The organism is Acinetobacter sp. ANC 4636 (genome assembly GCF_054454555.1).
Map to the genome: position 1 here is coordinate 1 of NZ_JBTKVD010000001.1, position 115,343 is coordinate 115,343.

Annotated in this window: 100 protein-coding genes, 7 tRNA genes, 1 other RNA gene and 2 pseudogenes (1 of these 110 running past the window's edge); 50 read left to right on the forward strand and 60 right to left on the reverse strand. The window is 41.2% G+C overall.

From position 1 onward, the window contains the following. Positions 1-139: 139 nt before the first annotated feature. The 5 genes from chrA to ACX1N5_RS00025 form a co-directional block, all read right to left on the reverse strand. Positions 140-1,471, reverse strand: a complete 1,332-nt coding sequence (chrA, locus tag ACX1N5_RS00005) for a chromate efflux transporter (protein ID WP_458799871.1) — start codon at positions 1,469-1,471, stop codon at positions 140-142. Next, positions 1,458-2,393, reverse strand: a complete 936-nt coding sequence (locus ACX1N5_RS00010) for a chromate resistance protein ChrB domain-containing protein (RefSeq protein WP_458799873.1) — start codon at positions 2,391-2,393, stop codon at positions 1,458-1,460. Before ACX1N5_RS00010 ends, chrA begins: the two co-directional genes overlap by 14 nt. 359 nt (positions 2,394-2,752) lie before the next feature. Continuing rightward, positions 2,753-2,938, reverse strand: a non-coding RNA gene (gene ssrS, locus ACX1N5_RS00015) — 6S RNA. Positions 2,939-3,027: 89 nt separating this feature from the next. Beyond that, a complete protein-coding gene (locus tag ACX1N5_RS00020) occupies positions 3,028-3,315 on the reverse strand; it encodes a cell division protein ZapA (protein WP_004753481.1) in 288 nt (95 codons plus the stop codon). Beyond that, positions 3,315-3,869: a hypothetical protein gene (locus tag ACX1N5_RS00025; protein WP_458799875.1), complete on the reverse strand. Its 555-nt coding sequence runs from the start codon at positions 3,867-3,869 to the stop codon at positions 3,315-3,317. Before ACX1N5_RS00025 ends, ACX1N5_RS00020 begins: the two co-directional genes overlap by 1 nt. Positions 3,870-3,933: 64 nt before the next feature. On the opposite strand from ACX1N5_RS00025, the gene ACX1N5_RS00030 reads away from it, so the two are divergent. From ACX1N5_RS00030 to ACX1N5_RS00055, 6 genes are all read left to right on the forward strand, one after another. Further along, positions 3,934-4,539, forward strand: coding sequence for a UPF0149 family protein (locus tag ACX1N5_RS00030; protein WP_004753478.1), 606 nt, complete (start codon positions 3,934-3,936; stop codon positions 4,537-4,539). Between the two features lie 45 nt (positions 4,540-4,584). Then, the gene (gene pepP / locus ACX1N5_RS00035; RefSeq protein WP_458799877.1) at positions 4,585-5,907 is read left to right on the forward strand and encodes a Xaa-Pro aminopeptidase; all 1,323 of its coding nucleotides are present in this window, start codon (positions 4,585-4,587) and stop codon (positions 5,905-5,907) included. Positions 5,908-5,926: 19 nt separating this feature from the next. Beyond that, entirely contained in the window at positions 5,927-7,135 is a 1,209-nt protein-coding gene (gene ubiH, locus ACX1N5_RS00040; protein ID WP_458799879.1) for a 2-octaprenyl-6-methoxyphenyl hydroxylase, read from the forward strand. Next, positions 7,132-8,364 carry an FAD-dependent monooxygenase gene (locus ACX1N5_RS00045; RefSeq protein ID WP_458799881.1) on the forward strand — a complete coding sequence of 411 codons (1,233 nt, stop codon included), beginning with the start codon at positions 7,132-7,134 and terminating at the stop codon, positions 8,362-8,364. The genes ubiH and ACX1N5_RS00045 overlap by 4 nt, the downstream gene beginning before the upstream one ends. Positions 8,365-8,503: 139 nt before the next feature. Then, on the forward strand, positions 8,504-8,755 hold the full coding sequence (locus ACX1N5_RS00050; protein ID WP_004753474.1) for a hypothetical protein: 252 nt from the start codon (positions 8,504-8,506) through the stop codon (positions 8,753-8,755). 101 nt (positions 8,756-8,856) lie between these two features. Further along, positions 8,857-10,140 carry an MgtC/SapB family protein gene (locus ACX1N5_RS00055; protein ID WP_458799883.1) on the forward strand — a complete coding sequence of 428 codons (1,284 nt, stop codon included), beginning with the start codon at positions 8,857-8,859 and terminating at the stop codon, positions 10,138-10,140. A gap of 28 nt (positions 10,141-10,168) precedes the next feature. Here the strand turns inward: ACX1N5_RS00055 and rsmI are convergent, their stop codons facing one another. Then, entirely contained in the window at positions 10,169-11,011 is an 843-nt protein-coding gene (rsmI, locus tag ACX1N5_RS00060) for a 16S rRNA (cytidine(1402)-2'-O)-methyltransferase (RefSeq protein WP_458799886.1), read from the reverse strand. A gap of 90 nt (positions 11,012-11,101) precedes the next feature. Between rsmI and ACX1N5_RS00065 the strand changes: the two genes are divergently transcribed. From ACX1N5_RS00065 to ACX1N5_RS00075, 3 genes are all read left to right on the forward strand, one after another. Continuing rightward, positions 11,102-11,503 (forward strand): YraN family protein, encoded by a 402-nt coding sequence (locus tag ACX1N5_RS00065; protein WP_458799888.1) that lies wholly within the window; start codon positions 11,102-11,104, stop codon positions 11,501-11,503. 79 nt (positions 11,504-11,582) lie between these two features. After that, the gene (locus ACX1N5_RS00070; RefSeq protein ID WP_004753470.1) at positions 11,583-12,251 is read left to right on the forward strand and encodes a BON domain-containing protein; all 669 of its coding nucleotides are present in this window, start codon (positions 11,583-11,585) and stop codon (positions 12,249-12,251) included. A 9-nt stretch (positions 12,252-12,260) separates the two neighbouring features. Then, positions 12,261-13,151, forward strand: a complete 891-nt coding sequence (locus ACX1N5_RS00075; RefSeq protein WP_116728451.1) for an alpha/beta hydrolase — start codon at positions 12,261-12,263, stop codon at positions 13,149-13,151. Here the strand turns inward: ACX1N5_RS00075 and nudC are convergent. The 3 genes from nudC to dnaQ all read right to left on the reverse strand — a co-directional run bounded on the left by nudC (position 13,148) and on the right by dnaQ (position 17,009). Next, complete coding sequence (gene nudC / locus ACX1N5_RS00080) at positions 13,148-13,894, reverse strand: NAD(+) diphosphatase (RefSeq protein ID WP_458799891.1); 747 nt, start codon at positions 13,892-13,894, stop codon at positions 13,148-13,150. The genes ACX1N5_RS00075 and nudC overlap by 4 nt on opposite strands. Further along, positions 13,895-15,541, reverse strand: a complete 1,647-nt coding sequence (locus ACX1N5_RS00085; protein WP_131381157.1) for a chemotaxis protein — start codon at positions 15,539-15,541, stop codon at positions 13,895-13,897. A 127-nt stretch (positions 15,542-15,668) separates the two neighbouring features. Further along, positions 15,669-17,009, reverse strand: coding sequence for a DNA polymerase III subunit epsilon (dnaQ, locus tag ACX1N5_RS00090; protein WP_131381155.1), 1,341 nt, complete (start codon positions 17,007-17,009; stop codon positions 15,669-15,671). A 204-nt stretch (positions 17,010-17,213) separates the two neighbouring features. Here dnaQ and ACX1N5_RS00095 point away from each other — a divergent pair, with 204 nt between their 5' ends. The 6 genes from ACX1N5_RS00095 to ACX1N5_RS00120 all read left to right on the forward strand — a co-directional run bounded on the left by ACX1N5_RS00095 (position 17,214) and on the right by ACX1N5_RS00120 (position 26,912). Beyond that, on the forward strand, positions 17,214-20,696 hold the full coding sequence (locus ACX1N5_RS00095; RefSeq protein WP_458799894.1) for a lytic transglycosylase: 3,483 nt from the start codon (positions 17,214-17,216) through the stop codon (positions 20,694-20,696). 91 nt (positions 20,697-20,787) lie between these two features. Continuing rightward, positions 20,788-22,608, forward strand: a complete 1,821-nt coding sequence (locus ACX1N5_RS00100; protein ID WP_458799896.1) for an extracellular solute-binding protein — start codon at positions 20,788-20,790, stop codon at positions 22,606-22,608. 15 nt (positions 22,609-22,623) lie between these two features. Continuing rightward, on the forward strand, positions 22,624-23,694 hold the full coding sequence (locus ACX1N5_RS00105; protein ID WP_458799898.1) for a microcin C ABC transporter permease YejB: 1,071 nt from the start codon (positions 22,624-22,626) through the stop codon (positions 23,692-23,694). A gap of 2 nt (positions 23,695-23,696) precedes the next feature. Next, positions 23,697-24,710, forward strand: coding sequence for an ABC transporter permease (locus ACX1N5_RS00110; RefSeq protein WP_458799900.1), 1,014 nt, complete (start codon positions 23,697-23,699; stop codon positions 24,708-24,710). Continuing rightward, a complete protein-coding gene (locus tag ACX1N5_RS00115) occupies positions 24,685-26,271 on the forward strand; it encodes a dipeptide ABC transporter ATP-binding protein (protein ID WP_458800257.1) in 1,587 nt (528 codons plus the stop codon). Before ACX1N5_RS00110 ends, ACX1N5_RS00115 begins: the two co-directional genes overlap by 26 nt. A gap of 218 nt (positions 26,272-26,489) precedes the next feature. Further along, on the forward strand, positions 26,490-26,912 hold the full coding sequence (locus ACX1N5_RS00120) for a DUF2726 domain-containing protein (RefSeq protein ID WP_416201883.1): 423 nt from the start codon (positions 26,490-26,492) through the stop codon (positions 26,910-26,912). An 84-nt stretch (positions 26,913-26,996) separates the two neighbouring features. Here ACX1N5_RS00120 and ACX1N5_RS00125 read toward each other — a convergent pair. The 4 genes from ACX1N5_RS00125 to ACX1N5_RS00140 all read right to left on the reverse strand — a co-directional run bounded on the left by ACX1N5_RS00125 (position 26,997) and on the right by ACX1N5_RS00140 (position 29,785). After that, positions 26,997-27,072, reverse strand: a tRNA-Glu gene (locus tag ACX1N5_RS00125). Positions 27,073-27,095: 23 nt separating this feature from the next. Further along, positions 27,096-27,171, reverse strand: a tRNA-Glu gene (locus ACX1N5_RS00130). A 164-nt stretch (positions 27,172-27,335) separates the two neighbouring features. Next, a complete protein-coding gene (locus ACX1N5_RS00135) occupies positions 27,336-28,250 on the reverse strand; it encodes a lipase family protein (RefSeq protein ID WP_458799902.1) in 915 nt (304 codons plus the stop codon). A gap of 116 nt (positions 28,251-28,366) precedes the next feature. Then, positions 28,367-29,785, reverse strand: a complete 1,419-nt coding sequence (locus ACX1N5_RS00140; RefSeq protein ID WP_458799904.1) for an amino acid permease — start codon at positions 29,783-29,785, stop codon at positions 28,367-28,369. A gap of 264 nt (positions 29,786-30,049) precedes the next feature. Between ACX1N5_RS00140 and ACX1N5_RS00145 the strand changes: the two genes are divergently transcribed. After that, positions 30,050-30,874: a LysO family transporter gene (locus ACX1N5_RS00145; RefSeq protein ID WP_458799906.1), complete on the forward strand. Its 825-nt coding sequence runs from the start codon at positions 30,050-30,052 to the stop codon at positions 30,872-30,874. Positions 30,875-30,894: 20 nt separating this feature from the next. Here ACX1N5_RS00145 and ACX1N5_RS00150 read toward each other — a convergent pair. From ACX1N5_RS00150 to pyrC, 3 genes are all read right to left on the reverse strand, one after another. Next, positions 30,895-30,970, reverse strand: a tRNA-Glu gene (locus tag ACX1N5_RS00150). 20 nt (positions 30,971-30,990) lie between these two features. Beyond that, positions 30,991-31,650, reverse strand: coding sequence for a ribonuclease T (rnt, locus tag ACX1N5_RS00155; RefSeq protein WP_131381141.1), 660 nt, complete (start codon positions 31,648-31,650; stop codon positions 30,991-30,993). Beyond that, on the reverse strand, positions 31,635-32,669 hold the full coding sequence (gene pyrC / locus ACX1N5_RS00160; RefSeq protein WP_131381139.1) for a dihydroorotase: 1,035 nt from the start codon (positions 32,667-32,669) through the stop codon (positions 31,635-31,637). The genes rnt and pyrC overlap by 16 nt, the downstream gene beginning before the upstream one ends. A gap of 422 nt (positions 32,670-33,091) precedes the next feature. Here pyrC and ACX1N5_RS00165 point away from each other — a divergent pair, with 422 nt between their 5' ends. Further along, positions 33,092-34,099, forward strand: coding sequence for a GGDEF domain-containing protein (locus ACX1N5_RS00165; RefSeq protein WP_228259271.1), 1,008 nt, complete (start codon positions 33,092-33,094; stop codon positions 34,097-34,099). Positions 34,100-34,134: 35 nt separating this feature from the next. Here the strand turns inward: ACX1N5_RS00165 and argG are convergent, their stop codons facing one another. The 4 genes and pseudogenes from argG to ACX1N5_RS00185 all read right to left on the reverse strand — a co-directional run. Further along, entirely contained in the window at positions 34,135-35,478 is a 1,344-nt protein-coding gene (gene argG / locus ACX1N5_RS00170) for an argininosuccinate synthase (protein WP_004753451.1), read from the reverse strand. A gap of 250 nt (positions 35,479-35,728) precedes the next feature. Continuing rightward, positions 35,729-36,784 carry a Rieske 2Fe-2S domain-containing protein gene (locus ACX1N5_RS00175; RefSeq protein WP_458799909.1) on the reverse strand — a complete coding sequence of 352 codons (1,056 nt, stop codon included), beginning with the start codon at positions 36,782-36,784 and terminating at the stop codon, positions 35,729-35,731. A 27-nt stretch (positions 36,785-36,811) separates the two neighbouring features. Then, a complete protein-coding gene (locus ACX1N5_RS00180) occupies positions 36,812-37,786 on the reverse strand; it encodes a PDR/VanB family oxidoreductase (protein ID WP_458799910.1) in 975 nt (324 codons plus the stop codon). 43 nt (positions 37,787-37,829) lie between these two features. Continuing rightward, positions 37,830-38,159, reverse strand: a pseudogene (locus ACX1N5_RS00185) (aromatic ring-hydroxylating dioxygenase subunit alpha); the annotation flags it as partial. Between the two features lie 287 nt (positions 38,160-38,446). On the opposite strand from ACX1N5_RS00185, the gene ACX1N5_RS00190 reads away from it, so the two are divergent. Beyond that, a tRNA-Ser gene (locus ACX1N5_RS00190) sits at positions 38,447-38,536 on the forward strand. 189 nt (positions 38,537-38,725) lie between these two features. Here ACX1N5_RS00190 and ACX1N5_RS00195 read toward each other — a convergent pair. After that, positions 38,726-39,298, reverse strand: a pseudogene (locus tag ACX1N5_RS00195) (cupin domain-containing protein); the annotation flags it as partial. Positions 39,299-39,608: 310 nt separating this feature from the next. Between ACX1N5_RS00195 and ACX1N5_RS00200 the strand changes: the two are divergent. Together ACX1N5_RS00200 and epmA are read left to right on the forward strand one after the other, a co-directional pair. Next, the gene (locus tag ACX1N5_RS00200) at positions 39,609-40,676 is read left to right on the forward strand and encodes a 4-phosphoerythronate dehydrogenase (RefSeq protein ID WP_458799912.1); all 1,068 of its coding nucleotides are present in this window, start codon (positions 39,609-39,611) and stop codon (positions 40,674-40,676) included. Next, complete coding sequence (epmA, locus tag ACX1N5_RS00205) at positions 40,673-41,647, forward strand: EF-P lysine aminoacylase EpmA (protein WP_458799914.1); 975 nt, start codon at positions 40,673-40,675, stop codon at positions 41,645-41,647. The genes ACX1N5_RS00200 and epmA overlap by 4 nt, the downstream gene beginning before the upstream one ends. Positions 41,648-41,665: 18 nt before the next feature. Here the strand turns inward: epmA and ACX1N5_RS00210 are convergent, their stop codons facing one another. The 10 genes from ACX1N5_RS00210 to fabR all read right to left on the reverse strand — a co-directional run bounded on the left by ACX1N5_RS00210 (position 41,666) and on the right by fabR (position 55,369). Beyond that, positions 41,666-42,910, reverse strand: a complete 1,245-nt coding sequence (locus ACX1N5_RS00210) for a multifunctional CCA addition/repair protein (protein ID WP_004753438.1) — start codon at positions 42,908-42,910, stop codon at positions 41,666-41,668. Positions 42,911-42,990: 80 nt separating this feature from the next. After that, positions 42,991-45,264, reverse strand: a complete 2,274-nt coding sequence (locus tag ACX1N5_RS00215; RefSeq protein ID WP_131381124.1) for an NADP-dependent malic enzyme — start codon at positions 45,262-45,264, stop codon at positions 42,991-42,993. A 147-nt stretch (positions 45,265-45,411) separates the two neighbouring features. Continuing rightward, positions 45,412-47,664, reverse strand: a complete 2,253-nt coding sequence (locus ACX1N5_RS00220; protein ID WP_458799917.1) for a bifunctional diguanylate cyclase/phosphodiesterase — start codon at positions 47,662-47,664, stop codon at positions 45,412-45,414. A gap of 695 nt (positions 47,665-48,359) precedes the next feature. Beyond that, positions 48,360-49,073: a 16S rRNA (uracil(1498)-N(3))-methyltransferase gene (locus tag ACX1N5_RS00225; protein ID WP_131381120.1), complete on the reverse strand. Its 714-nt coding sequence runs from the start codon at positions 49,071-49,073 to the stop codon at positions 48,360-48,362. A 22-nt stretch (positions 49,074-49,095) separates the two neighbouring features. Beyond that, complete coding sequence (gene metF, locus ACX1N5_RS00230) at positions 49,096-49,932, reverse strand: methylenetetrahydrofolate reductase [NAD(P)H] (protein ID WP_131381118.1); 837 nt, start codon at positions 49,930-49,932, stop codon at positions 49,096-49,098. A 163-nt stretch (positions 49,933-50,095) separates the two neighbouring features. Next, entirely contained in the window at positions 50,096-51,478 is a 1,383-nt protein-coding gene (gene ahcY / locus ACX1N5_RS00235; protein ID WP_458799919.1) for an adenosylhomocysteinase, read from the reverse strand. 193 nt (positions 51,479-51,671) lie between these two features. Next, positions 51,672-52,520, reverse strand: a complete 849-nt coding sequence (locus tag ACX1N5_RS00240; protein WP_458799920.1) for a DUF4062 domain-containing protein — start codon at positions 52,518-52,520, stop codon at positions 51,672-51,674. A gap of 465 nt (positions 52,521-52,985) precedes the next feature. Further along, entirely contained in the window at positions 52,986-53,375 is a 390-nt protein-coding gene (locus tag ACX1N5_RS00245; protein WP_131387937.1) for a carboxymuconolactone decarboxylase family protein, read from the reverse strand. Positions 53,376-53,528: 153 nt separating this feature from the next. Continuing rightward, the gene (locus ACX1N5_RS00250; RefSeq protein WP_004753424.1) at positions 53,529-54,545 is read right to left on the reverse strand and encodes an AI-2E family transporter; all 1,017 of its coding nucleotides are present in this window, start codon (positions 54,543-54,545) and stop codon (positions 53,529-53,531) included. A 149-nt stretch (positions 54,546-54,694) separates the two neighbouring features. After that, positions 54,695-55,369, reverse strand: a complete 675-nt coding sequence (gene fabR / locus ACX1N5_RS00255) for an HTH-type transcriptional repressor FabR (protein WP_171458706.1) — start codon at positions 55,367-55,369, stop codon at positions 54,695-54,697. Positions 55,370-55,551: 182 nt separating this feature from the next. Between fabR and ACX1N5_RS00260 the strand changes: the two genes are divergently transcribed. Beyond that, positions 55,552-56,622: a flavin reductase family protein gene (locus tag ACX1N5_RS00260; RefSeq protein ID WP_458800260.1), complete on the forward strand. Its 1,071-nt coding sequence runs from the start codon at positions 55,552-55,554 to the stop codon at positions 56,620-56,622. Positions 56,623-56,636: 14 nt separating this feature from the next. Then, a complete protein-coding gene (locus ACX1N5_RS00265; protein WP_458799923.1) occupies positions 56,637-57,731 on the forward strand; it encodes a fatty acid desaturase family protein in 1,095 nt (364 codons plus the stop codon). Positions 57,732-57,774: 43 nt separating this feature from the next. On the opposite strand, the gene ACX1N5_RS00270 is transcribed toward ACX1N5_RS00265, so the two are convergent. Next, entirely contained in the window at positions 57,775-58,140 is a 366-nt protein-coding gene (locus tag ACX1N5_RS00270) for a hypothetical protein (protein ID WP_458799925.1), read from the reverse strand. Positions 58,141-58,171: 31 nt separating this feature from the next. Beyond that, entirely contained in the window at positions 58,172-58,873 is a 702-nt protein-coding gene (locus ACX1N5_RS00275; protein WP_458799927.1) for an SIMPL domain-containing protein, read from the reverse strand. 462 nt (positions 58,874-59,335) lie between these two features. Between ACX1N5_RS00275 and ACX1N5_RS00280 the strand changes: the two genes are divergently transcribed. The 7 genes from ACX1N5_RS00280 to sohB all read left to right on the forward strand — a co-directional run bounded on the left by ACX1N5_RS00280 (position 59,336) and on the right by sohB (position 68,477). Beyond that, positions 59,336-60,709, forward strand: coding sequence for a diaminobutyrate--2-oxoglutarate transaminase (locus tag ACX1N5_RS00280; protein ID WP_131380992.1), 1,374 nt, complete (start codon positions 59,336-59,338; stop codon positions 60,707-60,709). Continuing rightward, positions 60,709-62,241, forward strand: coding sequence for a pyridoxal phosphate-dependent decarboxylase family protein (locus ACX1N5_RS00285; protein WP_458799929.1), 1,533 nt, complete (start codon positions 60,709-60,711; stop codon positions 62,239-62,241). Before ACX1N5_RS00280 ends, ACX1N5_RS00285 begins: the two co-directional genes overlap by 1 nt. 322 nt (positions 62,242-62,563) lie before the next feature. Then, positions 62,564-63,595 carry a substrate-binding domain-containing protein gene (locus ACX1N5_RS00290; protein ID WP_458799931.1) on the forward strand — a complete coding sequence of 344 codons (1,032 nt, stop codon included), beginning with the start codon at positions 62,564-62,566 and terminating at the stop codon, positions 63,593-63,595. 84 nt (positions 63,596-63,679) lie between these two features. Further along, complete coding sequence (gene pstC / locus ACX1N5_RS00295) at positions 63,680-65,059, forward strand: phosphate ABC transporter permease subunit PstC (protein ID WP_458799932.1); 1,380 nt, start codon at positions 63,680-63,682, stop codon at positions 65,057-65,059. Then, positions 65,056-66,441, forward strand: a complete 1,386-nt coding sequence (pstA, locus tag ACX1N5_RS00300) for a phosphate ABC transporter permease PstA (RefSeq protein ID WP_458799934.1) — start codon at positions 65,056-65,058, stop codon at positions 66,439-66,441. The genes pstC and pstA overlap by 4 nt, the downstream gene beginning before the upstream one ends. A gap of 63 nt (positions 66,442-66,504) precedes the next feature. Then, positions 66,505-67,368: a phosphate ABC transporter ATP-binding protein PstB gene (gene pstB / locus ACX1N5_RS00305; RefSeq protein WP_458799935.1), complete on the forward strand. Its 864-nt coding sequence runs from the start codon at positions 66,505-66,507 to the stop codon at positions 67,366-67,368. A 146-nt stretch (positions 67,369-67,514) separates the two neighbouring features. Further along, positions 67,515-68,477: a protease SohB gene (gene sohB / locus ACX1N5_RS00310; protein WP_458799936.1), complete on the forward strand. Its 963-nt coding sequence runs from the start codon at positions 67,515-67,517 to the stop codon at positions 68,475-68,477. 21 nt (positions 68,478-68,498) lie between these two features. On the opposite strand, the gene ACX1N5_RS00315 is transcribed toward sohB, so the two are convergent. Then, positions 68,499-69,119, reverse strand: a complete 621-nt coding sequence (locus ACX1N5_RS00315; protein WP_458799938.1) for an alpha/beta fold hydrolase — start codon at positions 69,117-69,119, stop codon at positions 68,499-68,501. 77 nt (positions 69,120-69,196) lie between these two features. Then, positions 69,197-70,444: a L,D-transpeptidase family protein gene (locus ACX1N5_RS00320; protein WP_458799939.1), complete on the reverse strand. Its 1,248-nt coding sequence runs from the start codon at positions 70,442-70,444 to the stop codon at positions 69,197-69,199. A gap of 186 nt (positions 70,445-70,630) precedes the next feature. On the opposite strand from ACX1N5_RS00320, the gene hemE reads away from it, so the two are divergent. Next, positions 70,631-71,704, forward strand: a complete 1,074-nt coding sequence (hemE, locus tag ACX1N5_RS00325; RefSeq protein ID WP_458799941.1) for a uroporphyrinogen decarboxylase — start codon at positions 70,631-70,633, stop codon at positions 71,702-71,704. Between the two features lie 51 nt (positions 71,705-71,755). Next, positions 71,756-72,538 (forward strand): DUF817 family protein, encoded by a 783-nt coding sequence (locus tag ACX1N5_RS00330; protein ID WP_458800262.1) that lies wholly within the window; start codon positions 71,756-71,758, stop codon positions 72,536-72,538. Between the two features lie 23 nt (positions 72,539-72,561). Here the strand turns inward: ACX1N5_RS00330 and folE are convergent, their stop codons facing one another. The 5 genes from folE to ACX1N5_RS00355 all read right to left on the reverse strand — a co-directional run bounded on the left by folE (position 72,562) and on the right by ACX1N5_RS00355 (position 76,557). After that, on the reverse strand, positions 72,562-73,110 hold the full coding sequence (gene folE, locus ACX1N5_RS00335; RefSeq protein WP_171063183.1) for a GTP cyclohydrolase I FolE: 549 nt from the start codon (positions 73,108-73,110) through the stop codon (positions 72,562-72,564). Between the two features lie 91 nt (positions 73,111-73,201). Next, a complete protein-coding gene (locus ACX1N5_RS00340) occupies positions 73,202-73,888 on the reverse strand; it encodes a Smr/MutS family protein (protein ID WP_458799943.1) in 687 nt (228 codons plus the stop codon). Between the two features lie 210 nt (positions 73,889-74,098). Continuing rightward, on the reverse strand, positions 74,099-74,905 hold the full coding sequence (gene trpC / locus ACX1N5_RS00345; RefSeq protein ID WP_458799945.1) for an indole-3-glycerol phosphate synthase TrpC: 807 nt from the start codon (positions 74,903-74,905) through the stop codon (positions 74,099-74,101). 9 nt (positions 74,906-74,914) lie between these two features. Further along, positions 74,915-75,964: an anthranilate phosphoribosyltransferase gene (gene trpD / locus ACX1N5_RS00350; RefSeq protein WP_131380969.1), complete on the reverse strand. Its 1,050-nt coding sequence runs from the start codon at positions 75,962-75,964 to the stop codon at positions 74,915-74,917. 8 nt (positions 75,965-75,972) lie between these two features. Beyond that, positions 75,973-76,557 carry an anthranilate synthase component II gene (locus ACX1N5_RS00355; protein WP_004753373.1) on the reverse strand — a complete coding sequence of 195 codons (585 nt, stop codon included), beginning with the start codon at positions 76,555-76,557 and terminating at the stop codon, positions 75,973-75,975. 767 nt (positions 76,558-77,324) lie between these two features. Between ACX1N5_RS00355 and glnA the strand changes: the two genes are divergently transcribed. The 3 genes from glnA (at position 77,325) to ACX1N5_RS00370 (ending at position 79,791) form a co-directional block, all read left to right on the forward strand. Beyond that, positions 77,325-78,734 (forward strand): type I glutamate--ammonia ligase, encoded by a 1,410-nt coding sequence (gene glnA, locus ACX1N5_RS00360; RefSeq protein WP_004753371.1) that lies wholly within the window; start codon positions 77,325-77,327, stop codon positions 78,732-78,734. Between the two features lie 105 nt (positions 78,735-78,839). After that, entirely contained in the window at positions 78,840-79,274 is a 435-nt protein-coding gene (locus ACX1N5_RS00365; protein WP_131380967.1) for a MarR family winged helix-turn-helix transcriptional regulator, read from the forward strand. A gap of 88 nt (positions 79,275-79,362) precedes the next feature. Then, positions 79,363-79,791, forward strand: a complete 429-nt coding sequence (locus ACX1N5_RS00370; protein ID WP_131380966.1) for an organic hydroperoxide resistance protein — start codon at positions 79,363-79,365, stop codon at positions 79,789-79,791. 49 nt (positions 79,792-79,840) lie between these two features. Here the strand turns inward: ACX1N5_RS00370 and ACX1N5_RS00375 are convergent, their stop codons facing one another. Together ACX1N5_RS00375 and ACX1N5_RS00380 are read right to left on the reverse strand one after the other, a co-directional pair. Next, positions 79,841-80,107, reverse strand: a complete 267-nt coding sequence (locus ACX1N5_RS00375) for a hypothetical protein (RefSeq protein ID WP_004753364.1) — start codon at positions 80,105-80,107, stop codon at positions 79,841-79,843. Between the two features lie 153 nt (positions 80,108-80,260). Further along, positions 80,261-80,336: transfer RNA gene (locus ACX1N5_RS00380), tRNA-Asn, on the reverse strand. Between the two features lie 195 nt (positions 80,337-80,531). Between ACX1N5_RS00380 and phoA the strand changes: the two genes are divergently transcribed. Further along, the gene (phoA, locus tag ACX1N5_RS00385; RefSeq protein ID WP_458799948.1) at positions 80,532-81,950 is read left to right on the forward strand and encodes an alkaline phosphatase; all 1,419 of its coding nucleotides are present in this window, start codon (positions 80,532-80,534) and stop codon (positions 81,948-81,950) included. Between the two features lie 290 nt (positions 81,951-82,240). Here the strand turns inward: phoA and ACX1N5_RS00390 are convergent. The 4 genes from ACX1N5_RS00390 to ACX1N5_RS00405 all read right to left on the reverse strand — a co-directional run bounded on the left by ACX1N5_RS00390 (position 82,241) and on the right by ACX1N5_RS00405 (position 84,101). After that, positions 82,241-82,316 (reverse strand) — tRNA-Asn (locus ACX1N5_RS00390). A 4-nt stretch (positions 82,317-82,320) separates the two neighbouring features. Further along, positions 82,321-82,396, reverse strand: a tRNA-Asn gene (locus tag ACX1N5_RS00395). A 169-nt stretch (positions 82,397-82,565) separates the two neighbouring features. Next, positions 82,566-83,192 (reverse strand): superoxide dismutase, encoded by a 627-nt coding sequence (locus tag ACX1N5_RS00400; RefSeq protein WP_131380963.1) that lies wholly within the window; start codon positions 83,190-83,192, stop codon positions 82,566-82,568. A 150-nt stretch (positions 83,193-83,342) separates the two neighbouring features. Then, the gene (locus tag ACX1N5_RS00405; RefSeq protein ID WP_131380961.1) at positions 83,343-84,101 is read right to left on the reverse strand and encodes a Nif3-like dinuclear metal center hexameric protein; all 759 of its coding nucleotides are present in this window, start codon (positions 84,099-84,101) and stop codon (positions 83,343-83,345) included. Between the two features lie 191 nt (positions 84,102-84,292). Between ACX1N5_RS00405 and ACX1N5_RS00410 the strand changes: the two genes are divergently transcribed. Next, the gene (locus ACX1N5_RS00410; RefSeq protein WP_458799950.1) at positions 84,293-85,477 is read left to right on the forward strand and encodes a S1C family serine protease; all 1,185 of its coding nucleotides are present in this window, start codon (positions 84,293-84,295) and stop codon (positions 85,475-85,477) included. Positions 85,478-85,534: 57 nt separating this feature from the next. Here the strand turns inward: ACX1N5_RS00410 and ACX1N5_RS00415 are convergent, their stop codons facing one another. Further along, positions 85,535-86,491, reverse strand: coding sequence for a Tim44 domain-containing protein (locus ACX1N5_RS00415; RefSeq protein WP_458799952.1), 957 nt, complete (start codon positions 86,489-86,491; stop codon positions 85,535-85,537). 170 nt (positions 86,492-86,661) lie between these two features. After that, the gene (gene radA / locus ACX1N5_RS00420) at positions 86,662-88,047 is read right to left on the reverse strand and encodes a DNA repair protein RadA (protein ID WP_004753353.1); all 1,386 of its coding nucleotides are present in this window, start codon (positions 88,045-88,047) and stop codon (positions 86,662-86,664) included. A 225-nt stretch (positions 88,048-88,272) separates the two neighbouring features. Here radA and ACX1N5_RS00425 point away from each other — a divergent pair, with 225 nt between their 5' ends. The 7 genes from ACX1N5_RS00425 to xerC all read left to right on the forward strand — a co-directional run bounded on the left by ACX1N5_RS00425 (position 88,273) and on the right by xerC (position 95,834). Next, entirely contained in the window at positions 88,273-89,685 is a 1,413-nt protein-coding gene (locus ACX1N5_RS00425; RefSeq protein ID WP_131380957.1) for an amino acid permease, read from the forward strand. 321 nt (positions 89,686-90,006) lie between these two features. Then, positions 90,007-91,398, forward strand: coding sequence for an amino acid permease (locus tag ACX1N5_RS00430; protein ID WP_458799955.1), 1,392 nt, complete (start codon positions 90,007-90,009; stop codon positions 91,396-91,398). A gap of 110 nt (positions 91,399-91,508) precedes the next feature. After that, positions 91,509-91,715: an LPS translocon maturation chaperone LptM gene (lptM, locus tag ACX1N5_RS00435; RefSeq protein WP_004753348.1), complete on the forward strand. Its 207-nt coding sequence runs from the start codon at positions 91,509-91,511 to the stop codon at positions 91,713-91,715. Between the two features lie 15 nt (positions 91,716-91,730). After that, positions 91,731-92,981: a diaminopimelate decarboxylase gene (gene lysA, locus ACX1N5_RS00440; RefSeq protein WP_131380954.1), complete on the forward strand. Its 1,251-nt coding sequence runs from the start codon at positions 91,731-91,733 to the stop codon at positions 92,979-92,981. Between the two features lie 6 nt (positions 92,982-92,987). Further along, positions 92,988-93,833: a diaminopimelate epimerase gene (dapF, locus tag ACX1N5_RS00445; protein ID WP_131380952.1), complete on the forward strand. Its 846-nt coding sequence runs from the start codon at positions 92,988-92,990 to the stop codon at positions 93,831-93,833. Between the two features lie 251 nt (positions 93,834-94,084). Beyond that, positions 94,085-94,906, forward strand: coding sequence for an enhanced serine sensitivity protein SseB C-terminal domain-containing protein (locus tag ACX1N5_RS00450; protein WP_458799957.1), 822 nt, complete (start codon positions 94,085-94,087; stop codon positions 94,904-94,906). 16 nt (positions 94,907-94,922) lie between these two features. Further along, on the forward strand, positions 94,923-95,834 hold the full coding sequence (gene xerC, locus ACX1N5_RS00455) for a tyrosine recombinase XerC (protein ID WP_458799959.1): 912 nt from the start codon (positions 94,923-94,925) through the stop codon (positions 95,832-95,834). A gap of 3 nt (positions 95,835-95,837) precedes the next feature. Here xerC and ACX1N5_RS00460 read toward each other — a convergent pair whose 3' ends face one another. Continuing rightward, positions 95,838-96,332: an Lrp/AsnC family transcriptional regulator gene (locus ACX1N5_RS00460; RefSeq protein WP_004753338.1), complete on the reverse strand. Its 495-nt coding sequence runs from the start codon at positions 96,330-96,332 to the stop codon at positions 95,838-95,840. A gap of 114 nt (positions 96,333-96,446) precedes the next feature. Here ACX1N5_RS00460 and ACX1N5_RS00465 point away from each other — a divergent pair, with 114 nt between their 5' ends. The 4 genes from ACX1N5_RS00465 (at position 96,447) to gyrA (ending at position 102,260) form a co-directional block, all read left to right on the forward strand. Further along, complete coding sequence (locus ACX1N5_RS00465) at positions 96,447-97,052, forward strand: LysE family translocator (protein WP_458799961.1); 606 nt, start codon at positions 96,447-96,449, stop codon at positions 97,050-97,052. Positions 97,053-97,459: 407 nt separating this feature from the next. Then, positions 97,460-98,209: an electron transfer flavoprotein subunit beta/FixA family protein gene (locus ACX1N5_RS00470; RefSeq protein WP_131380945.1), complete on the forward strand. Its 750-nt coding sequence runs from the start codon at positions 97,460-97,462 to the stop codon at positions 98,207-98,209. A 17-nt stretch (positions 98,210-98,226) separates the two neighbouring features. Then, positions 98,227-99,159: an FAD-binding protein gene (locus ACX1N5_RS00475; RefSeq protein ID WP_131380943.1), complete on the forward strand. Its 933-nt coding sequence runs from the start codon at positions 98,227-98,229 to the stop codon at positions 99,157-99,159. Between the two features lie 401 nt (positions 99,160-99,560). Further along, entirely contained in the window at positions 99,561-102,260 is a 2,700-nt protein-coding gene (gene gyrA / locus ACX1N5_RS00480) for a DNA gyrase subunit A (protein WP_458799964.1), read from the forward strand. A gap of 97 nt (positions 102,261-102,357) precedes the next feature. Here gyrA and ACX1N5_RS00485 read toward each other — a convergent pair whose 3' ends face one another. The 8 genes from ACX1N5_RS00485 to rubA form a co-directional block, all read right to left on the reverse strand. Continuing rightward, positions 102,358-103,995, reverse strand: coding sequence for a glycosyltransferase family 39 protein (locus ACX1N5_RS00485; RefSeq protein WP_458799966.1), 1,638 nt, complete (start codon positions 103,993-103,995; stop codon positions 102,358-102,360). A gap of 9 nt (positions 103,996-104,004) precedes the next feature. Next, on the reverse strand, positions 104,005-104,388 hold the full coding sequence (locus tag ACX1N5_RS00490) for a GtrA family protein (protein WP_458799968.1): 384 nt from the start codon (positions 104,386-104,388) through the stop codon (positions 104,005-104,007). Next, positions 104,388-105,359: a glycosyltransferase family 2 protein gene (locus tag ACX1N5_RS00495; protein ID WP_458799969.1), complete on the reverse strand. Its 972-nt coding sequence runs from the start codon at positions 105,357-105,359 to the stop codon at positions 104,388-104,390. The genes ACX1N5_RS00490 and ACX1N5_RS00495 overlap by 1 nt, the downstream gene beginning before the upstream one ends. Then, the gene (locus ACX1N5_RS00500) at positions 105,356-106,150 is read right to left on the reverse strand and encodes a ChbG/HpnK family deacetylase (RefSeq protein ID WP_458800264.1); all 795 of its coding nucleotides are present in this window, start codon (positions 106,148-106,150) and stop codon (positions 105,356-105,358) included. The genes ACX1N5_RS00495 and ACX1N5_RS00500 overlap by 4 nt, the downstream gene beginning before the upstream one ends. A 232-nt stretch (positions 106,151-106,382) precedes the next feature. Further along, a complete protein-coding gene (gene oxyR / locus ACX1N5_RS00505) occupies positions 106,383-107,285 on the reverse strand; it encodes a LysR family transcriptional regulator OxyR (RefSeq protein WP_004753318.1) in 903 nt (300 codons plus the stop codon). A 15-nt stretch (positions 107,286-107,300) separates the two neighbouring features. Further along, positions 107,301-108,239: an alpha/beta fold hydrolase gene (locus tag ACX1N5_RS00510; protein WP_458799971.1), complete on the reverse strand. Its 939-nt coding sequence runs from the start codon at positions 108,237-108,239 to the stop codon at positions 107,301-107,303. Positions 108,240-108,261: 22 nt separating this feature from the next. Continuing rightward, the gene (locus ACX1N5_RS00515; protein WP_458799973.1) at positions 108,262-109,437 is read right to left on the reverse strand and encodes an NAD(P)/FAD-dependent oxidoreductase; all 1,176 of its coding nucleotides are present in this window, start codon (positions 109,435-109,437) and stop codon (positions 108,262-108,264) included. Positions 109,438-109,500: 63 nt separating this feature from the next. Then, positions 109,501-109,665, reverse strand: coding sequence for a rubredoxin RubA (gene rubA, locus ACX1N5_RS00520; protein WP_004753313.1), 165 nt, complete (start codon positions 109,663-109,665; stop codon positions 109,501-109,503). 400 nt (positions 109,666-110,065) lie between these two features. Here rubA and ACX1N5_RS00525 point away from each other — a divergent pair, with 400 nt between their 5' ends. Beyond that, entirely contained in the window at positions 110,066-110,614 is a 549-nt protein-coding gene (locus tag ACX1N5_RS00525) for an adenine phosphoribosyltransferase (protein ID WP_004753311.1), read from the forward strand. Between the two features lie 45 nt (positions 110,615-110,659). On the opposite strand, the gene ACX1N5_RS00530 is transcribed toward ACX1N5_RS00525, so the two are convergent. Further along, complete coding sequence (locus ACX1N5_RS00530; RefSeq protein WP_165493006.1) at positions 110,660-111,172, reverse strand: YqiA/YcfP family alpha/beta fold hydrolase; 513 nt, start codon at positions 111,170-111,172, stop codon at positions 110,660-110,662. Between the two features lie 262 nt (positions 111,173-111,434). On the opposite strand from ACX1N5_RS00530, the gene lysS reads away from it, so the two are divergent. Next, complete coding sequence (gene lysS / locus ACX1N5_RS00535) at positions 111,435-112,964, forward strand: lysine--tRNA ligase (RefSeq protein ID WP_131380929.1); 1,530 nt, start codon at positions 111,435-111,437, stop codon at positions 112,962-112,964. A 311-nt stretch (positions 112,965-113,275) separates the two neighbouring features. Continuing rightward, entirely contained in the window at positions 113,276-113,752 is a 477-nt protein-coding gene (locus ACX1N5_RS00540; protein WP_458799975.1) for a hypothetical protein, read from the forward strand. A gap of 32 nt (positions 113,753-113,784) precedes the next feature. Here ACX1N5_RS00540 and paeA read toward each other — a convergent pair whose 3' ends face one another. Both paeA and ACX1N5_RS00550 read right to left on the reverse strand, forming a co-directional pair. Next, positions 113,785-115,110 carry a polyamine export protein PaeA gene (gene paeA / locus ACX1N5_RS00545; protein ID WP_458799977.1) on the reverse strand — a complete coding sequence of 442 codons (1,326 nt, stop codon included), beginning with the start codon at positions 115,108-115,110 and terminating at the stop codon, positions 113,785-113,787. Between the two features lie 119 nt (positions 115,111-115,229). Beyond that, positions 115,230-115,343, reverse strand: the 3' end of a protein-coding gene (locus ACX1N5_RS00550) for a LysR family transcriptional regulator (RefSeq protein ID WP_004903780.1). Its footprint extends 876 nt past the window's final position; only the last 114 of its 990 coding nucleotides appear in the window; the start codon falls outside the window, past its right edge; it ends in the stop codon at positions 115,230-115,232.

Sequence of the window (115,343 nt, forward strand, 5' to 3'; positions counted from 1 at the left end):
GCGGACTTTCTATGCAGAAGTGAAATATACATATTAAAAATTAAACTCTCACAAGGCTACTATACAAATAGCAGAACTGGGGGCATCACTGTCATTGGTCTAAAATGAGTAGAAGCTTGGCTTCTACTCATTAAAATATTTAAAATAAGAGTTTGATAATTAAACCAATAAGTGCAGATACACCAATCACCCTTAAAACACTTTGGTTAAATTTAAATAAAGCGACTAATGCAGACACCACAATGATTGCGGAAACAGCATCAAATGGTCCATGAAAGCCTTTAGACCATAGAACATGATAGCCAAAGAATAATGCCAAATTAAAGATTACACCGACTATGGCTGCGGTAATTGCAGTCAAAGTTGCTGTAAATTTAATCTGATTATGTGTTGATTCTATAATTGGAGCACCTGCCAAAATAAACAGGAATGAAAAAATGAACGTGAACCATGTCACAATCACTGCACCGAAAGCACCTGCCAGAAACTGATGATCTGCACCCAATAGATTCTGACTATAACCGCCAATAAAGCCAACAAAAGCCACCACGATGATTAATGGGCCAGGCGTACTTTCGCCTAGTGCCAAGCCATCAATCATCTGAGTTGGGCTTAACCAGTGATAGTAATTGACAGCGCCTTGGTAAACATAAGGCAATACAGCATAAGCTCCACCAAAGGTCATTAATGCTGCTTTGGTAAAGAACCACGCCATTTGTGTGTATGCATTATTCCATCCAAAAATATAGAACAAACTTAATAATGGTGTAAACCACAATAAAGCTGCAATAAAGATGACCTTTGCTAGGCGTGACCATTTAAATAAAGCATGTTCAGGTGTTGGAGTATCATCATCAATGATGGCTTTTCCATAAGACTGACCACTAGATTGATGAGTATTGCTTGAAAATAATGCGGGATACTTTTTACTGGTAAAATAACCTGTTAAAGCCGCAAGTAACACAATAAGTGGAAATGGAGCATTAAAAGCAAAAATAGCAATGAATGCGACCACAGCAATCAACCAAAGAAATTTATTCTTAAGTGATCGGCTTCCAATTCGATATGTTGCATGAAACACAATGGCGGTGACAGCAGGTTTAATCCCGTAGAAGATCCCTGCAATGATGAGGATGTTACCAAATTTGATATAAATCCATGATAGGGCAATTAAAACAAAGAGGGAGGGTAAAACAAACAGAATACCAGCAATAAGTCCTCCCTTGGTTTTATGCATAAGCCAACCAATATAGGTCGCTAATTGCTGAGCTTCGGGGCCAGGTAACAGCATGCAGTAATTCAACGCATGCATGAATCGCTTTTCAGAAATCCATTTTCTTCGTTCTACAAGCTCCTGATGCATAATGGCAATTTGACCTGCTGGCCCTCCAAAGCTGATAAAACCAAGCTTGAGCCAAAACAAAAGAGCTTGCCAGAAACTGATACTTTGAACTTCATTATGATGATCCATGTTCTTCTCCAAGTAGGTCAGCATATAAACCATCAAAAATAAGATTTGAGAGCTTTAAAAGCTGATCATCATCAAGAATTGTTGTTTTTAGCCCATGTATGACTTTTTCTAATCCAATCGCTTCAGGTATTTCATGGCCTCCTACATCGAGATAATGAACAATTTGAGCAATTTTATTTAAGGCTCGATTACCGAGTTGAAAACTTTGAATCAGGACTTCAAAAGTCACAAGGGTATCGATATGCGTGAAAGTTGCACCATCAAAGTCGTAACCGATTGCATCTTTAGGGCAATCTGAGGGAGAGTCTAGCCATATAAACTGTGCAGATGAATCAATGAATTTTTGTATGAGCCATGCTGATGCCAGTCGATCAATCCATGGGCGCTTTCTCGTTGCCCAAACCATATTCTGGAAAGACTTAGTGTTGTACTGTTTTACACTTTGAGAGATGAATTGAGGTTCATCAATTTCACCCAAACGAGCAATTACATGTTCAAGTGCTGCAAGTTCTTTCGTGACTTTCTCTTTTATGGAGGTAGGAAAATAGTCTATTTGAACTAGATTATTGAGATTCTTACGTATCTTTCTGATCTGTTTCAAATATTCATTTTTTTTAGCAATATCTAATTCTTTTGCAAGCTCATTGAGCTGTTTTGATAGCTCAATATACTCTGCGCTTTTATCAAATATTGCATGTAAATTCAGATTTTCTGGACATTCTGTATGGAAAATATGAGCTATTCCATTTTCATTGGCGTACTCGCGGATGATTTGATCAAATTTATCAGCATACTCGGATGGCAATAAATAAACGCCATCCCGTAGTGTGGCTGCGCCATTATTTTTGATTGCCCGCCATACACGCATACGTATTGATGACTTTTCTGTGGAGATGCTAGAAATAAGAATGGATATTTTCATGTTATAATCCATACAATTTATGTTGTGATTATAACATATTTTTTAAGAGGTGTTTATTAATTACGCTAAATGGTTATTCTGAATTTATGATAAGGTTTGCTTATTTTTTAGATGAGCTTGAAGCGTAAACAAAAATATAATTTGAGATAACAATATGTTTTTTATAAATTGGGGCTAATACATGTTTTTGTGAGCTTTTATTTATTTGTGGTCATGACTGAACGGTACTTATGACATAAGTATCGATAATCAAAGACATGAATCAATATTTCTAGGGGTTACATTTTGGATTGTTTAGGGTTTCAATAGAATTTTATAAATTTTAATACGATATAAATTATTATTTTTATTTAAAAAAATAGTACTCCGAAGATGCCGCTGCATGTCGTCACCCTTGAACCCTAAAGTTCAAGGTGGACACGACGCACACTTGCTGGGTTTCCTGCTCTAGGACAGGCATACACTCTAAATATGCAGAACGTAATCCTAAAAAAAAGATATCGGCTCAGGGGAATTCGACGCGCTGGCAAACATCTCAGAGACTATAAATAGTATAACCAATAACAAGAAGGATGCAAATTCCTGATACCAGTTCATTGTTAAGTTGTTTTTCAAGTGTTGATGATTTGTGCGGTTATTCCACCATTTCTTCAACTTCAGTTAATAACGAGCTGAGAATTCGTTCGCAATGACTATATTCTTGTAGAGATTTATTCAATGCAAGAACTTCCTGCATGAGCTCTAAAGCAACCATAATCACCAGTTTATTGTGTTCAACACGAGGAGCATTACGGCGAAATTCCTGAAATTTCTCATTCAGTAATTCAGCTGCTTTTTGTAGGTCGGCTTTCGTTTCGGAAGTTGTAGCGAGACGGAAAACCTGTTCGATAATACGTAATTCGACAGTGACAGCTTCACTCATTACGAATTTTCCTCATTCTGTTCAGCAGGGTTGGCAAGTTGCTGAATTTCTTGTGTGTATTGATCTTGCTCTGTACCTAGGACAGACAAACGGTGAATGATGGCTTCAACTTTAGATTTTGCCTGTTCATTCTTTTGAACCAAACGTTCCTGTTCCTGTTTTAAGGATGTAATTTCCTGTTGAGTGTGTTTATAGTCATTTTGCAGTTTTTCTTTAACGACACGTAATTCATTTCGTTCGTTAAGAATTTCCTGAAAACGATTTTTGAGATCAGTACAGCTTTTTTCCAAACGGTTATAGCGATCGGCTAGCGTGGTTGCATCTTGATTGAGTTGTTTATACTGAGACTGCAAGGTGCCTAAATGATCCTGCAAACTGTCAATCTCATCCTGCTTTTGCGTGATAATGGTATTTTTTTGCGTCAAATGTGCATGATACTGTTCATCGCTTTGCTGCTTTGAGGCAAGCAAAGACGTATTTTCACGCTCAAAATGTGCTAAACGGTTTTTCACTACCGCAATGTGTGCCTGAAGGCGCTTTAATTCTTCTAACATAACGTGGTCGCACAGTGCTGCAAACAAAGGTAATATATACGAAGTATAGAGATTGGATAAACGAATGCAAGACGATATTTCTGGTTGGTCGGAGTGGGAACGCAATTTTTCTTCTATTGAAGAAGTTTCAAGCCCCAGTGAGTTACATGGGCTATTGACTGGTATAGTTTGTGTGACACAACCACCAAACCGTGATGAATGGTTACAAATTCTGGCAACACTCCATGTGCCAGCACCAAATGAAGATGCATTGGTGCTTCTGAGCGATGAAGCCGAAGATGTTGCTCATGCATTGTCTGAAGATGAACTCGACTATTTACCATTACTGCCAGATGATGAACATATCTTGCAAGAGCGCGTACAAGCACTCGCTGACTGGTGTGCAGGCGTGGTACTGGGTTTTGGATTGGCTTCTGGACATCTGCGTCAAGATGAAATGGAATTGATTGAACATTTACAAGAAGTTGCAGCAGTTGAGTTTGAAGATTCAGATAATGATGAAGAAGGTGAAATCAGTTATCAGGAATTGTACGAATTTGTACGACTGATCCCTGTGAGTCTTTCGATTGGGCGCAAGAAAGTTGAGATTGCAGAGACTCCTCTGCTTCAGCAGAAACAGCAAAAAGCAAGCCCTGTTGTTGAAATGTTTACCCCACATCGTCCAAGTTAATTGGATGATGTGTAGCATCTGATTATATTGATAAAGAAGAACATCATGAAATTGACTCAAATTGATTTTCAACAGCGTCGCGCCCAACTTGCCAAAAAAATGGGAGCGAACAGTATTGCGATTATTGCGACCAGCCCTGTGGCATACCGCAATCGTGATGCAGACTATAAGTTTCGTGCAGATAGCAGTTTCTTTTATCTGACGGGTTTCCCTGAACCTGAAGCTGTAGCCGTGATTGAAACATTTGAGTCGGGTGATGAATATAGCTATAGCCTATTTTGTCGTGAACGCAATCGCGAGCTTGAGATCTGGAATGGGTATCGGGCAGGGATTGATGGTGCGATTGAAGATTATGATGCTGATGAAGCTTATGCAATTGATCTGCTAGATGAAGAAATTATTGAAAAGCTGCTGGATAAAGATCGTTTGTATTATCGTATCGGGCATCAGGCAGAGTTCGATGCACGTGTTAGCCAGTGGTTAAAAAAGGCCGATGCACAGCAGCGTCAGGGGCATGAATCACCTGCACAGCTGATCCAGCTTGACCGTATTGTTGATGAAATGCGTTTGATCAAGTCAATGCAGGAAATCGAACTGATGCAGATTGCATCGAAAATCAGTGCAAAAGCGCATATGCGTGCCATGCAAAAAGTTCGCTCTGGCATGATGGAATATGCGCTTGAGGCAGAACTGAATTATATTTTTGGGCAATACGGCTGTGTACCATCGTATAACAGTATTGTCGGTGGTGGCGCCAATGGTTGTATTTTACATTATGTGGAAAATAATCAGCCGCTTAAAGATGGTGATTTGGTCCTGATTGATGCTGCTTGCGAATATGAATGTTATGCCTCAGACATTACCCGAACTTTCCCTGTCAACGGTAAATTTTCAGCAGAGCAAAAAGCGTTGTATGAAGTGGTGTTAGCCTCACAATATGCAGCAATTGATGCTGTAAAAATTGGTCACTCGTACCGTGAACCACATAGTGTGGCCACTAAAATTCTAACCGAAGGCTTGCTGGATTTGGGGTTGCTCAAAGGCGAACTGAACGAGCTGCTTGAAACCGAAGCGTATCGTCAGTTTTACATGCATGGCACAGGTCACTGGTTGGGTATGGATGTGCATGATGTGGGTACATACAAAACAGCAGGTGAATGGCGTGCTTATGAAGCGGGCATGGTAGTGACGGTTGAGCCAGGGCTTTATATTGCCCCCGATGATGAAACAGTCGATGAAAAATGGCGCGGGATTGGTATTCGGATTGAAGATGATGTCGTTGCGACTCAGCAAGGACCACGTGTACTGACTTCAGATGTGGTCAAAGATATTGATGATATTGAACATTTAATGGCCGAAGCACGTTAGGGCGAAGAGGAACTCAAAAATGCAACAACAAGTCATTATTGTTGGTGGTGGAATGGTGGGTTTGAGTCTGGCATTGATGTTGGCAAAAACCAATATTGCAGTCAAACTGCTCGAAGCGATTCAATATCCTCAGTTTATTGAAGGACAAGATCTTCCATATCACTCCAGTTTTGATGCGCGAAATAGTGCCTTGTCACGTCGTAGCGTACAGATTTATCAGCAGTTGGGTTTGTGGGATGCCTTGCAACAACATGCAACGCCGATTTTGCAGGTGCATATTACCGAGCAAGGCAGTTTTGGTAAGGCTCGTCTGGTGGCTGAACAGGAAAATGTCGAAAGTTTCGGACAAGTCATTGAAAATGCATGGCTTGGACGAGTGCTACTGACCCAAGTCCGCCAGCAACCATTGATTGAACTCATTGATGGCGTACAAGTGACCGCATTAACTCAAGATGCAGAGCAAGTGACGATTCAGGCACAGCGTGGCACCGAGCAACTAGAATTTACCACTAAATTGCTCATTGCTGCGGATGGTCGAGATTCTTTATGTCGTCAGGCGCTTGGGGTGGGTGTCGATGAACATGATTATGATCAGGTTGCGATTGTCACTACTGTACAAACTTCAAAACCGCATCAGCATGTTGGATTTGAGCGTTTTAGCCCTTTAGGCCCTTTAGCATTGTTACCTTTACCAGGTGAATATCGCCGCTCTGTAGTCTGGCCTGTGAAAAAAGGCACAGAGCACGAATGGCTTGGTGAGGAAAATGATCAGCATTTTCTGGATGCTTTGCAGCAAACATATGGTGATCGTGCGGGACGTTTTGAAAAAACAGGCAAACGCTTTTGTTATCCATTGTCACAAGTGTTAGCACATCAGCAAGCTGTTGGACGTGTAGTGATTATGGGCAATGCTGCACATACGTTGCATCCTGTGGCAGGGCAAGGTTTTAACCTGTGCCTGCGTGATGCCGATGTATTGCTCCGTTTTATTCGCCATCAATTGGCAGTATCTGACGATATTGGTGATGCAGCGATGCTCAAGGCCTATGAGCAATCACGTTTAAAGGATCAGCAACGGGTCATCAAATTCTGTGACAGCGTAGTACGTGGTTTTAGTAACAATAACCCTGTACTCAAAGTCTTGCGTAATGCAGGGTTGATTGCGTTTGATATGATTCCTGGTGTGAAGCCTTTGGTTGCCAGTTATGCGATGGGGTTAAAAGCATGAGCCAGCATGATGTGGTGATTATTGGTGGTGGTTTGGTTGGTGGTTTAACAGCACTATTGCTGGCACAAGGTGGAGTACAGGCGACCGTACTGGATGCAGCACCAATTCTGGATGCAGAAAAAGTGCTGGCTGAACCTAATCCGCGAGTGTTGGCGCTGAGCCATGCCACCATGCATTTGCTTGAACATGTTGGTATATGGGAGCTACTGGCACGACATATGCCTTATACAGGCATGCAGGTCTGGAATCAAAATGGCTATGGCGAAATTACTTTTGGGCAAACCAGCCCAAGTTTTCCAATTGCTGAGCAATGGCTTGGTTCAATGGTTGAGCCGAGTGTATTGAATCTGGCGATTCAGCAAAAAATGCAGCAAGAGATTCAGGATTATCGTACACAGGTTAAAGTGGCGCGTCTGGAACAGTTAGCGCAAGGCTGGCAGATTACTCTGCAAGATGGCAGCACACTACAAGCCAAACTGGTGATCGGGGCAGATGGTGCAAACTCATTTGTACGCGACCAAGCCATGATTGGTTTAGATGTGCTGGATTACCATCAAGCAGCGATTAGCTGTGCGATTAAAACCACGCAGCCGCATGATTATGTTGCACGTCAGATTTTCTTGCCGACAGGCCCTTTGGCTTATTTGCCAATGTGCAGTTTGAAGCCTGAAGAGCAGGGTTACTGGCAATCCATTGTCTGGACATTGCCTGACGACTATGCTGAAGAATATGCCAAACTCGATGATGCTGCATTTATGCAACTTCTGAATCGGGCAAGTTTGCACATGCTGGGTGAGGTCGTGGATGTGACGGCTCAAGCACATTTTCCCTTGAAAGCCCGTTCAGCTGAACATTATGTGAAGGCAGGTCTGGCTCTTGTGGGCGATGCAGCCCATGTGATTCATCCATTGGCTGGGCAAGGGGTGAATATTGGCTGTTTGGATGCTGCTGTACTGTGTGATGTGCTATTACATGATTTGTCACGTGGTGTTTTGGCACATGAGCAAACCTTGCGCCGCTATGCACATTTGCGCAAAGGGCAAAATGAAGCCATGATGCACAGCATGTCAGCAATTGGTTGGTTGGAAAGTTCCGAGTTGAGTTTATTGATTTGGGCGAGAAGTTTAGGCTTAAAACAAGTACAAAACTATCCATTTGCCAAAGATCTATTTATGCAGCAGGCTAGTGGTGTGAGCACGTTAAAATCAACCCGTTATGCAGTTGTGTGACTACTCGGTGGTTTTTTGTCTAAAAACTGAGAATTTTTTAATTTACCCTCTTTGCGATTGGGGAATAGATTGATACATTTCTCCCTAATCGTTGAATGCTGAAAACAGTTCACACAATGCATAATTTGGGGAGTTACTCATGACGGATGAAATGAATAATTACGACGATGCAGATGATGCAGTTGTCGATGATGATGAAGCAAAAGCTGCCGAAAAAGGTGCGAGTGCTGCTGAAGATAATGTCAGTGATATGGATCTCGCAGAAGCAGAGAGTTTGACTGTTACGGCCAAACTAAAACAGCGTCAAGCTTTGGAAGATGAAATTGCTGCATTTCTAGCACGCGGTGGGCGAATCACTGAAGTTCCACCAGATGATGGTACACACGACTAAAAATAAAAAAGCACTAGTCTATCTAGTGCTTTTTTATTACCCAACTTTTGTCAGAATACTTCATAATGGGTGTGACATTATAAAAACAACTTGGACACGCCATGAATTTGCCTTTGCATACATTATATGAAACTGTTGAATTCAAAGATCTGATTGCTGTACTGGCTGCTGCGTTGGGCTGTGGGTTACTGATTGGTTTAGAGCGTGAACGACATCAATTCCAAGAACAAAAACAAGAATTTGCAGGTTTGCGCTCTTTTTGTCTGAGTGCATTGCTGGGAGTATTGTGTTTTTCTTTTGGCATAGAAATCGGGGCTGTTGGTGCGGTACTGGTGGGCAGTCTGGCATTGTATACGGTTTGGGTACAAAAAGAAGATCATGGCGTGACTACCGAACTGGCATTTTGCATGACTTATTTTATTGGAGCGCTGTGTTGGTGGAATATTGCGATTGCTGCCAGTGTGTCGGTGACAGTGACCATTATTTTATGGGCAAAAGAGGATTTGCATGGTATTGCCAGCCAATGGATTACGGAAACAGAACTCCGTGATGGCTTATTACTTTTGGCTTTGGCACTGATAGCTTTGCCGCTTATGCCGAATCAGCCTTTATGGGGGCCTGTACTCAACCCTTATTTAATTGTGAAGCTCTTAGTTTTGATTTTGGCAGTGCAGGCCTTAGCGCATTTGGCACAGCGATTATTTTCCAATAAGCAGGCCCTGCTTTTATCTGCCTTGGCATCGGGGTTTGTATCGAGTACTGCAACGATTGCCAGTCTGGGTGTTCAGGTGCGTGCAGGGCAGGCGAATCCTGTTCATCATGCCGCTGCGGCGTTGGTTTCGTGTGTATCCACACTGATTGAACTCTTACTGATTGTGGCAAGCAGTAGCTGGGTCTGGTTCAAGCTGATTTTGTTACCGTGCTTGATTGCAGGGGCAATTTTAGTTTTAGCAGCACTTTGGTTGCTGCGATGGGGAGGGCAAAGTCAACAACATGATGTTGACGAGAACCCTGTCAATTCACGAATGTTTAGCCTCAAGCAAGCCTGCTTTATTGCAGTGGTACTGACGCTCATTCAGGTGGCAGTCTATGGGTTGGGTTTGTTATTAGGACATGCAGGACTTATCGCTGGGACAGTCTTGGCCTCATTTTTTGAAATTCATGCTGCAATTGCTGCATTGGTGTTGCAGGGTGCACCAGATTCAGCACAAGGTGGCGTTTTATTATTTGCATTGATGGCAGGTTTGTTGATGCATGCCCTTGCCAAAAGCATCAATGCAGGATTATCTGGCGGCTTGAAATATATGCTGGCTTTTGCGCCAGTACAAATCTTGCACATGCTAGTTTTGGTGTTATTAATCTGGATGAGCATTCACTTGTTTTAGTTTTCATGAGTGAATGCTCGTAAGATGCTTAATCTTGAGATTGAGTCAGTTCTAATGCACGCTGATAAGCAATTTTTTTCTTTATGCCAGTAAGGTCAGCCACAATTTGTGCTGCGACTTTAACAGAAACGTCTTGCAACAAGCGTTGTAACCACTCATCGAGTTTGGCTTGGCTGAGGTCTTTCTCAGTGCTTGCGCCACCAACAACCAGTACAATTTCACCTTTTTGCTGATTATGGTCTTGCTCAATAAATTTGACCAATTCGCTCAGTGTCATTTTCTTAATGGTTTCAAAAGTTTTGGTAATTTCTCGGGCAAACCCTACTGCACGATCTGCACCAAATACTGCTTGCATATCTTTGACACACTCTAAAATACGATGTGGCGCTTCATAGAAAATCAGGGTTTGAGTTTCATCTTTGAGTTTTTCGAGCTGACTGATACGTTGTGATGACTTGGAAGGGAGAAAACCTTCAAAGCTAAAGCGGTCACTTGGTAAACCTACTGCACTCAGTGCCGCAATTGCCGCACATGCCCCAGGGACAGGAGTCACCCGAATACCGTGTTCTTGTGCAGCACGTACCAATTTAAAACCTGGGTCGCTAATGAGTGGTGTGCCTGCATCACTAATTAAAGCAAGGTTCTCACCATTTTTTAATTTTTCAATCAGTTGATGAATTTTACTGGCTTCGTTATGATCGTGGCAGGCAGTGAGTGGTGTTTCAATATTAAAATGTTTGAGTAACTGTGCGGATTGGCGGGTGTCTTCGGCTGCAATCAGACTCACAGATTTCAGAACTTCAATTGCACGAAAGGTCATGTCATCTAAGTGCCCAATGGGGGTTGCAACAACAAATAACTGAGCACTCATATATTCTCCGACACAATAACTAAAAAGCGTAGTTTACCTGATTTTTCAGTGTATCTGAGTCATTCATATAATTAGAGTCAATCATTTGATATGAAAAATAGTAATGCTTTTGGAATTTGGGCAGAACAGTTGGCACAGCGCTATTTGCAACAACAAGGCTTTACTTTACTGGTACAAGGTTACTATTGCCGTTATGGTGAAATTGATTTGATCATGGTGAATGCTGAGCAGCTGATTTTTGTAGAAGTCAAAGCGCGTGCTTCCACAACTTTCGGAGAGGCAAGTGAAAGTATTTCTTTCAATAAACAACGAAAGGTTATTCGGACAGCCGAACATTTTTTACTGGAACACGCCGAATATCAAGATTTCTCTTGCCGTTTTGATGTGATTTGTATTCAAGCGCAGCAACAAATTGCAAAAATGCTACAGCAAGACTTTTCTCAGCTCACTTATGATTTGGACTGGATTGAAGCTGCATTTACTTTGGATTGAGAGTTCTTTAAGCTGTATCGAGATTGCGAAGCAGATTATTGAAAGATAGAAGAAAATAGTGACAAAGGAGTTTTTCTGAGTGTCTAAGCGTATTGTATTGGCATTATTATGTGCTGCAAGTTTATCGGGTTGTGCAAGTTTTGTTGCAGGAGGAACGGGAACGACCCCAGTGGGGACACAAAGTGGTTCACGTTCGCTCGGGCAAATCGTGATTGATAAATCAATTGAACGTACTGCATTGATTAATTTGTATAAAATAGATGCGCGTTTTAAGCAGTCACGCGTGAATATCAAAAGTTTTCATAGCAGTGTCTTGCTGACAGGGCAAGTTCCTGACGAGCATTTGAAACAACTGGCTGAAGACAATGTCAAAGCCATGAGTGATGTGAAATCGGTACATAACTATATTACGGTAGGTAACCAAATTAGTTATTCAACGATTTTGCAAGATGCTACCGTAACGGCAAATGCACGTGCATTGATTGCAAAAGCCCCTGTAGTTTCAGACAGTAAAGTCTTGGTGCATACAGAAAATGGCGTGCTCTATGTGATGGGCCGTTTGAATAATGGTGAAATTGCAGACTTAAACAGTGTATTATCCCAAGTCGGGGATGTGACCAAAATTGTAACCTTGATTGATAATATTGATCCATCTAATGTTCAACCAAGTGTGCAAACTCCTGTTGCAGTTGACTCCAATAACATGTCCCCAACAACAGCGACAGCAACGCCTTATAATGACCAATAAATCTGAGTTATGTTGATTTCATCCCGAACGCGTCAAAGCCTATTGCGTACCATCAGCCAGACTAAACAAAAGCTGGCTGATTTTCGTTTCTATGATTTGGCAAGTCAAACCCTGAATCGTTGTACATCACGCCGCAGTTTTGAGTTACAACACAATCTAGCATATGGCTTAAAGGCACGGCAGCGCCTAGATCTGTATCGTGCCCGACAACCACGTTTAAGTCGACCATTATTGGTTTTTGTGCATGGCGGTTCTTGGGCACATGGCAATAAAGCTGATTATGTGTTTTTAGCAGAAAGTTTTACTCGGGAAGGCTTTGATGTCGCGATCATCAATTATCATCTTGCGCCACAGCATATTTTTCCGAGCTATATTGATGATTTGGTCTTGGCACTCAATTATCTACATCAGCAACAGGCCCAGTTTCAGATCTCAACTGAAAATCTTGTATTGATGGGGCATTCGGCAGGCAGTTTTAACGTGATGTCTGCACTGTATCATCCGCAAAGTTATGATCTGGCTTGTCGGGAAGGGATTAAGGCCGTTGTAGGCGTGGCAGGTCCTTATCATTTTGATTACAAAGGTGATCAGTATGCAGAGCCTGCATTTGATATCCAAGTGCCTTATCAAGAAGTCATGCCGTATTATTTTGTAGAATCCAATCAGATTCGGCATATTTTGCTGCTTGCTGCAGCAGATAACCTAGTCGGTGATTACAACACCTTTGACATGCATCGCCGTTTAACTGAGGTGGGCAATCATAGTGAAATCTTCACGATTCCACGAACAGGGCATATTAGTATTATTGCAACGGTGTCGAGCTGGTTTAGCCGCTACTTTCAAACTAAACAGGTAATCTTAGAGCAGCTCAACCAGATTTTTCCGCCACATTCAGACTAAAGTGCGTGCCCTTGGGTAATATGCATAATCATGCGATAAGCAATACTACCTTCATGTGGAATTTCAGGAAGTTGTTCAAAATGGAAAAATTGAGCATCCTGAATTTCCTCTTCCTGTAACTGGATATCACCGCTTTCGTATTCAGCATGAAACGCCAGCATCAGGTTGCTTGGAAATGGCCAAGGCTGGCTCGACAAGTAACGTACATTTTTGACTTTAACGCCGACTTCTTCGAGCGTCTCACGGGCTACAGCCTGTTCAAGTGTTTCACCCACTTCAACAAACCCCGCGATTAAGCCATACATGGTTTTTTGGCGAACCGACTTGGCCAGTAAAAGTTGGTCACTACCTTTAGTAATAATGGTAATGATGCAAGGCTGGATACGCGGATATTGATGATAGCCGCAGTCTGGGCATACCATGCAGTATTCGGTCGCATGAGCATCAGTTTTTTGCCCACAGTGGCTACAGAAACGGTGGTTTCTGCGCCACTCGAGAAGTTGTAAAGCACGGCTAGCCTGTTCGAATTCTTGTATTGACCACTGGGTAATCAACTGACGAATCGGGATAAGCTGAAATCCTTCAGGGATGACTTCATCTTCTTTTAAGTCTCGGGCAATCACTTGATCTCCCGAGTTAAAAAGTAAATCACTTGCCAATTTCTCAACTTTTGGAAGTTGTAGATTTTGGTCGACTAACAACTGTTGATTTTGAAAAATATAAGCAATTGATAATTCAGACATTTAGGCTACACTTTTTAATCGTTGGCTACTGTTAAATGCAACATCAAACATACGATACATGATTGGATGATGATGATGCAGCATTTCAAGCAACATATCTGCGCTTGCACAAACATCCAATAGATGTCTGATTTGTTCTGGCTCAAGAGCTTTTTCTGCTGCAACTTGCTTTTCAATGAACACAGCGCAATTTAAGAATGCATAATATAAGTTCTCGTAGTGCAACAAGAACAACAGAGCACCTGCAATTTCTCTAAAATGGCTGGCAAGATTTTCAATTAAGATGCTGTCATATGACTGTGCATAACTCACTACGCTTTGGCTTGATAGATCCACCAGAGCTTTCAATTCATGCACTAGCGTTTTGTAAGCATTCTCTAAACGATCAAGTGCAATATTGGGGTTATTGACTGGATATTGCAGTAAATTTGAACGGTACTGACGAAGCAGTAAACCTAAGTCATTCAGTGCAGTCAGTAAGCTATTCATGAGTGTTTGAGTAAACTGCTCATTTTGAAAATCTTGTGCAGAATGTAATTGCTTCAGCGATTCGGCAAGCTGCTGGCTGGTGTTAGACAGGTTTAAAACACTTAATGTGCGGCATATGTTTTGTAGTTGCTGCTTGATTTCTGATGTACGTTCGTCATTAAAATTCGTGTAATTAAACTCGATATCTTTATGTAAAACCGTAATTTCATCGTTGAGCAAGTTACATACAGTACGTATGGTTTGCTGATCTGGGCCAAACAACTGTTTTCTGTACAAATACAGCTCGGAATCAGACAGGATTTTATCGCTGATCTTGAGCTGTTGACGTAAATAGTCTGAGTGCTGGTTGTCTTGAGTAATACACAACGTCAGAATATCTGATACATCTTCAACAGAAACGCTAAAATCGAGTGGTTGCTTTAAAAATTGGGCAATCTGAGTTTCAAGATTGATCAGGATGCGTAAACGCGGTTCGGTCAAAAGCGTATCATTTAAATGAGTCAGTACAATCCGTACAAGATTCCAGTACTGTTCACTTTGAGTTTGCTGGGCAATCCCTGAAATATACTGGCCGACCAGTTTGAAGCCTTCAAAATCTAACTTTTGCGCTTTTCTGGTGAGCAACTTTAACAAACAGTTTTTGTATAAGCGGTGAATATGTTCGCTTTTTTCAAGAGCAGTTTGTACTGGAAGATCAAGCTCAGGAGCCGCACCACCAAGTTGCTGTTCAATCTGATAACCTTCACGAGTGAGTGGTTTGTTCAGTGAAAGTTCGAGCTGGTTAAGGCTTTGCAATAAAAACTGCGGAATGGTGAGCTGTTTGACACAGCTAAATTCGATATAGCATTTTAAAGTGGTGACCCCTTCACTTAAATGCTGGATATCGCTAGTCACAATTTGCTGTGGGTTGCTCATGATCTTGCGCATAAGCTCGGCGCTATATTGAGCAATTTTGGCAATGTCGGGAAGGTCAATTAATAATAAAATTTGAGAACATTGCTCAAGTTGAAGAAGCGCATCATCAATCCCAAAAGGAAGTTGCTGCTCTTCAACTAATGTTGCGACCGCAGACTCAACCAGTTTAATTGAATTGTCGACCTCATTTTTTATAATTAATAACGCAGTTGGATCAAAATGAATTGAGGTTTGGTAAGACATAAATCTGCACCTGTCCTTTAATTATGCTGTGTCTTGTCGCAGTGAGAGTTAAGCCACTGATGCTATTTACAATAATATAACTGAAAACAGTGGCAGTGAAAGAGCTTCCCTTCATGAAAACTGTATTTTATTTCGCAAATAAGCAAGGTTCCCCATGTTTCTCCTGATATTGCTGAACCCAGTTTTCATGAGCCTGATCTTCTTCCTCGGAAGGTAAAATCACAGGCAGAGTAACATTAAGTTGTACTCGGCGAATAGACGTATCTGTTTGTTGGTCACTATGCGATAGGGCATCCATATCAAAAGATACCTGTCCACCCGTCATTGCAAGGTAAACGTCAGACAGAATTTCTGCATCGAGTAATGCGCCGTGAAAGGTACGGTCGCGTGCTGGAATTTCATAACGTCGGACCAACGCGTCGAGAGAGTTTTTCTGTCCAGGGTGTTTGCTTTTTGCTAAAGCAAGAGTATCGACAACCCCACAGACTTCAGACAATGCGGGTAACCCGACACGCTGAAATTCCATGTTGAGAAAGTTCATATCGAAGTTGGCATTGTGCGCAATAATTTCAGCCCCCTGAAGATATTCAAACAGGGTATGGGCAATTTCTGCATATTTGGGTTTATCAACTAAAAACTCATCGGTAATTCCGTGGACTTGTGCCGAGTCACCTACAGGCTTTTCAGGGTTGATATAAATGTGAATCGAGCTGCCAGTGAGTTTGCGGTTGATCATCTCAATCGCACCCACTTCAATAATCCGGTCACCATCCTGATAGTAAAAACCAGTGGTTTCGGTATCGAGAATGAGTTGGCGTGGCCCGTGCTGTTCGAGTGTTGCTGTAGTAATTTTGATGTGCGGGTGCAGGCTGGAGCCTTTTGTTGTATCCATTTGTAATTCTACGGAGCTAGCTTGCAACTGTTCAGAAAGTATTTCATCTTCTTCTTCAGCCAGTTCATCCTCTATAAAATCTAAACCAAAGGGGTCATTAAGCAGCCAATCGGTTTCAGGCTTTTTTTTATCTTGAGCGGGTTGTTTGAGCAGGGCGAGGGTTTGGTCGGCTCCGAGGTTGGCAAGCTGATCGGCTTTTTCATTGCCTGCGTGACCCGCGTGACCTTTAACCCAATTCCATTCAATGTCACGCCCCTGACAAACTGCATCGAGCTGTTGCCATAAGTCTGGGTTTTTAACATCCTTCCAGTTCTTTTTTTTCCAGCCATGAATCCATTCGGTAATGCCTTGTTGGACATATTTTGAATCTGTCCAAATAATTAGTTTGGCATCTTTGGCACAAAATTTAATGCCTTCAATGGCAGCCGTAAGCTCCATGCGGTTATTGGTTGTTTCGGCTTCACCACCACAAAGTTCATGTTGTATGCCATCAATTAAAATATATGCGCCCCAACCACCTAAACCGGGATTGCCACGGCAAGCGCCGTCTACGTAAAGCGTGATTGTCTGTGACATGATACAAAACCCAAACTCAATAAATTACAAAACTGCATTATTCTAACGCGCAAAATAGCGGGATTCAGTAACTGCTGAACATTTTTTAATTTCTTGTAACATTTATATGAATATCTGCGTAGCATAAGCCTTGTGTGATCGACATGCTTAAATACAATGGCTATGTGAATATTGCAAGTCTCACGATTTTGTTTGGAATCATCTATGTTTAAAACTACCACAACATTGTGGCAACTTTCTGCACCGCAATTTTTTAAAATTTCTTTTTTAAGCTCAACTGTCGCCGCAATTGTTTTAAGCACAGGCTGTAGCTCTACAACAACGACAAAGCAACCAAGCAAATCCAAACAAGTTGGTGCTGATTATCTAGATTCAGATTCACTTGATTCATTAGAGGACTTATTGTCCGCAACCGATATGAGTGCCGTAGAAGGCGATCGCTTACAAATTTTAAAACATGGCGATGTCTGGAAGCGAATGACTGTTGGTTTCAAAATGGATGAAACACATTGGGACCCGCGCATTGAAGCACAGCGTAACTGGTTTGTATCGCGCCAGCCATATCTGGATAGAATGAGCGCGCGTGCCAGCCGTTACTTGTATCATACTGTCAAAGAAGCTGAGCGCCGTGGTATGCCGACTGAGTTGGCATTGTTACCAGTAATTGAAAGCTCGTATGACCCTGCTGCAACCAGTTCTGCATCGGCAGCAGGTTTATGGCAGTTTATTCCAAGTACTGGGCGTATTTATGGTTTACAACAAAGCGGAACGTATGATGCACGTCGCGATGTAGTTGAGTCGACCCGTGCTGCTTATGAGTTTTTAGGCAGTTTATATAATCAGTTCGGTTCTTGGGAACTGGCTTTGGCAGCCTATAACGCAGGCCCTGGACGAATTCAGCAAGCAATTAACCGTAATCAGGCACTCGGTTTGCCAACGGATTACTGGTCATTGAAATTGCCACAGGAAACCATGAACTATGTACCACGGTTTCTGGCAGTTGCCCAAATTGTTAAAAATCCAAGAGAATATGGGGTAACTTTACCACCCATCGCGAACCGTCCACACTTTCGTGAAGTCAAAGTTACTCCTGGTGTCTCATTAAATGATGTTGCTGCAACAGCGGGTTTAAGCCGTACCGAATTATATGCACTTAACCCAGGTTATCGTGGAGATGCTGTTGATCCAGTAAGTCCCGGACGTATTTTGATTCCGTCGGATATTAGCCCTGTGGTGGATAAACGTCTGTTGGCATTAAAATCAAGCTCAGGCGGATTTTGGGCAAGTAGCAACACAGTCTCACGCCCAGCAGATCAGGTGCTTAAACCAACCCATACAGCACCTCCTGAAATTAAAACAAACAATACATCTGCCGTTGTAATTAATCAGCCGAGCAGTAATGTTGCGGTGAGTGCGGCAACTCGTACTCCAGCAGCAGCTAAGAACGTCACCAGTATTCCTCAGACGACAGCCAGTAAAACCAGTCGAATCACCACGCCACAAAATGCAGATGCTTTAGCTGCATTTGCGAATAATGCCGATGTTCCAAGTGCGCCGCGTATTCCTGTTGCGGTGACGACAGCAAGTAATGTTAAAAATCCAATCTCAATTGAGCCGCCGATTTCGAATCAGGAAAAAACACAGATTCAAACCGAAATTAAGCAGCAAGATGATAAAGCGCAAACACTTGCAAAAGTGCTGCAACCGCAAGCTTCAACCACTGAAAAACAGCAGGTGGTCGATGAAATTAAAGCGATTGCTCCAGCAGGTACAGAAATTGTTGACCCGTATGATGGTAAGATCAAGTTAACTGCAATTCAGACCAGTTTGTCTGTCGCAGAAAAACAGGGTAAAGAAGTCAGTAAAAGTTTTGCCTATCCGAAAGAGCTGGCAGAATCAGTTTCTCCTGATTCAGATGAAGCCAAGCGTAATCAAGGTAAGAATGTTGTAAAAACCGATACAGATGTAGTTGTGGTTGCACCGAAGGGTAAGAAAAGTAATTATAGAGTTGTCGCTGGCGATACTTTAGCAATTATTGCCATGAAAAATGGCGTGTCTTGGCGTGATATTGCCAAATGGAACCAGATTGATCCAACTGCACCGTTATTTGTTGGTACAGTTTTGTATTTATATGATGCCAAACCACAACAATCAGGCACGACCAACAGTGGCAAGACAGCCCATCCAAATAGCTATACTGTAAAACCAAATGACAGTTTGACTGGAATTGCAGATCAGTTCGGTCTTAGCCTGAAAGATTTGGCTGAATGGAATAACTTGTCTGTGACCAGTAATGTCATGGTTGGGCAGAAGTTGATACTGAAACAACCAATGGATAAGTCAGCAGATTCTTCAACGGTTGTAGCGCGTAATAAAAACAAGACTGCCAAAATTAAAACCAAGGTTTATAGTGTCAAGCATGGCGAATACTTAAAAGTAATTGCAGACCGATATGCCTTATCCGTACAAGAGTTAGCAGATTTAACTCCTGGGTTGAGCGTTGGCAGTAATTTGTTGGTCGGGCAAAAAATTAATGTACCGCTACATACAGTCAATCATAGTGATGCTGATCAGGTATCGACTCAAGATGCCAATACAAGTAAAACCATTAAAACCGATATTTATAAGGTTCAAAGTGGTGAGTCGCTTGGAATTATTGCCAATAAATTGAATATGTCAGTGGCTGATCTGGCAAAACTCAATGATCTTAAACTAGACGCTCCAATTTTTGTGGGGCAAGCATTGAAAGTCCCAGCAGGTTCACTCAAGGCAAATACAGTAACATCGAGCCAAGCAAGTAAAACACCTGAATATCATATTGTGAAACGTGGTGAATCCATTGCTTCAATTTCAGGTAAATATGATATTGCGCAGGATACCTTGGTTGAATTGAATCATTTGGGTAAATCTCCAAATATTCATCCTGGTCAGCGTTTGAAGCTGGTTGGTGAGCTTGCTAAAGTCGTTGAAAATGATAGCGCAGATACACCTGATACTTATACGGTTAAACGTGGTGAGTCATTGGTGAGTATCGCAAAATTGTATCATCTGCAAGTGAGCTATTTGGCACAGATCAATAACCTTTCTACGACTAGTAAAGTACATGCAGGGCAACAGTTGAGACTGACTGAAGAATTGCAGAAGAAGTCAGAGAGTAATAACGTCAGCCTGCCAGACAGTTATCGAGTGAAAAAAGGGGATACTTTAGCCAGTATCGCGAAGAAATTTCATTTGCAAACCAGCTATCTGGCTGAGTTAAATGACTTGTCAAGCACGAGTAAGGTACAGGCAGGGCAACAGCTTCAGCTGACTGGAGAAACGACGAAAAAAACCAGTGCTAAGCCGTCAGCCACCGTAAGTGCCAAGGCAAAATCCAGCAATACTACCAATACTGAAAGTTATGCAGTGAAGTCGGGTGAATCTCTGAATGCGATTGCTAGTCGTTATGGATTAACTGCGAAAGAGCTTGCAGATATTAATGACATGAATGCTAAAGCAGGCTTACGCCGTGGACAAACCATTTTGATTCCAAAGCAAACGGTGACTTATAAAGTTAAATCAGGCGATTCGCTGATTCGTATTGCCAATAAATACAATATGGATGTTAAAGAACTGGCACAAATGAACGATCTGGAACCAAATGCCCAATTGCGTCTAGGAAGTACGCTGAAAGTGCCAAACTCTTAAGTTAGTGATATAAAATCCCTCGGTTGAGGGATTTTTGCTATAACAATAACATGCAGTGATTTTACTGTAGATTCATCAAGGTTGAAATTGCGTGAAATTTGCTTATTGGGCAAGTGCATTACTGCTGAGTCAGAGTGTATTGGCTCAGGTTCAGACCACCGCTTATATTGCGATTCATACGCGCCCTTTATATAGCAATGCGTTCAGCATGCCATACGCGAACCCGAATGCGCCCAAAGGGGGTTATTTAATTCGTCCCAGTAATGGCACGTTCGATAACTTGAACAGCATGAATGGCAAGGGTACCGAAACCGATGGCGTCAATTATCTGTTTGATAGTTTGATGTCCAATTCGCTAGATGAACCTGCGGTGATGTATCCCTTGCTGGCCGAGAAAGTGACTTTTGATCCTGAAAAAACGCATTTTGTGATTTTTCATTTGAACCCGAAAGCACGTTTTAGTAATGGACAGCCTGTCACGGCACAGGATGTAAAGTTCAGCTTTGATACATTTCAACACAAGTCTAATCCTGGGTTGCAAATGTATTTGGCAGATTTGGCGAAAACAGAAGTGTTGTCCAGATATCAGGTGAAATGCACTTTTAAATCACCGAATAATCCTGAAATGCCCTCGATATTGGCAAGTTTGCCGATCTATTCACAGGCAGACTGGCAGCATAAGGATTTCACCCGCGTGACGATGCTGCCGATTTTAGGCTCGGGGCCTTATAGCATTGCGCAGATCGATCCAGGGCGCAGCATTACATATAAACGTAATCCCAATTACTGGGCAAAAGATTTGCCTGTGAATCGTGGGCGTTATAACTTTGACCAGCTCAAATATATTTACTACCGTAATCTGGATATTGCTTTTGAAGGCTTTAAGTCAGGGCAATATACCTTGCACGAAGAATTTACGGCACGTAAATGGGTCACTCAATATAATTTTCCCGCCTTCCAGTCGGGTATGGTCGTGAAATACCGTTTTCAGCACCATAACCCGATTACCGCGCAAAGTTTTATGCTGAATGCCCGTCGTACACCACTCAATGACATTCGCTTTCGACAGGCACTGACGTATGCGTATGATTTTGAATGGCAGAATAAAGCTCTGTTTTACGGTCAGTATCAACGCTTGCAGAGTTACTTTGCCAACAGTGAACTGGAAGCAACAGGGAAGCCGACGGCTGCCGAGCTTGCAATTTTGAAGCCGTGGTTATCTAAATTTGATCCGATTATGCGACAAGGTGTTCTAGTTAACTGGAAGTATTCGGTGTCAGATGCCAGTGGCTTTAACCGTAATAATTTACTGGTCGCACGGCAAATGTTGCTTCAGGCAGGTTATAGGGTTAAAAATCAGCAATTACTAGACTTGAAAGGTCAACCGATTCGTCTGGAATTTCTGATTCATCAGGATGGTTTACAACGTACCTTAATGCCATTTGTGCGTAACCTAAAAAAACTGGGAATTACGGTCAGCATACGTCAGGTCGATGTTCCGCAGTATCTGGAACGGATGCGCCGTTATGACTATGATCTGACTACAGGTGGAATTCCACAAAGCCTGACGCCTGGTAATGAACAGTCTCAAATGTGGGGCAGCGCGGCAGCAGACCAGATTGGCAATTATAATTATTCAGGGATTAAAAACCCTGCGATTGATGCTGTGATTCGAAATATGCAGCAAGCTCCCAATCGTCAGCAACTGGTGCTGTATACACATGTGCTCGATCGGTTGTTGCGTGCAGGTTATTATCAGATTCTGACTTATGGCAAAGGTGAAAACTGGTATGCCTACTGGAATATGTATCGTCAACCCGCAGTGAAACCAAAACTCTCATCGGGAATTGATTACTGGTGGACGGATGCCAAACAGGCACAAAAAGTCACAGCTTATCTACGTCAGCATTAAGAATAAGGAGATCGGATGGGCACGTATATTCTGAAACGGCTATTACTGATTATTCCTACGCTGTTGTGTATTTTGCTGATTAATTTTGTGGTGATCCAGATTGCCCCTGGTGGGCCTGTGGAGCAGGCAATTCAGCAAGCTGAAAGTTTTCAGGGAGTGAATAAAACTGTCGCGGGTACAGAAACCCTTGCCAGTGCCGATACACACTATCAGGGGGCGCGCGGTTTAAGCCCTGAAATGGTGGAGCAAATCAAGGCACAATACGGTTTTGATCAACCCGCGTATGTGCGTTTTCTGAAAATGCTGAAGGGGTATCTACGCTTTGACTTCGGTACCAGTTTCTTTAAAGACAAGCCTGTCACACAGTTGTTGTGGGAACGCATGCCAGTCACTGTTTCGCTGGGGCTATGGAGCACCTTGCTGATTTATCTGATTTCGATTCCCTTGGGTATTCAAAAAGCCAAACGTCATGGCATGCTGTTTGATAAAACTACATCATTGTTGCTGGCTGTTGGTTATGCTGTGCCGACCTTTGTTTTTGCAATTCTGCTGATTGTATTTTTTGCTGGTGGCAGTTATTGGCAATGGTTTCCGCTACAAGGGCTGGTGTCAGATAATTTTGCTCAGCTGAGCCTGATGGACAAAATTCAGGATTATTTTTGGCATATGGCACTGCCGCTACTGACGATGGTGCTGGGTGGCTTTGCCAGTCTGACCTATTTAACCAAATATTCGTTTATGGAAGAAATGGGCAAGCAATATGTTTTGGCGGCACAAGCCAAAGGCTTGAGTGAAAATCGGGTGTTGTACGGACATATTTTTCGTAATGCCATGCTGATTGTGATTGCGAGTTTGCCTGAAGCTCTGGTGGGCATGTTTTTTGTTGGTAACTTCTTTATCGAAATTATTTTTAACCTCGATGGGATTGGATTACTGGGGTTCGAGGCAATTAGTCAGCGGGATTATCCTGTGATCTTTGGTACACTATTTTTATTTACCTTGCTGGGGTTGGTACTGCGTTTGGTCAGTGATGTGCTGTATCAGGTGATTGACCCTCGGATTAACTTTGATGCACGGGGGATGTAAGCATGTCACCAATGTTGCAGCAGGGTCTTCAACGCTTTCGGCAAAATCGGCTTGGCTTTTTTTGCCTGATCATTTTTTTAATTGTTTTTGTGCTGTCGAGCATGGCTGAGCTGATTGCCAACGACAAGCCTCTATTGGTGCGTTACCAGCAACATTTTTACTTTCCTGTCCTAAAAAGTTATCCCGAAACGACCTTTGGCGGTGTATTTGGAACTGAAGCTGATTATCGTGATCCAGCAGTACAGCAGATGATTAATACTCATGGCTGGCAAATCTGGCCAGTTGTGCATTATTCCTATCAAACGCCTAATCTGGAACTGGCTGTGCCTGTACCTTCACCACCCACCTTGGAAAACTGGCTGGGTACGGATGATCAGGGACGGGATGTATTTGCCCGACTGCTCTATGGGTTGCGCGTGTCTTTGCTGTTTGGTTTTGCACTGACCTTATTTTCGGCAATAGTGGGTATTTTGGTGGGGGCGATTCAGGGCTACTATGGTGGCTGGGTTGACCTGCTAGGGCAACGCATCCTTGAAGTCTGGGGTGGTTTGCCAATGCTGTTTATGGTCATGATTCTGGTCAGTATGTTTACCCCAAATGTGTACTGGTTATTTTTGATCATGTTAATTTTTGGCTGGACAACGCTGGTCGGTTTGGTTCGTGCTGAATTTTTACGCGCTCGGCATCTGGACTATGTGCGGGCAGCACGGTCACTGGGCGTACGGGATGGTCGGATTATTTTACGGCATATTTTACCCAATGCGCTCAGTTCAAGTTTGTCACAGTTACCGTTTATGCTGACAGCCAATATTACAGCCCTGACAGCACTGGACTTTTTAGGCTATGGCTTGCCTCCCGATGCAGCCTCGCTCGGAGAGTTATTGTTGCAAGGTAAAAATAATCTGAATGCGCCGTGGCTGGCTTTGTCGGGCTTTTTTAGTTTAGCATTGGTCTTATCGTTACTGATTTATATCGGGGAGGCAGCGCGTGATGCATTTGACCCAAGACGCAACTAAATCTCCGATTCTGACCATTGAGCAGTTATCAATTTGTAATGCTCAACAACAGCCGCTTTTGCAAGATTTCCATTTGACTTTACATGCAGGGCAAACAGTGGCATTGGTAGGAGAAAGTGGCTCAGGCAAGTCCATTAGTAGCTTGGCAATTCTAGGTTTGTTGCCTCACCATTTACAGGTCACAGGATCGATTCGGTTGCATGGGCATGATGTGCTGAATATGTCCCAAGCTCAGTTGCAGGGATTGCGTGGGCATAAGGTTGCCATGATTTTTCAAGAGCCGATGACTGCACTCAACCCGTTGCATCGGGTGGAAAAGCTGATTGGGGAAAGTTTGCTGTTGCAGGGCTTGAGTAAGCAACAAGTCCAGCAGCGCGTGATTCAGTTGCTTGAAGATGTCGGCATGCCCGAACCTGAAAAGAAGCTCAAACGCTATCCACATGAACTTTCGGGTGGTCAGCGGCAACGGGTCATGATTGCGATGGCACTGGCTTTAGAGCCTGAAATTTTGATTGCTGATGAACCAACAACAGCACTTGATGTCATGTTGCAGGCACAGGTGTTGCAATTGCTGAAACAGCTTCAGCAACAGCGCCATATGGCCATGATTCTAATTAGTCATGATCTGGCTTTGGTGAGACGTTACGCAGACGATATTGTGGTGCTGAATCGTGGCAAGATTGAAGAAGCAGGTTCAGTACAGCAAATTTTTGAATCACCTAAAACAGCCTATACCCAGCAATTGCTTGATCATGACTTTGGTCAGGCTTTAGTCGTGCAATCGAATCGGCCATTACTTGAGTTAAAACAGCTTGGTGTCCGTTTCCCAATAAAACAGGGCTTGCTGAATCGGGTGAAAGATTATGTAGTCGCAGTTGAACCACTGGATTTATATTTGGCTGAAGGTGAATCGATTGGCATTGTTGGAGAAAGTGGTTCAGGCAAAACCTCGCTGGCACTTGCAATTGCACGTTTGGTTGAGAGCGATGGGCAAATTGTGTTGTTGGGGCAAGACCTGAATCATTGTAATGAAAAGCAGTTGCGACCTTTACGTCGCAATTTTCAAATGGTGTTTCAAGACCCGTACAGCAGTTTAAATCCGCGTATGACAGTCGAACAACTGATTGCAGAAGGTGTAAGTTTGCTGAATTTATCTCAGGATCAAATCCAGCAACGTATAGAACAGACATTGGAGCAGGTTGAGCTGCCAATAGCATTTAAGTCGCGTTATCCACATCAGCTATCGGGTGGGCAGCGCCAGCGCGTGGCATTGGCACGTGCTCTGATTTTGCAGCCGAAACTGATTATTCTGGATGAACCAACTTCGGCACTGGATCGAACCACGCAAAAAGCTATTGTGCATTTGCTGCGCCAATTACAGCAACAGCTTGAATTAAGTTACCTGTTTATTAGCCATGATTTACAGATTGTTCGGGCACTGTGTCAGCAAGTTATGGTCTTGCATCATGCCAAAGTGGTGGAGCGGCAGGCAACGGAGCAATTATTTTTACAACCGCAGACCGAATATACTCGGCAATTGATTCAGGCGAGTCAGTATTGAAAATGCTTTATAAGATAAGTGTAGACTGAATAAATATCTCGAATATTGATAGAGGGCAAGTGTTGGCTTGAGAGGTTCAATGCTGTTTTTGATATCTCATTATAATTTTAGCTTGATGTCAGGTGTACATGTATAAGACTGAGGTTCTACACTGAATTTAAAATCATAGAAAATAAAGGAAAAATAAGATGATGATGATTTTTGGAATAATTATTGTAATGGTCTTGCTTTGGTTGGCTTTAGGCGCATTAAAAAAGCAAAATAATCAGCGAGAGCGCAATCCGATTAAAGGTAAACGCATTTTAACGATGAATGAGCAGCCTACATTTTTAAGGTTAAAAGAAGCATTGCCTGAAAACATTGTTTTGGCACAAGTTGCATTCAGTGCATTTATGACTGCAAAAGGATATGCAACGCGCAACTTGTTTAATCGAAAAATTGCTGATTTTGTAGTTTTAGATCAACATTTTAACATTGTTGCGATTGTTGAACTGGATGACTCAAGTCATCAAGGTAATGAAGCCAAAGACGAGAATCGAGATGCACTTATTGCAGAAGCTGGCTATGAAGTCATTCGATATAAGCGTACGCCTGATATTCAACAAATTAAAGCAGACTTCTCAAGACTTGCAAATCAATAATTTATAAAGAATTTCTTATATGGAAAATACACATGTCCTATAAAAGAAAAAGCCCAGTAAATGAATACTGGGCTTTTTCGAATTTGGCGTCCCTACGGGGATTCGAACCCCGGTTACCGCCGTGAAAGGGCGATGTCCTAGGCCTCTAGACGATAGGGACTTCTAGAGTATTCTGATATTAAGTGGCGTCCCTACGGGGATTCGAACCCCGGTTACCGCCGTGAAAGGGCGATGTCCTAGGCCTCTAGACGATAGGGACACATCAGAAGGTGCGCGTATAATAGGGGGGATTTAAAAGTATGTCAAACCTTTTTTCTGAAAAAATATGAAAAATAGTTATGAGTGAATAATAAATCATCTCTAAATGCTATTTTTATGATTTTAGAGCATTTTTTAGTCTGGAACAGGTGAAATAGCTACATATTAGGGAGCAGCATGTGCCTGAAATTGTGGCATGTCATATAGCAATTCTAAAATACGCCGAAGTACTAGAGGGTGCTGCAAATAACCTGTAATTTCATGAGGTTTATCCACAAATGTTGTAATCAGCTTATTGTCGATTTGTGGGTTAAGGTCAAACATCGGAGGGAGCATTGGAAACGTGGTCAAGTAGTCATCTTGAGAATAAAAATTGTGCCAGTCCCCACTGAGTACTTTTGGTCGTTGTACAGGATGAGATAAATGTTTTTGAATCACGTTGAATGGTAAAGGTGATGCCAAGGTAATAAAACGCTTGATCTCATAGTGAACAGACAGTTCATGCAATAAATTGTAAGCAATCACCGTCCCCAGTGAATGGGCAATCACAATATGCCGCTGGTTAGGTTCAAAACAGGTCAAAATGCGTTCATGTACCTGTTGCTTGAATTCTGGGTTATACCAATATAAATAGACCTCGCATAAAAAACGCTGAATTAACGATTCATGCAGGTCTGGAAAATGATTGAGTAACATCACCATTTCTTTAAGCATGTGGTCTTTGGCAAGTTGCGACAGCATAAAAAAACGGTTTTTGAGTGAGTAGGGGATGTCATCGTGCGGTAAAAGAGGAATCTCTTCGAGAGCCTGTTTAAGTGCATCGCTGCGTTGTTGGCGAATACGCGGTAGTCTGGCAAAGAAAGACCAGTTTGGGTGTAGGGTTTCCATATTGATAGCTTTGCGATGATTAAACACATCTAAAATATCGCCATAAAAGGGGAAAGCGAGATCAAGCTGATCGACATTGATGCTAGGTTCAATTTTATTCATGCCTGTATTGAACACGTTGAGCCAGTACTCCTGAAATGAGCATGCGTCAAAATTTTGCTGTTTAATGCCATGAATAAAAATTATTTTCATTAAATTAATCGTATTGTTTTAATAAACTGTTGTATTTGATTATAAAAACAATATAAAAAAAGTGTAGCAGAGCTACACTTTTACAATAAAACACAGTTGTCCTGTTAGCCTGTTAATTAGTCTTTGTCTCGGTATAAGAAGTAGTAACTTACATAACACAAAGCAATAAAAATCAGGCAACTATAGAAACCAGGCAGCATGGAACTGTCTTGCGTCATACTGATACAGGTAATCACACAAAACACAAAACCTAAAATAGGAGTCAGTGGAAACCATGGTGCGGCAAAACGCAAATCGGCAATAGTGTGTCCAGTCTTGTACCATTGACGGCGGAAGTTGAACTGGCAGACACAGATCGCTGTCCAGACAATCACCATAGTAAATGCAGCAACACCGAGCAAGTTTTTAAAGATGGTTTCTGGTGCAAACTGTTCTGACAATAACCCGGGAATAGCGCCAAACATGGTGACAATAATCGCGGTAATGGGTGTGCCGTGCTTGGTGAGTTTCGAGAACATCGCAGGTAGTTGGCGTTTGATCGATAACGCCCACATCATACGCGATGCCGCATATAAACCCGAGTTTGCAGCAGACAACAACGCGGTAATAATCACAAAGCGAATAATATCTTCAGCATATGGAATACCCATATAACTAAATACAGTCACAAATGGACTATTACTCACATGAGCTGCGTTTAAACCTGCTTGTTGATACGGTAGTAATGCACAGATCACTACAATCGTTCCGACAAAGAAAATCAGCAAACGCCAGATTGCAGCATTAATCGCTTTGGGAACATTATGTGCAGGGTCTGCCGTTTCACCCGCGGCAACCCCAATCAGTTCTGTTCCTGAGAAGGCAAAGTTGACAATCAGCATGGTGGCAAAAATTGGCATTAAACCTTTTGGAAACCAGCCTTGTGCCAGCAAATTGCTAAACAGCGGCGCTTGTGGCTCACCATGATAGGAAACGATCCCAAAAATTGCCAACAAACCCAGTAAAATAAAGCTAACCACGGTCACGACTTTCACCAAAGCCAGCCAGAATTCAGATTCAGCGAACATGCGGGTAGAGCTAATATTTAAAATAAAGATCAGTGCTGCAAAAATCGCAGTCCAGATCCACATGGAAACATGTGGAAACCATTCCTGCATGAGCAGTGCTGCGGCGGTAAATTCTGTACCGAGGGTGGCCGTCCAAGTGAGCCAGTACAGCCACGTAATCATATAGCCTGTTGCAGGTCCAATATATTTGTTGGCGTATTCACCAAAAGAACCTGAAACAGGCATATGTACAGCCAGTTCGCCTAAGCACAGCATCACCATATAGGCGATTATGCCGCCAAGAAAATAAGAAATAATGGCACCTACAGGCCCCGTTTGTGCAATGACTTCACCCGACCCTAAAAATAGGCCTGTGCCAATGGCACCGCCTAATGACAGCATAACAAGGTGTCGAGTACTCATAGCGCGTTTGAGTGGCGCAGAATTGCCCTGATGCGACGCATCATTCGGAGAGTGAGATGACTGCATGGGAAATGAGAAATACAAAAAATGAAGCGGGTTATTGTAGAGAAAACCATTAAATGTGCAATAGCCGTCTATTTTTTGTGAAATGCATAATATCTCAAGCGATTTATCAACATAAAAACCCTAGTTATTTGAACGAATGGATCAAAAATCAACATGATATAATAAAGATTTTTATTCATATTATTTTATATGTTCGCCATTTTATTCAGCTCTGTTTTGCCTATTGTTATGGCGCTGCTATTGGGGAGTGTAGCTGGAAAGGTTATGATTGCCCCGATCAAAACATTGGCAGTTGCAAGTATTGGTTATCTGGTCTGGGGCTTGTTGATGGTGATTGGCTATCAATTTGCAGATGTGCTGTTTCAGCCTGATATAGGATGGAAAGTGTTACGTGAAAGCTTTATTTACGCCAGTATTTTATCAGCCAGCAGCTTTTTATTATTACTTGCCCGACCAGTTGAACAACAGGACAATATAAACCCAAAACGTAATTTTCGTGGTTTACTCAAACCTTTGCAGGAATGCTGTATTGCTATGCTAATGGTGGGGCTCGGAATGCTGAGTTATTTGGTCTTGCCACATGATTTGCGCGCGGCACAATTTTCACATGCTTTGCTGCTGATTTTAATTGTATTGATTGGAATTGACCTATCTACAGTACGTTTAGCCCGTTTAACCAAACAGCAGATTTGGGTACCTTGTGCCATGCTATTGGCAATTTTTATGGCTGCTTATATTGCTCAATGGTTGTTGCCACATTCATTTACAACTCTGCTGACAGTTGCCAGTGGTTTTGGCTGGTTTAGCTTGTCGGGTTCATTGGTGACAAACTTATTGGGTAAGGAAATGGGGAGTTTTGCTTTATTGACTGATTTGATACGTGAATTTTACGGCATTGTGTTGTTATTTTTATGTGGGCGCAGCTTGCCTAGAAGCGTTATTGGTGTTTGTGGTGCAACCGCAATGGATTCAACCTTGCCATTTATTAAACAGAACTGTCGTAGCAGTGATGTACAGATGGCAATTTTTAGTGGTTTTATTTTAACGCTGCTTGCACCATTTTTAATTGTGCTGTTTGCGTCATTGTAATGATGGAATCATTGAATAGATGGCGTCCCTACGGGGATTCGAACCCCGGTTACCGCCGTGAAAGGGCGATGTCCTAGGCCTCTAGACGATAGGGACGTTTTGAGGATGGCGGTATCTTATTGATCCGCCAGGAAACTGTCAAGCAGGTGCGGTGACAGTTTGTTTAAAATATAGCAAAACAGTTCGGCAGTTTTCTGCGTATCGTATAAAGCAGAGTGTGCTTCTTTACCATCGAACTCAATGCCTGCCTGAATACACGACTTTGCCAATACCGTTTGCCCGAACATCAGAGCACTCAGTGTTACGGTGTCGAACACGGAAAAACTATGGAACGGATTTTGGTTTTTAGTCCCTGTACGGGCAACTGCTGCTTGTAAAAAACCCAAGTCAAAATGTGCATTGTGACCGACTAATACAGCATGGGTGCAGTGCTGAGCACGACGTACTTCAGTTAATGCCTTAAAAATCCGCTTGAGTGCTGACTTTTCATCTTCTGCCATTGCCACACGGAGTGGACTAAATGGATCAATGCCAATAAAGTCCAGCGAGCGACGGTCCAGATGTGCACCTTCAAACGGATTAATATGTGCGTGCAATGCTGTACCTGGTACAAACTCACCTTGTTCATTGTAAACAATCGGAATACAGGCAATTTCGAGTAAAGCATCGGTTTTGGCATTAAAGCCTGCAGTCTCAACATCAACGACTACAGGTAAAAAACCACGAAAGCGCTGACCCATTAAGGGTGCAGTAGAGTCGGTCACACTTTTCTCCAATGAATGGTTTTTCCAGCGTGAAGCGGAATAATTTTTTGATTTTCTAGATAGTCGAAACTTTCAGGAATCACTTGATCTTCTTTAACAAGGGTAATGGTACTGGTGTTACGTGGCAACCCATAAAAATCTGCACCAAAGAAGCTGGCAAAGCCTTCAAGACGCTCAATTTTGCCAACTTGGTCAAATGCTTGAGCATATAACTCAATTGCTGTTGGTGCACTGTAGCATCCTGCACAGCCACAGGCATTTTCTTTGGCATTTTGGGCATGTGGTGCGCTGTCTGTACCCAAGAAGAATTTTGGATTACCGCTGGTTGCCACTTCAAGCAAAGTTTTTTGGTGGCTTTGGCGTTTTAAAATTGGTAAACAGTAGAAATGTGGTTTGATACCACCAACCAGCATGTCATTACGGTTAAACAATAAATGCTGTGGCGTAATCGTTGCCGCAATATTGCGGTCTTGTTCAAGCACAAACTGAGCAGCATCACTGGTAGTAATATGTTCAAGTACGACTTTAAGTTCAGGGAACTGCTTTAAGATTGGCGAAAGAACTTCATCTAAAAAGCGTTTTTCACGATCAAAAATATCGACATGAGAATGAGTCACTTCACCATGCAGTAGCAGGGGAACCTGATGTTTTTCAAGTTGCTCAAGTACGGCATAGACTTTACGAATATCGCTTACACCATTGTCAGAGTTGGTGGTTGCACCCGCAGGATATAGCTTGATGGCATTGACATGTGCTGACTGCTTAATTTTAAGCACTTCGCTCGGTGGCGTATGATCCGTAAAATACAACACCATACGCGGGTCGAAGTGAATGCCTTCTGGTACATGTTGCAAAATACGTTCACGGTAGGCTTCGGCTTCTTCCACGGTCTTTACAGGTGGAACAAGGTTTGGCATACAAATCGCGCGGGCAAATTGCTTGGCTAAGTCAGGAACAGTGCGTTTTAGGGCTAAGCCATCACGCAGATGGGCGTGCCAATCATCTGGCTGGACAAGGGTTATCGTTTTCAAGAGATATTCAAGCTAAAAATAAAACAAATGATAATGCAATTTACTGCAGAATGGTAATTTTCAAGACAGAGAAATCTATGAAGAAAAGCATTATCTTGCTAAAAAGTATGCTAACTTTAAAGCTAACCTAAGCTGGTTTTCATTTCATTATGCTCAATAATCAAAACATAGTGACATTAAAATTACAAAAGCAATGTATTGAAACTGTTTTAGCCATGCATGAACAGCGGGCAGGTGCTTGTCTACCTGAACCATATGAAACCGAGTTTTGGGCGTATCATCAAAAAAAAGCTGCGAACGGGTTTCTAAATTTTTACAAACTTGGCGGCATAATCTATTTATTTTTTAGCATATTTATTATCTTTCGTAATTATTTCATTATCCCATTGATTTACCTACAACATGATTTTTGGCGTAGTGTAGTGAGTGTTCTGAATGGCGGAATCTGTTTGCTGGTTTTGGTGTCGGCTGCCCGTCACCCAAAAGCACACACGTATTTTCGTTATTTTGCATTGCTGGTTGTGGGTTGGGCAATTTTTCTGACGGCTGTTTTAACTTTATCTCAATATACATCATCACTTAGACAGCAATTTGTTTTTATTATTTTTATTTTTATTTTTGGTTACATCATGACAGGGGTCAAGCCTCTGCATATGTTTGTTGTAGGGCTGCTTGCCAGTGCTGCTATTTTTGCGATGTTTTTTTATTTGCATATTTCATTTGATTCTGTAGTTTCATTACGGGTATTTTTTGGTAGTAATCTGATTGGTTTTGCAATTACCAAGGTGATCAATCACCAAGAGCGCGGTAGTTTTTTAAAGACCAAATTAATTGAAGTCGATCAGGAAATTTTAAAAAATTATAATAACCAGTTGTTAAAGTTGAGTCAGTATGATGGCTTGACTAGCATTGCAAATCGTAGAAGTCTCGATGATGCGCTAGAGCGCTATTATGCATTGGCACAGGCTGAACATTGCCCGTTGGCGGTACTGTTTATCGATATCGATTATTTTAAGGCATATAATGATCATTACGGGCATTTGCAAGGTGATCAGGTTTTAAAATGCATTGCACAGGTGATTCAGCGTACGATTCGGCATCAAGATTTTGTCGCGCGTTACGGGGGAGAAGAATTTGTCGTGCTGCTACCAAACTCCGATGTAGATCAGGCGTATCTTGTGGCATCCAGAATTTCCAGAGCAGTCGATGAATTATCCATTCATCATGAAAAATCAGAGATTAACCAGTACATCACCATTAGTGTAGGGCTTGCAGTCTATACAGTTGAATATCCTGTTTCTGCAAATCAATTACTTTCTTTTGCTGATCAGGCATTGTATCGGGCGAAGGCTTGTGGTCGTCACCAAATTTGTCGGCATGTAATTTCAGATGAAGATCATAATATTGAGCCAAAACAAAAAGCCACCTAAATATAGGTGGCTTTTTTGACTGAAAATAAAATCAATTATTTGCTTTTATTTTCAAGTTGAGGAACTGCAGAACCTTGTCCAAGAGACAACAAGCCAGTTTCAGTATACAAACCTAATTTGGCACGCGTATCAGTAATGTCGAGGTTACGCATAGTCAACTGACCGATACGATCCATTGGCGTGAACATTGAGTTACCTTTCTCCATAGTTAAACGCTCAGCTTCATAAGTGAGGTTTGGAGATTCGGTATTCATGATGGTGTAGTCATTACCACGACGCAGTTCGATGGTTACAGTACCTGTAATCGCTTTTGCGACCCAACGCTGTGCAGTTTCACGAAGCATAAGCGCTTGTGAATCGAACCAGCGACCTTGGTACAACAAACGACCCAAACGTAAACCGTTAATGCGGTATTGTTCGATAGTATCTTCGTTGTGAATACCAGTGACTAAACGCTCGTAAGCGGTGTGAAGAAGTGCCATCCCCGGAGCTTCATAGATACCGCGAGATTTTGCTTCAATGATACGGTTTTCGATTTGATCCGACATGCCTAGACCATGACGACCACCGATACGGTTGGCTTCAAGAATCAATTCAACCGGGTTTTCAAAGCGCTGACCGTTAAGTGCAACAGGCATACCTTCTTCAAAAGTTACAGAAACTTCTTCAGGTTTGATTTGAACTTCTTCTTTCCAGAACGCAACGCCCATAATCGGGTCTACGATTTTGATGCCTGCATTGAGGTATTCAAGATCTTTGGCCTCGTGAGTTGCACCCAACATGTTTGAGTCAGTCGAGTAAGCTTTTTCTTTTGACATTTTGTAGTCAAAGCCGTTGTCGATCAGGAACTGTGACATTTCTGCACGACCACCCAACTCATCGATAAACTGTTGGTCTAACCAAGGTTTATAGATTTTAAGGTTTGGGTTAGTCAACAAACCATAACGGTAGAAACGTTCAATGTCGTTACCTTTATAAGTTGAGCCGTCACCCCAGATGTTCACATCATCTTCTTTCATGGCAGTGACAAGCATGGTACCTGTTACTGCACGACCGAGTGGTGTGGTGTTGAAGTAAGGAATACCACCAGTGCTGATATGGAACGCGCCACATTGAATTGCCGCGATACCCTCAAGCGCAAGTTGCATACGGCAATCAATCAAGCGTGCTTTTACAGCGCCGTATTGTTCTGCTTTTTTCGGAATGGCATCGTAGTCATCTTCATCAGGCTGACCCAAGTTTGCAGTATAAGCATAAGGTTCAGCGCCTTTTTGTTTCATCCACAATAAAGCTGCTGAAGTGTCTAAACCACCAGAAAAGGCAATACCAACTTTTTTGCCTACTGGTACATGCTGCAAGATCGTTGCATTATCAGTCATTGCTAGTCCTAACTTATGAATAGGTGCCGCGAATTGGGCTACCCTGAAAATTTGTAAACATTTTATTGTAGCACTTTTCACCACAGATGTTTTTGCTAAAAATACCGATGAAAGCAGATTTCATGCAGCAGTTTTGACTAAAAATAGGGTTAAAGAACAGCTCAAATAAAGTTTGCCGAAAAATTGCGAACTTGAAAAGTAAAAATCCGTGACAGGACACGGATCTTGCGGCAAAACAGTGCAGACCGAATTAGACGGTATAGTGTTTGCTTAATCCCCAGTCTGCCAAAATACGCCGATAAGTGGCCGATGAGCGATCAGCTTCAAAGTGGGCTTCCATGCTCAAATCAAGCGGTAATTCTTCAGGTTTTTGCGATTCGATCATGTCCTGATCTTCGGTAAAAATCTGCGCATTAAAGTCATAGACTGCTTGCAAGTCGCCTGTGGTGTCAAAGTTGCGGGTCAATGGTACAAACAAACGGGTTTTATTGTGTGATACAGGACAGCAGGCATTTAAGATTTTTAATACGCCTTCGTTCGGAAAATCAATGGTTAAGATCGCTGAAAATGGCGGATAGACGTCAAAGGTGCGTTTCCATAAAAAATCATCAGGCGCGAGGTGTTGCAAACCATGTGGATAGTTGCTGACATTGCTGATGTACTCGGTGTGTAGACCGTAATCCGTTTTTACTGTTGAATATTTGGGCACAATAGGATTGTCACGACTGGCAAAGGCGTTGTGGTGTACCCAAGCAAAATGTGCCACGTCAATAAAACCTTCTAGTTGCCGACCACTGGAACCTGCAATATCGACAAATGGTGGCAAAATCGCCTGATGTTCAGGTTGATCCCACGTGTCGAGCACAGGAAAATTAGCTTTGCTTTCGTCTCGACTGAGCAGACTCGTCCAAATCAGCCCATATTTTTCGAGCACTGGAAAACTGGTCAGTGAAAAGCGATCTGAAATTTTGGTTAGATCGGGCTGTGCAGGAATCAGGGTGCATTTTCCTTCACTGTTGTAGCGTAAGCCATGATATGGGCAAATAATTTCTTCACCTTCCACCCAGCCTTTGGTGAGTGGGACACCACGGTGCGGGCAAATGTCGCGAACCAAACGGATCGGCCCAGTTTCGGTTTTATACAAGGCCAATTTGACATCAAGTAGCGTGACTTGCTGTGGGGAAGTGCTGACATCTTCAATGCGGGCCACTGGATACCAGTGCTGTGCCAAAATATCCCAATCATTGCTGTCAAATTGGCTGTAGCAGGGTTTGTCGAGCAGTTGCGTGACTGGAATGGCATTCATAGAGCCCCCTAATTTTTCAATCATTATTTATAGATCCAGCTCAAGCACTGGGCTTTTGGCTCGTGAACAACACAAGGCAATGTATTGTTCGCTAGAATTTTTTTCACTGTCGCTTTGTACGTTATCTCGGTGATCGACTTCGCCCGCCACTACGCGGGTCAGGCAAGCACCACATATGCCCATTTCGCACGATAAAGGAATATTGATCCGATTTTTAAGCAAAACATGAGCGATACTTTGGTGCTCAGGCACATGAAAAATTTGTCCTGAACGTTGTAGTTTGATTTGGAAGCCTGTATTTGTGACTGTATCGAATGGTGATGTTGGCACTTGTATTGGGTGAAAAGCCTCTAAGTGAATCTGTTCAGCTTGCCACCCCAACTCTAAGGCATAGTGCTGATAGTCCTGCATAAAACTGTGTGGACCACAAAAATATAAGCGTGTATTGGGTTGGGGTTGTTGCAAGCTTGGGGGATGTTGCTCGCGTAGGCTTTCACCGAGTGAACTGTATAACACGTGAATCTTGCCAAACTTAAAACCTTGTCGCCAACGGTGAATAAATGCGAGGTGTAGTGGTGTTTTTACACAATAATACAGTTCAAAAAATTTACCTTGAGCTTCAAGTTGTTCTGCCATGGCTAAAATCGGGGTAATGCCAATCCCTGCTGCGATCAGCAAATATTGTTCCGCGGCTTTCAGAGAAAACTGATTACAAGGCGGCGAAATTTCAATATATTGCCCAACGCGTAAATTTTCATGAATATATTGTGAGCCCCCGCGAGAAAGCTGTTCTTTTTTTACACAAATCACATAGTGTTCTCGCTGGGTGGGACTACCAGTCAGAGAATATTGCCGAGTCAGATGATTGGGTAAATAGATATTAATATGCGCACCTGCTTGCCATTCAGGTAAGTTTAAAGGCTGAACAGGCATCAATGTGATTGCCAGATTGCCTTCCCCTTGACGAGAAATACTGTCGACGACGACTTTTAATTTGTCCATGGGCTTGTCCTTTTTATTGTACCTACCTAGAAGCTAGCAAGATTTAAACCAAAAAGAACTCGCCAAAACCGACTTTTTTTAAACAGCGCCGAAACATCACTGAACTGCGATCTGCGGGAATATGCGCTTCTAGACTCAAATCTAGCGGTAAACGTTCAGGTTTTTGATTTTCGACCATCAAGCGGCCTTCTTCAAAGATTTTCAGGTTGTAGTCAATGATGGCCTGTTTATCATCCGCAAGGTCAAAATTTTTGACTAAAGGTGTAAACAGGCGAGTTTTTCGCGACGAAACGGGGCGGGCTGCATTCATAATCACCATTTTTCCGCCATTGTGAAAATGAATGGTCAAGGTGGCAGTAAAGGGTACATGTAACTATTTATGCAGCAACTCATGAAAAACATGCAACAGGTAGATTTTGACGCTATTTAAGTCATGCCACTGCGTAAAATAGTCTGCTGATGCGTTTAACCTATATCATGATGATGTGGTTTTTTTATCTCAAAATAGGGGAAATTCTGCTGATAATTTATACAAATTACTTTTAAAATAAAAGAGATAGCCTAAATAAGAATGTTTTTGATGAAATAATATGCGTTTGATTGGACTGGATTAAAATTTTTCTTGAAATCAAAGATGAGTCTTTGTATTCTTACGCACATGGAAGCGTGGCAGAGCGGTTTAATGCACCGGTCTTGAAAACCGACGAGGGTGTGAGTCCTCCGTGAGTTCGAATCTCACCGCTTCCGCCAAATTCGAAAAGCCCTTGCAGAGATGCAGGGGCTTTTTTTATTTCAATATATTCTCGAATAATAAATATAATAGAAGTTGGTATATTGTTGATATTAAGGGGAATTAATAACCCGTTGTGAATAAGGTGAAATAATGTGAGTAGGTGATTTAAAACTTACCAATATATAAAATTCTGAGACTATGCAGATTTAGTCAATATTAGTTATATTTTTCATGGTTTTGAGGTAAAGCTTCACTTGAGTTTTTGCTGTTATTTGCCAATCATTTGAATTTTTAGCCAATCGAATCCAGCTACCCGTTGGTAATGCCTGATGATTGATATTCAGTGTGCCATCTAGAATTAAGATTTCAGTAAGTTGATCTGATTCAATGTGTAAAAGGTCGTTCATAGGAATTTGGCGCAATTCTACTTTTTCATTTTCATTTTGAAAAAGGGAGCAAATTCTTTGACCATTTTCAGTATGCCAAGCTTTAATCAGATTTGTATTGACACGAATAGTTTGATCATCAACGCTGCTCATTTGGCGTAATTTGACGAAAATTACAGCACCATCATGACTAAAGGGCTGGTGAGATGTTCCATCGGGATTACGTAAATACCATCCCGCGGGGTAGTCATGACCTTGCTCGGAAAAAGTGCCACCAAGCACAAGGATTTCTTCGCCATTTGGGTGGTTATGAGGTGGAAAAATAGAAGATGGTGCATAACGAACAATACTTGTTGCTCTTGCTTTTTCTGCGCCAATTCGATCAAGCATGACTCGGTCAACACCTTTTTATGGCGAAGGAATCCATTCATATTGTTCAGGTGTCATCATGACTGATTGAGAGAAATCAGCGTTAATCAACATAACTAATCCTTTGTCCAAGTTTTACAGGACATACATAAATAAATTTCGAAATTTTAAGGATATGCTAACTGAATGTCTTGCCATGTGCTGGTTATTTTGCTGCTATAAAAATAGAAATGAAAAGGCAATCATGTTAGCAAACTAAATTATCATGGATGAACATAGCCTAACGTCCACAGGAACGCTATCATGAAGCTATCTTAAATTGTGGTGATCATGCATGAACATTGTTGCAGATGAAAATCTGGCATTTACAGACTATTTCTTTGCCGATCTGGCAGATATTCAGCATCATGCAGGGCGAACCCTGACACAGCAAGATCTTATAAAAACTCAAGCACTGCTTGTACGTTCTGTGACTCAAGTCAATGCAGCATTACTTCATGGTACGCCTGTCGAATTTGTAGCGAGTGCTACGATTGGTACAGACCATCTCGATATTTCTTATTTAGAACAACAAGGTATTACCTGGGCAAATGCTGCAGGCTGTAATGCGCAAGCAGTTGCTGAATACGTGATTACGGCACTGTTAAAACTCAAACCTGAACTGATTGATGCCGCAGACAGTTTTTGTTTAGGAATTGTTGGATTGGGCAATGTCGGCACACGTCTGGCAGCCATGGCAAAATTGCTGGGCTGGAAAGTCTTGGGCTGCGATCCATTGGTACAGCGTGAGCAGATTGAACAGGCTGATTTAAGTACATTACTGCAACATGCCAATGCGGTTTCTTTGCATGTGCCGATGGTCAAAACAGGGCAACATGCAACTTATCACCTCATCAATGCAGAACGTTTGGCGCAATTGTCACCTGAGACGATTTTAATCAACAGTTCTCGCGGCGCAGTAATTGCCGAACGAGATCTCATGACTGACATTCGCCAAACACAGCGTAAAGTGGTGCTAGATGTGTTTGAGCATGAACCGATGATTTCGAAGGAATTGCTGGATTTAGTGACTTTGGTTACGCCGCATATCGCAGGGTATAGCCTTGAAGGTAAGGCACGTGGCACACAAATGATTTACGAGGCATTTTGTAAAAAATATCAACTTGTGATCAATAAAGATTTTCGTAGTCAGTTGCCTGCTTGCGAGCCATTTTTCCAAGGGCAAGATTTAAAACAGGCTTTAGTAAAGCACCTGTCAGAAATTTATGATATTCAACAGGATGATGCCAACTTGCGTGCCTGCGTGGTCGATGGCTGGGTACATCAACCTGCGTTTGATGCTTTACGTAAAAATTATCCATTGCGCCGTGAATGGGCTGCGCATGGAGGGCCACAGGCATGACTCAGACCTTCCAACCGACATGTGATGTTCAAGCCCTAAAAGCCCGCGCCAAAATGTATCAACGCATCCGTCAGTTTTTTGCTGAGCGGGATGTATTGGAAGTTGAAACGCCTATATTGTCGCAGGCAGGTGTGACCGATGTGCATTTGGCTTCAGTGCCTGCACTACGTCATGTCAACGGCCAGCAGCAAACCCACTATTTACAGACTTCACCTGAATTTGCTATGAAGCGGTTGCTAGCAAGCGGTAGCGGTGCGATTTTCCAGATCTGTAAGGTGTTTCGTGATGATGAACATGGGCGCAAGCACAACAGTGAATTTACCATGCTGGAATGGTATCGCCCTGCATTTAGCCTGACTGATTTAATGCATGAAACTTCTACATTGTTAAATGTGTGTCTGGCAGAGCGTTTTTCTGAATTACGTCCGATGGTGCTGAGCTACAAACATGCTTTTCAGGATCGTCTAGATATCAATCCGTTACAAGCTACATTACAGCAGCTTAAAGACACAGCACGTCGTGTCGGACTAAATCTGGATTTAGGCGATGATCGACTTGCCTATATGGACTTACTGTTTTCCCATATGGTCGAGCCAAGTTTAGGTTTCGATACACCTGTATTTTTAACCGATTTTCCACCTGAAATGGCATCACTGGCGAAAGTTAAAACCGATGACGATGGTGAACAGGTTGCAGCGCGTTTTGAGGTGTATATCGAAGGTTTGGAACTGGCAAATGCTTATGATGAACTGGTTGATGCCGAGGTGTTGCGTCAGCGTTTCGTGGCAGATAATGCCGAACGTGCAGCGCAGGGGTTAACGGTCATGCCAATAGATGAACATTTATTAGCTGCTTTACCGCACATGCCAGAATGTTCAGGCATTGCGTTGGGAATCGACCGTTTATTGATGATTGCTCAAAATAAATTGAAGCTTGAGCAGGTGATTACATTTCCTGCTGAGATTGCTTAAGTATCAGAACAACAGCCATCAAAAAGATGGCTGTTGTTGTTTCATATGTTCATGTTTTAACTGTGCCAATGCATCTATACGACGTTGAATCAGCATTTCACCAATATCAGCACCTGTAATGTGAGCAGGCAAGTCTTGTGCTTTAATATTTCGCACGCATTCAATTGCTGCATGTAAATAGTCTGCTTGCGGGTAAGGACGCAGTTCTAAGCCTAAACGTCCACGTGCATCACATTCACATGCTTGTATAAATGCCTCAACGCGCTCAGGGCGACGTAAAACATCAAGCCGTTGTAGTAAACGCCATAGTGTTCCTGGTTTTAAGGTAAAGGCCTGATGGCATTTTAAATGTTCTTTGCAAACTACAATTGCCAACTGCTTGGTACTGGCTGGAACTTTGAGTCGGTCACACAGTTCGGTGACAGGCTCAACTCCGCGCTGTTCATGCAAGATATGCCGCGGTAAAACATCTTCTGGTGTTAATGCTTTACCCAAATCATGTACCAGTACGGCAAAACGGACATCTAGGCTATAGTTGGCTTGGCAGGCTTGTTGCAAAGACATTAGTGTATGAATACCACAGTCAATTTCTGGATGGTATTCAGCACGTTGTGGAATGCCAAACAATGCATCAATTTCAGGGAACAGGATTTTTAATGCACCACAATCCCGCAATACCTGAAAATATACATCTGCATGTTTTTCCATTAAAGCACGCGATGTTTCTTTCCAGACTCGTTCTTCAGTCAAGCAGCTCAACTCGCCAGATTTGGCTAAATGCGTCATCAGTGCCAAAGTTTCATCGGCAATTTTAAAACCATATTCGGTATAGCGTGCAGCAAAACGTGCTACGCGAAGCACACGCAGCGGGTCTTCGCTAAAAGCATCAGAAACATGACGTAGTACTTTATTTTCAAGATCTTGCTGGCCACCATATGGGTCATAGATGTTGCCTTGAATATCTTGTGCAATGGCATTGATGGTCAAGTCACGTCGAATTAAATCATCTTCGAGGTTAATCTCTGGTGAAGTGAAAAATTCAAATCCATGATAACCATGTCCTTGCTTACGCTCAGTACGAGCCAGTGCATATTCATCTTTGGTGTCAGGATGCAAGAAAACAGGGAAGTCCTTCCCAACAGGTTGGAAGCCTTGTGCGATGAGTTGTTCGGGTGTCGCACCCACCACTACATAATCTTTCTCGTGATAGGGGTGCCCAAGTAACTGATCTCGGACAGCACCACCTACTAAATAAATTTGCATGAAAAAACCTCTATTCTTAAAGCAATCATGCAACAGAATAGAGGTTTGTACAAGTCTAAGCTTTGGGCTTAAAAATGTGTTTAAGCTTGTTGATCTTGCTGAATTTCAGCGACTGTTAACGCAGTCATGTTTACCAAACGACGAGTCGTTGTTGTTGGTGTTAAAATGTGAACTGGTTTTGCAGCGCCAAGCAAGATTGGACCAATCGTTACATTATTACCTGAAGTAGATTTCAACAGGTTAAATGAAATATTGGCTGCATCCAGGTTTGGCATAATTAACAAGTTTGCAGAACCCTTGAAGCGTGAGTTCGGGAATGCAAAATGACGAATGTTTTCATCAAGTGCCGCATCACCATGCATTTCACCTTCAACTGCAAGGTCTGGTGCTTGTTCAGCAAGTAGGCGATACACTTCACGCATTTTCTGCGCGCTTGGATCATCTTGGTTGCTACCAAAACTTGAGTGTGAAAGTAACGCAATACGTGGTTCAATACCGAAACGACGAACTTCAGCAGCAGCCAAAATTGTCATGTCAGCCAACTGTTCAGCTGTTGGATTGGTATTGACATAGGTATCAGCAATAAACAGGTTGCGATCTTCGAGCATTAGGGCATTTAGCGTAAAGAAGTTGTTCATACCTTCTTTTAAACCAATCACATTGCGCACGAAGTCCAAGTGAATGTCATAGCTACTATACGTACCACAAAGCATACCGTCTGCTTGACCAAATTTCACCAGCATTGCTGCGATCAGTGTTGAGCGACGACGTGCTTCACGTTGAGCATACTCAATCGTTACGCCTTTACGTTGCATGCTATTGTAATAGTCTTTCCAGAACTCTTCGTATAATGGGTTTTGCTCTTGATCAACGATTTCAATGTTTTCACCGTTTTCTAGACGCAAGCCCAACTGTTGAATGTTCGCTTCAATAACTTTGGTTCGACCAACCAAAATTGGGAATGCCAAACCTTCATCCACGACCACTTGTACTGCACGCAATACGCGAAGATCTTCACCTTCAGCATAAGCAATACGTTTTGGTGCGCTTTTCGCTTGTGCAAAAATTGGTTTCATCACAAATGCCGAGTTATAAACAAACTCAGACAACTGTTGACGGTAAGTTGCGAAGTTTTCGATTGGACGAGTGGCAACACCAGAGTCCATTGCTGCTTGCGCAACCGCAGGAGCAATTTCTAAAATCAGGCGTTGATCGAGTGGACGAGGAATTAGATAGTCACGACCAAAAGCTGCTGATTTTTCACCATAAGTTGAGGCATCGGCTTCAACGTGTGCCATACGGGCAATCGCATGTACACAGGCAATTTTCATTTCTTCATTAATAGTGGTTGCACCAACGTCAAGCGCACCACGGAAGATATATGGGAAACAAAGTGCATTATTGACTTGGTTTGGATAGTCAGAACGGCCTGTTGCCATAATGACATCTGAACGCACCTCATGAGCATGTTCAGGTAAGATTTCTGGATCTGGGTTTGCCAAAGCAAAAATAATCGGGTTTGGAGCCATCTTCTTCACCATATCTTTGGTGAGAATACCTGCTGCAGAAAGGCCAAGGAACATGTCTGCACCTTCCATGACTTCATGTAACTGAGTCTGTGGAATATCTTGTACATAATGTTTTTTAGAGTCGTCTAGACCTTCACGCGACGTAGTTAATAGACCACGAGAGTCGGCAACAGTAATGTTTTCTTTACGTGCGCCTAATGCACAAAGTAAATTTAAACAAGAAAGTGCGGCTGCACCTGCACCTGAAGCAATAATTTTGATGTCTTCAATTTTCTTGCCTGTTAATTTCAATGCATTGAGTAATGCTGAACCAACAATAATACTGGTACCGTGCTGATCGTCATGGAACACTGGAATGTTCATGCGTTCACGCAATTTTTTCTCAATGTAGAAACATTCTGGTGCCTTGATGTCTTCGAGGTTAATACCGCCGAATGTCGGTTCAAGTGCTGCTACGATATCGACAATTTTGTCTGGATCGTTTTCAGCAATTTCGATGTCAAAAACATCTACACCAGCAAATTTCTTAAACAGGACACCTTTACCTTCCATCACAGGTTTTGAAGCGAGTGGGCCAATATTACCTAGACCAAGAACGGCGGTACCGTTACTGACCACGGCAACGAGGTTACCACGTGCTGTATATTTAGCTGCTGTTGAAGGGTCACGCGCGATTTCTAAACATGGCGCCGCAACGCCAGGTGAGTAAGCAAGGGCTAAGTCGCGTTGGTTAACCAGTTGTTTGCTTGGCGTAACACTGATTTTACCTGGGCGTGGAAATTCATGATAATTTAAAGCTTGCTGTTTTAGTGTTTGGTCGTCCATTTGCATCTCATTTACAACAGTTAATCCAGTAACTTAACGGTCCTGGCACAAAAAAAAATCTAATTGACTATATCATTTGTTTTTGTTTTCGCACAGTTACAACCAGCGAAAAATTCCTATGTTAATGATGTTCGCTATAAATTTTAGTTATGATGGTGTGAATTTGCTGTGAAAAGTCTGTAAATACTGGCTGGCATCAGCTTTATTGAGCGGTTTGGCATAATAAAAGCCTTGCGCAATGTCACATTGTTTTTCACGTAAGAAATCAAGTTGTTCTTGAGTTTCAATTCCCTCAGCCACAATTTTTAGATCCATGGCTTTACCCATTGCAATAATCGCATTGATAATCGCATTGTGACGTTTCATATGCATATTTTGCACAAAGCTTTTATCAATCTTTAGAACATCAAATGGAAACTCGGTTAAGTAAGCCATTGATGAATAGCCAGTCCCAAAATCGTCTAAAGACAGTTGAATATGACGCTGCTTAAGTTGATGTAAAAGGTTGTGAATATATTCACTATTTTCAATCAATGAAGCTTCAGTAATTTCAAACTCAACATATTTACCTGCTACCTGATAACGGTTCAGTGCCGTATCAAGATGTTCTACGAGCTGTCCGCGATACAACTGTTGAGCATCAATATTGATCGAGAGAAAAACCTCAGGTAATCCTTGATCTTGCCATTCACGCAGTTGAGCAACCGCAGTAAATAAAACATATTCGCCAATATCAGAAATCAGACTGGTTTGCTGTGCTGCAGGTAAAAATTGGGTTGGATGCAGTAAGCCTTTTTCTGGGTGATTCCAACGAATCAATGTTTCAAAGCCTACGATTTGATCGTTGTGAATATAGATCTTAGGTTGAAAATAAACTTCGAGTTCTTGATTTCGTAGTGCTTGGCGTAATTCATTTTCCAGATTCACATCTTTTTCATATAGGCTGTCATGTGACTTGGTGTAATACTGAATTGTATTGCCACCTAAGCGGCGCGCATGATTCAGTGCTTGTTGTGCACAGTTATTCAGCTGCTCAAACTGACTGGCATGTTCGGGATAAATCGCCACGCCAATCGATAACGTAATAATCAGTTCTTGTTCTGCAATTTTAACTGCCTGATTAAAATACTGACGAATCTGCTCACAGATGGTTTGGATACTTGGTTGAACATGATTGAGCTCATATACGATGACAAAATCATCACGGTTCAAATAGGCAACCATTAACGCATTTGGATTAGATAGGCGTAGGCGCTGGGCCACGAGTTTGAGCAATTCAGATGTATTTTGGTTGCCTAGAAATTCATAAAGTGCGGTAAAACGATCAATAGACAGACGAATAATGGCAAGCTGATGAATGCTGTCGCTATTGGTAATTAAAAATTGATAGATCTTATAGTTGTAATAAAAGCGGTTAGGTAGATTGGTGACAATGTCGTAATTTTCCAGATAGGAAACGCGTCGCTCTTGTTGTTTGATCTTGGTCAGATCTGAAAAAATACCGACATAGTTGACAATTCGCTGTTTATTATCTCGAATCGCATTTAGGCGTAAACGTAGACTTAACTCTTTTCCTGAAATAAATTTTTCTTCAAATTCGCCATCAAATTCAGCATTTTTAAGCAGTTGCTCCGTAATTGAATAATGAAAACTACGTTGTCGTGGGCGATAGTTATCAGTAATTTCAAACAGTTGCTTACCAAGGACTTGTTCTATCGTTAAATTGGACAGGGTAAAGAAATAAGGATTGGCTTCTACATAGCGTAATTGTTCATCCAGCATCACAATTCCTGTTTCCACATGCGTCATAATATTAGCCGCTTGCTGAATTCGATCATGGTCTTGTTTTTGGCGATCAATATTTTGGAAAATCCCGATCATGACCATAGGTTTTGAGGTTGCTGGGTTGTATTGAATGATTTTACCTCGGTTGATCACCCACACCCATTTATCATTTTCATCTTTAACACGATATTCACACTCAAAAATTTCAGTTTCATGATTAAAGTGCTGATGTAGTTTCTCGATGCATAAGGGAATATCTTCAGGGTGTAAGGCTTGGGTGAGGTCTTTTTCGAGTGAACGGAATTCTAGTTTTTTAACATGGGTATTATTGATTTCAAATGTACCCTTAATCAGGTTCCATTCCCATGTATGCACTGAAGCAATCGAATTGGCCATTTCAATCGTTTGTTTTTGTTTTTCTAAAGTGTGTGTACGCTCATGAATGGTTTGCTCAAGGCTTTGGGAATATTCTTGGAGTTGGTTTTCAATATTTTTTGAGTGTTGCATTTCCTGTTGTAATTCATTGCAAACGCGTTGTGAATATTGCACTTGCTGCTCGGCATTGCGAATCAATTGCTCATTACGTATAAATAGTTTTGCCAGTTTCCGATGCATGCGATTGAGAGCGAAAGCACTAATACAAATGACCACTAAAATAAAATCAAAAGCAAAATAAAATAACTGGTTAAAAATGTGCTGGTTGATCGGTTGCAGGAGCAAAATTGGCGCAATTGCAGGGATGGACACCAAGAAAAAATAAGATAAACGTTGTGTTAGATAGATCAGGCTGAAAATTAAGCAATTCAGGATCAAGCTTAAAGATAAATATAATGTGTCATAAAATAGAATTGAGTCATAGTTACTGGGTAAGTAAATGTGCAGTAAATAGACCCCGACTCCAATGGAACAACCTATCCCTATACTAATGAATTTATTGCTTAAATCTATGGTGCTGATGCGAAGATTTTTTTTTCTCACAAACTTGTGTAAGAACACAAAGCAAGGAATAAAAAATAGACTACTACACAGCGCCCAGATGCTGATGTAAAAAGCTTCATCTGGGTATCTCAAATAAAAATTTAAAAAAATAAAATTACAGACAATAAAAGTACTTACCAGCAAATAACGTAGATAGTGTGCTGATTTTTTAATCTGACTCGATACGATTTCTTTAGAAAAATCATCGTTTTGCATAAATGGCATTCGAAGTCCGTTTTCATCAACGAAATAGCAAGTAATCGTATTAACATAGTATTGTTTAAGACAAATGTATATGACTGAATACGATAGAAATGTGATTTTTTTATGTGCTATAAAATATAATTCAATATGGCTAAAGCAACAACAGGTGCGGTTTCGGTGCGCAATACACGCTCGCCAATACACCAGTTTTTAAAACCTGCAACATTGGCTTGGGCAATTTCATCCTGACTGAGACCACCTTCAGGGCCAATCAATAGCGCAAGGTCAGGTGTAGCCTCTTTAGCGATATCAAAAGCATCGGTATCGGGTGCAAGTACCAGCTTGGTGGCAGGCAGGGAATGACTAAACCATTCTTGTAATGAAATGGGTGCAAGCACTTCAGGTACAATATTTAAACCACACTGTTCGCATGCTGCAATTGCAATGGCTTGCCAGTGATCAATTTTTTTCTGATCACGGTCATATTTCAGGCGCATTTCACAGCGTTCACTGGTCAAAAGTTGAATTTTGTGTACGCCGAGCTCAGTGGCTTTTTGAATCGCATAATCCATGCGATCACCTTTGCTCATCACTTGTCCGAGAACCACCTGAAAGTTAGGTGTGCGGTTGGCTGGTTCAAAAGAAACAACCTGAATAAGGGCATTCTTTTTATTAATTTCAGTGAGTTCAACCAAATACTCGCCACCTTGCCCGTTAAACAAGATGGCTTGATCGTTTAATTTTGCACGCAGAACGCGAACCCAATGATGAAACACCACTTCAGTCAATTCAATAGACTGACCCACTGTTAATGATGCTTCAATAAAAAAACGATTACTCATAGGGCTCGTGACCTGTTACAAATTAAGCGAGTCCAAGATCCGTCACAAGCTGACGATTTGGCTGGATATGGTTCATGGTATAAAAATGCAGACTTGGTGCACCACCAGCAATCAGACGTTCACAAAGCTTGACGACAACCTCGTGACCAAATGCCTGAATACTCTTGCTGTCATCACCATAAGCTTGAAGCTGCTTGCGAATCCAGCGTGGAATTTCTGCGCCTGTTCCATCAGCAAAGCGAATCAGGTTGCTGGCATTGGTAATTGGCATGATGCCTGGTGCAACTGGAATATGCACACCCAGTTTGGCAATACGTTCGATAAAATAGAAGTACGCATCTGGATTAAAGAAAAACTGGGTAATCGCTGCATTGGCACCCGCATGCACTTTTTCTGCAAAGCGTTGAATGTCTTGGTCAAAACTTTCAGCTTGCGGATGCATTTCAGGATATGCTGCCACTTCAATTTTAAAGTGATCGCCAGAATGTTCACGAATAAAGCGAACCAAGTCTTGTGCATAAGGCAGTTCGCCTAAACCCACCTGACCTGATGGTAAGTCACCACGCAATGCCACAATACGGTCAATACCTTGAGATTTATATAAATCTAAAAGTTCAGCAATACGGGCTTTGTCATCACCAATACATGACAAGTGCGGTGCAACAGGTGTGCCTTTACCGTTAAAGTCACTGATGGCAGCAAGAGTGCGTTCGCGAGTCGAACCACCTGCACCATAAGTGATAGAGAAAAATTCTGGATTCAGTTGCTGTAAGTCTTGATGTACAGCACGAAGTTTTTCGGCACCAGCATCAGTTTTTGGTGGGAAAAATTCAAAGGAGATCGGTACGCGTTTAGTCATTTCAAATCCTTTTTATCAATACTGTTCTTGAATATTGATCCTCATCCTAACCATCTCCCTGTACAAACAATGAAGCGTGGCTTTTATTGTTTGTGCAGGAGAAGACCTACCTCAATCAAGGAAGTGTCTCTCCTAAACGGAGAGGTTAGGAGAGGCCTAAAACTTAGTATTTGTAAGTGTCAGATTTGAATGGACCTTCAACAGGTACACCGAGGTAATCTGCCTGTACTTGAGTCAATTGAGTCAATACGCCACCAAAACCTGCAACCATCGCTGCGGCAACTTCTTCATCCAGTTTTTTCGGAAGAAGTTCAACACGGATGTGCGCTTGTTTTTCTGCTGCAGGAAGATCAGCAAATTTTTCAGCAAATAAATGCATTTGAGCCAAAACCTGATTGGCAAAAGAACCATCCATTACACGTGATGGGTGACCTGTTGCATTACCAAGGTTGACTAGACGACCTTCAGATAACAAGATGAGGTAATCATTTTCATTTTCTGAACGATATACTTGGTGCACTTGAGGTTTTACTTCAACCCACTTGTAACCGCGTAAGTAGTTGGTGTCGATTTCAGTATCAAAGTGACCGATGTTACAGACTACAGCACCCGCTTTTAAGGTATCCAACATTGCTGAATCACAAACGTGGTAGTTACCAGTCGTTGTTACGATCAAGTCAGTGTTTTCAAGCAAATCAAGGTTGATGTCTTCTTTTTTACCTGTTTGTACGCCATTTTTGTATGGAGAAACGACTTCGTAGCCGTCCATGCAGGCTTGCATTGCACAAATTGGGTCAACTTCAGTCACGCGAACGATCATGCCTTCTTGACGTAAAGATTGAGCTGAACCTTTACCCACGTCACCATAACCAATCACCAATGCACGGCGACCAGAAAGTAACATGTCTGTACCACGTTTGATCGCGTCATTTAACGAGTGGCGGCAACCGTATTTGTTGTCGTTTTTAGACTTGGTAACAGAGTCATTGACGTTGATTGCAGGAACTTTCAAAGTACCGTCACGGAACATTTCGTGAAGACGTTGTACACCTGTTGTAGTTTCTTCAGTGATCCCGTGGATACGTTCAAGAAGCTCTGGGTATTTGTCATGAACAAGTGAAGTCAAGTCACCGCCATCGTCCAAGATCATGTTGGCATCCCAAGGTGTGCCATTGACATTGATTTGTTGCTCTAAGCACCAGTTGTATTCTTCTTCAGTTTCGCCTTTCCAAGCAAAAACAGGAATACCGCGGGCAGCGATTGCAGCAGCAGCATGGTCTTGAGTTGAGAAAATGTTACATGAAGTCCAACGAACTTCTGCACCCAATTCAACCAGAGTTTCAATCAAAACTGCAGTTTGAATAGTCATGTGGATACAGCCAAGAATTTTGGCACCTGCAAGTGGTTTTGCAGCAGCATAGCGTTTACGCAAGCCGATCAAGGCTGGCATTTCAGCTTCAGCAAGTTTGATTTCTTTACGACCGTAGTCAGCAAGATTGATATCGGCAACTTTATAATCAGTAAATGAAGCATTAACCGCGTTCATCACGATCTCCTTTTTAATAAAACAATTGTTGATCATTCAGTTCGCGGATGCCGTTGTTGGCTAAATTGAATATTTAACCGATCGTCGAGCCTGGCGATTTTACATTTTGTGCCTGTAAAACGTCGCAGCATCCCTCGACTAGCGAAGTATTGTACTTGGATTCTAAAAGTGTTCCAAGTTGAAAGATGCAATATTATTTGTTTTCCTTGGGTTGGACTTTTAATTGATCAAAAGCTTTCCATCCCTCATTGGTGAGATGAAAGAGTTCCCCTTTATAGCCTCTGTCTTTTAAGAGTCCATATTGAGTTAAACTTTCAATAGCATCTTGCCATTTAGTTAATTCACGTCCATCTCTTAAGTTCATACCTAACTCACCAACATGAAAGGATACACCACTCAGGTGTCTAAGAAATTGCACATCAGAATTGCTCTTCCCTGCATTTAGAAGAATCTGAATCATTTCTTCACTGGGTTGTATGGTTTGGCTAGATGGTATTGAATTAGAGGATTTAAAGCCTTTGATAATTTCTTGGATATATTCATTATTTTGTAGGTGAAGGGTGAGATGGTTTTTAATATTTTCTTTAAAACCTGTCAATTCTCTATAGAAGTTCAAAACTCCGCTGGGTTTCCATTCATTAATTTGAGTTTGTAATTTAGAGTATTGATCCGTAATTTGGCTTGGTGAAATTGGTCGATCACAGATATAAAGACACGTTAGTTTTTCAGAGCCGATATGTTTTGAAATTTCTTCAACAGTGCCGCTAACATATTCACCTGTAGGTGTTCCTAAACGTGTCCCAAATATTCCAATTAAAATATCCGAATTTTCTAAAATTCTTTTATTAATAATTTCTTGTGGTCTATCTCCCATTTCAGGGGCAACATGTGTTTCCCAACCTACAGGGTTAAGCATAATGCCAAATTGCTTTGAATGAATGGCATTCCATTCATAGATTGCATCACGAACCAGTTGTCTTTCTTCTGCTACATCACTTGGTGAAGCAATCATGATGTTTAAAATTGTTGCTTGATATGCCATTTTTATAATGTTCTAAGATAAGAGGCTTTAAATATATCAAGATTCTATATGCAATAAGAAGCTTAAGCATAAGACGATGTTTTTATAAAAACTTTATAAAAAGCAGACCTTTTAAATATCTACTTTTCTCTTGGCTTTAAAAACACTTCAAAATCGTAATTCGTTTATTAGGATGTTTAAATTTTGAAAATACACGTATCGCAGGATATAACACAGCAAGCAAAACTTGCTCAGAACCCATAAAATCAAGTTTCTGAAACCTGTACTGCAAAATATACGATGAAATGCAATTGAAAAAGATCAACCCAACGCCGTTAAAAGCTACTGAACAACACTTTGTTCTTCAGTAGCATAGTGACCTGTTATTTATGTGCAAGTGAAGAGATTCGATTTTGTTCATCAATCAATTTTGCCTTTCCTTATAAGGTAGGAGACATCAAACAAGATGATCAATCATCAAGAAATTTATGGTTGAGTTGCCTGATATTCTTGAATAACTTCTAGCGCAGCACGAAAAGCTTCTTGAGCAGCGGGTGCACCGCAGTATGGCAAGCTGTGTAATAAGGTTTCCTGAATTTCTTCAACACTACAGCCATTATTCAACGCGCCACGCACATGACCTTTCAGTTCGGTTGGAGATTTTTGTGCAACCAACATGGCGATGGTAATCAAAGAGCGGTATTTGCGCGGCAAAACTCCTTCACGTTGCCATGTTGAACCCCAAGCGTGTTCATTAATCCAGTCCTGTAAAGGTTGGGTAAATGCAACAGTATTGTCTTGAGCGCGTTTGACAAATGCTTCGCCCATCACTTCAGTACGAACTTTTAAGCCATTTTCATAATCTTGCTGTGCCATGTTATTTGACCTGTAAGGTGAGTAAAATCTCACCTTACACCGAAAATTAACATCAATATATTAGGCTTGAGTCCATTAAGAAGCGGGCTTGATATGTGACTGGCTGCCCAACTTTTTAAGGGCAGTTCATCAGGAGTTTTTATTGTGATGTGATTAGATTAATTTGGCATCGTTCATTTCAAGCTTGATATAGGCATAGAAAATTGGCGCTGCAATCAGTCCACCAAAACCAAAAATAGCTTCAAAAATCAGCATGGCAAGCAGTACTTCCCAAGCATGCGCATTAATTTTGCTTCCTACAATTTTGGCATTAATAAAATATTCAAGCTTATGAATCAGGATTAAATACATTAAAGCCGCAGCAGCAACCGGTAATGAAATGGTTAAACCTGAAATAATAATAAGACTATTTGAAATTAAGTTGCCTGCAATCGGAATCAACCCAAAAATAAAGGTCAAAATAGTTAAGGTCTTAGCAAAAGGAAGATGCACACCACATAATGGCAATGCAATAAATACAAAAACAATAAACAGGGCAGTGTTAATTAGAGAGATCTGAATTTGGGCAAAAACGACATTTCTAAATGACAATCCTAGTTTTTCAATACGTAGCATCAGCGCTGTTTTAAATATAGGCTGGGCTTCTTTATAGCTAAAAGAATGAATAGAAACTAAGATCCCAATAATTAAGCCAATCACCATAGTGGCAAAATTATGCAAAATATCCGAACCTGTATGCCTTAAAACAGAAACATTATCTTTAAGCAAAATAAAAATATGATTTTTTAAATCGGTTACGCTGTTTGGAATATAAATGGAGATATATTTTGAGACTTCCTGTTGTAATAAAATCAAGGTTTGGTCAATTTTTTCACTAAACGCAGTCAGTCCAGGTCCTTGTAAATCATAAATCACGAAACTGACCAGACTGGTAATGAGGAAGCTAATTAAGGAAACAATTACAATACTCAGTACAATGCTGATAATTAATTTTGCGCGATGACTATCAATATAACGATCAATCACCTTGCTTAAACTATGAATAATTTCATAGATCAGGAAGCCGGCAAAAAAACTTGGCAGGAGATGTAAAGGAATAATCGCCACAAGAGATAATATAATAAGAATATAGCTTGCCAGAATGCTTTGTCTGTCGCTCAAGATATTCATGCTGGTTTGACCCGATATTTAGCAAAAGAAGTGCCATAGGAAATGCAATGAAGCTGCACAGAATTGTATTAATCCTAGACAAAGGTCATTCTAACTGCTTCGGAAATACTTAGAAATAAAAAAATACGCTTTATCTGAATCAAAAATGTTTAGCCAATTTTCGATTCATTTAAGCGACGTGCACCTTCAAGAATCATCCGAATCATGATCATGGTCTGCTGTGCTACGACATTACGTTCATTGACTGGTAAATCGATGACTTTTGCACCCATATTAAATACTAACTGGGTAATAGCTTTTGCTGCCAAATCTGGGTGAAACAGTCGGTTCTGGTTCAAACGCTCTAAACGGATGAGGTCTTCTTGTAATTCTTGCTGGAAAAAGCTGAGTTGTTGCTCCACCGCACGCTTATAGGAAATTGAACCTGTATAGCCCTCGCGTAACAGTAAACTCAGGTTCCCGTCATCGGTGTCGAGTTGCTGTAAAAAGACTTCAACTGAAGTGCGAATAATGCTTTCTTGCTTAGAGGCTTTAAGGCGTGCTTCACGAATAATCTTACGTAGCACCACCCCAGCACGATTAATCAGTTCAATCGCAAGCTCATCTATGTCTTTAAAATGCCGATAAAAACTGTTGGGTGCAATGCCTGCTTCACGGGCGACTTCGCGTAAACTCAAAGATGAAATACTTTTTTCTGGGCCGATTAAATTTAAGGTCGCCTGAAATAATTCTTCTTTGGTAATCGTGGCTTTACGACCAGCACTACGCGCAGGTGTTTTGACTTGAACAGGTGAAGTGTCAAGCAATGAGTGATCAGTTGGCATAGCAGTTATCGATAAAGGGGGCATGTAAACTCATGTGGCAAGCTCGGATTTATTTGAAGATTATAGCCTTAGAACTGAACGATAAGAAATAGTGCAAAGAATTGTTTCTTGATTGCATAAATACTATACATATATATATACATGTGTATAATAATTAGAAAGTGATAATAGAGATGACCACAATGCATGTCATTCAACGTAAAAAACAGCTTTTAGATTTTCTGTCTGGTAGTGTCTATGACAGTAACGCAGTGAATTTTTGGCTTCAAAAAGTCAATCCATTGTGGTCAACTCATGAAACACTTGGGCGAATTGTCAAAAAACAAATCATTGCCAATGATGTCGTGAGTTTAACCATTCAGTGTAACCAACGCATGCAATATGGCGTTGCAGGGCAACATCATCCCGTACATGTCGAAATTCATGGTTGTCGCTATGAACGTACCTATAGTTTGACTCAGCTGGATGCCCATCATGTCAAACTGACCTTGAAGAAAATTGAAGGCGGTGTGGTGAGTACTTGGCTTTGTGAACAAGCTCAAGTGGGCGACATCCTTGAATTTGGTCAGCCTTATGGCGATATGCTCATTGGTACACAGCCACAAAAACAAATACTGTTGCTGGCTGCGGGCAGTGGCATTACCCCAATGTATAGTATGTTGGCAGGACTGCATCAGTCTGGTCAGCTGAAAGACTATGACATTCATTTGATGTACTGGGCACAACATGCCACAGGTCTGGCTTTCAAATCAGAATTTGAAACATGGCAACAAATCTATCCAAACTTTAAGTTTACCGCGCTATGTACGCGTGATGAACCTGCTGCTGAACGTATTAACCAGAAACATGCTGAATTGGTTGCAGATTTTGCTGAACGTACGGTCTTTGCTTGCGGTCCATCAGGATTTGTCAATGCCGCAGAAAGTGTGTTTGCTGGCGCAAAACTTTTCAAAGGTGAAGCGTTTAGCCTGACACATATAGAAACCAATGATATTGGCTTTGTAAATATTACTTTAAGCAAATCCAATAAAACCATTGCTGTTGCCAAAGGTCAGCCAATTCTGATTGGTCTGGAACAGGCTCAGCTCAAACCAACCCACGGTTGCCGTATGGGTATTTGCAATAAATGTGCATGTAATAAAGTATCGGGTGCAACCAAAAACTTAAATAATCAGTCGGAAAATACTGAACCAAATAGCTTACTACGCTTATGTGTCAACTCCGCTCAAACTGACCTTGTGTTAGATCTTTAAGAGAGGCATCTGCTATGAATATGCAAGTAAAAACACAATATTTTAAAAATCCAAAAAACCGCGAACTCACTGAAGCCGATTTAGAGGCACTTGCTCAAGAGCTAGATGCCATCAAACAAGAAGTTGTGGATGACTTGGGCGAGAAAGATGCCCAGTACATTCGCCGTGTTTACTCCGTTGTACGTTATAGTAGCCTAGCAGGTCGTACTTTATTGTTCGCAGGTTGGTTTCCGCCAGCGTGGGTATTCGGTACAGGCTTGTTAGGCTTGTCTAAAATTCTGGAAAACATGGAAGTCGGACACAATGTCATGCACGGTCAATATGACTGGATGAATGACCCGAAATTTATGGGGCAAACCTATGAATGGGACAATGTCGGTACAAGTGACAATTGGCGTCAAACCCATAACTATAAACATCATACCTATACCAATATCAAAGGTATGGATGATGACATTGGTTATGGTCTAGTTCGTTTATTTCCAGAACAACGCTGGAAAAAAAGCTATTTATTGCAACCTTTGTATAGTATTCCATTTTGTTTGCTGTTCCAGTGGGGGGTCGCGATCCAAAACTTGGAAGTCGGCAAACTGATGATGGGGCGTAAGACCAAAGCCAAATTTATACAAGAAATGCGTCCAGTACAACGTAAAGTCGCGAAACAATTGTTCAAAGATTATGTCTTTTTCCCACTTGTGGCGGGACCAAGTGCAGTACCTGTATTACTTGGAAACATGGCAGCAAATGGTATCCGTAATGTTTGGACATTCAGTATCATTTTCTGTGGTCACTTCACCAAAGATGTTGAAGTTTTTCCAAAAAGTGTTTTAGAAAATGAAAGTCGCGGACACTGGTATATGCGCCAAATTCGTGGTTCATCTAACTTAACAGGTTCTGAAGCCTTTCATATTTTGACTGGGCACTTGAGTCATCAAATTGAGCATCATCTGTACCCAGAAATCCCTGCACGCCGTTACCGTAAGATGGGACCAAAAGTAGAAGCTGTATGTAAAAAATACGGTTTAAACTACAACAATGCCAGCCTGTTTAAACAATATGGTCAGGTTTTGGGACGTATTTTGAAATACTCGCTACCATTTAAAAAGTAAGAATCAAGTCATAAAAAAGCGCAGTCTAAACTGCGCTTTTTTATTAGTTAAATTTTAGTTGTACGCTTGAACCTGTAAACATGTGCTTGATGGCACGCGGTAAATCATCGCCTTGATCTGCCAGTTCAATATGAATCGAAGTGTATTCTAATTCGTCTGCAACAATGCTTGCTCTGAGCTGGATCACCATTTGCGTATCAAAAAAACGGATAGATTCAATCGCATTGTGAAATTCAAATTCAGTTTCATTCACCAGAAGACCAATGTGTTGATTTACTGCCATATCAGGCTCATCAAAACGGCTTAAAATGACGAAATCAATCGGGTCAAGTTCATCATCTGCCAAACCAATCGTGAAAACATCATCATCTTGGCTACAGGAAATGTGGTTGGCATAGAAAGATTTCATCGGGTTGTTTCACTCAGACTAATTCAAAATCTTATTTTAGTTGAATTGTTCCATTTGCGCTGACACTAATTTTAGATTCTCCTGCATTCATGTCCTGTGCCATAGGTGCAGCCGCAACTTCAGCAAACTTGGCAGTTCTTGCACTCATCATAATCGGGCGATAGCTACTGTTGGTATTGACATTGAGGTTGACCAGATTGTAGCTGGTTTTGTGCCAAGACTGAGTGAGTAACTGGGCGCGTTGCTGGAAGTTTTTGGAAGCTTCAAGCATTAGCTCGTTTTCAACTTTGCTACGCTGTTCATCAGAAATACTAAAACCAATCGAGTCGGTCTGGAAGTTTTGCTGTAATTCACTAATCAGTTGGCTTGCTGCTTTGAAATCACGGCTTTCGATTTGTAGTTCAGCACGCCCGCGCCATTCTTTGAGTTTTTTGTTGTCAGTGTCGTAAACAGGGTAGGTACTTTGAGCCCCAGTTTTGACTTTTACCTGCTGATATTTTTTGGCAGTTGCCAAAGCCTGATTCATCAGTGTATTGATTTGATTTGCCAGTTCAGCAGGTTGTTTATTGTTCTTTTCAATATAAAGAACAGCTTGAATCTGGTCATTTGAAACTTCGCGCGAAGCATCTGCCTGAATGTTGATGACATTGTAGTTTAATGCTTCGGTAGTGGCTGCAAAAACTGGGTGACTGATGCTAGCAATAAGTAGGCTAGATACGAGCAAATTTCTCATAAATTTTCCTTGAATTTGGAGTGTTTGTTATCAGGCTCATGTTAATTGGAGAAAACGGATTATATAAAGTTAAATTGTCGCTTCTTTGTAATACTTTTTAAGTTTTTGTATCTTGGTTTAAGAGATAAAATCTTTTAAATTCAGTAGATTAATTATTGAATATTGAATGGTTTTTTTTGTTGATCTAAAGATAAAAAAATATTTCTGATGAGATGGATTTTCTTATTTTTGTCATGGAGTATCATAATAATGAAGCTAATTCATTAGATAAATGTTTTTTTCAATGAATTAGGTCAAATAAAGAGCTAAAAGGTCTTTATTTTTATAGAAAAAAGGGTATTATCGCCCTCCTAGTTATAAGTTATAAATTTTGTCTAACTAGAATTCTACAAGCACCGAGTCAAAGGACCACAAGTCACCAGACTTATTTCTTTCAACCCATATCAGAGATGGTAATTCGATATGAGCGTTACTTCTGTAAATCCTGCCACCAATTCCACCAACGAATATTACTTGACTCGCCAAAGTCAGATGGAATCGAATGTTCGTAGTTATCCACGTAAATTACCGTTAGCGATAGCGAAAGCACAAGGTTGTTGGGTTACTGATGTTGAAGGTACTGAGTACCTTGATTGTTTAGCTGGTGCAGGGACATTGGCATTAGGTCATAACCACCCTGCGGTTATTCAAAGTATCCAAGACACACTTGCAAGTGGTCTGCCTTTACATACTTTAGATTTAACGACACCTTTAAAAGATGCTTTTACTGAAGCTTTATTGGCTTATTTGCCTGGTGGTAAAGAAGAATATTGCTTACAGTTCTGTGGTCCATCTGGTGCAGATGCAACAGAAGCAGCGATTAAACTTGCAAAAACTTATACTGGTCGTAGTTCAGTGATTAGCTTCTCTGGTGGCTATCATGGTATGACTCATGGTTCATTGGCAATGACAGGTAACTTGAGTGCAAAAAATGCAGTCAATAACCTTATGCCTGGTGTTCAGTTTATGCCATATCCACACGAATACCGTTGCCCATTGGGTCTTGGCGGTGAAGCGGGTGTTGATGCATTAACTTACTATTTTGAACAGTTCATTGAAGATGTTGAAAGTGGTGTGACTAAACCTGCTGCTGTCATTCTTGAAGCGATTCAAGGTGAAGGCGGTGTCGTAATTGCACCTACAAAATGGCTTCGTAAAATCCGTGAAGTAACTGAAAAACACAACATTGTGTTGATTCTTGATGAAGTACAAGCGGGCTTTGCACGTTCAGGCAAAATGTTTGCATTTGAACATGCGGGTATTGAGCCAGATGTTGTTGTTATGTCAAAAGCAGTCGGTGGCAGCTTGCCACTTGCAGTATTGGGCATTAAACGTAAATTTGATGCTTGGCAACCAGCAGGTCACACGGGTACTTTCCGTGGTAACCAATTGGCAATGGGTACAGGTTTAGCTTCTTTACAAGTTATTAAAGCACAGAACTTGGCTCAAAATGCGCAAGAACGTGGCGATTTCTTACAAGCTGAAATGAAAAAATTGGCACAAGAATTCCCATGTATCGGGAACGTACGTGGTCGTGGCTTAATGTTAGGTATTGAAATTGTTGATGAGCGTAAAGCTGCTGATCACATGGGTTCATTACCTGCAGATGCTCAATTGGCTGCTGCGATTCAAACAGCATGCTTTAACAACAAATTGTTGTTAGAAAAAGGTGGTCGTAACGGTACAGTGATTCGTTTACTTTGCCCGTTGATCATTACTCAAGATGAGTGTGTAGAAGTTATTGCACGCTTCAAGAAAGCAATTGCTGAGGCGCTTGTTGCCGTTCGAGGTGCTTAATGGTTGATTTTGCACAACATCGCAAAGCTTTACTTTGTAATGATGCACAATCCATTGCTGACTATCAGTCAGCAATGGGTGAAGCGGTGAAAGCCGTTTCTGCATGGTTACAAAATGATAAAATGTACACAGGCGGTAGCATCAAAGATTTGCGTGCTGCGATTTCTTTTAAACCATCTAAAGATGGTTTAGGTGTACAGCAGTCTTTACAACGTATGGTTGAGCTTTTTCTCAATAAAAGCTTAAAAGTACATCATCCTCATTCATTGGCACATTTACACTGCCCGACGATGGTGATGAGCCAGATTGCGGAAGTGTTAATCAATGCGACCAACCAATCAATGGATTCATGGGATCAAAGCCCTGCAGGTTCGTTGATGGAAGTTCAATTGATTGACTGGTTACGTCAAAAAGTGGGCTATGGCACAGGTCAGGCAGGGGTATTTACCTCTGGTGGTACGCAATCTAACCTTATGGGTGTATTGCTTGCGCGTGACTGGTGTATTGCGAAAAACTGGAAAGGCGAAAACGGTCAGGAATGGTCAGTACAGCGTGATGGCTTACCTGCTGATGCATTGAAAAATGTCAAAGTCATTTGTTCTGAAAATGCACACTTCTCTGTGCAAAAGAACATGGCAATGATGGGCATGGGCTTTCAGTCAGTTGTGACTGTTCCTGTGAATGAAAATGCTCAGATGGATGTCGATGCGCTCGAAAAAACCATGGCGCATTTGAAAGCTGAAGGTAAAATCGTAGCCTGTGTTGTTGCAACAGCAGGTACAACCGATGCTGGTGCAATTGATCCACTCAAGAAAATTCGTGACATCACCAACCAGTATGGTGCGTGGATGCATGTCGATGCAGCTTGGGGTGGCGCGCTGATTTTATCGAATGAATTCCGTTCAATGCTTGATGGTATTGAATTGTCTGATTCAGTGACGCTAGACTTCCATAAACACTATTTCCAAACCATTAGCTGTGGTGCTTTCTTGTTGAAAGACGAAGCCAACTATCGCTTTATGCATTATGAAGCAGAATATCTAAACTCTGCTTATGATGAAGAACATGGTGTACCAAACCTTGTATCTAAATCATTACAAACGACTCGTCGTTTTGATGCATTGAAATTGTGGATGACTGTTGAAGCATTGGGTGAAGAACTTTATGGTTCAATGATTGATCACGGTGTGAAGTTGACTCGCGAAGTTGCTGATTATATTAAAGCGACTGCTGGTCTCGAATTGTTGGTTGAACCACAATTTGCGTCAGTTTTGTTCCGAGTTGTGCCTGAAGGCTATCCTGCTGAATTTTTGGATAGTCTAAACCAAAACGTTGCAGATGAACTGTTTGCACGTGGCGAGGCGAATATTGGCGTAACAAAAGTAGGTCATGTTCAATCATTGAAAATGACTACTTTAAGCCCAGTAGTAACGCTTGAGAATGTACAAAACTTACTTGGATTGGTTCTAGCTGAAGCTGATCGTATTAAAGATGCAATTGCAGCAGGAACTTATGTTCCAGCGATTGACTAAATAATATAGATTGCTATCAAGCTGTAGAAAAAGGTCACTGAGGTGACCTTTTTCTATGGAATTAATCCTATTTAAACTAGCTGGATGTGGCTGAACCAAATCTTTAGATGATCGCAAGTAGGATGGCCACGTTAATCTAAGTTGTATTTATTATTGATTTTTAATGAAAATTATAAAAATTGCCCTAATCTGGATTATTACAAAATAGTCTTTAATTTGTAACATAAATGTCATATAAAAAACTCAAAATGCAAGCGATTCAGCATAAATTTACCAATAAAGGCAGCAGTTTTATTGGTATAAATTAAATTGAGAGATGGGAATGAATTTTAGCAAAAAATATTTTGCCTTAGCATTTGCTTGTTCAGTAACAATATTCGCAACAGGCGCGCATGCAGCGCGCGAAACTATTCAAATCTCAGGTTCTTCTACTGTATTGCCTTACGCAAGTATTGTTGCAGAAGACTTCGGACATACTTTCCCACAGTTTAAAGTGCCAGTAGTTGGTTCTGGTGGTTCATCTGCTGGTTTAAAGCAATTTTGTCAGGGTGTAGGTGATAACACCATCGATATTGCCAATGCATCACGTAAAATTAAAGACACTGAAATTGCGGCCTGTAAAAAAGCAGGTGTGAATAAAATCCAAGAAATAAAAATCGGTTATGATGGTATTGCATTTGCATCAAACAGCGCAAAACCAACCTATAAATTAAAGCCTTATCATGTATTTGCAGCACTGGCCGAGAAGCTTCCATCAAAAGGCAAGTTAGTTCCAAACCCATATACGCGCTGGAATCAGATTGATCCAAGCTTACCCAATGAACCTATTACGTTGGTGATCCCCGCATCTAACCATGGTACACGTGAAGTGTTTCAAGAAAAAATGGTAGATGCTGGCTGTGAAGCATATGCTTACTTTAAGAAGTTAGATAAAGAAGCACAAAAAAATGCATGTTCTAGCTTTCGTAAAGATGGTCGCGTGATAGAAATTTCTGGGGATTACACGGAAACATTGGCACGTTTAAAAACTTCTCCAAGCGCGGTGGGGGTATTTGGTCTTGGTTTTTATAATCAAAACCGTGACCGTTTGCGCGTTGCGACAGTCAATAATGTTGTTCCAAGTGAAAAAACGATCTTAAATGGTAAATATCCTGTATCTCGTCCATTATTCTTCTATGTAAAAGGAGAACATGTGAAACTTGTGAAAGGTTTACCACAGTACGTTGAATATTTTTTAAATAAGCACGTTTCTGGTAAAGGTTCAAAACTTGAACGTGCTGGGTTGATTGCAATGTCTGATGCAGAGCGTGCAAAAAATTTGGCAGATTTTCAAGCAGGTAAAACTGTTAACTAATTGGATTTGCTCAAAATCGGGTTAATCTAGGGTTTTAGGTTGATCCATTGGGCTTTGTATCAAGATAAAACGAGCGGAGATAAGATGAATCTGCTTCTTTTGGGTGTACTGCTGGCATTGATTGCCGTTGCATACCAGTTAGGCTTAAAAAAGAGCCGTCAGTTGGCAGGGAAAGGCAATAGCTCCGTTAGTTTGCACTCCCGTCCAGGATATTACGGTGCACTTGTTGCAATGTGGTGTGGTTTGCCTGCGTTCCTTATTTTGGCAATTTGGAATCTGTTGCAACCCACTTTATTGCATCAGGCGGTATTTAATCAGGTGCCTGCATCGGTGCTTCTAAATTTAGATGATGCGAGTAAAACAGTTTTACTCGATCGTGTTCAAGCGATTGCTACAGGATTTGGTGTTACCGATCAGGTCATGCCATATGAGCTAAAAGCCGCACAACAATATGCACAGTTTGTGAAAATTGGTGAATATGCCAAGTTTGCGGTCGTGATCTGTGTCGCAATGGTCGGCCTTATTTTTGCTCAAAAACGTATTAGTCAAAAATATCGTGCCCGTAACCATGTAGAAAAAGTCATTCGTATTAGTTTAGCGTTATGTTCAGGTGTTGCGATTCTGACGACGATTGGTATTGTCATGTCAATGCTGAGTGAAGCATTGCATTTTTTTCATTTTGTTAGCCCAAGTACCTTTTTCTTCGGCACTGAATGGAATCCTGGCTTTAGCACAACAGGTAGTGCAGAAGGCAGTTATGGTTTATTGCCCTTGTTATGGGGAACGCTCATGGTGAGTGCAATCGCCTTACTGGTATCCATTCCTGTTGGATTAATGATTGCAATTTACCTTGCTGAATATGCCTCTCCACGGCTGCGTGCATGGGCAAAACCAAGCATTGAAATTTTGGCAGGCATTCCAACCATTGTGTATGGGGTTTTTGCTTTAATGGTGGTTGGGCCATTCTTTAAGTATGTCGGTGCCAGTATTGGTGTAGATATTAATGCAACAAGTGCCTTAACCGCTGGTTTTGTCATGGGTATCATGATCATTCCATTTGTTTCATCTTTGTCTGACGACATTATTACTCAGGTGCCACGTACTTTGCGTGATGGTTCTTTAGGTCTGGGTGCAACACAGTCTGAAACGATTCGTCAGGTGGTTTTACCTGCCGCGTTGCCAGGGATCGTGGGGGCATTTTTGCTGGCGACATCACGGGCAATTGGTGAAACCATGATTGTCGTACTTGCAGCAGGCAACAGCCCATTGTTGCAGGCCAATCCACTAGAAGCTGTTTCTACAGTGACCGTGACCATTGTAAATCAGTTAACAGGTGATACAGACTTTGCGAGTCCTCAGGCACTGGTTGCCTTTGCATTAGGTCTAACGCTGTTCATCATTACCCTTTGTCTTAATATTGTTGCACTGTACATTGTGCGTAAATATCGTGAGCAATACGAATGAATATGACCTCAATGCGGCAACCTGCGGTTGATCCGAATATTGCTGCGGAGTTGCGTGAAAAACGTAAAAGAATGATTACCCAGTCTTTAGCAAAGCGCCACCGTAAAGAAAAAATCTTTCGATCTTTGGGATTGTCAGCGGTCGTGATCGGTTTATTCTTTGTGGCGGTATTGTTCGGGAGTATTTTGTATAAAGGTTTACCTTCATTCTGGCAAGCCAGTATGACTGTTCCTGTGTATTTTGATCCAAAGATGATTGATGTGGGGGCTAAACCTGTCCAGCGAGCAGGTGAATCTCCAGCCAGATATCAAGAGCGTTATATCGACTGGCAAACTAAAATGGGGATGGTTGACTGGGATGGCATGATTGTTAAGGGTATGATTGCAAAAGATCCGAGTCTTGCTGGGCAAGAAGATAATTTACGTAGTATTTATGCCAGCTCTGAAGCCTTTCGTATCCGTGATATGGTCTTTAAAGATACCAGCCTGATTGGTAAAAAAGAGGAATTAAAGTTCCTTGCTGAAGCGAATGTGGATGTGTGGCTGGCTGGCAAGATTGATCATAGTTTACCTGATGACCAACAACAATTGAGTCCTGATGTACGTAAACTGATCGATCACTTAGCAAAGAAAAATATGCTTGAGCGTACTTTTAACTTCAATATCTTTACCAATAGTGACTCACGTAGTTCACCTGCATCGAGTGGTTTGGCAGGTGCTTTTATGGGGTCATTGTTCATGATGTTGATCGTGATCTTTGTCGCGATTCCAATTGGTGTAGCGAGTGCAATTTATCTGGAAGAGTTTGCCAAGAAAAATATCCTGACCGATATTATTGAAGTGAATATCAATAATTTGGCAGCAGTTCCTTCAATTGTATTTGGTTTGCTGGGAGCTGCAATTTTTGTGGGCTGGATGCATTTGCCATTATCAGCACCTATGGTCGGTGGTCTGGTTCTGAGTTTAATGACCTTGCCAACAGTTATTATTACCACACGTGCATCACTAAAAGCGGTACCTCCTTCGATTCGCCAAGCGGCGCAAGGCTTGGGGGCATCCAACATACAAACTGTTTTGCATCATGTTCTGCCACTCGCACTGCCTGGTATTTTAACGGGTGCGATTATTGGCGTGGCTCAGGCTTTGGGTGAAACTGCACCATTACTCTTAATTGGTATGAGTGCTTTCGTCGCGAGTGTCCCAGCTACGCCATTGGATCAATCGACTGCATTACCTGTACAGATTTTTCTGTGGCAAGGCAACGAACTTCGTAACTTCTTTGAAGGCCGTACCGAAGCTGCGATTATTGTGTTGTTAGTCATGATGATTGGGTTAAACGGTTTGGCCATATGGTTACGCAAGAAATTTGAAGTTCGTTGGTAATCGGGGCAAAATAACGTGAATACAGCAAAGAAAACTTCATTACAAACACAGGATATACAGGTGATGCCAGAATCTCATACGTCATACGAAGGTACTGAACATCATCGTCCAGTGAATGTTCATATTGGTCACTTTGACCAATATGAAAGCCACAAGAAAAAAGCAGTACAAGAGGTGAAAATCACCACTGAAAATGTACATGTTTACTATGGTGAAACCGAAGCCATTAAAGGTATTGATTTAAACATTTACCAAAATGAAGTGATTGCTTTTATTGGGCCATCGGGTTGTGGTAAATCAACATTTTTACGTACTTTAAATCGTATGAATGACACGATTGACACTTGCCGTGTTACAGGGAAGGTGACACTGGATCAACAGGATATTTATGACCCGAGCCTAGATGTTGTATTGTTACGTGCGCAGGTCGGAATGGTATTTCAAAAACCAAATCCGTTTCCCAAGTCCATTTTTGATAATGTGTCTTATGGCCCTAAGCTTCATGGTTTGGCACGTGACAAATATGATATGGAGGAAATTGTAGAGAACAGCTTGCGTAAAGCGGGTTTGTGGGAAGAAGTTAAAGACCGTTTAAACCATCCAGGAACAAGCTTGTCAGGTGGTCAGCAACAGCGTTTATGTATCGCGCGTACTATTGCAGTCAGCCCAGAAGTAATTTTGATGGATGAACCTTGTTCAGCACTCGATCCCATTGCAACTGCAAAAATTGAGGAATTGATTTCTGACTTGTCAACGCAATACACGATTGCGATTGTGACGCATTCAATGCAGCAAGCAGCACGCGTGTCTGATCGTACAGCATATTTTCACTTGGGCGACTTGATTGAAGTTAATTCAACAGAGAAAGTCTTTACCCAGCCAGACCACCAATTAACAGAAGCTTATATTACAGGCCGCTTTGGTTGATTTTTGATTTAAATTTAAGATTTTCAATTATATCCTCATGTTTATATGGGGATTTTTATTGAATTGTAGTGATTCATGTTTGGCTATTGATTTTTACTACTGAAACCCTCATCTTCAACTCATGACTTTATGTATTAGGCTAAGATATGCTATTTCAAGTGCCCAAAATTCCTGCTGAAATTCACGTGACTCACCTCAATGCACGTGTTAATGAACAAAGAAAGAAAATTATTCAAAGTACAGTATCAAAATTTGAATTATTACAATTTAACAAACAGTTAGCCAAAGAAGCAAAGCAGCGTAAAAAGAATAATCAGAAAGTTTATATCGTTGACTTTAATGGTGATGTACAGGCATCTGCTGTTTCAGCTTTACGTGAAGAAATTACTCTGATTTTGTCAACTGCAAAAGCAGGGCAAGATCGGGTCGTGATTCGCCTTGAGAGCCCAGGTGGTATGGTACATGGTTATGGTCTGGCTGCGGCTCAACTGGTGCGTTTACGCGAAGCAGGTTTTCATGTCACGATTGTTGTCGATAAGGTCGCGGCTAGCGGCGGTTATATGATGGCATGTATCGCTAATGAAATTATTGCAGCACCATTTGCGATTGTGGGATCTATTGGTGTGGTGGCTCAGGTTCCAAACTTTAACCGTTTGCTGCGTGAACATCACGTTGATTTTGAACTGTATACTGCTGGACAATATAAACGTACCGTGACGATGTTTGGTGAAAATACCCAAGAAGGAAAAGACAAGTTTGAGCAGGAACTCCAACAGACTCATACACTGTTTAAGCACTTTGTCGAAAAATATCGTCCAAAACTGAATGTGGAAAAAGTGGCAACAGGTGAACACTGGTATGGTCAGGATGCGCTAGAGTTGAATCTGATTGATGAATTACAAACTTCAGATGAAGTCATCTTGAAGCTTTTGCCGCAGTATGATGTGTATCTGATTAGTACGCGTCGTAAACCAACTTTAGGTGAAAAGTTAGGTTTGCAGGCAGCGCAAATTGCAGACCAGCTTATACCTGCAATGATGAATAAACTGACCGATGTGTTGACTAAAGCAAACCAGTCACAGGTACAGTTACGAGATCCAAAACTTTAATTTTGAATACTCATTAGCCAGCTATATGCTGGCTTTTTTATGTCGTGTTAAAAAGTTTCGAATCAGTTGAGTGACTTCTGGAGCATGTGTTTTGCCAAAATCATGCTGCCCGTGGGCAATGATGTTTAAATCAGATTGTTTAAGTTGTTGTTGTAAATATTGTCCTATAGCAATCGGGCTGATGGGATCAGATTCTCCCCAAAGTAAAAGAGTTGGGCAGTGAATCTGGTGTAATTGATCTTGATGGTTGCTTTGTGCCGTAATAAACCAGTCAGGCAGGTTTAAATATTCCTGACGGTAGGTTTCTCGCCAGTCAGCCACCTTAAAAGCAGTAAGATCAATCCCGCCAGACGTTGCAAGAAGAACCAGACCACGAATTAATTCAGGTTTACGTAGGGCTGCGGCTATTGCAAATATGCCGCCCATAGACTGAGCAACCAAATAGCACGGCTGTTGAATCTGATCGAGTACATACTCTGTGAGTTGTTGGAAATTATAAATATCTGGATTGGCTGGAGTTTGACCAAACCCAGGATAGCCAATAATGGTGGTTTGATAATCTTTGGCAAGATCTTTTTGTACAGGCTGCCAGAACTGAGTACTTCCAGATGCACCAGGCAGAAAAAGAATTTTCGTGTCCATAAAATTTTTCTTGTTGATTGTTTCTGATAAAAAATAAGCCCAGAAATTCTGAGCTTATTTAAGGATAGCTATAAAAATTATTCAATAAATTTTACAGTTACGCCAGCTTTTACTTTACTTGCTAAATCATTGGCATCCCAGTTGGTTAAACGAATACAACCATGTGATGCTGTTTTAGAAATTGCAGATGGGTTTGGTGTACCATGAATACCAAATGAACGCTTACTCAAACCAATCCAGACATTACCCACAGGAGCATTTGGGCCAGGTGGCAGAGTCAAAGGTTTTAAGTTTTTGCCTTGTACAAAGTTACTTGGAGAGTAACTGTAGTATGGGTTTTTGGTGGCACCAACAACTTTGTATGTTCCTGTTGGAGATGGAGTATCGCTACTACCAATGGTCGCAGGAAATGAACCGATCATTTGGTTGCGGTCATTGAACAAATACAATTGTTTTGCACCTTTATGCGCCACAATCAAATGAATATTTTCAGGTAAATTATTGCGGATGTTGGTCACAATAATTTTTTCACCGACTTTATTGAAAGTTGCTTTTGGATTGAGCTGTTTTAAAAACGCTTCATCCATATGGAACTTTTCACCTAGCATTTCGGTGACGCGAGTGTAATACAAGCCCGGCATTTTCGCTTGTAATGCGTAGTCTGAAGGAATGCTTTTCGCATATGGACCTTTCAGATCCGCTTCAGTAATTGTGTATTCAATAAAAGCAGGTTTGTTTTGGGTTGCAATTAAGGCATTCCAGGTCGCTTGATCAAGCTCGCCTGTAGTTGGTAGACCTTGCATTTGCTGGAAAGAAGCTAGGGCTTTGAGCGTATTTTTGCCACTGCTACCATCAATTGCACCAGGCGAAGCATGGTTATTGTTCAACATGACTTGTGCGCGTGCATAGACAGGGAATTGCCCTTTACCAATGTTTGGATACCATTGAATATTATTTAAATTGTCAAGTGTCCATGCATGTTTTGCAGCGTTATTTTTTGTTGATGCCGCTGTGGTTTTATCTGAACTTTGATCAATCGTTTTAACCGTTTTGGTGACTTGGTTAAGATTGTTCTGTTCCTGTTGAGTGATTTGTACTTCAGATGCCGCCGTCACCGATGCAACCTCAGAGGCTGTAGGACTACGGCCTTCCATCACTTCAGACGCTGCTTTGGTATCAAGCGCAAGAGGATTGATTGGGTCTTGAATAGTAGTCGTTGAGGCTACTTTTTTGGGATTTAATGGTTGCTCTGCATTAGGAGCTGCAAAAGCAGTATTTAGCATGAGGTAGCTTAGACTCATAGCGAGTAATGAGCGAACGAACATCTAATTCAACCTTAAGAATTATGTATGTATGATGAAAAAACGCGGTCAGTATTACAGAAATTATAAACCGATGCATTAATTATTTCGTATCCGTATTGCGTCTATAAAAATAACAAGCGGGTTGATTATTCAAAATACGGGCTTTTTGTTATGATAGGTGAATTTTTGATGATTCATGGAAAGGATATGACGACTTTAAAAAATGATCGTTTCCTACGTGCTTTGTTACGTGAACCTGTTGATACCACACCTGTCTGGATGATGCGTCAGGCTGGGCGGTATTTACCAGAGTATCGCGCGACACGTGCTCAGGCAGGCGATTTCCTTTCTTTATGTAAAAATACCGATTTTGCATGTGAAGTGACATTGCAACCTTTGCGTCGTTATGCGTTGGACGCTGCCATTTTATTTTCTGATATTTTAACTGTACCTGATGCTTTGGGTTTAGGTTTGTATTTTGAAGCTGGGGAAGGGCCAAAATTTCATAAAACAGTCAGAACTGAACAAGATATTGCACAGCTTCCTAAACTCAATGCTAAAACAGATTTGGGTTATGTCATGGACGCGGTTTCGACCATTCGTTCGGCATTGGCAGGGCAAGTGCCATTGATTGGTTTTTCGGGGAGTCCGTGGACACTTGCAACGTATATGGTTGAGGGTGGATCGAGTAAGGAATTCCGTTTTACCAAACAGATGATGTATGCCCAACCTGAGCTGTTGCATGCTTTACTTGATCATCTGGCAGAATCGGTGATTGATTATTTAAACGTACAAATTGATGCAGGTGCTCAAGCGATTCAGATTTTTGACAGTTGGGGCGGCTCACTGGCACATCGCGAGTACCAAGAATTTTCCTTGCAATATATGCAGAAAATTATTGCAGGTTTGCAACGCGAAAAAGATGGGCAGCGCATTCCTGTGATTCTCTTTACCAAAGGTGGTGGGCAATGGCTGATTCCAATGCTGGCAACGGGCGCTGATGCTTTGGGGCTAGACTGGACAACGTCACTGAAAACGGCTCGTGAACTGGTACATGGGCAGGTGGCTCTACAAGGGAATTTAGATCCTGCGATTTTATATGGCTCACCAAAATCGATAGAAAGAGCCGTGCATGCCATGTTGGATGATGCTTATGCACATGGTGAAAAAACAGGCTATATTGCTAATCTTGGACATGGAATTACCCAGTGGGTTAACCCAGATCATGCCAAAGTGTTTGTGGATACAGTTCATGAATATAGTGCCAAGTATCTAGGCTAAATTTGCGTGAACCTCACCGTTCGTTTTATTTATACTGTAGTGCAGCGTGCAATGTCCGCTGCACTTTTTGGTATTTTATTACTCATCATTTTTGCCTTGAGTTTTAAAATGGGGCATCACTCGTATTTGGGTTTTTACCGTTACGATTATTTATTTTTCTGTGCAGTCTTGATTCAGGGATTGATGCTGTATCTTCGGATGGAATCATGGCAAGAAGCCAAAGTGATCGCTTTGTTTCATGTTATGGCAATGATCATGGAACTGGTTCTAACCGCGCCTAAAATTGGTTCATGGCAATATCCTGAACCTGCCATCCTGAAAATTTTAACTGTACCGCTGTTTGCTGGCTTTATGTATTCGGCAATTGGCAGTTTTTTTGCTCGCTCGATTCGACTGTTTTATATTTCATTTGAAAAGTTACCAAGCTTGCTCAACATGCTGGCATTGGCATTGTGTGCCTATATTAACTTTATCAGTAAGTTTTTTATTCAGGATATTCGCAGTATTTTATTTGTCTGGAGTGTGCTGATTTTTTGGAAAACCAAAGTCAATTTCCAAGTGTTAAAAAGAACATGGCATTTGCCGATGCTCCCTGTGCTGCTGTTTTTGGCATTTTTGATCTGGATTGCGGAAAATATCAGTACTTTTTATGATATTTGGGTTTATCCAAGCCAGATTGATGGTTGGCATATTGTTTGGTGGGGCAAAATTGGTTCGTGGTATTTATTGTTATTGTTGAGCTTGGTGCTGGTCATGAAGATCTTGGGTAAACGTGATGCCCAAGGCAATTGGCAGATTGATGATGTTCATCTCTTAGATAAAAAAGGCAAGTAAATACTTGCCTTTGGCCATCCAGCTTAATAGCTTTCAGGAACAACGCGTAAAAATTCGCGGCGGACTTCTTCGTCAGTTTTAAATTGACCAACAAAAGAAACTGTACGTGTGGTTGAGCTTTGTTTACCAACACCACGCATCATCATACACATATGTGCGGAATCAATCACAACGGCAACACCGCGTGCATGAGTCACGCTTGCGACTGCTTCAGCGATTTGCTGCGTCAAGTTTTCCTGAATTTGCAAACGACGTGCAAACATTTCAGTAATCCGAGCAAATTTAGAAAGACCCAACACTTGTCCTTCAGGCAAATAGGCAATATGCACACGACCATAGAATGGTAAAAGGTGGTGTTCACAGAGCGAATAAAATTCGATATTTTTCACCAGTACCATTTCGCGGTTTTCTGATGGGAAAACAGCATTGTTTGTAACTTCTTCAAGCGTTTGATTATAACCTGAAGTCAAATACGAAAAAGCGCGCGCCGCACGAACAGGCGTATCTTTAAGGCCTGGACGTTGAAGATCTTCACCAACTGCGGTGAGAATTTTTTCGTAGGATTGCTGCATAGACATAACAGGTGTTCACTTACACTGGTTGAGCAAGCTCGGCATTTTAACAGAAAACTTGCGAAAGACCGATACTAATTATTAAAACAGCTTACTGTTTATACTTTGGATTTTTTTCAGCGCGTTTGAGTAAAACCAAAACTGCACCTGTTCCACCCTGATTTTCAGGAGTGCTCACAAAAGCCAATACATCACGATGCTGACGTAGCCAACCATTTACATAAGTTTTTAAAATCGCCTCTGGACCTTTACCGTGTACGATTTTAATGACATTCTGGTTTTCATCTTTTGCCATTTGAATCAGTTGCAAAATCGCAGCGCGTGCTTGTTCAACGGTACACCCATGCAGGTCAACGGCTTCAAACCAGCGCAGTTTACCTATTTTTAAATCTTCAAACACACGGTGCTGTAATGTCGCAACCCGATAGTTTAGGGTTTGCTGGCTGCCTACTGGGTTTAATGCAGCCTGAGTATCTGACAGTTCTGCATTTTCACTTTCGGTCGTACCTTCTGCTGCAACACGTTTTGCCAGTGTTTGTGCATCAAGTTTTTTTTGCTTGCTACGATTTAAGTTAGCAATATTAGTATTGTCTAACTTTTGCACACCTTGTGTGGCTTTTTTAAATAAATCCCAGTCATCCTCAGGTTCTTCAACTTTGGTTTGGGCAGCAGTTTGTTGTTGCGCCAGTTGAGTTGTATGTGGATGAGTGATTTGTTTTTTAAACTGCTTGAGCAGGGACTGTTGCTCTTTTGACAGCGCAGAATCTTTATTACTCATGATAATAAAACATAAAAAAGTGAAATTTTGCTAAGTATAGTACGAAATGACATGGGGTGAGAAATCAAAAGCCACAGACATATTTTTAAATTTAAATCGCTCTCAAGTAGGGGAAAGTGTGTTTTGAAATATTTTAAATGCTTGTGACGAATGACAAATATAAAAAGCCGAATCTAGACTCATCTAAATTCGGCTCATATCAAGATGCTTTTATAGTTGTTCGGGTGTTCCAAATAGCGCTTGGAATGCCTGTGCAGGATCAGGTTGTTTCATAAAGCTTTCGCCTACCAAGAAGCTGTGAATATCATGTTCTTGCATGATTTTGACATCTTCAGTTGTTGCAATGCCGCTTTCCGTGACCAGTAAACGCTGTGGATCAAGCAATTTTTTCAAACGTAATGAAGTATTTAAATCGACTTCAAAAGTTTTTAAGTTGCGGTTATTTACACCAAGAAGACAGCGTTCATTCAGTTGCAGGGCGCGCTCAAGTTCAGCTTCATCATGCACTTCAACCAATACATCAAGGTTGTGCTCAAATGCAGTCTGTGACATTTCCTGTAATTGTTGATCGGACAAGCACGCCACAATCAGCAAAATACAGTCAGCGTGCAAAGCGCGTGCTTCAACCACATTGTAAGGGTCGATCAAGAAATCTTTACGTAGGGCAGGCAAAGCACAGTGGATACGGGCAATCTGAATATTTTCATCTGCACCCTGGAAAAAGTCGACATCGGTGAGTACCGATAGACAAGCTGCGCCTGCGCGCTCATATTGCTGGGCGATTTCAGCAGGGTTGAAGTTGGCACGAATCACACCTTTGGATGGCGATGCTTTTTTAATTTCGGCAATCACGCCTGGGCGTTTAGAACGTAGTGCTTGGGCAAAGCCACGTACAGGTGTTGCTTGGGCAGCCAGTTGTTCAAGGTCTTGCAGGCTATATTTTTGACGGCGCGCGGCGAGTTCCTCAACTTTACGATCAACAATTTTACCTAAAATTGTGTTTGCAATATCTACCATCACCGTTCCTTATGCGCTTTCAATCTGTTTTAGAGTTTTTGTAAATTCGGCAAAAACGCTCATTTTTTCTAGCGCCTGACCACCATCAATAATATCTTGAGCAAAAGCAACGCCTTGTTTATAGTCTTTTGCCAAACCTGCGACATAAATACCTGCACCCGCATTGAGTGCAATCATATCGGCAGCTTTTCGCCCAATTTCTGATTTGTTGCGTCCAAGCGCATCTTTAATCAGTTTTAAGCTGGCTTCAGGACTGTCAATGATTAAGCCATGTAAACTTTGTGATTCAATTCCAACATCTTCTGGGGTAATCATCCATGACTGAATTTCACCATTTTTGAGTTCGGCAATGGTGGTGGTTGCTGCAAGGCTGATTTCATCCAGACCATCTTTGGAATGCACGACCATGACATGTTCAGCGCCAAGTTGCTTCATGACTTCTGCCATTGGGTAGCATAACTCGTCAGAAAACACCCCAATCACGAGGCGTTTTACCGCAGCAGGGTTGGTGAGTGGGCCAAGCAAATTAAAAATAGTGCGAATACCCAGTTCTTTACGTGGACCAATTGCATGCTTCATGGCGGTATGATGATTGGGTGCAAACAGGAAACCAATGCCCATTTCACGAATACAGCGCTCGGTTTGAGCAATGTTGAGATTGAGCTGAATGCCTGCTTGTTCAAGAAGATCTGATGAACCTGATTTGCTTGATACACCACGGTTACCATGTTTGGCAATACTCGCGCCTGCGGCAGCAATTACAAAACTGGATGCTGTAGAGACATTAAATAAGTTCTGCCCATCGCCGCCTGTGCCGACAATATCGACCAAATGCGGAACATCACTGACATCAATTTTAATGGCCAGTTCGCGCATGACTTGCGCGGCAGCCGTAATTTCATCAATACTTTCACCTTTGAGGCGAAGTCCCATCAATAAAGCACCAATTTGTGCATCTGTGGCTTCGCCTTGCATGATGCTACGCATGACATCTTGCATCTGGCTTTGGGTCAGGTGAATGTTTTTTGTAATATGGTTTAAAGCTTGTTGAATGTTCATGGCAACCGCTATTTGTAAATATCAAGAAAGTTTTGGAAAATTTTGTGTCCGTGCTGGCTCAGAATCGATTCTGGGTGGAACTGCACACCTTCAACAGGCAATGTCTTGTGTTTCACACCCATAATTTCTTCAATTGAACCATCTGCTTCTTTCGTCCAGCAGGTGACTTCCAGACACTCAGGCAATGTTGCTTGGTCAATCACCAAAGAGTGATAACGCGTTGCAGTAAATGGTGATGGTAGGTCGCTAAAAATCCCAGTATTACTGTGGTACATGTCAGATAAACGACCATGCATGACATGTTTGGCACGTACAATTTTACCGCCAAAAGCCTGCCCAATACTTTGATGCCCCAAACACACGCCGAGCAAAGGAATTTTACCTGCAAAATGCTGAATGGCAGGAATTGAAATACCTGCTTCAGTTGGCGAGCAAGGGCCAGGACCAATCACCAGATACTTTGGTTGCCATCGTTCAATATCCTCTAATGAGACTTGATCATTGCGAACTACTTTTACTTCCTGATTTAATTCGCCAAAGTACTGGACGATGTTGTAAGTAAAGGAGTCGTAATTGTCTATCATTAGAAGCATGATATTTAACCTATTGAAGTGCATGCACGCTAAATGTGCTTAGTCCAAAATTACTGATATAGAACATAAAAGACCTTTATTGTAAGAGAAAAAATAAAGGTAATTTCTATAGCGAAAATCATCATAGCAAAAAATAACCATTTTTTGCTGAACTATTTCATGCTGAATTGTTGCATTCTCAACCAAGTGTCATCTGTGAATTTACTCAAAGTCGGCTAGAGTTTTTATGCCTGACTTAAATAAGATGAGGATCGGGATGAATATTCTAGTGAAATTTACAACGCACTAAACCTGCACAATATATGGGGCGGTGGTTGTGTCGTTAAGATTTAAGTTATGGGTTTTGCCTATGAATTTGATGTTTTTAAACCCAAATCGCAGATTAATTTGCTAAACGTAGAGATAACTATGTTTGTAATTGACATTAAATGTTCAAAAAAAGCGTGACTGTATAAAAAAATAGCAATCAAATCACCATAACCAGCTTATAAATGCACTGCATTACATCAAAAAAGAATAATTGCACTTTTTTGGTTCGTTTTGTGTGGTTTTTTTGGTAAAGCATAAGAAAATGTTTGAATATGGTGCATTTCGTTTTACACACAGTATAATAATGATGAAATAATTGGCTAATATTTATTTAGAATATATATTTATCAATAATTTAGCTAATATTCGAAAAGTTGGCACGGGAGTTGCTTTATTACGTCCAACTTCTAACATGCACCTCATACGTGCAATAAAAATACTTGATTGGAGCATAGAGCATGGCGAACAAGGTCCTTGAACTCATCAAAGAAAGTGGCGCTAAATGGGTCGATTTTCGCTTTACAGATACGATTGGTAAAGAGCAACACGTAACTTACCCTGCTGATTCAATTGATGAAGATACATTTGAAGATGGTAAAATGTTCGATGGTTCTTCAATTGCAGGTTGGAAGGGTATTGAAGCATCTGACATGATCTTGCGCCCAGACGCAGAAACATGTTTTATCGATCCGTTCTTCGCTGAACCAACTGTTGTAGTGACTTGTGACGTTATCGAGCCATCTACTGGTCAAGGTTATGAGCGTGACCCACGTTCAATCGCTCGTCGTGCGGAAGAATACTTAAAATCTACAGGTATCGGTGATACTGCATTCTTTGGTCCAGAACCAGAATTCTTTGTATTTGACGAAGTGAAATGGGACATCGACATGTCTGGCGCTCGTCATACATTGATCGCTGAAGAAGCTGCTTGGTCAACTGGTAAAGATTACGAGTCTGGTAACTCAGGTCACCGTCCACGTGTTAAAGGCGGTTACTTCCCAGTTCCACCTGTAGACTCTCACCACGACATGCGTGCTGAGATGTGTAACAAAATTGAAGACATCATGGGCGCTGGTCGTGTAGAAGTTCACCACCACGAAGTTGCATCTTGCCAGTTAGAAATTGGTGTAAGTTTCAACACTATGGTTCTTAAAGCTGACGAAGTACAACAATTCAAATATGTTGTTCACAACGTTGCACACCAATATGCAAAAACTGCAACCTTTATGCCTAAACCAATGGTAGGTGATAATGGTTCTGGTATGCACGTTCACATGTCTATCTCTAAAGATGGCAAGAACTTGTTTGCTGGTGATGAATATGCAGGTTTGTCAGAAATGGCACTTTACTTCATCGGTGGTGTGATCAAGCACGCTCGTGCATTGAACGCAATTACTAACCCTTCTACTAACTCGTACAAGCGTTTAGTTCCACACTTTGAAGCACCAATTATGCTTGCTTACTCAGCGCGTAACCGTTCTGCTTCTATCCGTATTCCATACGTTTCTAGCCCTAAAGGCAAACGTATCGAAGCACGTTTCCCTGACCCAATGATGAACCCGTACTTAGGTTTTGCAGCATTGTTGATGGCTGGTATTGATGGTATCCAAAACAAGATCCACCCAGGCGAAGCTGCTGACAAAAACTTGTATGACCTTCCTCCTGAAGAAGAAGCAAAAATCCCTACAGTTGCTCACAGCCTAGAAATGGCGTTGGAAGCACTTCAAGCGGATCACGAGTTCTTGTTGAAAGGTGGCGTGTTCACTAAAGAAATGTTGGAAGCTTATATCGACCTTAAAATGGCAGATGTACGTCGTCTTAACACAACAACTCACCCAGTTGAATTTGATATGTACTACAGCTTGTAATTTTACAACTGTATTCATACTGAAAAAAGCTCGCCTTGTGCGGGCTTTTTTATTGCTGATCTTGGCTATAATAAGAAAAGATAACTGTTGTGTGAGGATAAACTTTTGAGTGACGAGCGATTATTAAAACTAGATAACCAGCTTTGTTTTGCAGTGTATTCTGCCAACTTGGCATTTAATCAAAAATATCGCCAGTTACTTGCACCTCTAGGGATTACCTATCCTCAGTATTTGGTGATGTTGGTGCTTTGGGAGCGTGATCAGTTGACTGTTTCTGAAATCGGTAAGCGCCTTTATTTGGAATCTTCAACGCTGACTCCAATGTTAAAAAAATTAGAAAATTCAGGCTTGATTACTCGCCAACGCTCTGAACAGGATGAAAGACAAGTGTTAATTGGCTTAACTGAGCAAGGTGCGGCATTAAAACAACAAGCACAGACCATTCCTGAACTGATTCAGCAAACCAGTCAGTGTGATTTACAAACTTTAATCGAGCTGAAACATCAGCTTGAACAATTGCGTGCTAAATTGATCAAATAATTTACAGTTTAGTGGTTGTGAGTTATTGACTGAATATTTATATCGTGTACGATATATTTGTGTGATAATTAATTTAAAGGAAGAAATCATGTCATTAGAAAAAGTCGTATATACCGCAAAAGCCAAAGCAACAGGTGGGCGCGATGGTCGTGCCGTTTCAAGTGATGGTGTTTTGGACATACAACTGGGTGTGCCTAAAGAAATGGGTGGTGCAGGTGGTGCATTTACCAATCCTGAACAGTTGTTTGCTGCAGGTTATTCGGCATGTTTCCTTGGTGCATTAAAGTTTGTGGCAGCACGTGACAAATTTGATATGCCTAAAGATGCATTTATTGAAGGGGAAGTGGGTATTGGCCCAATTCCAACAGGCTTTAGTATTGAAGTGACACTAAATATTCACTTGCCTGGAATGCCACATAATGAAGCACAGAAATTGGTCGATGCGGCGCATATCGTTTGCCCGTATTCAAATGCAACCCGTGGCAATATTGATGTGAATTTAAAGATCGTTGAATAAAATCTAATTTGATGTGAAAAAGGCTTATCTTTTGATAAGCCTTTTTTGATTAGCGTTGATCAGCAGTTTTTGCTTCAGGATCTTGTTTGAGCTTATCAAATTGTTGTTGAGAACTCATTGCTGCAGATGCATTGCTATCTTGTTGATATTTTTCAGCGTATTCAGCACGTTCTTGATCATATCGGGCTTTGGTCTTGACATCTTGAGAGGCTGCAATAAATAGTAAAAATACTAAGGCAATAGGAATAAGGAGTGCGATAGCAAAAATTGTCCAGCGCTTACGATCGCGAGCTCGGATTTCTTGTGGTGTTAACATGGGAAATATCCTAAATGGGGCGAAAAGAAACTGACTGACACAGTGCTTAGGTCGCTAGTTTAGAGGATCACTTCACTGAGTCAAAACAAATTCTGCTAGGAATTGGTAACTGCATTAAAAAAGCCCATAAGTAGACTTATGGGCTTTAGAATCTGGCTCTCCAACCTGGGCTCGAACCAGGGACCTGCGGATTAACAGTCCGTCGCTCTACCGACTGAGCTATTGGAGAATCTGGGTAAGGATTTTATGGATTACTTGAGTGGAGGTCAAGCCTCTATATGCGATTTTTTGATTTTTTGAGCTTAATTGTTTTAAAAATAATCAGTTATGCTTGTAATATCGCTTAGGAATTAAATCAAATTGCAATATAAATCCACTAATTTAAAGCAAGCGGCAAAACAATACAGATAACAGGAGCCTCTTTGTGAATTTAAAACCACTTTTACTCAGCAGTTGCGTGGCAATCGCAGTCAGTGCGTGCAATAGCCTGCCACAGACCATAACATCACAAAGTAGCTTAATTGCCCCACATGCCAAGGGGCAGCTAGATCAGTTTTCAGGTGCAACCCGCTTAACTGCAGAGCGTAGTGAAGCACTTAAGGCTTCGATTAGTCCTCGTCATGTCAAGCATGTGATTTTATTTATTGGGGATGGTACCAGTGACTCGGAAATTACCATCGCCCGTAATTACGTTGAGGGGGCAGGAGGTTATTTTAAAGGGATTGATGTCTTGCCATTTACAGGCAGCTATACCACCTATTCGGTTAATAAAGATAAAACCATTGATTATGTAACAGATTCGGCAGCATCAGCTTCTGCATGGGCAATGGGGATAAAAACCTATAATGGTGCAATTGGGGTTGATGTGCAGGCAAAAGCGCATGAATCAATTTTAGGATTTGCAAAACGTGCAGGTTATGCAACGGGTAATGTCACCACAACAGAGTTGCAAGATGCGACACCTGCAGCACTGATTGCGCATGTCACCCATCGTAAATGCTATTCGCCATCTTCAACAGCAAAACTCTGCCCAACGAATACTTTGGAAAATGGTGGCTTGGGTTCGATTAGTGAACAACTGCTCGATGCACGTGCCGATGTAACTTTGGGTGGTGGTGCAACTTCATTTAATGAAATGGCAACTGCAGGACAATATAAAGGTCAGACTTTATTGGCACAGGCTCAGGCGCGCGGTTATAAAGTAGTTTCCAATGCTGATCAGTTAAGTCAACTCAGCACAGCCAATCAACAGCAACCTGTTTTGGGCTTATTTGCGCAAGGTAATTTACCTGTAAGCTGGATTGGCCCTAAAGCTGTGTTGAATGGTAATAAGCAAGCTGCACAGCGTTGCCAAATCAACCCTGCACGTGGGGCAGAGGTGCCAAGTTTGAGGATGATGACTGCAAAAGCGATTCAACTCCTAGATAAAAACCCAAAGGGTTTCTTCTTGCAGGTGGAAAGTGGTTCGATTGATAAGCAAAACCATGCTGCTGATCCATGCGGGCAAATTGGTGAAACTGTGGCTTTAGATGAAGCAGTTCAAGAAGCACTGGCATTTGCCAAAACACATCCTGACACTTTAATTATTGTTACAGGTGATCATGCACATACCAGTCAGATCATTCCTGTGGATGCCGATAGCCCAGGGAAAACTGCAAACTTGCTGACCAAAGACCAGTCACCAATGGCTGTCAACTATGCCACTTCAACGGGGAATAGTCAGGAGCATACAGGTGCGCAAGTGCGTATTGCGGCTTATGGTCCACGTGCAGCGAATGTTTCTGGTTTAATTGATCAGACGGATTTGTTTTTTATTATGCGAGATGCTTTGAATATTCATTAGGCTTTTGAAGAGCAAGACAAATAAAATGAGTTTATGAAACAAGTTTAATCATAGGCTTAGTTGTTGAAAAAAAATGCACAGCTTGTCTGTGCATTTTTGTTGTGCCTGATTTGTAGGCTCGTTTTAGGGCAGAGCGGATTATTTAATTTTTATTCTGCTCAAAACCATTATAGAGTGGTGTGAAACAAAATAAGGTTCGTTCATGTATCACAACAAGTGGTCATTCATGATTGGCTATTTTTATATAAAGAAAAAGCCCAGCATTTATGATGCTGGGCTTTTTCGAATCTTGGCTCTTCCACCTGGGCTCGAACCAGGGACCTGCGGATTAACAGTCCGTCGCTCTACCGACTGAGCTATGGAAGAATAGTGGCTCTCCAACCTGGGCTCGAACCAGGGACCTGCGGATTAACAGTCCGTCGCTCTACCGACTGAGCTATTGGAGAATCTGAAGCGCATTCTATGGATTACTGGCAGTTAGGTCAAGTTAAAAATCAAAAATAAATTTATTTGTTGGATTTATAATCACTTGTCTGGAGTAACTTTAAATTTAGGACATTTTGGTTATAAAAAAAGACGTCAAATGACGCCTTTTTTAAAGTTTTCAAAGAAAACTTATTTTTCTACACCAGCAGCTTGACCAGCAAGTTTTGCATTTGCATAGTCCCAGTTCACTAGGCTTTCTAAGAAAGTAGAGATGTATTTAGGACGTGCATTGCGGTAGTCGATGTAGTAAGCGTGTTCCCAAACGTCAATGGTTAACACTGCAACTTGACCGTGTGCAAGTGGAGTGTCAGCATTTGAAGTTTTCACGATAGACAAGTTACCGTTTACTTTGTCTGCAACCAACCAAGCCCAACCTGAACCAAATTGAGTTGTAGCAGCAGTGGCAAATTGTTCAGCAAATTTTTCGTAAGAACCAAAAGCTTCATCAATTTTTGCAGCAATTGCGCCAGTAGGTTTGCCGCCACCGTTTGGTGCAATAGAATTCCAGTAGAATGTGTGGTTCCAAACTTGAGCAGCATTATTGAAAATACCAGCTTTAGAAGCATCGCCAGCACTTGCAGTGATGATTTCTTCTAAAGATTTACCTTCAAGGTCAGTACCTTTAATCAGGTTATTCAAGTTGGTTACATAAGTTTGGTGATGCTTGTCGTGATGGAATTCTAAAGTCTCTTTCGAGATGTGTGGTTCAAGTGCATCATAACCATATGGAAGAGCGGGTAGGGTAATCGTTGTCATCTTTCTTTCCTTGCGTAAGCTGGGTTTGAAAATTTTGTGGTGAATAGTTTAATGTATTTTTCAACAAAAAACGTGTTTGATAAACAATGAAATACAATATACGTGCTGTTTTGTACAATGACAATTCTTTCAATCTGATTTAGATATTATTTAGATGGGATTGTCTTGTTCATAATAAATTGCTTCTACATCAAACTGCTTGCTAAGTGCTTGAGCCAGCCGTTGTATACCATAACGCTCAGTTGCATGATGCCCGCAAGCAAAGTAGTGTACGTTTAGCTCACGTGCTTCGTAAAACGTTCGTTCACTCACTTCACCTGAAATATAGGCATCGCAGCCTTGTTCTGCTGCTTGAGTAATAAAATCTTGTGCGGCACCTGTACAAAAACCAATTTTCTGAATTTTTTCAGTAGCTGATGGCAAATGGATAATCTCGCGAGAAAAAATCTCGGCAAGCTTTTGCTTAAATGCTGAGGCAGAAACGGCTTGTTTTAAATAGCCAATATTGCCAATCGGGTGGCGATCACCAGGATTGAGCGCCTGAATATTTTCAAACTGTAAAAGTTCTGCAATGGCGGCATTGTTGCCTAAACTTGGATGCGCATCTAAAGGCAGATGATAACCGACAAGTGAGATATCATGTTGAATCAGTTTTTTAATACGCGCGCCACGCATGCCTGTAATCGGTGCAGGTTCACCTTTCCAGAAATAACCATGATGTACCAGTAATAGATCAGCTTGTGCCTCAATTGCAGCATCAATAGCATCTAATGAAGCAGTTACTGCACAAACAATTTTTTTAACGTCTGCTTTGCCTTCGATTTGTAAACCATTTGGCGCATAGTCTTTAAATTCAGAGCTGAGCAAAGTTTGATCACACCACTGTAAAATATCCTGTAACTGCGCCATAAAATTCCTCATTCAGTTCAATTGGATCATTCCAAAATCACTGCTGTTGTTGTGAAGTTGATTAAGCTTATTGTAACTAAAGCTAGACAAAATCTTGCCAAGTTTTTAGCTTTTCATGAATATTTCATTTTACAATATTGACCCGAAAACTTTTTTGTTAATGAAGAAGATACCCGATAGAGGATGATAACGTGCGCAAAACCTTGACATGGTTGCCATGGATTTTACTAATTTTTGTGATTTTAGGATTTACTGCATGGCAAAAGATGCAAAAAACCAAAGTAGTGGTTGCATCGGATGGTGTTGCTATGCCAATCGAGAAGCAGCAAGTATTGGTAGAACATAATCAGGAGGGAGGGGTACAGTCTTATCGTAATGCTGTAAAAGTTGCTGCGCCTGCGGTTGTGAATATTTTTACCACACAAAAAGTCAATCGTAGTGATAATGCCTTACTCAATGACCCTGTATTCCGTGAATTTTTTGGCAATCGCACACCTGAAGAACTCAACAAAAATGAAAATAGTTTAGGTTCAGGGGTTATTGTGCGTGCTGATGGCTATATCTTAACCAATAATCATGTCATTGCTCAGGCCGATCAAATTGTTGTAGGTTTGAAAGATGGTCGCCGTGCAGAAGCTAAAGTGATTGGTACAGACCCAGATACCGATTTGGCTGTGATTAAAATAGACCTACAAAATCTGCCTGTTGTACCTTTTAAACTCAGTGGTAATGAAGTGGGGGATGTCGTTTTAGCGATTGGTAATCCATTTGGTGTGGGACAAACCGTGACACAAGGAATTATCTCGGCAACAGGACGCTCAGATTTAGGGATTAACACCTATGAAGATTTTATTCAGACCGATGCTGCGATTAACCCAGGTAATTCAGGTGGTGCATTAATTGATGTTGCAGGAAATTTGGTCGGCATCAATACTGCAATTTTTTCACAATCAGGTGGTTCACTTGGAATTGGTTTTGCAATTCCTGCCAGAATTTGCCAGCAAGTGTTTGATGCAATTTTAAAAGATGGTCGAGTCATTCGTGGTTGGTTGGGAATTAGTTTGATGCCGCCAAAACAGGATGCTCAATGGCAGTCATCTGCTGGCAATAGCGTAGGTGTTACGGTTGCTGGTGTATTGACAGGTGGTCCAGCAGCAGATGCGGGTGTACGTATTGGAGATAAAATTCTAAAAGTAAATCAGTATGATATTACTTCGGCATCACATTTGATTAATTATGTTGCATTACAGGCACCGAACAGTACCATTCATTTGGCAATTGACCGCAAAGGTACAGCGCTAGATTTGGCTGTGAAAGTTGGAGAGCGTAAGTTAAAAAATACCACCGCTCAGTATATTCCATTACCAAAACGCTAAATTTAGATGTAAAAAAAATCAGTTGCAAGCAACTGATTTTTTTTTTGACTGCGAAAATTAGTTTTCGACTTGAATCCCTGCAACAAGCCAGTCTTGCTGTGAACCTACAGGTTTTACAAAGTGCCAAACTTCAGCGAATGGCTGCGGTAAGCTATTCATGTCTTCAGAAACAGTTCCTGTAAAACGCACACTGACAACATACTGGCCATTTTCAGTCGCTGAACCTGCTACCATTGCGTTGAGATTGCTAAATTCTGCAACGTCCTGATCTCGGTTTGCCATAATGTCCTGATACATTGAGTTGTACAGTTCAGGTGTTAAGTAGCGGCGAATTTCTTCTACATTACTCGCACTGTTAACGGACTGAATATGGTTAAAACGCTGACGGGCGATACGTAAAAATGAAGCAGGCTCAGTACCATCGGGTAATTGGCTACCATTGTTCGTGTATGCTCCACCAAAACCTTGGTTATTGCTCGCTGAGTTGCCACCTACGTTTTGACCAAAAATATTGGTACTTTCGTTTGTTGGACTTGGCTGCGCTGTAAATGGAGCAGAACCTTGATTAGATACATATGGATTTGCTGCTTCAGATTTTTTGGCGCTCATTTTACGATAAATAAAGAAGCCAATGCCTCCGAGTAAAATCAGCCAGATCCAGCCTGGGATACCCGATTTCTTTTCAGCTTGAACATTTTGCTGTGGTGCTGATGTTGCAGTGCCATTATGGTCATTATTGGCTAAAGCGTGGGTCGCTAATGCACCAACGGCTGCACCTGCTGCACCTGCTGCGACCATTTTACCCAAATTTGAACCAGATTTTTGTGGTTGCGGTGCTGGAGCAGGTGGTGCTTGGTAAGTAGAAGTTGGCTGTTGGTGTGGCTGACTTGGAGTAACAGAACGTGTCATGCCGTGGCTACGACCACCGCCTGCGCGTTTTGCCTCAGCCAATGGTGATAGCACCAATGTTGCCATTAAAATACTAGCAACTAGGCCACGTTGGCGTGTGTTCATTGATTGTTCCTATATAAATACAGATTTTCCATTGCATTTATGCGGTTATTTGAACCGAATTTCAATAGTAAACGAGTAACTTTTATGCAGTTGAGGCCATACTGTAATTTGGTCGCTATATTTTGCTGGATTTATATCTATAAACTCTTAATAATTTACCTTTTGGTAAATTATTCGCTGAGTTGCATGGCTTCATGTAGGGCTTCATGCAAGCGCGCAACAGCAATAACCTGTACACCTGCAATTGGTTTTTGTGGTGCATTACCACGCGGTAAAATCACATATTTAAACCCATGTTTTACTGCTTCTTTGAGGCGTTCTTGCCCATTAGGAACAGGGCGAATTTCACCCGATAAGCCTACTTCACCAAAAACTGCAAGTTGTTGTGGAAAGGCTTTACCACGTAAACTAGAGGCACATGCCAGCAATACTGCAAGGTCTGAGCCTGTTTCAGTAATTTTTAAACCACCGACAATATTGACATAAACATCTTGCCCTGTGGTTTGTACACCACCATGGCGATGCATCACGGCAAGTAGCATGTTAAGACGGTTTTGGTCCAAACCGAGTGCGACACGACGAGGTTGCCCCTGTGCATCATCCACCAAAGCCTGAACCTCGACCAGTAAAGGACGCGTGCCTTCACGACTGATCATGACCACCGAGCCTGGAATGGCTTCATCGTAACGACTTAAAAAGATGGCAGAAGGGTTGGCAACTTCACGTAAGCCCTTATCGGTCATGCCAAAAACGCCCAGTTCATTGACTGCGCCAAAACGGTTTTTGACGGCACGAATCATACGATAACGTGAATCAGATTGACCTTCAAAATACAGTACACAGTCAACCATATGTTCAAGAACACGAGGACCTGCCAAAGCACCTTCTTTAGTGACATGTCCGACAAGAAATAAAGCTGTACCGCTGTTTTTGGCAAAACGGGTGAGTAAGGCGGCAGACTCACGAATTTGTGAGACACCACCGGGTGCAGATTGCAGGGTTTCGGTATAGAGGGTTTGAATGGAATCTAGGATGGCAACAGCAGGACGTTGTTGAGCCAACACTTCACAAATCCGTTCGACACAGGTTTCTGCCATGACTTTGAGCTGGTCGGTCGGTAGTTCGAGGCGCTGGGCACGTAGAGCGACCTGAGAAAGCGATTCTTCACCTGTAACATACAGCGCCGAATTTTTATGGCTCGCCATGTGCGTTGCAGTCTGTAATAAAATGGTCGATTTACCAATGCCCGGGTCACCACCAATTAAGACCACTGAACCTGTGACCAGACCGCCGCCTAAAACGCGGTCAAATTCGCCGATACCTGTCACAAGTCGTGTTTCATGTGAAATGGAAATTTGATTGAGTGTGGTGATTTGCGCTGATTGTCCCGCATAGCCACCTGAAAATGATCCTGGTTTTGCTCGATGAGTAATGCTTGGTTCTATACGGATTTCAACTAAACTATTCCATTCACCACATTCAGAACACTGTCCCGCCCATTTAGAATGATCTGCTCCACATTGTTCACAGCGATAGACCGTTTTAACTTTACTCATGATTTAGTGCTTTTTTGTATAAAAAAAATAAAAAAGGGGCTTAACATTAGCATGTTCATCTGATAAAAAACACTAGAGATCATGGAATCGATCTTGTATGGCTCATGCTTTATAACGGTGTCTTTTGGACGTCTGTGCCGTATGTGTTTTTTTTAAGCATCTAACTCTGAAATTGGAATGCTAATTGCTATTTGTTAGCAGCAACTCTGTTATGGATAATTATCAATGAGTTTTAACGAGCTAAATGATATTAACGCACCTGACGATTCGATTCATGAATTACAACGTAATTTACACAATCGTCATTTGCAGTTGATCGCTATTGGGGGTGCCATTGGCACTGGGTTGTTTATGGGGTCGGGTAAAACCATCTCATTGGCAGGCCCATCTATTTTATTAATTTATTTTATTATTGGAATTATGGTTTTTTTCCTAATGCGTGCATTAGGTGAACTTCTCCTGTCTAACCTGAACTATAAATCTTTTGTGGACATGTCTTATGACTTGATTGGTCCAAAAGCAGGTTTTTATGTGGGTTGGACGTATTGGGTTGGCTGGGTACTTACGGGTATGGCTGACTTAACTGCTGTAATTAACTACCTCACTTTCTGGCTCCCACCGGATATGCAGTTTACACCTGCGGGGCAAGCGTTAATTAGTGCAGGCTGTGTGCTTTTCTTAATGTTATTGAACCTATTGACAGTGCGCTTGTTTGGTGAGACTGAATTTTGGTTCGCAATTGTTAAAATCGTGGCAATTATTGCTTTGATCTGTGCGGGTGCGTACATGGTGTTTACGGGTTATCACTCACCAAACGGTGATGTGGCATCTTTGAGCAACATTTGGGCACACGGTGGTATTTTCCCGAAAGGGGTTGAGGGTTTCTTAGCAGGCTTCCAGATTGCGATTTTTGCATTTATTGGGGTAGAGCTTGTCGGAACTTCGGCTGCTGAAGCGAAAGACCCTCACATCAACTTGCCAAAAGCAGTTAATGCAATTCCTGTACGTGTCATCTTGTTCTACGTATTGTCATTAACTGTGGTGATGTCTGTGATTCCTTGGAATCATGTCATTCCAAACAAGAGTCCATTTGTTGAATTGTTCCTTATGGCAGGAATTCCAACCGCTGCGGTGATTATGAACTTGGTGGTCTTGTCGTCAGTTATGTCATCGATGAACAGTGGGATCTTCTCAACCAGCCGTATGTTATATGGTTTGGCAAAAGATGGTCAGGCGCCGAAGAAATTAGGCAAATTATCAAAAAGCGCAGTTCCTGCAAATGGTTTGATGTTCTCTTGTGCATGTATTATGGGTGGTGCAATCCTTCAGTTCTTTGTACCAGACACTATTACTGCGTTTACTCTGGCAACAACTTTGTCTGTAATTTTGTTCGTATCGGTATGGATCCTGATTATGGTGAACTATATCCGTTATCGTAAATTACGACCTGAGTTGCATGAAAAATCGACATTTAAAATGCCTGGTGGTGTGTTTATGTCGTATGTTGTTATTGCGTTCTTTATTTTTACAATCTGTATTTTGGTGCTTGAGCCAGATACTCGCCAGTCACTATTGATTAGCCCATTGTGGTTACTGATTTTAGCGATTGGTTATATGTTTAAGAAAAAGAAAGCATAATCAATCATTAAGTGAACTTAAACTCTCCATCTGGGGAGTTTAAGTTTTTATAAGAAATGTAAATTAAAAGAAATCTCATTCGCACTACTTTGGTTCAATACGATCAAAAATGGGTTCTTGCTTTGCTATAATATGGTGCGATTTTAATTTGTAAGTCTCTTTATTACATACATATTTATAAAGTTGCTCTAACTTGGTTCTATTTTAGAAAAATCAAAATCATCTCATGACAGATTCCCGCAATAGAGTCTTATAAGGCTATTGTCTTTTTGACTGTATTGCATCAAAGGGAGAGTGAACACAAATGAAAGGTAATACGACATGAAACAACAGTCAGTCGAACACAATGAGCTAAGTAAAAGCTTGTCCAATCGCCATTTACAGTTGATTGCAATTGGCGGTGCAATTGGAACAGGTTTATTTATGGGGTCAGGTAAAACCATCAGTCTGGCGGGGCCTTCCATCATATTTATTTATATGATTATTGGCTTGATGGTGTTTTTTGTTATGCGAGCCTTGGGTGAACTCTTACTCTCCAATTTAAACTATAAGTCATTTATTGATTTTTCTACTGACTTAATTGGTCCTTGGGCGGGTTATTTTGTAGGGTGGACATACTGGTTGTGCTGGATCACGATCGGGATTGCTGACCTATCTGCGATTATTAACTATTTGCAGTTTTTTAATGGTGGGCATCCATTTAGCCCTGGGGAAAGTGCCCTGATTTGTGCCACCTCGATTTTTTTTATTATGGGGCTGAATCTGGTTACCGTGAAATTGTTTGGTGAGATGGAATTCTGGTTTGCCCTGATCAAGATTATTGCGATTGTTGTGCTCATCGCTGTGGGTCTATGGATGATCTTTACAGGTTTTACTGCGCCTACAGGTGAGGTTGCTTCATTTACTCATTTATGGGCAAATGGTGGTTTCTTCCCAACAGGTTCGACAGGCTTTTTAGCAGGCTTTCAGATTGCCATTTTTGCTTTTGTTGGTGTGGAGCTGGTTGGTACAACGGCAGCAGAAACCCGTGATCCAGAACGTAACTTGCCTAAAGCAGTGAATTCTATTCCTGTGCGGATTATTATTTTCTATGTTTTTGCATTGGTGATTGTGATGTCAGTCACACCGTGGGATAAGATTAATCCAAGTGTTAGCCCATTCGTAAATTTGTTTAGTCACGCGGGTATTGCGGCGGCAGCTATTATTATGAATTTGGTGGTGCTGTCTTCTGTCATGTCTTCCATGAATAGTGGTGTGTTTTCGACCAGTCGTATGCTATTTGGTTTGTCGCGCGAAGGGCAAGGTCCAAAACTGTTTGGTAAATTAAGCCCACGTTTAGTTCCTGCCAATGCCTTATATTTCTCGGCATTTTGTTTACTTGGTGGTGCTGCACTTCAATATTTTGTACCCAATACGATTGAAGCCTTTACCTTGGCAACTACATTGTCAACGATACTGTTTATTTGTGTGTGGTTGATTATCATCTGGAGTTATATCAACTACTACAAAACGCGCCCAGAGTTACACCAGCAGTCCAAGTTTAAATTGCCTGGTGGTTTGGTGACCTGTTGGGTGGTGATTATTTTCTTCATTGGTATGATTTATGTCTTGTCTTTGGAGCCAGATACTTTAAAAGCTTTAAAGGTTAGTCCAGTCTGGTTCTTGATTTTGCTGATCGGGTATTTCTTTTTTAAGCCCAAAAAAAATCAGTAAACATTAAAGCAAAACGCCAGTTTAAAACTGGCGTTTTTTATTTTAGAAATACTTTGGTCAGAACAGGGTTCAAGGTATACTGCTTTTCAGTTTACATACAGGTGATGTCTATGATGCGTCAAATGATTGCTGTGATTAGCTTGCTGGCGACAGGTCTAAGCTTGGTGGGTTGTGGGCAGGCTGGAGATTTACAGTTACCAAACGATCCAAATTTAGATACTCGTCCAAAGTATCTGCTTTACCATCGTCATGAACAGCCAAATGCTGCATCTGAAGTCAATACCTCAGCTTCTACACCATCTTCTAAAGTTCAGTAATTTTAAGGATTTATCATGAGTTTTACCCGCATTCAAGGGGTTTTGCATGCTGAACAATGTTCTTTGGAACAGCTTGCACAGCAATTTTCTACACCGCTTTATGTGTATTCAAAAGCCAGCTTTGAAAAGCATTATTTAGATATGGATCAGGCATTTAGCTTTATTGATCATCAAATCTGCTTTGCGGTGAAGTCAAACTCAAATTTAGCTGTGTTAAATGTTTTGGCAAAATTGGGTGCGGGATTTGATATTGTCACAGGTGGCGAACTGGCTCGTGTGTTGGCAGCAGGTGGTGATCCAAGTAAAGTGGTGTTTTCAGGTTTGGGTAAATCTGAAGCGGATATTGAAAAAGCCCTGAATGTTGGAATTGCATGTTTCAATGTGGAATCACATGCTGAGTTAGATCGCATTGAAAAAGTGGCGGCGCGTTTAGGTAAAAAAGCGCCGATTTCTTTACGTGTAAATCCTGATGTTGATGCTAAAACTCATCCTTATATTTCGACAGGCTTAAAAGAAAACAAATTCGGTATTCCAAGTGATAGCGTGTTTGAAACTTATCAATATGCGCACAGTCTTGAACATTTAGATGTTGTGGGAATTGACTGTCATATTGGGTCACAGTTGACAGAAACTCAGCCGTTTGTCGATGCACTGGATCGCGTGATGCTGATGATCGAACAGCTTAAAACGCTGGGTATTCAGTTAAAGCATGTCGATATTGGTGGCGGTTTAGGGGTCACTTATAAAGATGAAGTGCCGCCAAGTGTTGTTGAATATGCTAATGCATTGCGTCCTGCTTTAGAAAAACTGGGCTTAAAAGTCTATATGGAACCAGGCCGAAGCATTAGTGCCAACGCAGGTGTATTACTGACTAAAGTTGATTTGTTGAAACCAACCAATCACCGTAATTTTGCGATTGTCGATGCAGCTATGAATGACCTGATTCGTCCGTCATTGTATGAAGCGTGGATGGATATTCAGCCAGTAACACCACGTCAGGACACTGAAGCTAAAGCATGGGATGTGGTTGGTGCAATCTGTGAAACGGGTGACTTTTTAGGTAAAGACCGTGAGTTGGCTCTACAGGAAAATGACACCTTGGCCGTGTTGGGTGCAGGAGCGTATGGTTTTGTCATGAGCTCGAATTACAATAGTCGTGGTCGTGCTGCTGAAGTGATGGTTGATGGTGATCGGGCATATGTTATTCGTGAACGTGAAAGCATAGAATCTTTATGGGAAAAAGAGCGTTTATTGCCTCAGGAGTAATTGTTGATGTTGTTAGAATTTACCAAAATGCATGGTTTGGGCAATGACTTTGTGGTGATTGATCTGATTCGTCAGCGTGCCTACTTGGATGCCGTAACTATTCAGCGTATGGCGCATCGCCATTTTGGTATTGGGTTTGATCAGCTTTTGATTGTTGAGGCACCTGATTTTCCAAACGTCGACTTTAAGTACCGTATTTTCAATGCTGATGGTTCTGAGGTTGAGCAATGTGGTAATGGTGTGCGTTGTTTTGCACGCTTTGTACACGAACGTCAATTGACACATAAAACTAAAATTAAAGTACAGACCAAGGCAGGTATCGTTGAGCCTGAATTGGGGCCAAATGGTTGGGTGCGGGTGAATATGGGTTATCCAAAATTCTTACCGCAGGAAATTCCATTTGTTGCCGATGAGCAAGAAGAACTTTATCGTCTTGATCTGGCAAATGGTCAGAACCTGTTGATTGATGTTGTGAATATGGGCAACCCACATGCAGTGACCATTGTGCCTGATGTTTTGACAGCAGATGTTGCAAACCTGGGACCGCAAATTGAATCACATGTGCGTTTCCCTGAACGTGTTAATGCTGGTTTTATGCAGATTGTAGATGAAAAGCATGCGCGTTTACGTGTGTTTGAGCGTGGAGTCGGTGAAACATTGGCCTGTGGTACAGGGGCGTGTGCAGCAGCAGTCAGCGCTATGCGCCGTGGCTTGCTGGCAAGTGAAGTTGAAATCCAGCTTGCAGGTGGTTCATTGCATATTGCGTGGCGTGATGGTGATGTAGTCTGGATGACTGGCCCAACAGCCAACGTCTATGAAGGACGTTTTGATTTACGTTATTTCCAAAGCTAAATTGTGATCCCCCAAGCCAGATGATGGTCTGGGTTGGGGGCTATTTAAGGTTTTGCCTTATTTTTATAAACATAACAGATCTCGTATTTTCTTTTTTTGTATTCAATTTTCATCAACCATTTGATGCTTCAGTGTTTGAAACATAATTCGTGTTATCCAGTTAATTTTTTGATCTTGAAGCTGCTTGATTCTGTAATGGAAGTTTTTCATACTGTAAGTATTAAAAAAATCATACTGCCCAGAGTAAAATTATGCAAAATCAAATGCAGGAACAACAACTTGAGCAATTATTAGAAAAAGCAGCCAAAGAACCTGCATACCGCCCAGAATTCTTACAACAATTATTGATAGGGCATATTTACTGCTTAGGTGTCACAGATCGAACGACTCAGCCGATGAAAACCGAGCAAATTCACATGAAACAAGGTGATGAACTACATCTGCAAAAATGGAAAAAAGCGGATGGAACAGAAGCATTACCATTTTTCTTGTCACTAGAAACCTTGCAGCAGTCCATTGAAGAAGAGCATTCGTATTTATATCTTCCAACGCAGCAGTTTTTTGAAATGACACTTGGAGACACACTGGTAATGAACCCGATGTCAGCTTATGGCAAAGAATTTAGCCCAGGTGAAATTCGTCAGCTCTTGCAAATTGATGTAGGTCAGGTCGAAAGTTATGAAGTCCAGCAAGACACCGAGGTTTTACTTGGACAACCCACTGAATATCCTTATAAGATGGTGTTACAGTTACAAAAATTCTTGCAAACCAAGCCGCAGGTACAAGCCGCGTATTTGGCACTGATGCATAACCCACAGCGCGATGCTAAACCGACTTTAATGATTGGCTTGCAACTGGACATGCCGCAACCATTGCAACTGGATCAGTTGATTCAGCAGATAGGGCAAGTTGCCTTTGAAAGTCTGGATCAACCAAGTCTTGTAGATTTGACGATTATTGACGATCAAAAAAATGATGGTCTGAGTCGTTATATGCGTGAAGAAACCACACCCTTTTATCAGCGTGAACAACCTGAAAAACGCCGTGGTATGCTAACCCGATTTTTTTCTTAATAAATAGGCTGATTTCATGGATATGTTCGAATTGCTTCATATATGGCTGAATTCTCGTAAAATTCAGCAGCAGTCCGAGCATACATTGTCAGCTTATGAACGTGATGTGCGGGATTTTCTAAATTTTTGCCAACGCAAGAAATTAGATCTTAATAATATTGCCTCCGCTGATCTGCGTGAATACTTGGCAGAAAAAGTAGAACGGCAACAACTGGCAACCAGTAGTTTACAGCGTGCTTTAAGTGCGATTCGCCAGTTTATGCAGTGGGTTGAGCAGCAACAAAAAATTGCACAAAATCCAGCTAAAGATTTCCATTTAAAGCGCCAACCACGGGCGCTACCAGGTATGCTGGATATTGAAACCATTTTACAAATTCTGGAACAGCCTGCACCTGAAAAGCCTTTAGAGCAACAGCTTTGGTTACGAGATAAAGCTATGTTGGAGTTACTTTACTCCAGTGGCCTGCGTTTGGCAGAATTACAAAGCCTAAATCTGCAAGATCTGGATTTTGAACGACAGCAGGTACGCGTAACGGGTAAAGGCGATAAAACCCGTATTGTGCCTTTTGGACAAAAAGCCAAGCAGAGCTTACATCGCTGGCTGCAAATGGTAGCAATTTGGATGGGGCAGAGCTTGCAACCAAACAGCGCAGTGTTTATTTCTCAGCGTGGTACGCGTCTAACACCACGTCAGATTGAAAATCGTGTCAAAGCCCAAGCATTACGAGCAGGGGTAAATGTTGATTTACATCCACATTTGCTCAGGCATTGTTTTGCCAGTCATTTGCTTTCGGCAAGTGGTGATTTGCGTGGCATTCAGGAAATGCTCGGGCATAGCAACTTGAACACAACACAAATCTATACGCATATTGATTTTGATCGTTTAGCGCAAATTTATGATCAGGCACATCCGCGTGCGCAAAAGTAAAGCCTAGTATTCGTCCAAAGGTAACTGATAACTTTGCTTAATAATCTGGCTGGGTAAATCGGTTTTCACGCTGGTAATACCATTTTTTTTGGTCAAATGACTGGACTGAAACTTGCGGTAACTTTCCAGATCAGGAACCACTACTTTGAGCATGGCATCACATTCCCCCAAGATGATGTAGCATTCCATGACTTGTGGGAGCTCTTTCATGGCTTCAATAAAGCAGTCAATGGTTTCCGCATCCTGACCGATCAGCCAAATCCGAGAAAACAAAATCAAAGAGAAACCGACCTTTTGTGGGTCAACTAGAGTGGTATAACTTTGAATCACGCCTGCTTCTTCGAGAAGTTTTACCCGCCGTAAACAAGAGGAGGGTGATAGTCCCACTTGCTTGGCAAGATCGTTGTTTTGAATCCGTCCATTCTGTTGTAAATGAAGAATAATATTTTTGTCTATACGATCGAGTTTTATTGATATAGAATTATTTATTTGCTTCATAAATTAGAATTAAATTCGAAAAATAATTTTAATTATAGAATATTTGCAAGCCTATTTGATTGGTTTTTTTAGACAATATAGAGACTTTATTTTGTTGTTTTAAAGGCAAAAGCAATGTCTGACTTTACATTATTTGCACTCACCATCATTCCGCTGGTATTAACGCCAGGGCCCGATATGTTATTTGTACTTTCACAAGCGATGGGTAAAGATTTTAAGTCAGGCATGATGGCAACTTTTGGCGTGTGTTCTGGCTATCTGGTACATTCGGTACTGGTTGCACTGGGAATTTCCGCCATTATTGTGTCTTATCCGATGCTATTTAATGCGATTCGATTTTTTGGGGTTGCATACTTGGTGTACCTTTCAATTCAGTTATTTCGTTCAGCATTTCAGAGTAAAGGTATTCGGTTATCGGCTGCACAGACCCATAATCCCATTCGCAAAGGCTTTGTAACGTCATTGCTAAATCCCAAAGTCATGCTGATTTATTTTGCAATCTTGCCGCAATTTATGCATAGCAAAGGCAACCCTGTGGTTGAAGGCTTGCTCTTGTCTTTAATTTTTATAAGTTCATGTATTATCGTATATTTGGTACTAACATTTATTGCGGTTAAAATGACAGAGAAAGCAGGTTTTGATCAGCAGAAACAAAAATGGGTCGATGCCACCTCTGCGAGCATGATTATGTTAGCTGCTACATGGCTCATCGCTCACTAAATTAAAAACTCTTTTCTGCCAGCATATTGCTGGCTTTTTTATATTTTGAATATTGTATTTATGACAGCATGGTAGAGATTATTTTTTGTTCCACTTATCAGTAGATGTGGGTATTTCTGATGTGTATCATGAAGAAAATTGATGATTTTGATAAAAATGACCTATGAGTTTAATTTTTTAAATCATTGTTTTTTATCTTAAAAATTAATAGAAACTCAGGTAGAATATGCCGCGTAAAGCTTTTCTTTGAACTGGCCAATTCACGTTTTTAACATAATTTCAGTCTCTGTTGAGAAATTGTGACTTGACCGAAATGCCAAACGCATTGCAAGATAGGCAACGAAACGAATTTTTGAAAAGTATCGCACTTTTCTTCTAGATCATTGGATACTACAGCCGAGGAATACATGAAGGCTCTTGTTGCTGTCAAACGTGTGGTCGATGCCAACGTTAAAGTTCGCGTTAAGCCGGACAATAGTGGTGTTGATTTAACCAACGTAAAAATGTCAATTAACCCATTTTGTGAAATCGCAGTGGAAGAAGCGGTTCGCTTAAAAGAAAAAGGCATTGTTTCTGAAATCGTAGTGGTTTCAGTGGGTGCAAAAGAAGCTCAGGAACAAATTCGTTCTTCTATGGCGCTTGGTGCTGACCGTGGCATCTTGGTTGAAACAGCCGATGAGCTAGGTGCTTTAGAAGTTGCGAAAATCCTGAAAGGTGTTGTGGCGCAAGAACAACCACAATTGATTCTTTTGGGTAAACAAGCCATTGATGATGACTCTAACCAAGTGGGTCAAATGTTGGCAGCACTTTTAGGTTCAGGTCAGGCTACATTTGCATCTGAAGTGAAAGTTGAAGGTGAAAAAGTTCAAGTTACCCGTGAAATTGACGGTGGTTTACAAACAATTGAACTGAACTTACCTGCAATCATTACCACTGACTTACGTTTGAATGAACCGCGTTATGCGGCTTTGCCGAACATTATGAAAGCACGTAAAAAACCGTTGGATACAAAATCTCCTGCGGACTATGGCGTAGCTACTGGTAGCAAACTGAAAACTTTAAAAGTTGAAGCACCAGCAGAACGTCAAGCGGGCGTACAAGTGAAATCTGTAGATGAGCTTGTTGATAAACTTAAAAATGAAGCGAAAGTGATCTAAAAGGCAGGGATAACATCATGAGTATTTTAGTCATCGCTGAGCACGACAACCAAACTTTAAATGGCGCAACCTTAAACGTTGTTGCAGCAGCGCAAAAAATTGGTGGCGACATCACTGTTCTTGTAGCAGGTTCAGGTGCACAAGCTGTTGCCGATGCAGCAGCAAAAGTTGCAGGTGTTAGCAAAGTTCTACTTGCTGACAATGCAGTCTATGCCAACCAACTAGCAGAAAACGTTGCTGGATTAATTGCTGATTTGGGTAAAGGCTATAGCCACATTTTGGCAGCAGCAACCACCACTGGTAAAAACATTTTGCCACGTGTTGCAGCTTTGCTGGATGTAAGCATGGTGAGTGATGTAATTGCGGTTGAATCAGCCAATACTTTCAAACGCCCAATTTATGCAGGCAATGCGATTGCCACTGTACAATCAGAAGAAGCAATCATTGTTGCGACTGTACGTACTACTGCTTTTGATGCGGTTGCAGCAGAAGGTGGTGCAGCAGCTGTTGAAGCAGTAAGCGAAGCTAAAGATGCAGGCGTATCGAAATTCGTTTCAGAAGAAATCGTAAAAACTGAACGTCCAGAGCTTTCAGGTGCACGTATCGTTGTATCTGGTGGTCGTGGTGTGGGTTCAGGTGAAAACTACCACAAAGTACTTGATCCATTGGCAGACAAACTGGGTGCAGCACAAGGTGCATCTCGTGCTGCGGTTGATGCGGGCTTTGTACCAAACGACATGCAAGTGGGTCAAACAGGTAAGATTGTTGCGCCTGACCTGTACATTGCTGTGGGTATTTCAGGTGCGATTCAGCACTTGGCAGGTATGAAAGATTCTAAAGTGATCGTTGCGATCAACAAGGATGAAGAAGCGCCAATCAATGCAGTTGCGGACTACTGGTTAGTGGGTGATTTGAATGAAGTCGTACCTGAACTGGTATCTAAGCTTTAATTGAGTCATTTTAAAAAAACTCTGCTTCGTGCAGAGTTTTTTTATGCTTTAAATTTGTGTTTGAGCAATTTTCTTTAAAGTTAAAATTTACAAATATATTTAGAGAAAAAGCTTAATTTGAGCCAGAAGAATCCTTGCAAATTAGGCGAATTGGATAAAAAAAACATTATCAAAAAAATACTCAAAAGTATGTGTAAAAAATCAGCAAAAATCAGAGGAATTTTATAAGAGAAATGTGATTCTATGGGCTTCGAGCGCCACAAAACACAGGCAAATATGCTAAAATATTGCGTTATGTTTTTCAGTTTTAGTGATAAGTTTTTCACTAATTTTTTCTGAATTTTTTTCAAGTTTTTTGGCTGTTTATCCATGATAAATGGTCAATATAATAAGGAGTATGCATGAGCGTATCGGAAATCCGACCGATTGCCATTGAGGATGAACTCAAGCACTCGTATCTTGATTATGCCATGAGTGTGATTGTCTCTCGTGCATTGCCAGATGTGAGAGATGGTCTCAAACCTGTTCATCGTCGTGTGCTATATGCGATGCATGAGCTGGGTAATGATTATAACAAGGCCTATAAAAAATCTGCCCGTGTAGTTGGTGATGTGATCGGTAAATATCACCCGCATGGTGACTCTGCGGTGTATGAAACCATCGTACGTATGGCACAAGATTTTAGCTTGCGTTATCAGTTGGTCGATGGTCAAGGTAACTTTGGTTCAATCGATGGCGATAGCGCAGCGGCAATGCGTTATACCGAAGTGCGTATGACCAAGCTTGCTCATGAGCTTCTGGCCGATCTTGAAAAAGACACGGTCGATTGGGAAGACAACTACGACGGCTCTGAGCGTATTCCTCAAGTTTTACCTACACGTGTTCCAAATTTACTGATCAATGGTGCTGCGGGTATTGCAGTCGGTATGGCGACCAACATGGCGCCGCATAATATGACCGAAGTGATTCACGCTTGCCTTGCTTATGCAGATAATCCAAATATCTCTATTGAAGGTTTGATGGATCATATCAGTGGTCCAGATTTCCCAACAGGCGGCATTATTTACGGTAAATCAGGCATTGTCGATGCTTACCGTACAGGTAAAGGCCGTTTGCACATTCGCGGTAAGTATCATTTTGAAGAAGATGAGAAAACAAGCCGTATCACGATTGTCTTTACTGAAATTCCGTATCAGGTCAATAAAGCGAGAGTCATTGAGCGTATTGCTGAACTGGTTAAAGAAAAGAAACTCGAAGGAATTTCAGAACTTCGTGACGAATCTGACAAAGACGGTATGCGTATTGCGATTGACTTAAAGCGTGGTGAAAACGCTGAAGTCGTGGTCAATAATCTGTTTTTGAATACACAGCTTGAAAACTCGTTCAGCATTAACATGGTTTGCCTTGACAATGGTCAACCAAAATTAATGAATCTGAAAGATATTATTGCTGCGTTTATTCGCCACCGTCAGGAAGTCGTGACACGTCGTACCATGTTCGAATTGCGTAAAGCACGTGAACGTGGACACATCTTGGAAGGCTTGACGGTCGCATTGGCGAATATCGATGCCATCATTGAAGCCATTAAAACTTCAGCCAATCCAGCAGAAGCGCGTGAACGCCTACAAGCAGGCGAGTGGGCTGCGGGTGGTGTCGTGGGCTTGCTTGAAAAAGCAGGTGCTATTTCAGTTCGTCCAGATGAAATTGAGGGTGAAGATCCAAATCGCCCATTTGGTTTGATTGATCAGCGTTATCGTTTGTCACCGACTCAAGTTAACGCAATTTTAGAGTTACGCTTACACCGTTTAACAGGTTTGGAACAAGATAAACTTCATGCAGAATACAGTGAGATTTTATCTCAGATTGCTGAATTTACAGCTATTTTGAATGATTTTAACTTGTTGATGAATGTTATTCGTGAAGAGTTAGCACTGATTTTGCAACAATATGGCGATGCTCGTCGTACAGAAATTATTGAATCTCGCGTTGATTTTTGCCGTGAAGATCTTATTCCAGAAGAGCAAGTTGTACTCACCGTTTCTAAAACGGGTTATGCAAAAACGCAGCCACTCTCTGACTATGCAGCTCAACGCCGTGGTGGTCGTGGTAAGTCTGCAACCAGCATGAAAGAAGATGATTATATTCAACATCTGATTGTCGCGTCTAACCATGCAACGGTGCTGTGCTTTACCAATGTTGGTAAAGTTTATCGTCTGAGAGTATTTGAAGTTCCACAAGCTTCACGTGGTGCAAAAGGTCGCCCAATGGTTAACCTGTTGCCACTGGATGCCAATGAAACCATTACCGCCATTCTTCCATTAACCGACTTCCCAGAAAACCATTATGTGTTTATGGCAACTGCATCGGGTACCGTAAAACGTGTGGAATTGGCGCAATTTGCAAACATTCGTGCCAATGGTTTGCGTGCAATTGAGCTTAATGAAGAAGATACCTTGATTGGCGTTGCGATTACTGATGGTAATCAGCAAATCATGTTGTTCTCAAATGAAGGTAAAGCGATTCGTTTTGCTGAAACTGATGTGCGGGCAATGGGGCGTACCGCAAAAGGTGTACGTGGTATGCGAGTTGCTCTTGCTGCAACTGCACTTGAGGTGGATGAAACTGAAACCGAAAATGATGATACGGATGATACTGAAGATAGTGCAGATTTGAATGTCATCAGTCGCATTGTATCACTGGTTGTTGTCCCTGACACAGGCGAAGTACTGTGTGCGAGTGCAAACGGTTATGGTAAGCGTACTCCAGTCGGTGACTTTCCGACCAAAAAACGTGGTGGTAAAGGCGTTATTGCAATTAAAACTTCTGAGCGTAATGGTGAGTTGGTTGGCGCAGTTGCGATTGATGAAACCAAAGAGCTCATGTTGATCTCCGATGGTGGTACTTTAGTGCGTACCCGTGCTTCTGAAGTGGCAACTACAGGACGAAATGCACAAGGTGTTCGTCTGATTCGTTTGGGTGAAAATGAAACACTGGTCGGTGTTGAAGCCATTGATGCCGTTGAGGAAGATGAAATTGAACTCGACATCAGCGAAGTGAATGAAGCTGTTGAAACTGAAGAAGTAGACAATACAGAAGAATAAATTCAGATCTGTCTCATTTTGAAGTGGGTTGATACTTATTTCAGAATGAGACATACAGATCAAAATAAAAGAGGAAGCCTAGGCGTCCTCTTTTTTATCATTGATTAAATATAAATACGTCATAATTACGTTGATGCAATACTTTGACCTGAGGATCAGACGATTTAAATTCACCTGGACGACTAATCACAATCAAAGGCTGTTTGTTTTTCAAAGCTTGCTCAAAGGTCGCATCGTTCCATAAATTGCGTTTTAACTCGGGTTCAAATAATAAGCCATCTTTAATTTCTACAGCTGAATTATCTCCCCCAACAGCATCCCAGTTATTCACCAAATATATAGGTGATTTCCAATCCAGTAAAAATGGCACGTCATAAAAATAGTAGCGATAGAACACTAACTTCGTATTACCATGTAGATATTGCTGAAATTGTAACTGGTCAGAATTGGTTTTCGTATCGAACAATCGAACGGCAAAAGGAACACTTGAACACAGCACCAATAAACTAAGTACCGTCGCTTGTAAAAATGAGATCTTTTCAGCTTTATAACATGCCAGAAACACCCACGGGCTAGCTGTTAAAATTGTGCCGAGCAGATAAATAAGACCAATATGCTGAAAATAAAAATCATGATTAGTTTTCATGACATGTGGTGCAAGCAATATAGTGAGTCCCATTAGGGATACAAAAATTGAAACACCTAAAATCTGTAATTTATTTTTAGGTAAGGTAAGTGTCTGCTGAACCCATGCTGTGATGAGAATCGTCAGCGGGGCAACGACAGGTAAAATATAACCTGCTAGTTTGGATGGCGGAATTGAAAAAAAGATCGTGACAGAAACGAACCACCAGAGCAGTAAAGCAAGAATTGGCGATGGAACGACTGTACGAATATGTTGTTTTGCGCCTTTAAATCCCGTAACGAGCAACCAAGGTAAGAAGCTGATCAATAAGATGAGCAAATAAAAAAACCAAGGTCGTTTATTATTAAATCCTGATGAACTAAAGCGGCTAAACTGCTGGTCAATAAAGAAATAATTTAGGAAATTTGCATAGTGGTGTTGAGCGAAATATAGCCATGGACCTACTAGACAAATAAACAGTAAAATACCCAGTGGATTAAGTAAAGATGGGATTTTTCTCCATTCTTTACAATAAATCACCCACGGCAAAATCACCATCCCTGGAACCAGTACACCAATCAGCCCTTTACTCAAAAAGCCACCAGCACAGGCAACATAGCCTAGGAATAAAATCGATTTTTTCCCAGACAAAGTAAAATCTGCAAAACAGAAAACGGTCAGTGTCATCCATGTTGCAACCAGTAAATCATGGTTAACATACTGACTGCTGCCAAAAAACAGTAAACTGGTTGCTAGAATCAGTGCACTGAGCTGAGCAACACGCTCATTGATATATTTACGAACAAAGAAAAATAGACTGACCAACATCAAAGTGCCAGCAAGTACAGGAACCAGACGTAATACCCATAAATGCACACCAAAAATTTCCATCAAACCTGAACTGATCCAGTGCAAGAGTGGAGGTTTATGCATAAATGGAAAACCATTGATACGTGGTGTGAGCCAGTCGCCAGTTTCAAACATGGCCCGGCTGATATCTCCATAACGTCCTTCATCAGGTACTGACATTGGTCTGATGACTGAAGTAATGAAGAGCCAGATCGGTAGCAAAATCAGTAATAATTTAGATGATCTAAGTAAAGGTTGCATAACATAGCCTCAATGCTGGAATGCAAAAAATTGGTTCAATAAAAAGGTGAAAATTGCAGTGAGAAAAATTGCAATAATGACCAAAATGGATAGTGAAATATTTAAATAGTGGTGTGAAATAAGCAATAAACTTTCATTGAACACAAAACCTAAAGTTGCAACGATAAAAAATTTAGGTAAGGTTTGCCGATGTGAAAGCTGCTGAGCTTGAAATGTAAAATGTCGATGCCCAAAGTAACTTACCCAAAAAGCAAGACAAAAAGCAATGAGATTGGCATACGCTAAAGCAATATGCACTTGCTCAAACAGTAGAATCACAATAGCGTAATGCGTCAATGCCGCAAGCACACCAATGATCCCAAAGCGAGCAAATGTAAGAACATGGGCAAGCATTAGAGGGTCTTATTATCAGATGTTGATGATGAATTTTTAGCTTTAGAGTGCTCTGCAGCAACAATATATTTAGGACGATTTTTGACTTCAGTATAAATACGTCCGATGTATTCTCCAAGAATACCAATAAATAGTAACTGAATTCCACCAAGCAATGTCATGCCAGCAACAAGCGTTGCCCAACCTGGAACACTACTGCCTTCGATGAGCGTTTCAAGAATAATCCAGATACCATATGCCATCGCCATAAATGCGAGCAATGCTCCCAGATAAGTACTTACTCTTAGCGGTAAATCTGAAAAGCCTGTTAATCCAGAAATAGCAAGGTTAAACAATGATTTGAAATTAAAACTTGATGTCCCGTGCTGACGTTCTTGTTCAGAAAATTGTAGTCCAATACTTTTAAAACCCACCCACGCGTACAAGCCTTTCATATAGCGGTTTTTTTCAGGTAAATTCTGAATGGCTTTGACTACTTTTTCATCAATTAGACGGAAATCTCCTGCATTTTCAGGAATTTCAACGGAAGTACTAAAACTCATTAATTTATAATAAGCATGGGTGAAAAGGCGTTTAAGCCAAGATTCGGTATTGCGGCTGCGAATACCATAGACCATGTCATAGCCATTACGCCATAAATTGAGCATGGTTGGAATTTCATCAATCGGGTGCTGAAAATCGGCATCAATCAATAATGCAATATCTCCTGTAACATGATCTAAACCTGCACTGAGTGCAGCTTCTTTACCAAAGTTACGAGAGAGTTCCAGTACACGCAGAGGGTAATCCTCAACCAAACTATATAAAACAGCTAAGGTGTTATCTTTACTACCATCATCAATCACAATGATTTCATAACCAGCAAGCTCTAACTGGTCTAACTTGGCAGCCAAAGCTGGAATAAATTGGGGTAAATTTCCCGCTTCGTTATAAGCAGGAATCACACAAGATAGAAATGGATTTGTTCTCATGCGTTTACTCCGATACGTGAAAGAGTAATTTGATAATTCTGACAGTCAATTGCAAATTGTTCAGATGCTAAATACTGATATTCTTGTAGCCGCGCTATTGTAATTGGATCAGTATTTTTTATTAAATCCCGCGCAGGATGACACATAATTAAAAGATTGTCTTGCGCTTGGCTTAACCATTTTTGGTTCAGATGAGCATAATCAATTTGCTGAAAATCATAAATTCCAGCAAAAAATTGATTCTGTTTAAATTTATTTTGCATACATAATTGATTAAGAGTTGCTGAACCTAATTGCATGAGCATATATGTTTTAAACTGATAGGGTGAAACCACAAGAGTATGTCGAAGATTTCTCACCCAGCCTTTAAAATTCTGTTCTTTTAAAAACTCTATCAGTACTTCACGAATCACTGGAAACTGATGAACATGTTGATGTCCATCAACAAAGTCAGGCGCTTGCCCCAACGCTTCGATAAAAGCGTTCCATTGCTCGGCAATACTATCGCGAATCTGTTGACGGTCAAGTAATCGTAACCATGCTTTAACCATAAGTGTATTTAAAGGAAAAGCGACAGTCTTGTCATCAAAAGCATGGGTAAAATTGAGGTGTAACCCTAAATCCGCCTGAGCAGCATAAGGTTTTAATTGCTGTGCCGCTTGTGACCAGTCAGGTGATTGGGTCATGCAAGATGTCGCGTGCAGCCGCTGTTGTGCAATCAGCTCAATGATTGCCGTAGAAATACTTGGGTGTAAAGCAAAATCATCGGCGCAGTAGCAGACATGTGTCATTTTAGACACTCGCTTGCATTATTATAAATCATATCAAATATCTACAAAATAAAAGATGCGTCTAATATGCTCAGTATCCCTTAAGAACAACTTAAGTGTAAACTGGGGAAAATGTTGTTACAGAGTAAAAACGTGATTTAACTAATCAGCTTAGATGATCTAAATAGATTGCAAATCCGAGCTGTTTTAGTCCCATTCTAAAGTCATGTAACCTTAGAATGGAGAAGATGAATTATTGAGACAGGACGATTTTCTTTAAAACGTCAACCAAAACATTAAATTCATTGTGTAATGGTGTGCTTTTACGTGTAACTAATGCGATAGTGCGCACAGGTGCCGCCTCAATATGTTTGACTTGCAAATCCGCATGGTATTGTAACATCGGGCGTTGTAAGGCAATTTCAGGCAATAAGGTATAGCCTAAGTTCGACGATACCATTTCAACTAAAGTTGGAAGAGAGCTGGCTTTTAATCGGTGATCATTTTTACGTTCGCCAATTGGGCAGGCACTCAAGACATGATCGCGTAGGCAATGACCTTCCTCAAGCAACATTAAGCGAGAGAGATCAAGATCATCAAGGTTACTCGCGCGGATACATTGCTGATCTGCTTTATGATGTACCAAGACCAGATTTTCTTTGGCAATCTCGGCAACTTTGAGTCCACGTGTGTCAAATGGCAGTGCCAAGACAATCATGTCCAGATTACCATGTTCCAGTTTTTCAACAATCTTTTCACTTTGTGCTTCATGCAGATGTAACTGGATTTTAGGTAAATAATGATGCACTTCATCAAGCAACTGCGTCAAAATAAAGGGAGCAATGGTCGGAATAATCCCTAAATGTAAGTCGCCAGTGAGTGGTTCACTCATTTCCCGACTGAGCCGCATAAGATCTTGAGCATCTGCAAGTAAAACGCGAGCCCGCGCAACCACTTGTTCCCCTAAAGGTGTTAAACGTACATTTTGGCGATCGCGTTCAACCAAAACACCACCAAGTAAACGTTCTAACTCCATAATGCCGCCAGATAAAGTCGACTGGGTTACAAAAGAGCGACGTGCTGCCTCGGTAAAATGCAATGTTTCAGACAGTGTTACTAAATAAGAAAGCTGTCTTAAAGAGGGTAATGCAGCCATAGTGTCCTGATACTTTTAAGGTTTAAAGTGATGTGCGAATAAACCACTCAATTGAGGGATAAAATGTGGTGGAATATCATGCCCCATTCCGGCAATTAATTCAAATTTTGCTGCTTTAATTGCTTTTGCAACAACCCGACCATGTTTAGGTGGCAATAATCGGTCGCTTGCGCCATGAATGACTAACGTAGGTTGTTGAATTTGTTGATCCCACTTGAGTAATGACCCTGTACATAGTATTGCTAGTAATTGATGCAAGACACCATTTGGGTAGTAACTGCGAAAATAAGCTTTACGTGCAAATAGTCGGATTTCTTCGACATTAATATAGTTGGGTGACCCAATAATCTTGTAAAGCTGTACATTCTGCCGAATGATTTCATCTTCCTGTGTTGGGCGTTTACTGATCATCAATTTAAGTTGCTTGATACCAGGTGCAGGCAGCAGCGGTTGATTGTTGCTAGTGAACAGTAACCCTAGCTTGCTAATTTTTTCTGGGTATTTTGCAGCGACGATCTGGGCAATCATGCCACCCATTGAAGCTCCAATCAGGTTACATTGATTAATTTCCAGTTTATCAAGCAATAAGCCAACATCATCGGCCATATCTTCCAAAGTATATGGCGCACCATTATTTTTAAGCCCGACACTAAAACGCGCCATCATGCTGAGTAAGTGATGAGAGTTTTGAGGCTCTGTTGTGATTTTGCTAGATAAACCAATATCTCGGTTATCAAAACGAATAACACAGAAACCCTGATCAATCAGTGATTTGCAAAAAAAATCTGGCCAAAGAATCAGTTGCCCACCTAAACCCATAATCAGCAAAATACATGGATGCTCGGGGTTGCCACCCATTTCAATGTGCAATTGTATGCCATTGCCGAGATCGACTTGTGCCTCACGCATATACTTACTATATGGTGATGGGCTAAACACAATACTCTGATTCATTGTGAGCATCCATGAAGTGTGATTATGCTTGTGGTGGAATTAAATCCGGTACCAGTTTGGTCAATGCTAAACGCTGTTTAGCTGCTGTTGCACCAAGCAGTACAAAGCCACGAATGGTTCCTTCACTATCGACAGCTTTAGATAACATGCCATCTTCAAAATGTTCAGTTTCCCAATTCACATCTACATTGTGTGGTACTGGCAATACAGTGAGTGGTGCAGCAGGCGTTTTAACCGCAACTGGCATAGCAGGGTAGTGAACATGAGTGTGCTGACCTACCAAAGTTTTTGCCAATGCACGTGCTTGTTGCATAATTGGCATAACGTATGGCAATAAAAGCCCATTTACTTCGGCACAGTCACCGACAGCATAAATATCGGGCTGATTGGTTTCCATTAGACTATTGGTGAGAATTCCGCGACTGGTTTCAATCTTGGCATGCTTGGCAATATCAATATTGGGTTGTAAGCCCACCGCACATAAGACAAGATCTGCTGCAAGGCTGTGACCATTTTCTAGTGTCACGACGTAATGTTTTTTAACTTTACTGATTTTCTCAACGGTTGTGCCAAGAATAAACTTAATACCACTCTCGTGCAGTTTCTTTTGAAACTCTTCAGCAACATATTGTGGCAATAAACGACCAAGCGGTTGTGGTGCTAAATCAATGACAGTTGTTTGATAACCTGTGTGCTGTAAATCATTGGCAAATTCACAGCCAATTAACCCAGCGCCTAAAATGGCAATCCGTTTATCTTGTTTTTGATCAAGCTGCTCGCGAAATGCGCGGTAATCGGTGAGTGAATTCACAACATGAATATCGTCACTACCATCGCCAGCAATCGCTAAACGAATTGGATTCGCCCCTACAGCTAAAATGAGTTTACTGTAGTTAAGTTCAACAGTTTGTTGATCTTGCACATAGCTTAACTGGTGCTTTTCAGCATCAATATGATTGACCCAAGCATGCGTTTCAATGCGCATGTTGAGTTGCTCAGCCATTTTGGTTGCATCTGCAAGTGCAATTTGAGCAGGCTGTTTATTGCCTGCCAAGGCATTTGACAATGTTGGCTTGGCATAACTTGCTGCATCATCAGCACAGATCATGATCAGTTCTTGTTCTTTGTTTAATTTTCGGTATTCACGTGCAAGGGTATAACCCGCCATACCCGAACCCACAATCACAATAGGCTGCATAATATTCTCCAAAATGTTTTTATTAAGTAAAAAGACCATGTTCAAACATGGTCTTGAGCGGCTTTATACTTCAATCATTTCAAAATCTGCTTTGGATACTCCACAGTCTGGACAGGTCCAGTCATTGGGTACATCTTCCCATTTTGTCCCAGGAGCAATGCCATCTTCTGGCCAGCCTGTTGCTTCGTCGTAAATCCATCCACAAACGATGCATTGATATTTTTTCATGAGTATCTCCAAAATGCTGATGGGTAGCCAAAAAATGCCTGTCAGCGGTGCTGTTATAAGGGGAAGCCTGATCATTATAGTTTACAGGTTCTTATCTTAAAATTTTTACCTTGTTGTACTGTAAAGTAAAGAAATTCTTGGAAGATTACGTTTTTAAAAAGAAGTAACAATAGAGTGAAACTCATATTTTTTATGTCTTAGACTAAGGTGGTAATGCAAAAAAAATAAAAATGCATAAAATATTATCGGGATTTTCTTGATGTTAAAATAAATTTAATTGTAAATCAATAACTTAAATAAGTTTATGTGCTGAAAAATGTTAATTGAATAAAAAATAATAGTTTTTTTAAGTTTAAATGGTTAAAATTAGCTCAAATCGATAGCTTGATATTCTCCTGCCATGAACTTTGCTCAAACTTTTTGGTCTCATATTCGTACCATTCCAGATTTCCCAAAAACTGGGATTTGTTTTTATGATTTGACACCGTTGTTGGTGAATCAAATTGAAGCATTGTCTGATGCTTTGGTTGCAAGTATCCCAGCAGACAAAATAGAAGCTGTAGACAGCTTTGTTGCTGTAGAAGCGCGTGGGTTTGTGTTGGCAAGTTTCTTGGCACAACGTTTAAATAAAGGTTTAATTTTAGTGCGTAAAGCAGGAAAATTACCACCGCCAGTTGTGGGTGTAGGCTACAGCTTAGAATATGGTTTAGATAAACTTGAAATGTCAGCTGATGTTCAGCCAAACCAAAATGTGATTTTGGTAGATGATATTTTGGCAACAGGCGGTACATTAAAGGCAGTTCAAACGTTGGCAAACAAATGCCAATTAAACGTTTTAGGCGCAACAATTTTATTAGACTTAGACCGTGAACATAAAGACATTGGTTTGGATGTTTGGTCTGTAGTACGTGAAAGTGAAAACACTGAGTTGCAAGAAGTTGTTGCATAAATGAAGTAAACAAGACAGAAAATGCCGATCTTAGATCGGCATTTTTTATTTTGGTGATGGGTGAAAATTTTGCTCAAATTGCTGAACTAGCAAATTAATGTTTTCTGGGTATTCAAGTCGATGATAGCCGCCTGTATAGGTATGTACAATCATGAAACGTTCCAGAATTTGTTGTGTTTGATACATGTTGAGCATTTCATCACCCAGTTCTAAGTAGGCAAACTGTGGAATGTCATGATCTAAGTCTTTTTCTTCAAGTGCAGGGTAATCATCGCGAAAATTTGGTGCAAGACTTGGGTTTGCTACAATGGCAGGCAAATGAAACTGGTAAGACATTCTCAGTGTCCAATATCCTCCAACGCCATGTCCCACCAATAAATCAGGTTTAATTTTTTCAATAATGTTGCGGTAGAGCATTTCAACCGTTTGAAAACTTAAATTACGATAATCGACGTCTATACAAAATTTTTGTTTTGCTTGAATTGCATGGAATTTATTGGATTCCTTGGATGAATCTAATCCGTGCAGGAATAGAATTTTGGCATTATTCATCTTCATCGAGTTGGTTTCATCACAGGATAATGTAGAAAAGTCAGCTAGAAACATGCATTTGGTCTTAAAATGTTCGCGGTTTCTGCCATATTTTACGTTGCTTGGGGAGTTATGTGAGCTAGCGAAAGGTCTAAAAAGATTTTGTTTTAGACTAAAGTTGCATAACTAGGCTGATTTTTTGAACCGATTTTTAAGAATTCTTTCGAAAAAAGCGTGAATTCTGCTATGCTATGGGACTTCTTTTTTCAACTACTTTTTCGAGGCAGAGATGACGCAACACAACGCTCAATCGACTTCTGAACCCATTATTTCCGAAAACGATTTAATTGCACAGCGTCATGCCAAGTTAAAGCAAATCAAGGAAAGTGCCAAAGAGACGGGTACAAGCCCTTGGCCAAATACCTTTAAACGTGAGCATTATGCAGGTGACTTGCAAGAGCAGTTTAAAGATTTAGATAAAGCTGCGATTGAAGCGGGTGAACACGTTTATGTGAAAGTTGCAGGTCGTGTGATGTTGAACCGTGGCTCGTTCATTGTATTGCAAGACATGACAGGTCGTATTCAGCTTTATGTAGACCGCAAAGGTTTGCCAGCAGATACCTTAAGCACCATTAAATCTTTAGATTTGGGTGATATTGTTGCGGCAAGTGGTTACATCGGTCGTTCAGGTAAAGGCGATTTGTATGTTCACTTGGAAGGATTTGAACTATTAACCAAATCTTTACGTCCGCTTCCAGACAAATTCCATGGTCTAAGTGATACTGAAGCGAAATATCGTAAGCGTTATCTTGATTTGATCGTCAATGAAGAAACACGCAAAACTTTCGAAATCCGCGCGCAAGTGGTTGCAGGTATTCGTAATTTCTTGGCAGCTCAGCGTTTTATGGAAGTTGAAACACCAATGATGCATGTGATTCCAGGTGGCGCTTCAGCGCGTCCATTTGTGACACATCACAATGCGTTAGACATGGATTTATATTTGCGTGTTGCGCCTGAACTGTATTTGAAACGCCTTGTTGTGGGTGGTTTTGAGCGTGTATTTGAGATTAACCGTAACTTCCGTAATGAAGGGGTTTCGACTCGCCATAACCCAGAATTCACGATGATTGAATTCTACCAAGCCTATGCTGACTATAAAGATTTGATGCAGTTGACTGAAAATATGCTAGAAAAACTAGCAATTGATATTTTAGGTTCAACTGATGTGCCATATGGTGATGAAGTTTACAGCTTCAAAGGTCCATTCAAGAAAATCTCAATGTTTGATGCGATTCTTGAGCACAATCCAACATTTACGCCAGACAATGTCAATGATCGCGAATTCTTGGCAAACTTTGTGCGTGAAGAGTTGAAAGAACAGGTGAAACCAGGTTTTGGTTTGGGTAAATTGCAAACGATCGTATTTGAAGAAACTGTTGAAACTCAATTGCGTCAACCGACTTTCATTACTGAATATCCTGCGGAAACTTCTCCACTAGCGCGCCGTAATGACCATAACCCGCATATTACTGACCGTTTTGAATTCTTTATTGGTGGCCGTGAGTTGGCAAATGGCTTCAGTGAGTTAAATGACCCGCTTGATCAAGCTGAGCGTTTCCAAGCACAAGTTGCTGAAAAAGATGCAGGTGATGATGAAGCAATGCATTACGATGCGGACTTTATTGAAGCATTGGAATATGGTTTGCCTCCAACAGCAGGTGAAGGGATTGGTATTGACCGTTTGGTGATGCTATTTGCGAATGCATCAAGTATTCGTGATGTGTTGTTATTCCCGCACATGCGTCGTAAAGATGCTTAATTTCAACTAATTCACCAGTTAATTAAAAATCCTCCTGCATATCAGGGGGATTTTTTTATTCATGCTCATCAGGTTTTTTGAATAAATAGGTCTTAAAAAATATTTTGCTTATTTATCTAGAAGGTAAAATTTTTATTTAATTTCATTATCGTTGTCTTGATGAAATCGGATTATTTTTTGATTGAAGGTTAATGGGTTATTTACAGGTACGTGCTTATTTATAGTAGAAAAGGGACGAGAATTTTAAAATAGCTAATGCTTGTCAGCCCGATGCGACGTATAATTTACAGCTTATTTTTTGGAAAGATAAAATGAGCCTTCAGCAACAACTGATCTCCTTGAAACAGGTCGAATTGGCAAAATCAGCCAATCAAGTCTTACAGCGTAGCAATAAAACACAGCGTCAGGAAAGCTACAAACAGGCTCTGCTTGAATTAAATCAGGCATTTGAAGAGCACCTATTACAAGCAGTGATGTTGGCATTTGGTTTGAATTCAGGACAGGCGAAAAAAGTACGCTATAAAAAAGATCGCGTACGTGTATTCAAACAGCATGATATTGATTATACAGCGATAGATGGGGCTGAAACGGCACAAATTTTGTCTTGGATTGCACAAAGTATTGTGTATGAAGATGCGATTGTAACGCATGATTTGGACAATATTTTTCCATTCTGGAAAGAAGGTTTTCCAATGGTACAGTTCGATAATGCTTACACAATCTTGCTAGAAGATATTCAGATACATTATGAGATGGTTTTGGATGCTTTAATTGAGCTCCATGCCTGAAAAAAACCGCCTGCAATGAGGCGGTTTTTCTTTTAAGATTCTTCAGATTGAATCAGTGATTCGGATTTTTCAATAATTCGAGTCACTAAAAGCTGATCAATCTTGAAGTGGTCAACATCGACAACTTCAAACTTATAACCTCCAAATTCCACACTATCAGCAGGTCGAGGAATTTTTCGGAGTTGATACATCATAAAACCTGCAAGTGTTTCATAATGTTCTTCGTCAGGCATATCATCGATACCCAGCGCATGTTTCATGTCTTCAATCGGAGTGCCACCATCAATCAACCATGAATTGTTATCACGCTTAATAATTTGCTGCTCTTCCTCAATGGTGGTTACCCAGTCACCCATGACTGTAATCATGATGTCTGAAAGAGTAATGACCCCGACCACAAGTGCATATTCGTTAATCACCACAGCAAATTTCTCTTTGCTGGCACGAAAACGGTCTAACACTTCTGAGAGGCTTAATGAATCTGGGAGGGTGGGAACAGTACGGATGGTAGATTCATTGAGCTGGTTGATGGATTGATTATTTAGAATTCGAACCAGAATATCTTTAGCATCAACATAACCAATCACTTGATCGATGGTTTCGTTACAGACTAAAAACTTGGAAAATGGGTATTTTGCCAGTTTTTGTCGAATACTATTTTCGGACTCATTTAACGTAAAGAATACAACATTTTCACGAGTTGTCATGCTCGAATGTACATTACGCTCTTCAAGTTCAAAAACATTTTCAATAAAGTGATGTTCCTGTTTTTGCAATACACCCGCTTGTGCACCTGCATCCATGACGGCAGAAATATCATCAAAAGTAATGTTATCTTCGCGTGTGGTATTGATCTTAAAGAGGCGAAACAGCAAATTGGCAATTGCATTAATCACCCATGCCAATGGTTTGCAGACCTTAATGAACACCTGAATCGGATTAATGACAGCAATCGAGATTTTTTCAGGTGCAATCATTGCCAAGCGTTTTGGCATAAGATCTGCAAATAAAATAAAGAGTGAGGTTACTAATGTAAAGGATAGGGCAAAACTAATGGTTTCTGCCCATTGCCCCGTATAAAAGTGGGTCACCAGATTAAGTAAATAGGGACGAAAAGCCCCTTCACCTAAAATACCGCCTAAAATTGCAACAGCATTTAAACCGATTTGAGAAGCGGCAAAAAAATCAGCGGAATTTTCTTGTAAATCCAAAACTTGTTGTGCGCGTTCATCACCAGCTTCAGCTAAAATTTTCAGTTTAACTTTGCGTGCGGCCGCGAGAGCAATTTCGGTTAGAGCAAGGAAACCTGCACCAGCAATTAATATGATGATGATGATGATGTTCTGAAACAGACTCACATTACACCTGTCATTATAGATTATTCATTATCAAGTATTTTTTAACACAAAAACAGAAGAGGTGATACTGGAATATCACCTGATCATAATAAATCGTTGAATAAGAGGATAAACAGCGATTAATACTGTGAAAATTGTGAATTGTTCATCAGGAATTCACGATTTTCTTCTTCGATCATTTGGCGAGCAACATAAAGAATCAGTTGGCGTAACCAGCGATGAGCAGGGTGATG

Excerpts from the sequence above, each read along its gene's own strand:
- ACX1N5_RS00280 (WP_131380992.1), top strand. The coding sequence starts at position 59,336 with ATGAGCGTTACTTCTGTAAATCCTGCCACCAATTCCACCAACGAATAT.
- ACX1N5_RS00180 (WP_458799910.1), bottom strand. The coding sequence starts at position 37,786 with ATGGACAAATTAAAAGTCGTCGTCGACAGTATTTCTCGTCAAGGGGAA.
- ACX1N5_RS00010 (WP_458799873.1), bottom strand. The coding sequence starts at position 2,393 with ATGAAAATATCCATTCTTATTTCTAGCATCTCCACAGAAAAGTCATCA.
- ACX1N5_RS00405 (WP_131380961.1), bottom strand. The coding sequence starts at position 84,101 with ATGGCGCAGTTACAGGATATTTTACAGTGGTGTGATCAAACTTTGCTC.
- ACX1N5_RS00110 (WP_458799900.1), top strand. The coding sequence starts at position 23,697 with ATGTCACCAATGTTGCAGCAGGGTCTTCAACGCTTTCGGCAAAATCGG.
- ACX1N5_RS00430 (WP_458799955.1), top strand. The coding sequence starts at position 90,007 with ATGAAACAACAGTCAGTCGAACACAATGAGCTAAGTAAAAGCTTGTCC.
- ACX1N5_RS00020 (WP_004753481.1), bottom strand. The coding sequence starts at position 3,315 with ATGAGTGAAGCTGTCACTGTCGAATTACGTATTATCGAACAGGTTTTC.
- chrA (WP_458799871.1), bottom strand. The coding sequence starts at position 1,471 with ATGGATCATCATAATGAAGTTCAAAGTATCAGTTTCTGGCAAGCTCTT.
- oxyR (WP_004753318.1), bottom strand. The coding sequence starts at position 107,285 with ATGGCTGCATTACCCTCTTTAAGACAGCTTTCTTATTTAGTAACACTG.
- ACX1N5_RS00225 (WP_131381120.1), bottom strand. The coding sequence starts at position 49,073 with ATGAGTAATCGTTTTTTTATTGAAGCATCATTAACAGTGGGTCAGTCT.
- ahcY (WP_458799919.1), bottom strand. The coding sequence starts at position 51,478 with ATGAACGCGGTTAATGCTTCATTTACTGATTATAAAGTTGCCGATATC.
- ACX1N5_RS00210 (WP_004753438.1), bottom strand. The coding sequence starts at position 42,910 with ATGCAAATTTATTTAGTAGGTGGTGCTGTCCGAGATCAGTTACTTGGG.
- fabR (WP_171458706.1), bottom strand. The coding sequence starts at position 55,369 with ATGCCAACTGATCACTCATTGCTTGACACTTCACCTGTTCAAGTCAAA.
- ACX1N5_RS00245 (WP_131387937.1), bottom strand. The coding sequence starts at position 53,375 with ATGGCACAGCAAGATTATGAAAATGGCTTAAAAGTTCGTACTGAAGTG.
- ACX1N5_RS00515 (WP_458799973.1), bottom strand. The coding sequence starts at position 109,437 with ATGCAGCCTATTGTGATTGTGGGTTCGGGTATGGCGGGTTATACCCTT.
- trpC (WP_458799945.1), bottom strand. The coding sequence starts at position 74,905 with ATGGTAGATATTGCAAACACAATTTTAGGTAAAATTGTTGATCGTAAA.
- trpD (WP_131380969.1), bottom strand. The coding sequence starts at position 75,964 with ATGAACATTCAACAAGCTTTAAACCATATTACAAAAAACATTCACCTG.
- ACX1N5_RS00370 (WP_131380966.1), top strand. The coding sequence starts at position 79,363 with ATGTCATTAGAAAAAGTCGTATATACCGCAAAAGCCAAAGCAACAGGT.
- ACX1N5_RS00470 (WP_131380945.1), top strand. The coding sequence starts at position 97,460 with ATGAAGGCTCTTGTTGCTGTCAAACGTGTGGTCGATGCCAACGTTAAA.
- radA (WP_004753353.1), bottom strand. The coding sequence starts at position 88,047 with ATGAGTAAAGTTAAAACGGTCTATCGCTGTGAACAATGTGGAGCAGAT.
- ACX1N5_RS00120 (WP_416201883.1), top strand. The coding sequence starts at position 26,490 with ATGGTCTTGCTTTGGTTGGCTTTAGGCGCATTAAAAAAGCAAAATAAT.
- ACX1N5_RS00075 (WP_116728451.1), top strand. The coding sequence starts at position 12,261 with ATGTTGATTTCATCCCGAACGCGTCAAAGCCTATTGCGTACCATCAGC.
- ACX1N5_RS00140 (WP_458799904.1), bottom strand. The coding sequence starts at position 29,785 with ATGCAGTCATCTCACTCTCCGAATGATGCGTCGCATCAGGGCAATTCT.
- hemE (WP_458799941.1), top strand. The coding sequence starts at position 70,631 with ATGACGACTTTAAAAAATGATCGTTTCCTACGTGCTTTGTTACGTGAA.
- ACX1N5_RS00485 (WP_458799966.1), bottom strand. The coding sequence starts at position 103,995 with ATGCAACCTTTACTTAGATCATCTAAATTATTACTGATTTTGCTACCG.
- ACX1N5_RS00355 (WP_004753373.1), bottom strand. The coding sequence starts at position 76,557 with ATGCTTCTAATGATAGACAATTACGACTCCTTTACTTACAACATCGTC.
- xerC (WP_458799959.1), top strand. The coding sequence starts at position 94,923 with ATGGATATGTTCGAATTGCTTCATATATGGCTGAATTCTCGTAAAATT.
- ACX1N5_RS00475 (WP_131380943.1), top strand. The coding sequence starts at position 98,227 with ATGAGTATTTTAGTCATCGCTGAGCACGACAACCAAACTTTAAATGGC.
- ACX1N5_RS00030 (WP_004753478.1), top strand. The coding sequence starts at position 3,934 with ATGCAAGACGATATTTCTGGTTGGTCGGAGTGGGAACGCAATTTTTCT.
- ACX1N5_RS00400 (WP_131380963.1), bottom strand. The coding sequence starts at position 83,192 with ATGACAACGATTACCCTACCCGCTCTTCCATATGGTTATGATGCACTT.
- lysA (WP_131380954.1), top strand. The coding sequence starts at position 91,731 with ATGAGTTTTACCCGCATTCAAGGGGTTTTGCATGCTGAACAATGTTCT.
- ACX1N5_RS00425 (WP_131380957.1), top strand. The coding sequence starts at position 88,273 with ATGAGTTTTAACGAGCTAAATGATATTAACGCACCTGACGATTCGATT.
- sohB (WP_458799936.1), top strand. The coding sequence starts at position 67,515 with ATGCTATTTCAAGTGCCCAAAATTCCTGCTGAAATTCACGTGACTCAC.
- pstC (WP_458799932.1), top strand. The coding sequence starts at position 63,680 with ATGAATCTGCTTCTTTTGGGTGTACTGCTGGCATTGATTGCCGTTGCA.
- glnA (WP_004753371.1), top strand. The coding sequence starts at position 77,325 with ATGGCGAACAAGGTCCTTGAACTCATCAAAGAAAGTGGCGCTAAATGG.
- rubA (WP_004753313.1), bottom strand. The coding sequence starts at position 109,665 with ATGAAAAAATATCAATGCATCGTTTGTGGATGGATTTACGACGAAGCA.
- ACX1N5_RS00315 (WP_458799938.1), bottom strand. The coding sequence starts at position 69,119 with ATGGACACGAAAATTCTTTTTCTGCCTGGTGCATCTGGAAGTACTCAG.
- ACX1N5_RS00285 (WP_458799929.1), top strand. The coding sequence starts at position 60,709 with ATGGTTGATTTTGCACAACATCGCAAAGCTTTACTTTGTAATGATGCA.
- ubiH (WP_458799879.1), top strand. The coding sequence starts at position 5,927 with ATGCAACAACAAGTCATTATTGTTGGTGGTGGAATGGTGGGTTTGAGT.
- ACX1N5_RS00415 (WP_458799952.1), bottom strand. The coding sequence starts at position 86,491 with ATGAACACACGCCAACGTGGCCTAGTTGCTAGTATTTTAATGGCAACA.
- ACX1N5_RS00095 (WP_458799894.1), top strand. The coding sequence starts at position 17,214 with ATGTTTAAAACTACCACAACATTGTGGCAACTTTCTGCACCGCAATTT.
- ACX1N5_RS00065 (WP_458799888.1), top strand. The coding sequence starts at position 11,102 with ATGAAAAATAGTAATGCTTTTGGAATTTGGGCAGAACAGTTGGCACAG.
- ACX1N5_RS00115 (WP_458800257.1), top strand. The coding sequence starts at position 24,685 with ATGCATTTGACCCAAGACGCAACTAAATCTCCGATTCTGACCATTGAG.
- epmA (WP_458799914.1), top strand. The coding sequence starts at position 40,673 with ATGACTCAGACCTTCCAACCGACATGTGATGTTCAAGCCCTAAAAGCC.
- dnaQ (WP_131381155.1), bottom strand. The coding sequence starts at position 17,009 with ATGTCACAGACAATCACGCTTTACGTAGACGGCGCTTGCCGTGGCAAT.
- lysS (WP_131380929.1), top strand. The coding sequence starts at position 111,435 with ATGACGCAACACAACGCTCAATCGACTTCTGAACCCATTATTTCCGAA.
- ACX1N5_RS00450 (WP_458799957.1), top strand. The coding sequence starts at position 94,085 with ATGCAAAATCAAATGCAGGAACAACAACTTGAGCAATTATTAGAAAAA.
- pstB (WP_458799935.1), top strand. The coding sequence starts at position 66,505 with ATGCCAGAATCTCATACGTCATACGAAGGTACTGAACATCATCGTCCA.
- pstA (WP_458799934.1), top strand. The coding sequence starts at position 65,056 with ATGAATATGACCTCAATGCGGCAACCTGCGGTTGATCCGAATATTGCT.
- ACX1N5_RS00330 (WP_458800262.1), top strand. The coding sequence starts at position 71,756 with ATGTCCGCTGCACTTTTTGGTATTTTATTACTCATCATTTTTGCCTTG.
- ACX1N5_RS00320 (WP_458799939.1), bottom strand. The coding sequence starts at position 70,444 with ATGTTCGTTCGCTCATTACTCGCTATGAGTCTAAGCTACCTCATGCTA.
- ACX1N5_RS00495 (WP_458799969.1), bottom strand. The coding sequence starts at position 105,359 with ATGAGAACAAATCCATTTCTATCTTGTGTGATTCCTGCTTATAACGAA.
- ACX1N5_RS00510 (WP_458799971.1), bottom strand. The coding sequence starts at position 108,239 with ATGAATCAGAGTATTGTGTTTAGCCCATCACCATATAGTAAGTATATG.
- ACX1N5_RS00265 (WP_458799923.1), top strand. The coding sequence starts at position 56,637 with ATGAATATGCAAGTAAAAACACAATATTTTAAAAATCCAAAAAACCGC.
- ACX1N5_RS00200 (WP_458799912.1), top strand. The coding sequence starts at position 39,609 with ATGAACATTGTTGCAGATGAAAATCTGGCATTTACAGACTATTTCTTT.
- dapF (WP_131380952.1), top strand. The coding sequence starts at position 92,988 with ATGTTGTTAGAATTTACCAAAATGCATGGTTTGGGCAATGACTTTGTG.
- ACX1N5_RS00340 (WP_458799943.1), bottom strand. The coding sequence starts at position 73,888 with ATGAGTAATAAAGATTCTGCGCTGTCAAAAGAGCAACAGTCCCTGCTC.
- ACX1N5_RS00290 (WP_458799931.1), top strand. The coding sequence starts at position 62,564 with ATGAATTTTAGCAAAAAATATTTTGCCTTAGCATTTGCTTGTTCAGTA.
- ACX1N5_RS00275 (WP_458799927.1), bottom strand. The coding sequence starts at position 58,873 with ATGAGAAATTTGCTCGTATCTAGCCTACTTATTGCTAGCATCAGTCAC.
- ACX1N5_RS00270 (WP_458799925.1), bottom strand. The coding sequence starts at position 58,140 with ATGAAATCTTTCTATGCCAACCACATTTCCTGTAGCCAAGATGATGAT.
- metF (WP_131381118.1), bottom strand. The coding sequence starts at position 49,932 with ATGACTAAACGCGTACCGATCTCCTTTGAATTTTTCCCACCAAAAACT.
- ACX1N5_RS00490 (WP_458799968.1), bottom strand. The coding sequence starts at position 104,388 with ATGCTTGCCCATGTTCTTACATTTGCTCGCTTTGGGATCATTGGTGTG.
- ACX1N5_RS00540 (WP_458799975.1), top strand. The coding sequence starts at position 113,276 with ATGAGCCTTCAGCAACAACTGATCTCCTTGAAACAGGTCGAATTGGCA.
- ACX1N5_RS00105 (WP_458799898.1), top strand. The coding sequence starts at position 22,624 with ATGGGCACGTATATTCTGAAACGGCTATTACTGATTATTCCTACGCTG.
- ACX1N5_RS00240 (WP_458799920.1), bottom strand. The coding sequence starts at position 52,520 with ATGGCATATCAAGCAACAATTTTAAACATCATGATTGCTTCACCAAGT.
- ACX1N5_RS00055 (WP_458799883.1), top strand. The coding sequence starts at position 8,857 with ATGAATTTGCCTTTGCATACATTATATGAAACTGTTGAATTCAAAGAT.
- ACX1N5_RS00215 (WP_131381124.1), bottom strand. The coding sequence starts at position 45,264 with ATGGACGACCAAACACTAAAACAGCAAGCTTTAAATTATCATGAATTT.
- ACX1N5_RS00250 (WP_004753424.1), bottom strand. The coding sequence starts at position 54,545 with ATGAATATCTTGAGCGACAGACAAAGCATTCTGGCAAGCTATATTCTT.
- ACX1N5_RS00045 (WP_458799881.1), top strand. The coding sequence starts at position 7,132 with ATGAGCCAGCATGATGTGGTGATTATTGGTGGTGGTTTGGTTGGTGGT.
- gyrA (WP_458799964.1), top strand. The coding sequence starts at position 99,561 with ATGAGCGTATCGGAAATCCGACCGATTGCCATTGAGGATGAACTCAAG.
- ACX1N5_RS00175 (WP_458799909.1), bottom strand. The coding sequence starts at position 36,784 with ATGAATGCCATTCCAGTCACGCAACTGCTCGACAAACCCTGCTACAGC.
- ACX1N5_RS00525 (WP_004753311.1), top strand. The coding sequence starts at position 110,066 with ATGAACTTTGCTCAAACTTTTTGGTCTCATATTCGTACCATTCCAGAT.
- ACX1N5_RS00085 (WP_131381157.1), bottom strand. The coding sequence starts at position 15,541 with ATGTCTTACCAAACCTCAATTCATTTTGATCCAACTGCGTTATTAATT.
- ACX1N5_RS00530 (WP_165493006.1), bottom strand. The coding sequence starts at position 111,172 with ATGAAGATGAATAATGCCAAAATTCTATTCCTGCACGGATTAGATTCA.
- ACX1N5_RS00500 (WP_458800264.1), bottom strand. The coding sequence starts at position 106,150 with ATGACACATGTCTGCTACTGCGCCGATGATTTTGCTTTACACCCAAGT.
- rsmI (WP_458799886.1), bottom strand. The coding sequence starts at position 11,011 with ATGAGTGCTCAGTTATTTGTTGTTGCAACCCCCATTGGGCACTTAGAT.
- ACX1N5_RS00460 (WP_004753338.1), bottom strand. The coding sequence starts at position 96,332 with ATGAAGCAAATAAATAATTCTATATCAATAAAACTCGATCGTATAGAC.
- ACX1N5_RS00220 (WP_458799917.1), bottom strand. The coding sequence starts at position 47,664 with ATGCATCGGAAACTGGCAAAACTATTTATACGTAATGAGCAATTGATT.
- ACX1N5_RS00145 (WP_458799906.1), top strand. The coding sequence starts at position 30,050 with ATGATTGCCCCGATCAAAACATTGGCAGTTGCAAGTATTGGTTATCTG.
- ACX1N5_RS00050 (WP_004753474.1), top strand. The coding sequence starts at position 8,504 with ATGACGGATGAAATGAATAATTACGACGATGCAGATGATGCAGTTGTC.
- ACX1N5_RS00025 (WP_458799875.1), bottom strand. The coding sequence starts at position 3,869 with ATGTTAGAAGAATTAAAGCGCCTTCAGGCACACATTGCGGTAGTGAAA.
- ACX1N5_RS00465 (WP_458799961.1), top strand. The coding sequence starts at position 96,447 with ATGTCTGACTTTACATTATTTGCACTCACCATCATTCCGCTGGTATTA.
- nudC (WP_458799891.1), bottom strand. The coding sequence starts at position 13,894 with ATGTCTGAATTATCAATTGCTTATATTTTTCAAAATCAACAGTTGTTA.
- ACX1N5_RS00260 (WP_458800260.1), top strand. The coding sequence starts at position 55,552 with ATGCATGTCATTCAACGTAAAAAACAGCTTTTAGATTTTCTGTCTGGT.
- ACX1N5_RS00135 (WP_458799902.1), bottom strand. The coding sequence starts at position 28,250 with ATGAAAATAATTTTTATTCATGGCATTAAACAGCAAAATTTTGACGCA.
- ACX1N5_RS00375 (WP_004753364.1), bottom strand. The coding sequence starts at position 80,107 with ATGTTAACACCACAAGAAATCCGAGCTCGCGATCGTAAGCGCTGGACA.
- lptM (WP_004753348.1), top strand. The coding sequence starts at position 91,509 with ATGATGCGTCAAATGATTGCTGTGATTAGCTTGCTGGCGACAGGTCTA.
- folE (WP_171063183.1), bottom strand. The coding sequence starts at position 73,110 with ATGCAGCAATCCTACGAAAAAATTCTCACCGCAGTTGGTGAAGATCTT.
- argG (WP_004753451.1), bottom strand. The coding sequence starts at position 35,478 with ATGACTGATAATGCAACGATCTTGCAGCATGTACCAGTAGGCAAAAAA.
- pepP (WP_458799877.1), top strand. The coding sequence starts at position 4,585 with ATGAAATTGACTCAAATTGATTTTCAACAGCGTCGCGCCCAACTTGCC.